The sequence below is a fragment of the Bacillus suaedaesalsae genome (genome assembly GCF_016890225.1).
Taxonomy (GTDB): domain Bacteria; phylum Bacillota; class Bacilli; order Bacillales; family SA4; genus Bacillus_BS; species Bacillus_BS suaedaesalsae.
In genome coordinates this window covers 1-115,343 of sequence record NZ_JAFELM010000043.1, presented here as the reverse complement: position 1 = coordinate 115,343, position 115,343 = coordinate 1, and the positions used below count along the sequence as shown (strand labels likewise).

General features: G+C 35.6%; 121 protein-coding genes, 1 other RNA gene, 1 pseudogene and 1 other annotated feature (1 of these 124 running past the window's edge). Of the genes and pseudogenes, 23 read left to right on the top strand and 100 right to left on the bottom strand.

What is annotated here, in order from left to right; translation table 11 throughout:
• The 6 genes from JR050_RS17200 to JR050_RS17175 form a co-directional block, all read right to left on the bottom strand.
• Positions 1-595, bottom strand: partial view of a CAP domain-containing protein gene (locus tag JR050_RS17200; protein WP_204204854.1) — the 5' portion only. The gene continues 230 nt to the left of window position 1, outside the view; only the first 595 of its 825 coding nucleotides appear in the window; the start codon lies at positions 593-595; the stop codon falls past the left edge of the window.
• Positions 596-958: 363 nt separating this feature from the next.
• Entirely contained in the window at positions 959-1,984 is a 1,026-nt protein-coding gene (gene ytvI / locus JR050_RS17195) for a sporulation integral membrane protein YtvI (RefSeq protein ID WP_204204853.1), read from the bottom strand.
• Between the two features lie 262 nt (positions 1,985-2,246).
• Positions 2,247-3,872: a glycerol-3-phosphate dehydrogenase/oxidase gene (locus JR050_RS17190; protein WP_430392895.1), complete on the bottom strand. Its 1,626-nt coding sequence runs from the start codon at positions 3,870-3,872 to the stop codon at positions 2,247-2,249.
• Between the two features lie 279 nt (positions 3,873-4,151).
• Positions 4,152-4,415, bottom strand: coding sequence for a hypothetical protein (locus tag JR050_RS17185; protein ID WP_204204852.1), 264 nt, complete (start codon positions 4,413-4,415; stop codon positions 4,152-4,154).
• Between the two features lie 15 nt (positions 4,416-4,430).
• Positions 4,431-5,096 (bottom strand): bacillithiol biosynthesis deacetylase BshB2, encoded by a 666-nt coding sequence (gene bshB2 / locus JR050_RS17180; protein ID WP_204204851.1) that lies wholly within the window; start codon positions 5,094-5,096, stop codon positions 4,431-4,433.
• A 13-nt stretch (positions 5,097-5,109) separates the two neighbouring features.
• Positions 5,110-5,454, bottom strand: coding sequence for a YojF family protein (locus JR050_RS17175; protein ID WP_204204850.1), 345 nt, complete (start codon positions 5,452-5,454; stop codon positions 5,110-5,112).
• A gap of 84 nt (positions 5,455-5,538) precedes the next feature.
• Between JR050_RS17175 and JR050_RS17170 the strand changes: the two genes are divergently transcribed.
• Complete coding sequence (locus JR050_RS17170; protein WP_204204849.1) at positions 5,539-5,793, top strand: hypothetical protein; 255 nt, start codon at positions 5,539-5,541, stop codon at positions 5,791-5,793.
• An 879-nt stretch (positions 5,794-6,672) separates the two neighbouring features.
• Here JR050_RS17170 and JR050_RS17165 read toward each other — a convergent pair.
• The 6 genes from JR050_RS17165 to argS form a co-directional block, all read right to left on the bottom strand.
• Complete coding sequence (locus JR050_RS17165) at positions 6,673-7,449, bottom strand: 3-hydroxybutyrate dehydrogenase (RefSeq protein WP_204204848.1); 777 nt, start codon at positions 7,447-7,449, stop codon at positions 6,673-6,675.
• Between the two features lie 20 nt (positions 7,450-7,469).
• The gene (locus JR050_RS17160) at positions 7,470-8,789 is read right to left on the bottom strand and encodes a GntP family permease (protein WP_204204847.1); all 1,320 of its coding nucleotides are present in this window, start codon (positions 8,787-8,789) and stop codon (positions 7,470-7,472) included.
• A 260-nt stretch (positions 8,790-9,049) separates the two neighbouring features.
• Complete coding sequence (locus JR050_RS17155) at positions 9,050-10,417, bottom strand: sigma-54 interaction domain-containing protein (RefSeq protein ID WP_204204846.1); 1,368 nt, start codon at positions 10,415-10,417, stop codon at positions 9,050-9,052.
• Between the two features lie 21 nt (positions 10,418-10,438).
• Positions 10,439-11,134: a DNA alkylation repair protein gene (locus JR050_RS17150; RefSeq protein WP_204204845.1), complete on the bottom strand. Its 696-nt coding sequence runs from the start codon at positions 11,132-11,134 to the stop codon at positions 10,439-10,441.
• Positions 11,135-11,253: 119 nt separating this feature from the next.
• Positions 11,254-12,063, bottom strand: a complete 810-nt coding sequence (gene mutM / locus JR050_RS17145) for a bifunctional DNA-formamidopyrimidine glycosylase/DNA-(apurinic or apyrimidinic site) lyase (protein WP_204204844.1) — start codon at positions 12,061-12,063, stop codon at positions 11,254-11,256.
• Between the two features lie 68 nt (positions 12,064-12,131).
• Positions 12,132-13,808, bottom strand: coding sequence for an arginine--tRNA ligase (argS, locus tag JR050_RS17140; RefSeq protein WP_204204843.1), 1,677 nt, complete (start codon positions 13,806-13,808; stop codon positions 12,132-12,134).
• Positions 13,809-14,047: 239 nt separating this feature from the next.
• Positions 14,048-14,259, bottom strand: a binding site (T-box leader).
• Between the two features lie 157 nt (positions 14,260-14,416).
• On the opposite strand from argS, the gene JR050_RS20610 reads away from it, so the two are divergent.
• Positions 14,417-14,551, top strand: coding sequence for a hypothetical protein (locus JR050_RS20610; RefSeq protein WP_283244093.1), 135 nt, complete (start codon positions 14,417-14,419; stop codon positions 14,549-14,551).
• A 59-nt stretch (positions 14,552-14,610) separates the two neighbouring features.
• Here the strand turns inward: JR050_RS20610 and JR050_RS17135 are convergent, their stop codons facing one another.
• Positions 14,611-14,928, bottom strand: a complete 318-nt coding sequence (locus tag JR050_RS17135) for a hypothetical protein (RefSeq protein WP_204204842.1) — start codon at positions 14,926-14,928, stop codon at positions 14,611-14,613.
• Between the two features lie 156 nt (positions 14,929-15,084).
• On the opposite strand from JR050_RS17135, the gene JR050_RS17130 reads away from it, so the two are divergent.
• Positions 15,085-16,194, top strand: a complete 1,110-nt coding sequence (locus JR050_RS17130; RefSeq protein ID WP_204204841.1) for a DUF2515 family protein — start codon at positions 15,085-15,087, stop codon at positions 16,192-16,194.
• Here the strand turns inward: JR050_RS17130 and JR050_RS17125 are convergent.
• The 3 genes from JR050_RS17125 to JR050_RS17115 form a co-directional block, all read right to left on the bottom strand.
• Positions 16,183-18,162, bottom strand: coding sequence for a penicillin-binding transpeptidase domain-containing protein (locus JR050_RS17125; RefSeq protein ID WP_488153830.1), 1,980 nt, complete (start codon positions 18,160-18,162; stop codon positions 16,183-16,185). The two genes, JR050_RS17130 and JR050_RS17125, sit on opposite strands and share 12 nt — an antisense overlap.
• Before the next feature lie 25 nt (positions 18,163-18,187).
• Entirely contained in the window at positions 18,188-18,856 is a 669-nt protein-coding gene (locus tag JR050_RS17120; RefSeq protein ID WP_204204840.1) for an HAD family hydrolase, read from the bottom strand.
• A 212-nt stretch (positions 18,857-19,068) separates the two neighbouring features.
• Positions 19,069-19,251, bottom strand: coding sequence for a YozD family protein (locus tag JR050_RS17115; RefSeq protein ID WP_204204839.1), 183 nt, complete (start codon positions 19,249-19,251; stop codon positions 19,069-19,071).
• Between the two features lie 146 nt (positions 19,252-19,397).
• Here JR050_RS17115 and JR050_RS17110 point away from each other — a divergent pair, with 146 nt between their 5' ends.
• Entirely contained in the window at positions 19,398-19,580 is a 183-nt protein-coding gene (locus tag JR050_RS17110) for a hypothetical protein (protein WP_204204838.1), read from the top strand.
• Position 19,581: 1 nt separating this feature from the next.
• On the opposite strand, the gene JR050_RS17105 is transcribed toward JR050_RS17110, so the two are convergent.
• From JR050_RS17105 to JR050_RS17000, 22 genes are all read right to left on the bottom strand, one after another.
• Positions 19,582-20,271 (bottom strand): hypothetical protein, encoded by a 690-nt coding sequence (locus tag JR050_RS17105; protein ID WP_204204837.1) that lies wholly within the window; start codon positions 20,269-20,271, stop codon positions 19,582-19,584.
• Positions 20,272-20,419: 148 nt separating this feature from the next.
• Positions 20,420-21,211, bottom strand: a complete 792-nt coding sequence (locus JR050_RS17100) for an ABC transporter permease (protein ID WP_204204836.1) — start codon at positions 21,209-21,211, stop codon at positions 20,420-20,422.
• Between the two features lie 10 nt (positions 21,212-21,221).
• A complete protein-coding gene (locus tag JR050_RS17095; protein WP_204204835.1) occupies positions 21,222-22,010 on the bottom strand; it encodes an ABC transporter permease in 789 nt (262 codons plus the stop codon).
• Entirely contained in the window at positions 21,985-23,010 is a 1,026-nt protein-coding gene (locus tag JR050_RS17090; protein ID WP_204204834.1) for an ABC transporter ATP-binding protein, read from the bottom strand. The genes JR050_RS17095 and JR050_RS17090 overlap by 26 nt, the downstream gene beginning before the upstream one ends.
• Before the next feature lie 342 nt (positions 23,011-23,352).
• On the bottom strand, positions 23,353-23,571 hold the full coding sequence (locus tag JR050_RS17085; RefSeq protein ID WP_204204833.1) for a YozE family protein: 219 nt from the start codon (positions 23,569-23,571) through the stop codon (positions 23,353-23,355).
• Between the two features lie 79 nt (positions 23,572-23,650).
• Positions 23,651-23,923, bottom strand: a complete 273-nt coding sequence (locus tag JR050_RS17080; RefSeq protein ID WP_204204832.1) for a YokU family protein — start codon at positions 23,921-23,923, stop codon at positions 23,651-23,653.
• 11 nt (positions 23,924-23,934) lie between these two features.
• Positions 23,935-25,335 carry a lysine 2,3-aminomutase gene (kamA, locus tag JR050_RS17075; RefSeq protein WP_204204831.1) on the bottom strand — a complete coding sequence of 467 codons (1,401 nt, stop codon included), beginning with the start codon at positions 25,333-25,335 and terminating at the stop codon, positions 23,935-23,937.
• Between the two features lie 114 nt (positions 25,336-25,449).
• Complete coding sequence (gene ablB, locus JR050_RS17070; RefSeq protein WP_346726771.1) at positions 25,450-26,304, bottom strand: putative beta-lysine N-acetyltransferase; 855 nt, start codon at positions 26,302-26,304, stop codon at positions 25,450-25,452.
• An 86-nt stretch (positions 26,305-26,390) separates the two neighbouring features.
• Positions 26,391-27,587 carry a Ger(x)C family spore germination protein gene (locus tag JR050_RS17065; RefSeq protein WP_204204830.1) on the bottom strand — a complete coding sequence of 399 codons (1,197 nt, stop codon included), beginning with the start codon at positions 27,585-27,587 and terminating at the stop codon, positions 26,391-26,393.
• On the bottom strand, positions 27,584-29,188 hold the full coding sequence (locus JR050_RS17060) for a spore germination protein (protein ID WP_204204829.1): 1,605 nt from the start codon (positions 29,186-29,188) through the stop codon (positions 27,584-27,586). The genes JR050_RS17065 and JR050_RS17060 overlap by 4 nt, the downstream gene beginning before the upstream one ends.
• Positions 29,163-30,293 carry a GerAB/ArcD/ProY family transporter gene (locus JR050_RS17055; protein ID WP_346726770.1) on the bottom strand — a complete coding sequence of 377 codons (1,131 nt, stop codon included), beginning with the start codon at positions 30,291-30,293 and terminating at the stop codon, positions 29,163-29,165. The genes JR050_RS17060 and JR050_RS17055 overlap by 26 nt, the downstream gene beginning before the upstream one ends.
• A gap of 2 nt (positions 30,294-30,295) precedes the next feature.
• Positions 30,296-30,535, bottom strand: a complete 240-nt coding sequence (locus JR050_RS17050) for a hypothetical protein (protein ID WP_204204828.1) — start codon at positions 30,533-30,535, stop codon at positions 30,296-30,298.
• A gap of 126 nt (positions 30,536-30,661) precedes the next feature.
• Positions 30,662-31,921: a peptidase gene (locus JR050_RS17045; RefSeq protein ID WP_204204827.1), complete on the bottom strand. Its 1,260-nt coding sequence runs from the start codon at positions 31,919-31,921 to the stop codon at positions 30,662-30,664.
• A gap of 11 nt (positions 31,922-31,932) precedes the next feature.
• Entirely contained in the window at positions 31,933-32,595 is a 663-nt protein-coding gene (locus JR050_RS17040; protein ID WP_204204826.1) for a 3-oxoacid CoA-transferase subunit B, read from the bottom strand.
• Positions 32,580-33,260 carry a CoA transferase subunit A gene (locus JR050_RS17035; protein WP_283244092.1) on the bottom strand — a complete coding sequence of 227 codons (681 nt, stop codon included), beginning with the start codon at positions 33,258-33,260 and terminating at the stop codon, positions 32,580-32,582. The genes JR050_RS17040 and JR050_RS17035 overlap by 16 nt, the downstream gene beginning before the upstream one ends.
• Positions 33,257-34,606: an aspartate aminotransferase family protein gene (locus JR050_RS17030; protein ID WP_204204825.1), complete on the bottom strand. Its 1,350-nt coding sequence runs from the start codon at positions 34,604-34,606 to the stop codon at positions 33,257-33,259. Before JR050_RS17030 ends, JR050_RS17035 begins: the two co-directional genes overlap by 4 nt.
• A gap of 135 nt (positions 34,607-34,741) precedes the next feature.
• Positions 34,742-35,650 (bottom strand): NAD(P)/FAD-dependent oxidoreductase, encoded by a 909-nt coding sequence (locus JR050_RS17025; protein ID WP_204204824.1) that lies wholly within the window; start codon positions 35,648-35,650, stop codon positions 34,742-34,744.
• Positions 35,651-35,902: 252 nt separating this feature from the next.
• Entirely contained in the window at positions 35,903-36,892 is a 990-nt protein-coding gene (locus JR050_RS17020; protein WP_204204823.1) for an SDR family oxidoreductase, read from the bottom strand.
• Positions 36,893-37,234: 342 nt separating this feature from the next.
• Complete coding sequence (locus JR050_RS17015) at positions 37,235-38,674, bottom strand: NAD(P)/FAD-dependent oxidoreductase (RefSeq protein WP_204204822.1); 1,440 nt, start codon at positions 38,672-38,674, stop codon at positions 37,235-37,237.
• A gap of 426 nt (positions 38,675-39,100) precedes the next feature.
• Complete coding sequence (locus JR050_RS17010) at positions 39,101-39,232, bottom strand: YjcZ family sporulation protein (RefSeq protein WP_204204821.1); 132 nt, start codon at positions 39,230-39,232, stop codon at positions 39,101-39,103.
• A 105-nt stretch (positions 39,233-39,337) separates the two neighbouring features.
• Positions 39,338-39,838, bottom strand: coding sequence for a DinB family protein (locus tag JR050_RS17005; RefSeq protein WP_204204820.1), 501 nt, complete (start codon positions 39,836-39,838; stop codon positions 39,338-39,340).
• 30 nt (positions 39,839-39,868) lie between these two features.
• The gene (locus JR050_RS17000) at positions 39,869-40,648 is read right to left on the bottom strand and encodes an undecaprenyl-diphosphate phosphatase (RefSeq protein WP_204204819.1); all 780 of its coding nucleotides are present in this window, start codon (positions 40,646-40,648) and stop codon (positions 39,869-39,871) included.
• 123 nt (positions 40,649-40,771) lie between these two features.
• Here JR050_RS17000 and JR050_RS16995 point away from each other — a divergent pair, with 123 nt between their 5' ends.
• Together JR050_RS16995 and dat are read left to right on the top strand one after the other, a co-directional pair.
• A complete protein-coding gene (locus tag JR050_RS16995) occupies positions 40,772-41,821 on the top strand; it encodes a DmpA family aminopeptidase (RefSeq protein WP_204204818.1) in 1,050 nt (349 codons plus the stop codon).
• A 25-nt stretch (positions 41,822-41,846) separates the two neighbouring features.
• Positions 41,847-42,677 carry a D-amino-acid transaminase gene (dat, locus tag JR050_RS16990; protein ID WP_204204817.1) on the top strand — a complete coding sequence of 277 codons (831 nt, stop codon included), beginning with the start codon at positions 41,847-41,849 and terminating at the stop codon, positions 42,675-42,677.
• A gap of 485 nt (positions 42,678-43,162) precedes the next feature.
• On the opposite strand, the gene JR050_RS16985 is transcribed toward dat, so the two are convergent.
• From JR050_RS16985 to JR050_RS16975, 3 genes are all read right to left on the bottom strand, one after another.
• A complete protein-coding gene (locus tag JR050_RS16985; RefSeq protein WP_204204816.1) occupies positions 43,163-43,990 on the bottom strand; it encodes a GDSL-type esterase/lipase family protein in 828 nt (275 codons plus the stop codon).
• Between the two features lie 138 nt (positions 43,991-44,128).
• Entirely contained in the window at positions 44,129-44,710 is a 582-nt protein-coding gene (locus tag JR050_RS16980) for an SCO family protein (RefSeq protein WP_239454454.1), read from the bottom strand.
• A 129-nt stretch (positions 44,711-44,839) separates the two neighbouring features.
• Positions 44,840-45,091 carry a DUF2535 family protein gene (locus JR050_RS16975; RefSeq protein WP_204204815.1) on the bottom strand — a complete coding sequence of 84 codons (252 nt, stop codon included), beginning with the start codon at positions 45,089-45,091 and terminating at the stop codon, positions 44,840-44,842.
• Between the two features lie 191 nt (positions 45,092-45,282).
• On the opposite strand from JR050_RS16975, the gene trhA reads away from it, so the two are divergent.
• Positions 45,283-45,924 carry a PAQR family membrane homeostasis protein TrhA gene (gene trhA / locus JR050_RS16970; protein ID WP_204204814.1) on the top strand — a complete coding sequence of 214 codons (642 nt, stop codon included), beginning with the start codon at positions 45,283-45,285 and terminating at the stop codon, positions 45,922-45,924.
• 41 nt (positions 45,925-45,965) lie between these two features.
• Here trhA and JR050_RS16965 read toward each other — a convergent pair whose 3' ends face one another.
• From JR050_RS16965 to JR050_RS16920, 10 genes are all read right to left on the bottom strand, one after another.
• A complete protein-coding gene (locus JR050_RS16965) occupies positions 45,966-46,421 on the bottom strand; it encodes a GNAT family N-acetyltransferase (RefSeq protein ID WP_204204813.1) in 456 nt (151 codons plus the stop codon).
• A gap of 82 nt (positions 46,422-46,503) precedes the next feature.
• Positions 46,504-47,265 (bottom strand): lysophospholipid acyltransferase family protein, encoded by a 762-nt coding sequence (locus tag JR050_RS16960; protein WP_204204812.1) that lies wholly within the window; start codon positions 47,263-47,265, stop codon positions 46,504-46,506.
• A gap of 37 nt (positions 47,266-47,302) precedes the next feature.
• The gene (locus JR050_RS16955; protein ID WP_204204811.1) at positions 47,303-47,788 is read right to left on the bottom strand and encodes a dihydrofolate reductase; all 486 of its coding nucleotides are present in this window, start codon (positions 47,786-47,788) and stop codon (positions 47,303-47,305) included.
• Positions 47,785-48,579 carry a thymidylate synthase gene (locus tag JR050_RS16950; protein ID WP_204205134.1) on the bottom strand — a complete coding sequence of 265 codons (795 nt, stop codon included), beginning with the start codon at positions 48,577-48,579 and terminating at the stop codon, positions 47,785-47,787. Before JR050_RS16950 ends, JR050_RS16955 begins: the two co-directional genes overlap by 4 nt.
• Before the next feature lie 365 nt (positions 48,580-48,944).
• Positions 48,945-49,688 carry an anthrax toxin lethal factor-related metalloendopeptidase gene (locus JR050_RS16945; protein ID WP_204204810.1) on the bottom strand — a complete coding sequence of 248 codons (744 nt, stop codon included), beginning with the start codon at positions 49,686-49,688 and terminating at the stop codon, positions 48,945-48,947.
• Between the two features lie 310 nt (positions 49,689-49,998).
• Entirely contained in the window at positions 49,999-50,601 is a 603-nt protein-coding gene (locus tag JR050_RS16940; protein ID WP_204204809.1) for a YpjP family protein, read from the bottom strand.
• Between the two features lie 312 nt (positions 50,602-50,913).
• Entirely contained in the window at positions 50,914-51,045 is a 132-nt protein-coding gene (locus JR050_RS16935) for a YuzL family protein (RefSeq protein WP_149217699.1), read from the bottom strand.
• 44 nt (positions 51,046-51,089) lie between these two features.
• Positions 51,090-51,863 (bottom strand): class I SAM-dependent methyltransferase, encoded by a 774-nt coding sequence (locus JR050_RS16930; RefSeq protein WP_204204808.1) that lies wholly within the window; start codon positions 51,861-51,863, stop codon positions 51,090-51,092.
• A 47-nt stretch (positions 51,864-51,910) separates the two neighbouring features.
• A complete protein-coding gene (locus tag JR050_RS16925) occupies positions 51,911-52,348 on the bottom strand; it encodes a BrxA/BrxB family bacilliredoxin (RefSeq protein ID WP_204204807.1) in 438 nt (145 codons plus the stop codon).
• A 68-nt stretch (positions 52,349-52,416) separates the two neighbouring features.
• On the bottom strand, positions 52,417-53,538 hold the full coding sequence (locus JR050_RS16920) for a conserved virulence factor C family protein (RefSeq protein ID WP_204204806.1): 1,122 nt from the start codon (positions 53,536-53,538) through the stop codon (positions 52,417-52,419).
• 327 nt (positions 53,539-53,865) lie between these two features.
• On the opposite strand from JR050_RS16920, the gene JR050_RS16915 reads away from it, so the two are divergent.
• Positions 53,866-54,873: a C40 family peptidase gene (locus JR050_RS16915; protein WP_204204805.1), complete on the top strand. Its 1,008-nt coding sequence runs from the start codon at positions 53,866-53,868 to the stop codon at positions 54,871-54,873.
• Positions 54,874-55,085: 212 nt separating this feature from the next.
• Here the strand turns inward: JR050_RS16915 and JR050_RS16910 are convergent, their stop codons facing one another.
• The 3 genes from JR050_RS16910 to JR050_RS16900 form a co-directional block, all read right to left on the bottom strand.
• Entirely contained in the window at positions 55,086-55,679 is a 594-nt protein-coding gene (locus tag JR050_RS16910; RefSeq protein WP_204204804.1) for a molybdenum cofactor guanylyltransferase, read from the bottom strand.
• 244 nt (positions 55,680-55,923) lie between these two features.
• Entirely contained in the window at positions 55,924-57,825 is a 1,902-nt protein-coding gene (locus JR050_RS16905) for an ABC-F family ATP-binding cassette domain-containing protein (protein ID WP_204204803.1), read from the bottom strand.
• A complete protein-coding gene (locus JR050_RS16900) occupies positions 57,822-58,481 on the bottom strand; it encodes an HD domain-containing protein (protein ID WP_204204802.1) in 660 nt (219 codons plus the stop codon). Before JR050_RS16900 ends, JR050_RS16905 begins: the two co-directional genes overlap by 4 nt.
• Before the next feature lie 121 nt (positions 58,482-58,602).
• On the opposite strand from JR050_RS16900, the gene JR050_RS16895 reads away from it, so the two are divergent.
• Positions 58,603-58,845 carry a hypothetical protein gene (locus JR050_RS16895; RefSeq protein WP_204204801.1) on the top strand — a complete coding sequence of 81 codons (243 nt, stop codon included), beginning with the start codon at positions 58,603-58,605 and terminating at the stop codon, positions 58,843-58,845.
• On the opposite strand, the gene JR050_RS16890 is transcribed toward JR050_RS16895, so the two are convergent.
• The 12 genes from JR050_RS16890 to JR050_RS16835 all read right to left on the bottom strand — a co-directional run bounded on the left by JR050_RS16890 (position 58,846) and on the right by JR050_RS16835 (position 72,925).
• Positions 58,846-59,694, bottom strand: a complete 849-nt coding sequence (locus tag JR050_RS16890) for a DegV family protein (protein WP_204204800.1) — start codon at positions 59,692-59,694, stop codon at positions 58,846-58,848. It abuts the gene before it with no gap.
• 108 nt (positions 59,695-59,802) lie between these two features.
• Positions 59,803-60,159, bottom strand: a complete 357-nt coding sequence (locus JR050_RS16885) for a hypothetical protein (RefSeq protein WP_204204799.1) — start codon at positions 60,157-60,159, stop codon at positions 59,803-59,805.
• Positions 60,160-60,178: 19 nt separating this feature from the next.
• Complete coding sequence (locus JR050_RS16880; protein WP_204204798.1) at positions 60,179-61,438, bottom strand: helix-turn-helix domain-containing protein; 1,260 nt, start codon at positions 61,436-61,438, stop codon at positions 60,179-60,181.
• Between the two features lie 456 nt (positions 61,439-61,894).
• Positions 61,895-63,373 (bottom strand): UDP-N-acetylmuramoyl-L-alanyl-D-glutamate--2,6-diaminopimelate ligase, encoded by a 1,479-nt coding sequence (locus JR050_RS16875; RefSeq protein WP_204204797.1) that lies wholly within the window; start codon positions 63,371-63,373, stop codon positions 61,895-61,897.
• Between the two features lie 111 nt (positions 63,374-63,484).
• A complete protein-coding gene (locus JR050_RS16870) occupies positions 63,485-64,339 on the bottom strand; it encodes an amidohydrolase family protein (RefSeq protein ID WP_204204796.1) in 855 nt (284 codons plus the stop codon).
• On the bottom strand, positions 64,326-67,424 hold the full coding sequence (locus JR050_RS16865; RefSeq protein WP_204204795.1) for a GNAT family N-acetyltransferase: 3,099 nt from the start codon (positions 67,422-67,424) through the stop codon (positions 64,326-64,328). The genes JR050_RS16870 and JR050_RS16865 overlap by 14 nt, the downstream gene beginning before the upstream one ends.
• A 286-nt stretch (positions 67,425-67,710) precedes the next feature.
• Entirely contained in the window at positions 67,711-68,193 is a 483-nt protein-coding gene (locus tag JR050_RS16860) for a glutathione peroxidase (RefSeq protein WP_204204794.1), read from the bottom strand.
• Between the two features lie 23 nt (positions 68,194-68,216).
• Entirely contained in the window at positions 68,217-69,431 is a 1,215-nt protein-coding gene (locus tag JR050_RS16855; protein ID WP_204204793.1) for a DEAD/DEAH box helicase, read from the bottom strand.
• Between the two features lie 10 nt (positions 69,432-69,441).
• The gene (locus tag JR050_RS16850) at positions 69,442-69,951 is read right to left on the bottom strand and encodes a hypothetical protein (RefSeq protein WP_204204792.1); all 510 of its coding nucleotides are present in this window, start codon (positions 69,949-69,951) and stop codon (positions 69,442-69,444) included.
• 49 nt (positions 69,952-70,000) lie between these two features.
• A complete protein-coding gene (locus tag JR050_RS16845; protein WP_204204791.1) occupies positions 70,001-71,683 on the bottom strand; it encodes a formate--tetrahydrofolate ligase in 1,683 nt (560 codons plus the stop codon).
• Positions 71,684-71,727: 44 nt separating this feature from the next.
• Positions 71,728-72,402, bottom strand: coding sequence for a class I SAM-dependent methyltransferase (locus JR050_RS16840; RefSeq protein WP_204204790.1), 675 nt, complete (start codon positions 72,400-72,402; stop codon positions 71,728-71,730).
• A gap of 1 nt (position 72,403) precedes the next feature.
• Positions 72,404-72,925, bottom strand: a complete 522-nt coding sequence (locus JR050_RS16835; RefSeq protein WP_204204789.1) for a GNAT family N-acetyltransferase — start codon at positions 72,923-72,925, stop codon at positions 72,404-72,406.
• Positions 72,926-73,005: 80 nt separating this feature from the next.
• Here JR050_RS16835 and JR050_RS16830 point away from each other — a divergent pair, with 80 nt between their 5' ends.
• The 3 genes from JR050_RS16830 to JR050_RS20605 all read left to right on the top strand — a co-directional run bounded on the left by JR050_RS16830 (position 73,006) and on the right by JR050_RS20605 (position 74,121).
• Positions 73,006-73,236: a DUF3892 domain-containing protein gene (locus JR050_RS16830; RefSeq protein WP_204204788.1), complete on the top strand. Its 231-nt coding sequence runs from the start codon at positions 73,006-73,008 to the stop codon at positions 73,234-73,236.
• 10 nt (positions 73,237-73,246) lie between these two features.
• Positions 73,247-73,405 (top strand): hypothetical protein, encoded by a 159-nt coding sequence (locus tag JR050_RS16825; protein ID WP_204204787.1) that lies wholly within the window; start codon positions 73,247-73,249, stop codon positions 73,403-73,405.
• Positions 73,406-73,632: 227 nt separating this feature from the next.
• Complete coding sequence (locus JR050_RS20605; protein ID WP_283244091.1) at positions 73,633-74,121, top strand: CBO0543 family protein; 489 nt, start codon at positions 73,633-73,635, stop codon at positions 74,119-74,121.
• A gap of 33 nt (positions 74,122-74,154) precedes the next feature.
• On the opposite strand, the gene JR050_RS16820 is transcribed toward JR050_RS20605, so the two are convergent.
• Positions 74,155-75,015, bottom strand: coding sequence for a metallophosphoesterase (locus tag JR050_RS16820; protein ID WP_430392896.1), 861 nt, complete (start codon positions 75,013-75,015; stop codon positions 74,155-74,157).
• A gap of 68 nt (positions 75,016-75,083) precedes the next feature.
• Complete coding sequence (locus JR050_RS16815) at positions 75,084-75,635, bottom strand: YkoP family protein (RefSeq protein WP_204205133.1); 552 nt, start codon at positions 75,633-75,635, stop codon at positions 75,084-75,086.
• 160 nt (positions 75,636-75,795) lie between these two features.
• On the opposite strand from JR050_RS16815, the gene JR050_RS16810 reads away from it, so the two are divergent.
• Positions 75,796-76,920: an MGDG synthase family glycosyltransferase gene (locus JR050_RS16810; protein WP_204204784.1), complete on the top strand. Its 1,125-nt coding sequence runs from the start codon at positions 75,796-75,798 to the stop codon at positions 76,918-76,920.
• Positions 76,921-77,015: 95 nt separating this feature from the next.
• On the opposite strand, the gene JR050_RS16805 is transcribed toward JR050_RS16810, so the two are convergent.
• A complete protein-coding gene (locus JR050_RS16805; protein ID WP_204204777.1) occupies positions 77,016-77,273 on the bottom strand; it encodes a hypothetical protein in 258 nt (85 codons plus the stop codon).
• A 143-nt stretch (positions 77,274-77,416) separates the two neighbouring features.
• On the opposite strand from JR050_RS16805, the gene JR050_RS16800 reads away from it, so the two are divergent.
• A complete protein-coding gene (locus JR050_RS16800) occupies positions 77,417-77,665 on the top strand; it encodes a DUF2564 family protein (protein WP_204204775.1) in 249 nt (82 codons plus the stop codon).
• Positions 77,666-78,064: 399 nt separating this feature from the next.
• Here JR050_RS16800 and JR050_RS16795 read toward each other — a convergent pair whose 3' ends face one another.
• On the bottom strand, positions 78,065-78,250 hold the full coding sequence (locus JR050_RS16795; protein WP_204204773.1) for a zinc-finger domain-containing protein: 186 nt from the start codon (positions 78,248-78,250) through the stop codon (positions 78,065-78,067).
• A 12-nt stretch (positions 78,251-78,262) separates the two neighbouring features.
• Entirely contained in the window at positions 78,263-78,922 is a 660-nt protein-coding gene (locus JR050_RS16790) for a ribonuclease H family protein (RefSeq protein WP_204204772.1), read from the bottom strand.
• 160 nt (positions 78,923-79,082) lie between these two features.
• Between JR050_RS16790 and JR050_RS16785 the strand changes: the two genes are divergently transcribed.
• Together JR050_RS16785 and JR050_RS16780 are read left to right on the top strand one after the other, a co-directional pair.
• Positions 79,083-79,469, top strand: a complete 387-nt coding sequence (locus JR050_RS16785; protein WP_204204771.1) for a reverse transcriptase-like protein — start codon at positions 79,083-79,085, stop codon at positions 79,467-79,469.
• Between the two features lie 19 nt (positions 79,470-79,488).
• Positions 79,489-80,409 (top strand): DMT family transporter, encoded by a 921-nt coding sequence (locus tag JR050_RS16780; RefSeq protein WP_204204770.1) that lies wholly within the window; start codon positions 79,489-79,491, stop codon positions 80,407-80,409.
• A 38-nt stretch (positions 80,410-80,447) separates the two neighbouring features.
• Here the strand turns inward: JR050_RS16780 and JR050_RS16775 are convergent, their stop codons facing one another.
• On the bottom strand, positions 80,448-80,720 hold the full coding sequence (locus JR050_RS16775) for a DUF6123 family protein (RefSeq protein WP_346726769.1): 273 nt from the start codon (positions 80,718-80,720) through the stop codon (positions 80,448-80,450).
• A 76-nt stretch (positions 80,721-80,796) separates the two neighbouring features.
• Positions 80,797-81,255 (bottom strand): divergent PAP2 family protein, encoded by a 459-nt coding sequence (locus JR050_RS16770; protein ID WP_204204768.1) that lies wholly within the window; start codon positions 81,253-81,255, stop codon positions 80,797-80,799.
• A gap of 103 nt (positions 81,256-81,358) precedes the next feature.
• Here JR050_RS16770 and sspL point away from each other — a divergent pair, with 103 nt between their 5' ends.
• Entirely contained in the window at positions 81,359-81,487 is a 129-nt protein-coding gene (sspL, locus tag JR050_RS16765) for a small, acid-soluble spore protein L (protein ID WP_204204765.1), read from the top strand.
• Between the two features lie 26 nt (positions 81,488-81,513).
• On the opposite strand, the gene JR050_RS16760 is transcribed toward sspL, so the two are convergent.
• The 11 genes from JR050_RS16760 to JR050_RS16715 all read right to left on the bottom strand — a co-directional run bounded on the left by JR050_RS16760 (position 81,514) and on the right by JR050_RS16715 (position 92,676).
• The gene (locus JR050_RS16760) at positions 81,514-82,365 is read right to left on the bottom strand and encodes a 5'-3' exonuclease (protein WP_204205131.1); all 852 of its coding nucleotides are present in this window, start codon (positions 82,363-82,365) and stop codon (positions 81,514-81,516) included.
• A 255-nt stretch (positions 82,366-82,620) separates the two neighbouring features.
• On the bottom strand, positions 82,621-83,250 hold the full coding sequence (locus tag JR050_RS16755; protein ID WP_204204763.1) for a hypothetical protein: 630 nt from the start codon (positions 83,248-83,250) through the stop codon (positions 82,621-82,623).
• A gap of 326 nt (positions 83,251-83,576) precedes the next feature.
• Positions 83,577-83,705 carry a hypothetical protein gene (locus JR050_RS20600; RefSeq protein WP_283244090.1) on the bottom strand — a complete coding sequence of 43 codons (129 nt, stop codon included), beginning with the start codon at positions 83,703-83,705 and terminating at the stop codon, positions 83,577-83,579.
• Between the two features lie 111 nt (positions 83,706-83,816).
• Positions 83,817-84,644 (bottom strand): sulfurtransferase, encoded by an 828-nt coding sequence (locus tag JR050_RS16750; protein WP_204204761.1) that lies wholly within the window; start codon positions 84,642-84,644, stop codon positions 83,817-83,819.
• Positions 84,644-84,910, bottom strand: a complete 267-nt coding sequence (locus JR050_RS16745; protein ID WP_204204760.1) for a YpbS family protein — start codon at positions 84,908-84,910, stop codon at positions 84,644-84,646. The genes JR050_RS16750 and JR050_RS16745 overlap by 1 nt, the downstream gene beginning before the upstream one ends.
• On the bottom strand, positions 84,897-85,106 hold the full coding sequence (locus JR050_RS16740; protein ID WP_204204759.1) for a hypothetical protein: 210 nt from the start codon (positions 85,104-85,106) through the stop codon (positions 84,897-84,899). Before JR050_RS16740 ends, JR050_RS16745 begins: the two co-directional genes overlap by 14 nt.
• A gap of 10 nt (positions 85,107-85,116) precedes the next feature.
• Positions 85,117-88,803 (bottom strand): dynamin family protein, encoded by a 3,687-nt coding sequence (locus JR050_RS16735; protein WP_204204758.1) that lies wholly within the window; start codon positions 88,801-88,803, stop codon positions 85,117-85,119.
• 127 nt (positions 88,804-88,930) lie between these two features.
• The gene (locus JR050_RS16730) at positions 88,931-89,491 is read right to left on the bottom strand and encodes an isoprenylcysteine carboxyl methyltransferase family protein (RefSeq protein WP_204204756.1); all 561 of its coding nucleotides are present in this window, start codon (positions 89,489-89,491) and stop codon (positions 88,931-88,933) included.
• A 1-nt stretch (position 89,492) separates the two neighbouring features.
• Complete coding sequence (locus JR050_RS16725; protein WP_204204753.1) at positions 89,493-90,584, bottom strand: type III polyketide synthase; 1,092 nt, start codon at positions 90,582-90,584, stop codon at positions 89,493-89,495.
• Positions 90,585-90,782: 198 nt separating this feature from the next.
• Positions 90,783-91,307 (bottom strand): GNAT family N-acetyltransferase, encoded by a 525-nt coding sequence (locus JR050_RS16720; protein ID WP_204204751.1) that lies wholly within the window; start codon positions 91,305-91,307, stop codon positions 90,783-90,785.
• Positions 91,308-91,563: 256 nt separating this feature from the next.
• Positions 91,564-92,676: a PRK06851 family protein gene (locus JR050_RS16715; protein WP_204204750.1), complete on the bottom strand. Its 1,113-nt coding sequence runs from the start codon at positions 92,674-92,676 to the stop codon at positions 91,564-91,566.
• A gap of 239 nt (positions 92,677-92,915) precedes the next feature.
• Between JR050_RS16715 and JR050_RS16710 the strand changes: the two genes are divergently transcribed.
• Entirely contained in the window at positions 92,916-94,481 is a 1,566-nt protein-coding gene (locus JR050_RS16710; protein ID WP_204204749.1) for an alkaline phosphatase family protein, read from the top strand.
• Positions 94,482-94,553: 72 nt separating this feature from the next.
• Here JR050_RS16710 and JR050_RS16705 read toward each other — a convergent pair whose 3' ends face one another.
• The 13 genes from JR050_RS16705 to JR050_RS16645 form a co-directional block, all read right to left on the bottom strand.
• The gene (locus JR050_RS16705; protein ID WP_204204746.1) at positions 94,554-95,327 is read right to left on the bottom strand and encodes an SDR family NAD(P)-dependent oxidoreductase; all 774 of its coding nucleotides are present in this window, start codon (positions 95,325-95,327) and stop codon (positions 94,554-94,556) included.
• A gap of 3 nt (positions 95,328-95,330) precedes the next feature.
• Complete coding sequence (locus JR050_RS16700; RefSeq protein ID WP_204204745.1) at positions 95,331-95,897, bottom strand: beta-class carbonic anhydrase; 567 nt, start codon at positions 95,895-95,897, stop codon at positions 95,331-95,333.
• Between the two features lie 199 nt (positions 95,898-96,096).
• Positions 96,097-96,600: a LysM peptidoglycan-binding domain-containing protein gene (locus JR050_RS16695; protein ID WP_204204742.1), complete on the bottom strand. Its 504-nt coding sequence runs from the start codon at positions 96,598-96,600 to the stop codon at positions 96,097-96,099.
• A gap of 259 nt (positions 96,601-96,859) precedes the next feature.
• Positions 96,860-97,270, bottom strand: coding sequence for a hypothetical protein (locus tag JR050_RS16690; protein ID WP_204204741.1), 411 nt, complete (start codon positions 97,268-97,270; stop codon positions 96,860-96,862).
• A 373-nt stretch (positions 97,271-97,643) separates the two neighbouring features.
• Entirely contained in the window at positions 97,644-99,161 is a 1,518-nt protein-coding gene (locus JR050_RS16685; RefSeq protein WP_204204739.1) for a carboxypeptidase M32, read from the bottom strand.
• A gap of 52 nt (positions 99,162-99,213) precedes the next feature.
• Entirely contained in the window at positions 99,214-101,142 is a 1,929-nt protein-coding gene (locus JR050_RS16680) for an ATP-dependent DNA helicase (RefSeq protein WP_204205130.1), read from the bottom strand.
• A gap of 384 nt (positions 101,143-101,526) precedes the next feature.
• Positions 101,527-102,666, bottom strand: coding sequence for a THUMP domain-containing class I SAM-dependent RNA methyltransferase (locus JR050_RS16675; protein ID WP_204204737.1), 1,140 nt, complete (start codon positions 102,664-102,666; stop codon positions 101,527-101,529).
• A 127-nt stretch (positions 102,667-102,793) separates the two neighbouring features.
• Positions 102,794-103,181: RNase P RNA component class B (rnpB, locus tag JR050_RS16670), an RNA gene on the bottom strand.
• Positions 103,182-103,261: 80 nt separating this feature from the next.
• Entirely contained in the window at positions 103,262-103,552 is a 291-nt protein-coding gene (gene gpsB, locus JR050_RS16665) for a cell division regulator GpsB (RefSeq protein ID WP_204204736.1), read from the bottom strand.
• 357 nt (positions 103,553-103,909) lie between these two features.
• A complete protein-coding gene (locus JR050_RS16660; RefSeq protein ID WP_204205129.1) occupies positions 103,910-104,470 on the bottom strand; it encodes an SLOG family protein in 561 nt (186 codons plus the stop codon).
• An 86-nt stretch (positions 104,471-104,556) separates the two neighbouring features.
• A complete protein-coding gene (locus JR050_RS16655; protein WP_204204731.1) occupies positions 104,557-104,862 on the bottom strand; it encodes a spore coat protein in 306 nt (101 codons plus the stop codon).
• A 409-nt stretch (positions 104,863-105,271) separates the two neighbouring features.
• On the bottom strand, positions 105,272-106,537 hold the full coding sequence (locus tag JR050_RS16650) for a ribonuclease H-like domain-containing protein (RefSeq protein ID WP_204204729.1): 1,266 nt from the start codon (positions 106,535-106,537) through the stop codon (positions 105,272-105,274).
• A gap of 31 nt (positions 106,538-106,568) precedes the next feature.
• A complete protein-coding gene (locus JR050_RS16645) occupies positions 106,569-108,824 on the bottom strand; it encodes a DEAD/DEAH box helicase (RefSeq protein WP_204205128.1) in 2,256 nt (751 codons plus the stop codon).
• A gap of 612 nt (positions 108,825-109,436) precedes the next feature.
• Between JR050_RS16645 and JR050_RS16640 the strand changes: the two genes are divergently transcribed.
• A complete protein-coding gene (locus JR050_RS16640) occupies positions 109,437-109,643 on the top strand; it encodes a hypothetical protein (RefSeq protein WP_204204728.1) in 207 nt (68 codons plus the stop codon).
• A 77-nt stretch (positions 109,644-109,720) separates the two neighbouring features.
• On the opposite strand, the gene JR050_RS16635 is transcribed toward JR050_RS16640, so the two are convergent.
• Positions 109,721-110,287 (bottom strand): 5' nucleotidase, NT5C type, encoded by a 567-nt coding sequence (locus JR050_RS16635; RefSeq protein ID WP_204204726.1) that lies wholly within the window; start codon positions 110,285-110,287, stop codon positions 109,721-109,723.
• A gap of 17 nt (positions 110,288-110,304) precedes the next feature.
• Positions 110,305-111,060 (bottom strand): GTP cyclohydrolase II, encoded by a 756-nt coding sequence (locus JR050_RS16630; protein ID WP_204204725.1) that lies wholly within the window; start codon positions 111,058-111,060, stop codon positions 110,305-110,307.
• A gap of 290 nt (positions 111,061-111,350) precedes the next feature.
• Between JR050_RS16630 and JR050_RS16625 the strand changes: the two genes are divergently transcribed.
• Entirely contained in the window at positions 111,351-111,815 is a 465-nt protein-coding gene (locus JR050_RS16625; protein ID WP_239454451.1) for a CBO0543 family protein, read from the top strand.
• A 253-nt stretch (positions 111,816-112,068) separates the two neighbouring features.
• On the top strand, positions 112,069-112,317 hold the full coding sequence (locus JR050_RS16620) for a hypothetical protein (protein WP_204204724.1): 249 nt from the start codon (positions 112,069-112,071) through the stop codon (positions 112,315-112,317).
• A gap of 29 nt (positions 112,318-112,346) precedes the next feature.
• Here JR050_RS16620 and JR050_RS16615 read toward each other — a convergent pair whose 3' ends face one another.
• On the bottom strand, positions 112,347-112,988 hold the full coding sequence (locus tag JR050_RS16615; RefSeq protein WP_204204723.1) for an MOSC domain-containing protein: 642 nt from the start codon (positions 112,986-112,988) through the stop codon (positions 112,347-112,349).
• 116 nt (positions 112,989-113,104) lie between these two features.
• Between JR050_RS16615 and JR050_RS16610 the strand changes: the two genes are divergently transcribed.
• Both JR050_RS16610 and JR050_RS16605 read left to right on the top strand, forming a co-directional pair.
• Positions 113,105-113,728 carry a LysE family transporter gene (locus JR050_RS16610; RefSeq protein ID WP_204204722.1) on the top strand — a complete coding sequence of 208 codons (624 nt, stop codon included), beginning with the start codon at positions 113,105-113,107 and terminating at the stop codon, positions 113,726-113,728.
• An 87-nt stretch (positions 113,729-113,815) separates the two neighbouring features.
• Positions 113,816-115,343 (top strand): annotated as a pseudogene (locus JR050_RS16605) (IS3 family transposase); the annotation flags it as partial.

Genomic DNA, 115,343 nt, shown 5'->3' with positions numbered 1-115,343 from the left:
TATGAGAGAAATACTTATTACTCTGCATATCACTAGATTTCTTTCTCGCAACTTCACTTAGTTTATTATCAACTGAAAGTGTTTTTAATCCATACTTGGCACGTTCTTGGTTCGTTAACGTTATAACTTCTTTTTCAAATTGACTTAATGAATACATTACTTCATGCTTAGGTGCTTTTTCTGTTGGTTGTTGTTGAACAGGCTGTTTTTGTACGGGTTGATTAACTGGCACTGGCTCTTTTATTAGCTCTGGTACTGGCTCTGGTGCTGGCTCTTGTACTGGCTCTTGTACTGGCTCTTGTACTGGCTCTTGTACTGGCTCTTGTACTGGCTCTTGTACTGGCTCTTGTACTGGCTCTTGTACTGGCTTTTGCATTTCCTCTATAGGTTTAGGTTGATACCGTTTATAGTAGTTATTAATTAGCTGTTGTAACCAACTGTTCCAGTTGTTCACTTGTCCATTTGAAACGGATACAACATATTTCTTTTGATAATCGTAAATAGTTTGTATTTCTGTTCCATTTGCTGAACTAGCTAGGGGAGCTCCTCCAACGATCATTCCTGCAATCACTAATGATGTAACAATTTTCTTCATGTGAAAACCTCCTCTAGTGTTGTTTGGTACAACCTAATTGTAGCACGACTTTTTTGTCATATTTGAGGGATATTTTTCCACACAAAAATACACAAGGACCAAACTGTGGAGTAAAACTATTGAATATCTAGTCTTTATAATAATTTTAGCTAATTTCAGGAATGGTACATTTCCCCTTCTATTTTCCACATACGGAAAAGATTACTAAAAATATGATATTGACAATCTAGTAAAACCTTGATGAATATTTCAAATGTTAACTCCATATGACAAAGCTTTCGTTAATTTTACAGATGAAATTCGAATGAAAAAAGACCAAATCAACAAAATGATTTGGTCTACTAGTAGTCTTCGTTTATCGTACTATAATTTAAATTGATACTTAATAATCCCAGCTTTTTTAAACGTATCGAAAATGATGATCACCGTTGGTCCTACTATTAATCCAAGAAAGCCGATGATTTGAAAACCAAGGTACATACTAATTAAAGACGCAAGTGGACTGATCCCCATACTTGATGAGTATACTTTCGGTTCAATCACTCTTCTTACTACGGTAATGATTAAGAACATAATAATTAGTCCAATTCCTGTATCTTGCTGTCCTGTAACGAAACAATACACAGCAAATGGCACTAAAACAGATCCAGTTCCAAGTACAGGTAAAATATCGACAATCACAATAACAATTGATAGGAGAATTGGATAGTCAACCTTTAAAATTAATAACCCTACATAAGCAAGAACAAAGGTTAATGCGCTAAATAGTACTTGAGCTTTTAGAAAGCCCACTCCTGCTCGATTTAATTGTTTTGAGATCACAAGTATCTTCTCTTTTGTTTTTTCAGAAAACATTTCAAGTATTTTTAGTTTAAGTCTCGGTAATTCTAAGCTAAATAAAAAAACCGCAATGAAATACACAAGAATCTCAATTAAAATTTGAGGTATCGTTGTAATGAAGAGTAATACCGATTGTGTTAAATTGGATGTCCAGCTTAATATCGATTTCTCTAATGATTCAAAACTAGCTTCTATTGAATCAATAACATCCTTCGGAACATTAGCAGAAAAAAGTTCCCATTTATCAATGGATTGACCAACCAGGATGTTGATTTTCGCCAAAACAAAAGGCAAATTGTTAGAGAAGTAAATGAGCTGTTCGATAAGCTTTGCTAAAACTATATAACTAATAAATCCTGTTATTGATAAAAAAAGAACAAACACAATTAATACGGAAAATCCTCTTTTTAGTTTCCACCTTTTAATGATGGAAGTTACAAAAGGCTCAAATAAAACTGCAGTGAGTAAAGCTAATAAAATCGGTACACTTTTGGGTAGTAGAAAATATAACAATATTGCTATGATGATTAGCAACAAATATTTTTTCATAAAAAGACCAGCTCATTTCAATATAATTTCCTACTATAAAAGTAACCTGTCCTTATAGCTTTTATCAAGTAGAAATACTCGCAATATCATAAATATTTTTACTATTGAAAGGCTCTTTTTGTAAATTTTGTTGTAATTAAATAAAATTCTTATTATCTTTATGTGTCTATATGTGAAATACACATTACAAAGACGAAAAGATGCCCCAATCTCTACTAGTTTCTCTACTTCAATAAACAACAAACTATTCAAAAACAGCCTATTAGAAAGATACATCTAATATGAGATTTTCACTCTCATTTACATACCTTTCCTTATCATACTCAGTCCACCCTAAATAGTATCCCATTACTTCTGCAATTGCATGATGATACTTCCGACATTTTTCTATATTAAAGTAAAGCGTGCCAAGTCTCCTAACAAAAATATCACTAGGTTTTACAGCCATTTCATATTTAATGGAGTACAGGACTTGAATGAATAGATCAAAGGGAATGTTAAAATTTTTATGATCCTTTTTATACAAGTCTGTTAATTGAAAGATTGTATTCACATTAGAACCATATAGCCTCGCTAACCTTTCACCTTCTTCTAAAGAAAACCCATACCTTCTAGCTTTCAACTTATTCTTCGAAATAAATTGTGTAAAGTCCCCTTCTAAATCTCCACCAGAAATGGGAGTATTCCGAGTCATACAAGCATTAGTTACTTTTTCTTTTCTTATAATTCTATCCACTATTTGTTCTGCCATTTTCCGATAACCAGTAAGTTTACCGCCTGCAATTGAGATGAGTCCACTTGATGACTCCCAAATTTCATCTTTTCTTGATATTTGCGATGGAGCTTTCCCTTCTTCCTGTATTAGAGGTCTCAAACCAGACCATGAAGATTCGATGTCTTTCCTTTGTAATAAAACAGATGGAAACATCTCGTTGATGGCTATTAACAAATAATTAATATCATCATCTATAATACGAGGATTTTCTTTCCCATCATCATAAAACGTATCCGTTGTCCCTACATACGTTTTGTTGTCACGAGGAATCGCAAAAATCATACGTTTATCATGTGTATCAAAATAAATAGCATTGTTCAGCGGAAACCTCTTACGATCGATTACAATGTGAACTCCTTTCGTTAGCAATAATGACTTAGAACGATTATTAGAATCTAATACACGAACATCATCTACCCATGGACCAGAGGCATTCACTACATGTTTGGCTAAATATTCATAAGTCGTTCCCTTCAATTGATCTTTCACTTTTACTCCCATGACTTTATTTCCTTCATAAATTAATTCAGTAACTTTCGTATAATTGGATAGAAATGCACCATGTTTAGCTGCGGCCTTTAAGACTTCAATTGTCAGTCTTGCATCATCAGTTCGATATTCCACATAATAGCCACTACCTAAAAGATTATCATTCTTTAACAGTGGTTCAATACTAAGTGTCTTTTCTTTCGTTAACATCCTTCTTCTTTCCTTCTTTTGAACAGAAGCTAAATAATCATATATATATAAACCGAGTGATGTTGAAAATTTTCCAAACGTTCCTTTTTTATAAATAGGAAGCATCATCCATTCTGGAGTTGTCACATGTGGCCCGTTTTTATAAACAATTGCCCGTTCCTTTCCTACTTCACTAACCATCTTCACTTCAAATTGCTTTAAATAACGCAAACCTCCATGAACAAGCTTCGTCGAACGACTTGATGTGCCCGCTGCAAAATCTTGCATTTCAAATAAGGCAGTCTTGAATCCCCTAGTAACTGCATCAAGTGCAATTCCCGCGCCAGTAATCCCACCACCAATCACAATTACATCAAACTTTCGCTTATGATAGTTACGTAAATTCTCCATTCTTTTTTGTGCTGAAAATTGCAAGACATTCACCTCTATTAGTAAGGCTTATTACCTAAAATTTGTTTCTTTACAACCATATCTAATGAATGAGGAACACAGTAAAGAAGATGCTCTGAAGTTATTAATTTAGTTTGATTTTAATCGTTTAAGAACTATCAGTAATCTACTTGAAAACAGTCTTTATAAAAGCATCATCGACACATATTTATGTAATTTGAAAACTTATATACCTTGCTTTAACGTATTTACCTGAAGAAACACAACTGAAAAAAACCTGTCCGAATTCGGACAGATTTTTTATTAAAGCTTACTCAATTCTTTTTCATATAATTTGATAATCGCTAGTTTATCATTGTCTGGAATGGATGATTCCAAAATTCGTTTTACAGCTAAATAAAACTTTTTATGAGGAGTTGAACGGGCACGTGGATGGGTAAGTTCATCCATTATATCAGTAAGTATCGCTTGCCTGATTGTTTCTTGTGCATTTCCATTTACCAGAAGGGGCCGATTGTGCCATAACTCACGGAAGGACTGCAGCAGCTGATCATCTATTTGCTCCATTCTTAGGCTTCCCATCTAGTCATTAAAGCGGTATGTCCAGAATGATTCTTTTGATAACCAATGCATAATATCTGGATCTCCTGCTTTAAACTTTTCTTCCATCCCATCAGTCATATAACCTGTCTGACTTTTATGAGCTTTTAGCGCATCAATTTTATTTTTGTACACTTTTTCAATATTAATATGAATGTCCGGTTCACCAAGTACTTCTCTACAGTTTTTCGAAAATGCCATTGCATACGTCACCGGTCTTTCGTCTTTTGGAAGACGAGATAGTGCTATTATTGTGGCTGCCCCAAAGGCGTCATGATCCGGATGAACTGCAAATCCTGGATAATGAGTAATGACTAGTGATGGTTTCACTTCTAGTAAAATGTCAAAGATTGAGTCTGCTACAATTTCTGGATCTTCAAATTCAATGGTTTTGTCTCTAAAACCCATCAAACGTAAATCTTGAATACCCATTGCAGCACAAGCTTCTTCTAACTCCTTCTTGCGAATTAACGGTAACGTTTCACGATTCGCAAAAGGAGGAATCCCCATGTTCCTTCCCATTTCACCTAGCGTGCCACAAGCATATGTAACGGTGACTCCTCTTTTTGTATGCAACGAGATAATTCCAGCAGCACCAAAAGCTTCGTCATCTGGATGTGGTAAAACAACAAGTACATGCTCTTTCATTTCTCTTCACTCCTTATTCGAAAGGTGTTTCACTAATTTGGAATGCAACTGCTAATTTACCCTCTGGGTCATGTCCTGCTATAAGGAGACGACCTTTTTCGTCTATTTTCCAATCTGTTAATCCTTCCGCGTAAATCCAACCTATTTCCATTTTTAATCCGATTCGATATGGACCTTCTCCTTGGATTTTCCCTTCCGAGTATTGAATTTCCCCATTGCGGATATATGCACCAACTACCATCTTCTCCCGCAAATGACTAGCATAAGCACCGTTTGTTGTTTCTAAATGTAAATAAATTGTTTTATTTTTAAACGAATCTAAGGATTGTTGGACTTCTTCTTTTACGATCGGTTTCAAATGTCCTACCTCCATTTTTTTATGTATGTACCACTAACTATTAGGAAACGATATATTAGTAAATTCTAACAAAGGGTGAGATAATTGGAACTTAAGGAAAATATGTTTTTTACTATCACAGAAAAGTTTATCCCTAATTTCAGCAAAGCACAAACATTACGTATTCTTCAGTTTAACGAAAAAACAGTTGAGATTGAAATGGAAAATGCGCGTTCTCGTGGTGCTTTTCCCATTGATCAGTTTTTAGGGTTAATAAAAAACGGATCATTAATCTTAACTAAAGAAACTTCACTTCGAACTGAATTAGCAGAAATTGAAAGTGAAAATCCTGCTTCCTAACAATATGATAGCAGAAAATTACTATCTTTAAAAAGATTTGGTACTTATTATGTAGTAATTATTAGAATCCCCAAATACACTATTTTTAAAGAAAAGCCCAAGGGGATTGATTGTTGTGAAGGAATATATAGGTACATGTGTGAAGTGTGAGAAGCCTGTTTATTGTTTTGATGGGTTTTTAAACGGGACGGTTGTAGAAGGAAAGGTCATATGTTTTGATTGTGATCAGAAATATTGAACTTCATAATTTAAGGACATCAGAAAAAGAAGCATTTTGAATGGCGAATCATTCGGAATGCTTCTTTTAGTCTTTACATTTATTTTGGATTTAAGATGGATAATTATCTAATTTTAATTGTTAGACTTAGCTTAAAGTTTAAGACCTATCTATTTTATAATCTGTTTGTTTTGACAAACAGATTGGAGTTGAATACACAATGTAAACCACATAGAAACATAAAGAAGAGGATAGGACATAACTAAAAACATCATCCTCAAGGGCAAGTAATATCTAAATTATTTATGAATCAGTTACGCTAGAAGAACACGTTTGTTCCATTACGCTGCAGACACTCGCTTTCCGCGGGGAGGAAGCTGATGGTTATTTTCACTATCGTGAAAAAACCTACCTCCTCGCCTGCGCCTGCGGGTCTCAGCCTTTCCTCTACTTCCCGCAGGAGTCGAGTGTCTTCCGCTCCATTCCACTAGATTTTTATAAATTGGATGCAAATCAAACAATTCTATTGAAAGCAACAAATAAACACCCGAACTATTAGGTGAGAGATTCATTAAAACATCGCCAAATAGTTCGGGTTTATCATTGACTGAAATACTTATGTCTCAGCCTCTTATGATATCTACCTAAAGTTATTCACTCTTTTATTGTGCTGTATATCCTCCATCAATGACTGTTGCTTGCCCTGTAATTCCTTTTGCTGCATCACTCGCTAAAAATAAAGCGTAACTAGCAATCTCTTCAACTGCTAGAAGTCTTTTTTGTGGTACAAGCGGATATATTACTTCCTCTAACACTTTTTCTAGTGCGACTTTTCTTGTTTTCGCTAGGTCTTCTAATTGGTTTCGTACTAAAGGTGTATCAACATATCCAGGGCAAATTGCATTAACCGTAATACCATGCTCTGCACCTTCTAGCGCTGCAACCTTTGTTAAACCTATTACACCATGTTTAGCTGAGTTGTAAGCTGCCTTTCCGGCAAACCCTACTAAGCCATTTATGGAAGCCATATTTAGAATTCTCCCAAAACCTTGCTTTTTCATAATCGGAAAAACATGTTTTATTGCAATAAACGGTGCTGTTAACATGACTTTTGTTAATAGTTCAAATTTTTCTACTGGAAATTCCTCAATGGTCGAAACATACTGTAATCCAGCATTATTAATGCAAACATCCAATCTACCATAATGGTTAACACTTTCATTAATCGCATGAATTACCTCTGTTTCATTAGTTACATCACATCTTAATCCAATCGTTTCATATCCTAGATCATTTAATTCTCTAGATGCCTCTACTACCTTTTCGCCATTTAAATCCGTGAGTACGACGTTTGCTCCAGCAGTCGCAAATGCCTTTGCCAGTTCAAAACCGATTCCACTAGCTGCACCTGTGACAAATACAACCTGTGATTGGACCATTACCTTTCACCCTCTCTAATTTAAATTCCAAGTCCTAGTGAAAATAAAACAATTGCTAGTATTACGCCAATTGCTGGAACTATGACCGTAACTGCTCCAACTGCACCATAGGCATCACCATGTGTCTCGCCACATATACCACGAATGGTTGTTACAACATACCCGTTGTGTGGCAATGAATCTAGCGCTCCAGACGAAATGGATACGACTCGGTGCAACGCTTCCGGATTGACACCTATATCCATGTAATGTGGTGCAATTAACGGTAAGGCTATTGCTTGACCACCAGAAGCTGAACCTGTCATCCCCGCAATGACACTGACTGCAATCGCACCTCCAATTAACGGACTTCCAGGAATACTTGTCATTGCATCAACTGCAACCTGAAACGCTGGAACAGCTTTTGCGACACCACCAAAGCCTACTACGGCAGCCGTATTACCAATTGCGACTAATGCTCCCATTGTACCTTCAGACATTGCTTCCCAGAAATTCTTGAAATATGGACGATTTAAAACATAAGTAGCAATAATTCCACCTAACAATGCAACGATTAACGCAGATTGTTTTAGTGAGTCATGGAAAATATATGAAATAATTAATACAACTAATAATGGAATAACTGCCATGATAGGATTCGGTAACTTACGATCAGTCATTACTGGGTCATTTTTTCTCGATTCAAATTTCTCACCTTTTTGAACCGCTTTTGTTATCATTTTCTTTAACCACCAGTAACCGAACACACCCATAAATACTGCAACGATTAAACTTACTTCCCATCCTGCCATATGAGTAGTTCCTAAAAATTCAATTGGAATCCAGTTTTGAATTTCAGGTGAACCTGCTGAAGTCATCGTAAATGTAACGGAACCTAATGCAAGTGCTGCAGGAATAAATCGTCTAGGTAAGTTCGCTTGCTTAAACAAACTTAATGCCATTGGATAAACAGAGAATGCAACGACGAACAAGCTAACTCCACCATAAGTTAATACTGCACAAGCTAACACAATTGCTAATACAGCGAATTTCATACCAAGTTTGTTCACAATCCATTGTGATACACTATCTGCTGCCCCGCTATCCTCCATCACTTTACCGAAAATAGCACCTAATAAGAACATTAAATACCAAGATGTTACGAAGCTAGCAAAGCCCCCCATATAATTTCCGACGAAGTTTGCTGCCCCTTCCTCCGCCAATTGTGGAAACAACGGCAAACCACTAAAAACAGCTACAAATAATGCACATAGTGGACCTGCAACTAGTAAGTTCATACCTCTCATTGTTAAAAAAATTAATAATGCCAAACCGCCTACTAAGCCAATCATACTTAACATTGATATTCCCCCTTTACTTAATTTTGATAACGCTTTCAAAAATTTGCAAAAAATTAAATCCTCCTTTTTTAGTCTCACTAATTATATAAGCAAGTTCCGTGCCAATTTTTGAATCTTATGAATACGCACTTAAATTCATGCAGTTAACTGATTGAGTCCGAATATTCGGACTCAATCTACTACTTTTCATTCTTGCATGTTTTTATTGCTAAAAAAAGATTCCAGAAACTCGGAATCTTTTTTCCGAATTTCTGGAATAATTATAAACTATGTTTTTTTACTTTCTCATAAAAACTTGATTTGCTCATATTTAATAATTTTGCAGCTTCCATTTTATCGAATTCACTTGCTTGAAGTGCTTTTTGTATAAGTTTTTTTTCTGCTGCATCCATTTCTTCTTTAAATGAAATCATATAGGTTTGATTTTGCTTTTGTTTTAACAAATATGGTGGCAGTGCGTCCATTGTTACGGATTCATTTCTTGTTAGATGAATGGCTGCTTCAATTACATTCTCTAATTCTCGGATGTTCCCTGGCCAAGTGTAAGAAGAAAACAATTGTAACACATCTTCACTAACATGATTGACTCTCTTCCCTATTTTTTTTGACATTTTCTTTATGAAATATGGTATTAACGAAGATAAATCTTCAATTCTATCTCGTAATGGTATTAGCTGAATCGGCATCACGTGAATACGATAAAATAAATCTTCTCGAAACTTATTTTCTTCCATCATTTTCTCTAAGGGCCGATTTGTTGCTGCTATGACTCGAACATTAATTGGAATTGGTTTTACACTTCCAATCGGCTCAATTTCTCGCTCTTGTAACGCTCGTAGTAATTTTACTTGCATATGAAGTGGTAAATCTCCAATCTCATCTAGAAAAATTGTTCCGCCATCTGCCAGCAGAAACTTTCCTTTTTTTCCCCCTCTTTTTGCTCCTGTAAAGGAACCTTCTTCATAACCAAACAGCTCAGATTCTAGCAACTCATGAGGAATGGCACCACAATTCACTTTGACAAACGGCTTATTACTTCGAGAACTTAATAAATGGATACTATGTGCAACCAGTTCCTTACCTGTTCCACTTTCTCCCCTTATTAAAACAGTAATATCACCGTCAGATACTTTCTTAATTTGTTCTTTTATTTCCATCGTCTGCGGGGTCGAACCAATAATATCATGAAGTGAATATTTCACTCCACTTAATTCCTTTTCTACAAACAATGATTCTGGAAGTTCGGAAAATAAGACATTACGAATATGGCTATTCATCGTTTTCCATTCCTTCGTATCTCTGAAAATAACGGTACCAATAGCACCTATAACTTTATCTCCAGAAAAAAATGGAATCCGGTTTGCAATCATGTAATTACCCTTTATGTATTGCAAATCTGCTATTTCCTCTTTGCCTGTTGTCACTACTATGTGCATTCTCGTATTTTCAATCACTTCCGTTACATGTTGCCCTATTACACGATCTCGGTCTACACCTAAAAAGGAGCAATAATTACGATTGATATATACAATTGTCCCTTTGTTGTCAACAACAACAATCCATTCGTAAGCATAATCTATGATTGCTTCGAGTAGTTTGCTGTCATAAACAGAATCTTTTGTAAGCATATGCGAAAACTCCTATCTACCTTACACTAAATTCTTTGACTTCAACCATTTCAATCCTTCTCTTATACTCAAATTTGAAAGTCTTTCATTATACTCATTAATAAATGAAATCACGGCTTCACCGTCAATTTTCGAGTATTCTCTGAGCGCCCACCCAATTGCTTTATTAATAAAGAATTCTTTCGTACCTGCAGAGCGTAGGATAATTTCTTTTAAATATTGGAAATTTGTCTCTTGTTTATATTTAAGTTGATAAAGTATCGAGGTTCTAATAAGCCATATGTTATCGGATTCTAACCATTTTTCCACATACTCTTCTACATGCTCAGGGAACTTTCTGAAATATGTACCAACCTGATTAGCTGCAATATGATCAACGGTATCCCACCAAGATTTTGTTGTGATTATATATTCTAGAATTTCTATATCACTAATATCAGGGTCTTTTTTTAATTTATGATCCATAATGGCTAAAGCAATGATCTGTAATTCTCTTTGGTCTAAAGAGTACATCTGTTTCATTACAATAGGAATATCCTCTGAGCTAGGAAAACCAAACTCCTTTATGTAGTTTTTCGTGACATCTTTCATTTGAGGTGCTCTCAATCCAAAATAGGAAAATTGACCTCTCATATATTGACTCATTTTCTCTGCCTCATCTTTATTTTCATACTTCTTTAAAACAACTGATAAATTCTCTACATATCTATTTGTCATACTAAATCTCCTTTAACTCACTTTTAAAGGTATTCGAAAAACATACGCTGATTTCCTTCTTATATCTAAAATAAGTTTCAAACACATAAAGAAACCCGGTTTCCCGGGTATCTAAGGTTCTATGACTGACATCCTGTACAGTAAAAACATTTTCTCGAGGATACTTCTTCTTGAGTTATTGAATTGCCACATCTATTACATGTTTCTCCACCTCGGTCATACACGTAACAATGATCGTTGTATCCTCCAGTTAAGGTATCTTGTTTATGAAGTGGCATTTCCATGTAACCTCCAAGTTCGAAGGCTCTATTTAAGACAAATTTGATACTTTCGTACAATGCCTTTACTTCTGCTTCTGATAACTCATTACATTTCCTCGTAGGAAGGATTCCTGCATGAAAGCATATTTCGTCTGAATAACAATTGCCAATACCTGCAATGAAGGATTGATCAACAAGCGTTGTCTTTAGCTTTCCTTTCTTTTTTTCCATTAGTGATTGGAATAACTCCAATGTAAATGAAGTATCAATTGGCTCTGGGCCCAAGTCAGAAAGTTCTTTTTGTACTTCTACGTTTGTTAGCAAATGCAAGTAACCTAATCGAAGTCCGATAAAAAATAACTCTTTTTCATGAAAATAAAAGATCACTTGTTTTGTTCGTTTAGGTTGATCTTCTTCTGTACCGACATACATTGTTCCCCCGAGCATGAGGTGTAATAACAATACATAGCCATTAGGTAAGTGAAAAAGTAAATGCTTTCCTCTTCTTGTAATCGATTGAATTGTTTGACCGATTACATGTTGGTCGAATGTTGAAACAGAAACATTTATTGATTTTTCTCTATTTACTACAATTTGGGTAATTGTTTTATGACTTAATTGCTTTGTTAACAGCTCACGATAATTTTCCATTTCTGGTAGTTCAGGCATATTCATCCACCTTTTTTTCATAGCATATACTCATTTAGCCTGAACAATGTTAGTAAAAAATGGATTGCTTACATTCTTTTAGGAGCACCAATCCCTAATAAACGTAAGCCTTCTTTTAAAACCACACCTACTGCATATGTGAATTGTAATCTTGCAGTTTGAAAGCTCGATTGATCAATAATCTTTACGGCATGGTAATAGGAGTTGAATTCCTTCGCTAAATCAAGTAAAAAACGTGCAAGTAGGGATGGATCATGGTCTTCACATGCTTTCTCAACAATTAAAGGAAAACGAGCTATAAGCTTTGTTACTTCTAGTTGATCACTTTCATCACTTGGGATGACCTCTTTCGAAAATGTAAATTTCCCTTTTTCTAATAAAGATTGAATCCGAGCAAACGTATATTGAAGATAAGGTCCAGTCTCTCCTTCAAACGCTAACATGTCCTCTAATGAAAATTCAAAATCATGAATTCGGTGGTGTTTCAAATCATGAAAAAGAACGGCACCAACTCCAACCTGCTCTGCTGTAACCTCTTTATTCATTAAAGTTGGATTTTTTACCTCAATATTTTTTCTTGCAATTGAGATTGCTTCTTTTAACACCTCGTTAAGAAGAACAACTTTTCCTTTCCGAGTTGACATCTTTTTCCCATCTTTTAATATTAACCCAAAAGGTATATGCAAAAATTGCTCGCACCAGTCATAACCCATCTTTTTAATAACAGATTTTACTTGTTTAAAATGTAGTGTTTGTTCTTGACCAACTACATAAATAGCTGAATCAAATTTATACTCTTTCTTTCTGTAGAGTACTGAAGCTAAATCACGTGTGGCATATAAAGTAGCTCCATCAGATTTCAAAATTAAACAAGGTGGCATCTCATCACCTAGGGAAACGACATGTGCTCCTTCAGATTCTTCTAAAAGTTTCTGCTCCTTTAATTCATCAACGACCTTCCCCATTTTATCGTTATAAAACGATTCCCCTTGTATATAATCAAATGAAACACCTAATAGATCATATATCCGATTAAATTCCACTAATGATAGATCTCTAAACCACTTCCAAAGCTTCGATGCTTTTTCGTCACCATCCTCAAGTCGTTTAAACCATTCTCTTCCTTTATCATTGAGTGTAGGATCTTCTTTAGCTTCTTCATGAAAATCCACATATAGACGGAGCAATTCTCGAATCGGGTCTTCCTTAATAGCCTCATCATTTCCCCACCACTCATAAGCAGCCATTAATTTTCCAAACTGTGTACCCCAATCGCCGATGTAGTTAATTTTCGTTGTAGAGTACCCGTTCTTTTCATAAAGCAATCCAAGTGAATTTCCGATTACTGTCGAACGTAAATGTCCCATTGAAAAAGGCTTCGCGATATTCGGTGAAGAAAAATCAATGACCACAGTTTTTCCTTCACCAACTGTACTTGAGCCATATTTTTCCTGCTTTGACATAACATCCAGAATCGTCTCGTTATAAATCAATCCAGGCTGCAAATAAATATTTACATATCCTCCTTCATTTCTTACTTCACGAAAATATGGATGTTGTATACGTTCAGATAGTTCCTTTGCAATGATGAGTGGTGACTTTCTTAATTCCTTTGCGAGTGTAAAACACGGAAAAGATACATCCCCGTAGTTTGTATATTTTGGCCGTTCTAACAGTTGAAGAATTTGCTCTTTTTCGAGTGAAAGATACTGTGTTAATATTTCTGCTGTGTTCTCTAGATACATTTTCTTACCTCCTTTTTTTCTTATCCAAGCTCTGTTAAACAATAATGTTGATTTCCGTGGAAGGCACTCGCTTTCCGCGGGGTGGGCGGTGAGCCTCCTCGTCGCTATGCTTCCTGCATGAGTCTCACCTGTCCCACTTCTCCGCAGGAGTCTCGCACCCTCCACTACAATCAACACACAGCTAAAAATCAACACTGTACTTAAACTGAGCCTATCCAATAAAAAAACTCCCGTCTCAATAAAGAGACGAGAGTTTGCTCCCGTGGTACCACTCTGTTTGTTCAATTCCTTGAACCACTTTTCCTTTGATAACGGCAGGTACCGGCGCACCCTACTTTTTTCAGGTTCGCATCTCCGAAGTGCGCTTCATAACAATGATTGACCAGGCTCTCACCGTCCCTGGCTCGCTTCACAAGAGCATCGTTACTACTCTCCTCATCCTCGATCATTTATATTTTGTTTAATTATATACAAATTGTAAAACTTTTCAAGTTATTTTTTATGCGTTGCTTATAAAACATTATTTACCATCGATGATTAATTCTTTAATGTTAAACACTACTTGTAGGCTTGTAATAAGCTAACGTTACAAGAAGGAGGTCTTGAGAATGGGTAAAAAACATCGAAACCGAATTAATCAACCTAAAAAGAACAATCATATTCCACCTGAGGCAATTGTTGCTGAGCACGAGGCTCATGCTAAAGAAAACACAGCGGACGGCGGCAGAAAAAATAAGCAGTAAGCTCTCTACGAAGCTAACAGGAAACGTGGCATCGCAAATTTATACGCTAGCCACGTTTTCTATCTTACATGAATTCTCCTGATTTTCTTCCAACCCTCAGGTTGTAATTGATAATATGTCACTCCATTTAACCCTTCGTCAAAATATAATATATCCCACGTGCGAATAAATCTAGCTGGTGTATCCTTCGGCATAAGATCTTTAACATTAAACGTACGAAACACTTCATAAATCGCCTCATCGTGATTAGAGGCAACAACATCATAACGAAACACTTGTCGATAGCCTTTTTTTTGTCCAATTTTCGGTGTTTGCATAATAGTAATGTCATAACAAATTTTCTCTTCTATCGCTTTTGTTGTGACTGGAGGATGCATAGTTATCACCTCAAGGGATTCTTTTTCATTATCATAACAAAAATAATTTAGAATTTTTTGTCAAATTAGCAAATAAATTCATGACAAGTTTTGTCATATTTTATCTCCTTCACAAAAAAGAAATAAATCCATACGCTATTGTATGGAGGAGATAGCATGTGGTCATTAAATGCATTGCTTAATAAGCTGCCTTTTAAAACAAACAAGGTTATAACACAAAGGACGATAAATGATGATGATTACGCTCAGCTAAAGGAGATTCTCTCAAAGACTTCTGCTGCAACACCCGTATCATTTGGACAAGAAGATCGTGACTTAGTATCCTTCATCAAAAAAGAAACAACTAAATATAACGTCAATAATATTACTAGAACGACTGCCTATTTAGAGTTTTATAAAAGAAATAAAGAAGTACATTGGTCCTTTCTTGCTCATATGGTTTCAAGGAACGGTGGTTGGAATATGACTGATCTAAAAGGAAGTTTAATCGAAGAATTGCTTCCTTCTAATAAAGTCCAAATCTTCTTTGAATTTCTAGAGAAGGCAAACGCATTCATCTTTCATGATGCCTTCCCGCAACTAATGTTATATGAACATAGTAAAAAAACAGGTCGAAACCTGTTTCATTTACTACCATATTTCGTTGTCTCGTCATTCATGAAACCGATTTGGGAACTTTTCTTGCACGAAAGAAATTCAGAGCTTTTAACAATTGCACTCATTTTAAACGAACAATATATGATCCAAACTCGCCTCATTGATCACTCAAGATATGAATCAGAGGTGTTACATTCTTCTCTTTATAAAGCCCAAGAAACATTCGGCTTTACCGATGTATTATTTCCGTTTAAGAAAAGACGAAAAATCGAATTGGCTGGTGAAACCGTTCGTGGCTTCAACAATGTAAAAAATAGAATTAACATCGGCAAAAGTTTGTATGGCATACTATTTCATCGTGTATATCAACAAGCTTTTGATTACGCCATTTCAACGCCACATACCGGCTCAAGAGTGGATTATTGGCCACATCTTTTTTTAAATCAAGAAACAACAGGATCTAATAAGATATACAGTCCTTCCTTAACAGATGTTTGGCCAGATGTCATTCACACCTATAAAACGGAAGATTGGTTTACTAAGATCGAAGTAATCGAACAAATTAAATCATACCAAATACCGTCTTATTATATGAAGAGTGAAAATTATAAATCAGATTTAAAGAAGCTACTATCCATCCAATCTGTAAAGGATAAATTATCTAAATAGTTCCTTCACCTTTGGGACTGCATAATGACTTCCACCTCTATCTTTTACATTTTCAACCATCATCGTAATAAGAAGTGATGCTTCGTTATTCACTGCAACAAACCAACCATTTTCTTCTCCTGCTACATCCTTCGATACTTTTAGCTCTGCTGTTCCAGTTTTACCAGCAATGTTAACTCCTTCTACTACTGGTTTATATCCAGTTCCTTGTGGATGATTTACAACTTGATACAAACTATTGTAGATCAACTCCGCATGTGCTGGAGATACGATATTTTCCTTCCAGAATACTGGAGCAGCATCTTTTTTCTCAAGGTATGGTTTTATCATACTTCCATTGTTTACAAAAACAGAATAAGTGCTTGATAAATGAATCGGACTCATTTGCACTTCACCTTGACCATAGCCAGAATCAGCAAGTAGTCCTTCTGAAGAAAAACCATTGTTCGAGATTGTAGATTTAGTTGTTGGAAATTCATATACAAGTTCATCTCCAAATCCAAAAGATTGTAAACCTTGTTCAAACTTTTCGTTTCCAATCGCTAGTGCCGTTCTAGCGAAATAAATATTATCAGACGTTACAAGTGCGTCATTTAGATTTACAGATGTTAAATTAGTGGAAACTCTCGTGATTGATTTCCCACCCCAGTTGTCCTTTGCCCATGTTTTTCCTTCGATGGTCATCTTTTCTTCTGGATTCGTGATTCCAGTAGCTAATCCAATTGCAGCAGTTAATGGTTTTAACGTAGATCCTGGTGCATATGTTTTATTAAATCTTGCCATTAACGGTTTTAGAGGATTATCATTTAGTGATTTCCATGTTGAGTTAGACATCCCAAAAATAAAGTCATTCGGATTATACGAAGGAGAACTTACAAGTGCTAATGTTTCACCTGTTTTAGGATGAATGGCTACTACACTACCTGCATCACCTTTCAATTGTGAATATGCATTAGCTTGTAATATAGCATCGATGGTTAATGTAATATTTTCTCCACTTTCAGCTGGCTTCTCTGCAATCACTTCACCGTTTGGAATATATATCTTCCAACCTGTTTCTCCTCGTAAACGATCTTCAAAAACCTGCTCTAACCCAACCTTCCCTATTTTCGAGCTTCTTGTATAGCCTTGACCCTTCAGCTTTTCTAGTTGCTCAGCACTTATTGTTTGAACGTATCCAATCAAATGTGCAGCACTTTCACCTAGAGGGTAATATCTAGAAGAAACCTCCTTTTGAAGAAAAACACCTTGGAGCGAACTTACTTTAACAGCTAATTCTTGATTATTAGGGTCAATCTTTTTTATAGGTACGAATAAATCTGGTTTCACCCAGCTTTCATTAAGTTTTGCTTCGATTTCCTCAATAGAAAGCTGTAACAAACTGGATAACTCCGTCAAAGTTGCTGCTTTCTCATCGCCTAGCTTTCCAGGCTCAATACCAACCTCATATACCTTCCCATTCTGTGCTAGCGGGTTACCATTTCGATCGTAAATTTCACCTCTCACAGGCTGACTGGAGGATACCTTCACTTCTTGTCCTTCTTGAAGCTGTGGAAAAATATGAGTTGAATCCCACTGTACAAACCAGTTATATCCCTTTTCAAGTTCTTCCTTAACTAATGTTGCCTCATGGGTAAACTCAACCTTCCCTGCAATTGTTTCCATTGAAACGTTATACGGGAAAGTGATGTCTTCTTTGTCCTTTGTTTCCACTTCTTCCTTAGGCTTGTTAAACGTTATTTTTACATTTTCAGCTTCAATTCCACTGTAAATGTTTTCATATCGTTTCGTAAAATCCTCAATTGCTATTTTTTCTTTCGTGTTTGATGAGATTCTTTCATACATGGAGTTGAAATCTTGTTCATTCCACATACTTACATACTCTGCAAAACGATCCTCAGGCTTTGGCTTTTCTGAACATGCTGCTAATACTACTACCATAAACATAACAAGAAAAAACTTATTCAACCTATCTTCACTCCTAACAAAGTTACTAATTATATAAGTACTCTATTAACGCAGGTAAATCTCTCATAGAATCAAATGAGTACCCTGTTTCTGCCCTTCCCCAGTAATCATTTCTTTTCCAAATCGTCTGAAGTCCAACATCACTCGCTGCCTTAATATCATCAACAGGATGGTCTCCAATATAAACTGCATGTTCCTTGTTCACACTAAGATTATGTAGAGAGGCTTCGAAGATTCTACTGTCTGGTTTCTTTAATCCAATTTCATCAGAAATGATAATATCATCGAAGAAGTCTTCTATCCCTAAAGCATGAATCGTCGCTTTCTGAAAATCAGTTTTTCCATTTGTAATCATGCCGAGCCTATAATTTTTTTCTTTCAACTCTCTTAACATAAACTCAGTACCGTCAAAGGCTACACAATGTTCGCTAAAACGATACCAATAATCCTCCAATAGCTCACTGCTCGTTAACCTGATTTCTTTATATTTTGCTAGTAGTTCACCATAAACAACATCTTTCCATTTACGACCAAATTGCTCAAGTTTAACAAACTCATTATAAAACTCAGGAAAAGAAATTGAAATTTCGCTAGATAGTAATCGATCATACTGAGATTTCAGAAATAAGAAGAGACTCGTTTCACGGTCATGCAACGTACAATCCAAATCAAATATTATAGCTTTTTCAGCCAAATTCTCACCTCCAAAATTTTCAATCTAGTACTCTATTTATTATAACGCACTTTACAAATTACCTTTAACAATATGAATATATTTCCAAAAACAAATAAAAACGACGAGGAATTCGCCGTTTGTTTAAGCTAGAAAGTGTCCTACTTTCTTAACATAAAAAAGAATAACGATGGCTTTTTCTTCGTCACTAGACAACGCTATAGCCATTTTTTCTAATCTTCCTCTTCCTCTTCCCAAACTTCCTCAACGACCTGCTTTGTTAATAAGTAATCGAATACAATATCGGCAACTTCATCAACTTCTTCATCACTAGGGACATAACCTCTTATTAATAACTGCTCATAAATGAATTCTGCAAGTTCCTCTGTGTCTATAACCACTTCGATTTCTCTCACGTTATCACCCCTTATTTCGATTTATGTGAATGTTTTTTCTTTTATGATAAAAAGATTTCTCCATTAAGTAAGAAAAAGAGTTCTAACTTCTCATGTAATTCATATTTATCTAGTAGAGTGGACAAGCCGCAAAGGAGGATCATATTATGGAGAAAACTTATCATTATTCATATGAGGCGAATAATCAAATTAATAATAGTACAATTGAGGACATTTCAATTTTTGATGATGTGATGGAAACTGTTACGAACAACATGTTTAAAGTTATTTTATTTGGTGGTATTCCGTTTTTCTTATGGATAGTAGTACAAGCCTTCATAAAGTTTTAACTTACAGTTCATCATTCTTACTAGATGTGAATTTTGATAGGTTTTCCATCACTAATTCCATTACATTTTTATATTCCTCGTCTTCAAAGAGCTCATAGAGATATTTATAATCATTGTAAACATCTAGTAATCCGTCGATAATCGCTTTTCTTTCCCGTTTCAATCGAAGGAGTTCCTTTTCAGTTTTTCGCTGCTTATTCATAGACTGTAACATCTCCATCACTTTAGTTTCTTTTGTCTTTACATAAATCATATCTAACTTCTGTAAAAATATCGGAGCATGTTCATGGTCAGCAATAAGGGTAATTTCATCTTCGCTTGCTTCTAGCCATTCACCGTCTGATAATCTTGATAATTCATAGATTATGTCTTCCCATGCATCTTTTTTATATCTCCAAATTTCTGTTCGTAATCCGACAATCTTAAACAAATCTTTTCCATAGCCTTTGACTTGTACAAGATCACCGAAGTAATACTTGAATTCAACTTGAAGTGACTCTTGGTTCGTGTTCTTATCGTCATACTCCAGAATACTTTCAAGAGTATCCTCTAAATAAAGCCCCTCTTTATTATTTAACTCATAAGCAAAATTCCCATTTAAACTTTTAATTTTAGAAATTTTACTGACCGTTCCATACAGAGAAATGACAACAATGTCTCCAACCTTGAACTTTGGGTTTTTTTCCTCCATTTTTATCACTCTCCTATAGGCAACGTATCAATTAATTAATGTAGTATATGCTTTTCACCCAAAAATCGCGCTACATGAATGTGCATTTTGGGAAAATAAAAAAAGTATAGAACATCCCCTGACCTAAAGGGTTGTTCTATACTTTTTGTTAGCTTCCTGTACTTGCAAAAGCTTTTAGACCTCTATTCCAAAACATATATGAAATGATGCAAGAAGTGATGGCTACAAGTGGTGTCCATAGTGCAAACCATTTATATCCTTCTCCTCCTATAAAATAGGCAGCCGGATAAAACGCAGTAAAGCCATAGGGGATTAACCATGTTAAAAATAAACCGATTCCCTTATGATAAATGGTAAGTGGATATCTTGCAAAGTCACTTAAATTAAAGACAGCCCACACAATTGGTAAGCTATCAATCATCCAAAATGAGAATGTTGCAAAGAATAGATTGATCGCAACAAAAATCATGCCAGAAGATATAATCATGATAATTAATAATAAGATCTCCATCACACCCCATGTCACATCTAAATGAGGAGTTGCAATCGTCATGATGATGATTCCAATGATAATTTGACCTAATCCATCTTGTTGGAGGCGATCTGCACATAAATGAAATAGTGGATTAATCGGACGAATTAACAAACGATCTAATTGCCCAGGTCTTATATATTGCCAACCTAAGGTCCATAAATTATCAAAGAATATATGATGAATGGATCTACCTGTTGCCGCCACTCCATAAATAAATAAGATTTCGTAAAACGACCATCCGTTTAACTGTTCAATATGATCAAACACTACTTTCACAAAGAAAATGGAGGCAAATTGCTGAAGCATGACTGAAAAAATTCCAATTAAAAAATCAACTCGATACTCTATCATGACCTTCATATGGTTTTTCGCAAATACCCAATATAATTTCGCATATCTTACCATACCACCCCTCCTAACCTCCGAATATCGTAATCTTCTTTAATGCTTGTGCCCATATGATTCTCACACATGCATACAAAGCAACAAGCCATACAAGCTGAATTACGATTGCCCAATAGGCATCTGTTCCTGAAACTATTCCTGTATAAATGGATACAGGTACATATACCATTGACTGGAACGGTAAATATTCACTCACCGTTTTTAACCAGTCAGGAAATAACACGATAGGTACTAATGCTCCTGAGAAAAAGGTAATAACACCTTCCTTTAATACACGCATCCCCCAAATATTAATCGTCCAAAATGCGATTACCCCAACAAGAAAATCGAAAAACGTCCCAATCCAGATTCCAACAAAACTACTAACGAGGAATAACAGCATTGCTTCAAACGATGAAGGTGTATTTAACTTCATGAACAGAAAAACAATCACGATAATTGGTAGTGTTTCCCGGAAGAAAACAGTTAGTTTTGATCCGACGTCTACTGAAATTAATTTAAAGATTAAGTCATATGGTCGTAACAATTCGATGGCAATATCACCACTTCGAATTCTTTCTGCTAGTTCGTTTCCAATACCGCTAACATATCCTTGCAGTAACATCGCCACCACAATATACGTGAGCATCGTTGAGATATCAATATTTTCAATCGAAGAACGATTTGAATAAACGGCATGCCAGAAATAATACATAATCAGTAATCGCATTATTGTTGACGCGGATCCTGCCCAATACCACGCTGAATATGCTGTGTTCATTTGCATTTGTGATTTAGTCAGCTGCCAATACTTTTTCATGTACATCCCCTATTTCCCGCTTGTTATAAATGTCTTCTACAATGGACTCAATCCTTGGATCACTAACACTTAAATCTTGAACATTATAGTGATTCATTATAGTAGAGATGACAAATGAGCTTGACGTTTCCTCATGGTCAAACGAAAGTGAAAGCTTACTTTCATCCTCTGAAGATTGAATATCTACTTTTCCAATTAGTTCTACTGGTAACACAAATGATTCCTTTTGAACTAGATCAAAATGTATTACACGTTTTTGACCAAATTGACGTTTAATATTCGCAAGGTCACCATCATATAGGATATTTCCGTCGTCAATAATGATAATGCGGTCACAAATCTCTTCGATATCTTGCATATCATGTGTCGTTAATAAAACCGTGGTCCCCCACCTTACATTCATTTCTTTAATAAACTGTCTTATTCTCACCTTTACTGCTATATCCAGACCAATTGTTGGTTCATCTAAATACACAACAGAAGGACGATGTAAGAAGGCAGCTGCTAACTCACACCGCATCTTTTGCCCTAAGCTTAGTTGACGAACTGGTATGCCTAATAACGGTTCTAAATGAAGCACCTCTGTGAACATGCTTACTGTCTCCTGATACTCTTTTTCTGGTATTTCGTAAATGTGTTTTAATAGATCAAACGATTCACGTACGGGAATGTCCCAAAACAATTGAGTACGTTGACCAAAGACTGCGCCAATATTTTTTGCATTCTTCTGCCTTTGCTTGTACGGGACAATCCCATTAACCGTTACCTCACCACTTGTAGGTGTTAAGATCCCAGTTAACATTTTTATCGTTGTTGACTTTCCAGCCCCATTAGCCCCAATATAAGCAACCGTTTCTCCTTGTTGAATGGAAAACTCAAGTCCTTTCACAGCATGTTTCGTTACATATACTCGTTTAAATAATGACTTTATCGCACCTGATAAACCAGGGTCTCGTTTTGCAATTTTATATTCCTTTTTCAAATCTTTTACAATAATCATAAAATCCCCCTCGAACGTATATTCGATTTTTGCACACAAAAAAACCACAGACAACTATTCTGTGGTTTAACATCGTTATAATAACGTTTTGTTAGACAAACAGTAGTCGGCTTAAAGAAACAGTATGATGATGTTGACTGTAATTTCGTGTAATCCACATGTTTCTCACGCCCCTTTTTTCGCATATTCTATCAAATTATAACTCTACTGCATAAAACTGTAAATTACTTTTTTTTGCACTTTAACTCATTAACGCACTGGGGGCCTGTCCCCCAATGCGTTAATGAGTTAAAGTGTTTGATTAAAGACAACAATAAAATAGCATCCAATTATTATTGGATGCTATTCATTCAACATATATAAGTCCCAAGCCTGGTCAAAGATAGACATGCTTGGTAAGTAAGATCCGTTCAGTTCAAGGTAATTTGTTAGCTCGTAGTAGTCAGTTGAATGCTTTGGGAAGCTATGGTCATCATAAGCTGCATTTGCAAATGCTGCAACTTCATTGGTAGGTTTATTCATTCGATATTTCAATAGAAAGTGATAAAATGATCGTGACAACTTCAGTTCCTCCTAGTTCAACCAATATTGGTTATACTGATTTTCCATTATAGAAGGAAATATGAATATTGTCCAATGCTTACTTTCCGAAATAGTTCATTTTCAGCCATCGTGGTGTTTCCATTAGTTGTTTGAAAGTCAATTGTTGATTCAAACTCTTCGTATCAATTAACATTAGTTGATCTTCAATTTCATCAATGGTTCTCTCTGTTTGGTACGTCATTCCACAATCATCGCAGCGAATACAAGGAGTTTCAGTAATTGTAATGGCACGCGAGCCATCCGGAAGCTCCCAATATACGGTATTCTCTCCTTGTTTCGATTGCAATGAGCCACACCAATCACAAGTCATGTACCTTCACCTCATCCATTACCTTGCGTATTTTTCTTTTGTTCCGCAAGAAATTTCTTTTCCTTCAATTGATCACGTTTTTCACGTTTATCCTTTAATGAACTATGTTCTGGATTTTCCGTGTACGTATGGCGTCTCTCTAAACGATTTAATCCATCTGGTACAAGATTAAAGTGATGGTCATTCATTAAACCTGCGATACCGATATTTGAATCCTTCTGCATATAGTTCGGGTACACTTCACCAAAATAATCATCTGCTTTACCAGGCACATAATTTTCTGGCTCTGGGTAGGTTGTAATAACACCCTCGAAGTTACGAAGTACAACTTTATTCGGACTTTGAGAAAGTAGGTAATTAGGCTGCAGTGATATTTTCCCTCCACCACCTGGAGCGTCCACTACAAAAGTTGGAACGGCATAACCAGATGTGTGTCCACGTAATCCTTCTATTATTTCAATACCTTTTGAAACTGGTGCTCGGAAATGTCCAATTCCTTCTGAAAGATCACATTGATAAATATAATAAGGTCTTACACGAATTTTAACTAAGTCATGCATCAACTTCTTCATTATAGCAACACTATCATTGATTCCTGCTAGAATAACAGATTGATTACCTACTGGAACTCCGCTATTTGCCAGCATTTCACAAGCTCGTTTAGAGTCTTCTGTGATCTCAATAGAAGTATTAAAATGTGTATTCAACCATACTGGATGGTACTTCTTTAGAATATTACATAAATTTTCTGTGATTCGTTGAGGAAATACAACTGGTGCGCGCGTGCCAATTCGAATTATTTCTACATGTGGAATGTCACGTAAATTTTTTAAAATATATTCTACTATTTGATCATTAATTAATAATCCGTCTCCACCTGAAATTAATACATCTCTAATCTCCGGGTTGCTTCTTATATAGCTAATTGCTTGGTCCATTTGTTTCTTTGGGACACCCATTCCAATCTGACCAGAAAAACGTCTTCTCGTACAATATCTACAGTACATAGAGCATTGGTTGGTAACTAAAAACAAAACACGGTCTGGATAACGATGTGTTAATCCCGGAGTCGGTGAATCTTCATCCTCTTGCAACGGATCTTCTTGATCGTATTTTGTTTTATTTAACTCTTTCGAAATAGGTACAGATTGCATACGAATAGGACATCTTGGGTCATCTGGATTCATAAGTGATGCATAATAAGGTGTTATGTTTAACGGAATAGTTTTCGTTGCAATTTTTACCCCCTCTTCTTCATTAGGAGTTAAGTTGATGACTTTACGTAAATCATCGAGTGTTCGTATGGTATTCGTAAGTTGCCAAACCCAATCGTTCCATTGCTCTTCTGTAATATCTTTCCACAGTTCAATATCCTTCCAATGACGCGTTGGTTTAAATACATCGTTAATCATAGTAAACCCTCCTTCATTATGCCTATAAAAGAAACTTAACCTAGTATATGTGAGGGAAAGTTAAAAAGTTATCTCAATCGAAATCGCTTTCATTTAAATAATGTTAGATATTAACTATGACAAGTCCTTTACCCAAACATTCATATCTTCAAGCTTGTCGTAAATATAGCAATTGTTCATCATTCTTCCTTTATACTTATAGCCTAATTGTTTTAGTGAGGCATTCATTCCAAATGATAGTGCTCGTGCAATCGAATATGCACAGAAAATTTTTTGACTGATTAGCTCTTTTTCAAGTCTGACAATCAAGTGTTTCATTAATCCATGCGAACGATGCTCCGGTAAAGTAGCACAGTCTGATATTTCTGCGTTGGCATAGTTATAATCAATGCATGCTGATGCACTACTTACTAGCACACCCTCCTTTTCAATTACATAAAAAACGGTGTTGCTTTTCATGATTTTTTTTATATAACCAGGATCGTTTAAAGGAGTCGGATACACCTGAAAGACTTCCTTATATAAACCCGCGAGCATTTCTGCATCTATCGGTGTTCCTTTCCTCAATTTATATCCACTTGGCAAATTCCCCTGATTTTTTGTGACAGGTAAACTTAGTACATCCTGCAGAATTTTATCTTCTTTTAACCAGCTATCACTTTTCTTTCTTGCAGACTCAAAATACATCGTCAAAGCATATGCATGACTTCCATGAAAAAAGCCTTCAAATATTGCTTCAAGTAAAAATCCCTTTTCTACAAAGCAATGTACGTGCTCTCTTCTCGAGTATAGAATTGCCTTTGAATAAGAGTGCTTGCTTGCCAATTCAATTACCTTATCTGCTATCAACGATAGATTCCCACGATAATCATCCAAGCGTATTCGTTGATTAAAATGATCAAAACAAACGGAAAGATAGAAGTATTCTCCTTCAATAATCTTTTGTTCATAGTAGTCTTGTTTTTTCACATCACTCCTCCTTCCTCATATTACATCCTACGAGAAACGATGATTCGATATGATTAATAAAAAAAATCGACAAAAAATTGCCGATTTTAATATTTATCTGAATCACTTATTATATTTTGATTACGTATCCCTGATCTTCTTATAAACACATTTGCTTTAATCTCAACCTTTGCATCAGCAAAATACTTGTTCCATTCGTTCTTCATATTTTGGAAATCATGATAATGTTGCCTTTGGATGATTTCACCGAATCCGAAAATGTCTGATTCCAGCTCTTGTACCTTTTGAACGGTTTCATTTACTTGATCCTCTAATGTATTTTCTACTTGCTTTTCATATTCTTCGTACGTATCAATTCGCTCTAAATTTCCTTCACATTGTGACCCTTCAATTCTAGATTCCACATTAATTGCTACCGAAAATTGCGGAACACCCCTTACTACTTTTGAATCAATGTCTGTATGGGAACGTGTAACACGTAAATCTAAATAATTTCCCTCTTCACCTTCACAAGGTACGGTTAAGCTCGTACTTTGGATATTATCAAGCCATAAATAATTTCGAGTATCATTTATCGTAAGCTTATCTACTAATTTATCTCCTTTAAACACAGCAAGTCCTGCAACTTCGACTAATGCTTCAGGCTCAACTTTCTGCATATTCTCAACTGAGTTTCCTTTCTTAGGGTCTCCTTTTACTTTAACCATTGCAATCGTAGGTTCCCTGCCATCAGAGGTTAATGCCGAAATAAAGTCCGTTAACCGAACATTCGGATCTCCTCCCCATTCTTTATAAAAGGATTCAATTTGCTTATTTAATTTTAATGAAGAAACCTTTTGGAGAGTGTAGGTTGTTTTTAAGGCATCGTCTGCATTTCCACCCTCAAACAGGAAAATGTTAAAGTCATTTCGAAATTCTCCACTTCGTTCTAAAAAATCTATAAAATCAGTGACTCCTTGTTTTGCCACTTGTTCATCGATTAAAAATACGCGAGTATGTGAATAGATAAGTTGCCTTGCAACTCCAACATTCATACGGTGAGCAAGCTCAGATAAAGAGTTCCCTTCTTGAGAATATATGGTTGCAGGTGCATTGCCTTGTGCTTCCATTTTAGAGTTCTCTGTTGCATTTAAAACTTCTACTGTTAATTTATACTTATGATCCTTTCCTTTTTCAACGGCAAGACCAGTAACTATTCCAATATCATTTAATTCAACTCGATCCCAGCAACCAGTTAATAAACATAAACTTATAGCAAGAAGAAGTAAAATTCTTATTTTCATCTAGATTGTTCACCTTCCATTTTTGGTGGACTAGGCTTTGACATGTTCTCTTGTCGTTCTGGTGCTTCAGTTTTTAAAAATTTTGGTCTATTTTTGTTTGCCCAAAACGGCAATCTAACAAATACATCGGTTTGATCCTCAAGTATTAGAGGAGCAACTGGAGTTAAGTAAGAAACTCCAAAAGAGCGAAGACTTGTTAAATGCATAACCATTAAAACTAAAAATGCCAGTACACCAAATAAACCGAAAACTGATGCGGCTAAAATAATGACAAATCTTAATAGCCTTGTTGAAATAGAAAAATTATAAATGGGAGAAACGAAACTTGCAATCGCTGTAAAAGATACAACAATAACTAGAACGTTTGAAACAAGTCCTGCTTCTACAGCAGCCTGTCCAATAACTAACGCTCCGACAATAGAAACGGTTTGCCCGACTGCTCTTGGCATTCTAACTCCTGCTTCTCTTAAAACTTCAAAGGTTAACTCCATTGCTAATATTTCAATCACAGCCGGAAAAGGAACACCTTCTCTTTGTGCTTGTACACTAATCAGAAGCGTTGTTGGCATTAATTCCTGATGAAATGTTGTGATAGCTACATACAAAGAAGGTAAAACCAGTGCGATCATAAACGAGAAATAACGAATAAACCGTATAAAGGATCCCATAATAAACGGCTGATAATAATCTTCAGATGCTTGAAAGAAATCCGTAAAGACAACAGGTGCAATTAATACAAATGGGCTTCCATCAACAATAATTATGACCTTACCCTCAAGCAAGTTTGCACTTGCAGTGTCTGGGCGTTCTGTATTGTTGATCAAAGGGAATACAGTATAACTTTTATCTGTAATATATTCATCAATAATTCCCGAGTCTAATATATAGCTCGTGTCAATTTTCTTAATTCGATTCCTTACCTCATTTACAATCCCTTTATTAGCAATACCATCAATATAACTAATCACAACTGATGTTTGCGTATCTCTGCCCACAATGTGAGATTCAAATCTAAGATGAGGGTTCTTAACTCTTCTTCTAATTAAGCTAACGTTTGTTTCCATGGACTCTGTAAATCCATCTTTCGGCCCTCGAATAATGGTTTGCGTACTAGGTTCATTAATGCTTCGATACTGGATATCAAAAATCTTCAGACATAGAACCTCTTTAATATTCTCAACAAATATAACAACATATCCTGATAAGATATACCAAATGACTTCGTGTTCTTTTGTAACAAATTTATGCGGTAACCCCGAAAGGTACTTTTTACGAAATGCTTCAAAAGACTCTTCATTCTCTATTATTGATAAATCTTCTACAGACAAAGATAGCGGCTCGACAATTTTTTCGGTTAATTGCTTCGAATCAATCATACTGTCTAAATAACAAAGAAACCCCTTTTGCTTTCCTATCATTATGTAATTCTGAGTAAAGTCAATGGACTCTTGAAAGGTATTTTTGCAGAATTGATAGTTCTTAGTCAGTTCTGTTGTAATTTCTTTAGGTTGTTCACCTACTTCAAGCAACTCTTCACTTGTACTAGGTTTCGATTTTTGAATACTTTTTTGTGAGCTAAACAGTTTTGTTAGATTGATCATCCTGTTGTCCACCCTTCATCCCTTTTGTTTTCCATAAAACGATTGGGAATAAAAGAAAAGGGATTACGATTTGAAAAGGTATATGCATATACGTCGGTACAAATTTTAGCCCCTCTTGAATATGCTCTGCAAAATTATCACTAATAAAAATAGAGCTGGACGAAATAACCATTGCCATAGGAAATGCAAAATATCTATAAGATATGTTTCCTATATACTCTAATCCCTTTAATCCACCATAAGTAAATACCGCAACCTTAATAATGACACCAAACATCATGATGAATACAATAAGTAAATCAACTCTTTCAAGAAAGTCTAATAGGGATATCTCCCTCGCTACAGATAAAAGTGGAAAGGTTGATCGGTTTTTCATCTCGAATCCTAACGTTGCAATCTGAACGATTGAGGCATAAACGAGGAGACCACCAGCAGCTACTACAGAAATGATACTAACCCTCCGAATATATTTTGGATTTGATACATACGGAAATATAACTGTGAACACAATCAACTCTCCAAATGGAAACGTCAACAAGGAAGGAAAGACTGCACTTACTACTGGACCAATTCCCTCTGGCATAATTGGCAATAAATTTTCCATGTGTAGTTCACTAGAAAGTAATATCCCGATACCTATACCAATAATAAAGATAATGACATAAGGTAAGAATATTTCACTCGTTCTTCCGAGGACCTCGATTCCTAAATATAATACGTAAGTAATCATACACATCATGATAATGGAAGTAACTTCAATAGGAGTCTTTGGCAAAATAGATGAAGTTAATAATTCACAAAAGTCTCGTAACACTCTTGATGCAATATAAAAGAAATACACAACATACAAAAATGCAAGAACCTTTGCCAACCATTTACCAAGAGCTACCTCCATAATTTGAAAAAGATTTTTGTCTTTCACTCTTGAGACCAGTGTATAGTAAAAAACAACTAACCCAACGCCAATAGAAGTAGCAACCGCTATCGCAATCCACGCGTCTTGTTTTGCTTCATTTCCAATACCTACTATAATGGCACTACCCATTTCAAAAATAAAAATAAGAATAAATAATTGCCATAGTGATAGTTTCTCTGTTAATTTCACGACTATTTACCCTCAAATTGCTTCTGAGATTTTTTACCTTTCCAAACTCTATAGTCTATAACCACTGAGACTAAACCTGCAATAAAAACAGCAATAAGTCCCACAGACTTCCTGGTACCAGGTTCTGGATGGATTACATAAATAAATGAATCAATAAATGAACGATCATAATAAAATGTATCTACCAAGGAAGAGATAAAAACTTGAGATGATAGAACTACTACGAATAATACAGTAACCATTTAAACCTCCAGGATTGTTACTTCTATCCTTACCATTCTCTCCAACTGTTGTATATTTATGTAATCTCTACCAAATAAAAAGGCTTGGTATATACCAAGCCTTTTCCCGATAGTTTAGTTTTATTCTCAATTATTACACCATTCCACAATCATATGGGCAAATACCTCAGCTGCTTCCAATACTTTTTCAATCTCAATAAATTCATTTGGATGATGTGCAACTTCCGTTGTACCTGGCCCAAACACAATGGTTGGAATGTTGGCTACTTGGGTAAATAGACCTCCATCAGTTCCCCACGGTGAAGCTTCAATGACAGGTTCCCTTTTCAAAACTTCTTTAAAACTATTCTTAAGTGTTTTTAGAGCATCATGCTCTAAATCAATGGTACCCGGTACCCATCTAGCTCCAAACCAAGTAAGCTCAACGGGATGCTCTGCAAACCATTCATCCTTTTTTGTTAGTAACTTGATTTGCCTTTCAACTTCAAGTTTTACATCTTCCATTGATTCCTCTGGAGCAACTCCAATTCTACCTTCTAGCCTAACTTCGTCTGCTACAGTTGATGGCCAGCTTCCTCCATTAATTTTCCCAATATTTATTGGGACAGGAATCGGAATGTTTTGATACAATGGGTCTTTTATTTTCTCATTTCTCGTTCTTTCCAACTCTTGCATCGCTTCGATGACGAGGATACTTTTATCAATTGCACTAACTCCTTCATATCTTGTACCACCGTGAGCAGATTTTCCTCTTACTGTTAATCGAAACCACATGGATCCTTGTTGTTTCGGGAATATCTTCATGTTTGTTGGCTCTGGAATGATTGCAGCATCGGCTGTATAACCTCTCGTAATAGTGGCTAGCGTTCCTGCTCCACCACTTTCCTCTTCAATTACACTTTGAAAAATGATATCCCCCTTTAGAGGTATATTCAATGCGTGAATGACCTCAATTGCAAGCAAGAGAGCGACTGTCCCCCCCTTCATGTCAGAGGTTCCTCGTCCAAACATTTTGCCGTCCTTAATCTCTGCACTGTAAGGGTCATTTTCCCATTGGCTGATATCTCCTTCAGGTACAACATCGATATGCCCATTTAATAGAATGGATTTCCCTCCACCTAGTCCTTTTTTTATGCCTACCACATTCGAACTACCTATGAACGTTGAACGTGGCGAAACAAAAAAAGGATGCTGCTGTAATTTTGCATAATTCGGTTCCCATATATCAATATGCAAGCCAATTTCTCTAAGTTTTTCAATAATGATTGCTTGCGCTGCACTTTCATTCCCTGACACGCTTCTTTCTTGTACAAGACGTTGAAGCAATCTGACCGTAGAGTTTCTATGAACCTTAATTCGTTCATGAATTCGATCTGTTAGTTCCAAACTTCTCCCCCCTATTCCATAAACGCAATCTCTTTATCTATCAGTATTTCAGCATCTGTCAATTTCAGCACATCTTCTAACGTATACGGTTTCATAATTTCAAGTAACCTTAGGCCTTCTTCTGCAACCTCCATGACAGCCAACTCTGTAATAATTAAGTGTACACACCCTTTGGCTGTTAATGGAAGAGAGCAAGATTTCACAATCTTTGAGGAGCCATCCTTATTTGTATGATTCATCACAACGATGACTCTTTTAGCCTTTTGAGCAAGGTCAATAGCCCCTCCCATCCCTGGAACTCGTTTCCCTGGCACGATCCAGTTTGCTAAATCTCCATTTTGACTTACTTGAAGAGCTCCTAAAATAGTTAAATCGACTAACCCACGCCTAATAATTGCAAAAGCTATGGCACTATCAAAATACGAAGCTCCTGCTATAATCGAAACAGGATAGCCTCCTGCATTACACAAATTTCCATCTTCCTTACCTACTTCAGGTGATGGTCCCATCCCTAACACTCCATTTTCTGCATGAAACATTACATTCATGTTGGAAGGAAGGTGATTAGGTACAAGAGATGGAATACCGATACCTAGGTTCACTACCATACCATCTTTCACTTCTTGTGCAGCACGTTTAGCCATAAGGTTTCGTGTATCTATTCCCATACCCATTTCCAATACACTCCTTCACCTTGAATGACACCATCAACAAAGCAGCCAGGTGTAACAACTTCCTCAGGATTTATTGATCCTTTTTCTACTATTTCTTCTACCTCAACAAATGTTACATCACCTGCCATCGCAACTAATGGATTCGTGTTTCTTGCACTTTTGTCGTAAACTAAGTTTCCATACGTATCACTTTTTTGTGCATAAACGATTGAAACATCTGCAGTTAATGCCGTTTCTATCATGCACCGATTTCCGTTAACCTCTATGATGGCTTTCCCTTTTTCAACTACTGTATTAAGACCTACATCTAGTAAAACCCCCGATAAACCTACACCACCTGCTCGGATTCGCTCCGCCAACGTTCCTTGAGGACAAAATTCAACTTCAAGCTTTCCTTCTGTCATAAGTTTCCCGGCTATTGGATTAGATCCAATATGGGATGTTATGATCCTTCGAACACGTCCTTCTGCTACGAGTGGACCGATGCCGATCGTTGGAAATCCGGTATCATTCCCTATTAACGTAAAATCCTTTTTGCCACTCTCTAAAATAGCCTTGATGATGGTAGGAGGAGTTCCAATCCCACCAAATCCTCCAAACATAATCGTGCAGCCATCGTTTATATGACTCATAATATGATCAATAGTTGTTACTTTACTTGTCAAACGTACTCCACCTCCCCGTCTAGTTCAGCCATTACATTGACTAACGCTTCACTTAGCCTTTTAACCAACTCGCGAATTTCAACCTTTGTAATTGTTAAGGGAGGTGCAATAATAATGGCATCACCTTTTACTCCATCATCTCCTGCTGAAGCTGGATACACGAGCAATCCTGCTTCCTTTGATTTAGAAATGACCAAGTTTGTAACTTGTCTTTCACGCGGAAAGGATGTCTTATCTAATCCTGAAACAAACTCTAAACCTAGTAATAAGCCTTTGCCTCTAATATCACCTATAATAGGAAATTGGCGTTGTAATTTTTTCAATAGATTGTATAAAAAAACACCGTTCTCTTCGGTTTGTTTCAATACGTTATGTTTTTCAATATAATCTAGTACTGCAACCCCCGCCGCAGCTGATTGTGGATTTCCACTAAATGTATGTCCACTCATGATCACTTTTGAGCCACTTTGTATTGGTTCCATAATTTTTGACTCTACTAAAACAGCTGCAATTGGTGTATACCCAGCACTGAGTCCTTTTCCAAGTGTCACAATATCAGCTACTGTATCCCAGTAATCGAGAGCTAGCATTTTACCTGCCCTGCCAATGCCAGTCATAACTTCGTCTGAAATGAACAAAATATTATACTGGTCACATAATTTTCTGATTTCTTCGTAATACCCTGGAGGTGGAGTAAGAGCCGCACCAGCCGCACCTACAATTGGCTCCATAATGACGGCAGCAATGTGCTCTTCTCCAATTCTATTAATGGCTTTTTCTAATTCAGTAGCACATTTTAATTGGCAGTTGGGATATGTCTCATTGTAGGGACAACGATAACAATAAGGTGGAGAGATCGTTGGATAATCCTCAAGAAGTGGTTCAAACCTGTTTCTACGAAGGGTGTGTCCCGACATTGATAAAGCACCAATTGTGATTCCGTGATAACTCATCCATCGGGATAGTATCTTTTGTTTCGTATTCATCCCTTTTTCCTGCCAATATTGTATTGCAATTTTCATCGCTGTCTCCGTTGCCTCAGAACCGCTATTTACTAAAAAACTATAATAATCAGCTGTCTCTGTTAATGTTGATAATTTTGTAGCAAGCTTTTCAGCAGGAATACTTGTAAATTGCGAGCGGTATACGAACGATATTTTGGATGCTTGTTCTTTCATTGCTTCCTGTATTTCTCCAACACCATGACCAATACTTGCTGTCACAGCACCTGATGAACCATCTAAATACTGCTTCCCTTCCATGTCGTATAGGTAGATACCTTTCCCATGGCTAATAATTGGCAATTCTTCCTCTAATACAGGTTTAATAAGGCGAGATTCTGACATCTCTTGATCCCTCCACCACTTGAATGGTATGACAAATCTGTTTCTATAAAGTTTATTCGATTTACTGTTTGTTCATGAGATATTTAACGTATGGATCAACAAAAAAGAGATTGATTTGCTATTTGAACTAGCAATTCAATCTCCATCTTCAAGTATTCTTTTATGAATCCATATGGCAGCTTGTGCACCTTCTCCCATTGCAATCGTCAAAAGCTCTGAATGAACTCCTATGTCACCAGCCACCCATACATTACGAATATTTGTTTCTTTTGTACGTGCATTTGTATTAACATGATGATTCTCCAGTCTTTCTACTCCTAAATCTTGCAGCAAATCCGTATTCACCTTATTTCCACCGAAAGCTAAAAATCCTCGTTCACCTTTTATACACATCCCGCTTTTTGTAACAAACCCTTTAAACTGACCTGGACCAGCTATTTCAACTTCTACTACTTGTTCATTTATTATTTCGATACCTTTATTAGTAAGAAAATCTATGTTTTTACTACTAATCGGTGATGCGCCTGAATTAATATAAATGATATCATTCGTCCAATGCAGCAAAGTAAGAGCCATATTCGCACCTGAATCACCAGATCCTGTAACGATTACTTTTTTATTTGTTACTTCATACCCATCACAATCAGGGCATATATAAATGGTCAATCCGAGACATTCCTTTAAGTTTGGGAGTTTTAATGGTATGTTATCTGATACTCCGGTAGCAATTAATAAGTACTTCGCTTCATACTCATCATTACCTTTTAACCTGAACCCATAACCTTCTTTTCTATTTATTTCAGTAATGTTGTCCTCTAAAAACTTTACATGATATTTCTCTGCATGCTGTTTACCTAATGTACGTAATTTTTCCCCTTCTACGCCGTCTGGCCAACCTAACACATTATGGTAACATCTACAAAGACTCGATCTCCCCTCACCTTTATCAACGACTAGTACGTCATGGTTATAGCGACCAAGCTGGATAGCCGCTTGTAAGCCAGCAATACCTCCACCAACAATAATGCATTGATATGACTGCATAGAATCGAACACCTTTCATAGAGGTTGAATGAAAAAAGCAACTGACCTTTAAGCCAGTTACTTATCTCTTTTTCTTTTGTTGTTTTTTAGAAACAGTAGGACAATTTTTTTGCTTCGTTTCCAATTCATATAATCTTGATTCATGTACAAGTTTAGCTTCATATGTATTGAAATGATACATGAAAAAACTCCTCCTTAACGTACCTATCATGAATAGAGTTTTCCCAAACAAAATTGTCCTATACATCTTTTTTATTTGTTATGCCATTTTAGTAGTAAATCCATTTCTTTTTCTTTTGAAAGTCCTGCCAGTAATTCTTTGTGTTCTCTTGCAATACTCCATTGGTATGTGGCTTGGATTGTTTCCTGTATTGACGTAAAGCTTAAACCATCAGCTAACGCTCTATCAATGGATACTTTATGAAAACCATCCATTCCCTTCCCTATTGGAATATACAAAGGCAGTTCTGTCCAAAATTGAATGTCGTTTTCAACAATAAACTGTTCATCAACTTTCGTTACCTTCACCTCTTTGTTTAACGTTTCCTTACAAACATCAATCAATTGATCAAACGTTAAATCTTCATTTGGTCCTGTAACATTATATACTCCGATACTTTTATTTTCTAATTGTTGGATAATAAATGAGGCTAAGTCTCTTACATCAATAAATTGTACTGAAGCATGTTCATCGTTTGGTGCTATTATTTCCTCTTCCGTGCCAATTTTATGTGGCCAGTACGTAAACCTGTCTGTTGGATCATACGGTCCTACAATTAAACCAGGACGTATAATTAAATGTTTATCTGGAAAAATAGCCATTACTTCTTGTTCACATAAGGCTTTTAATGGACCATACGTTTCACCTGTGATTTCTTCTATCCCTTCATCCTCTAGCTGCGCTATATCATCGCCTTCTGAAATTCCTACCTTAGTAAAATCTTGATAAACCGAGATCGTGGATATAAACGTATAAAGATTACAGTTTGCTGCCAAAATTGCAGCAGAATCTCTTACATTTCTAGGTACATAACCGCTCGTATCAATGACTGCATCCCATTTTCTGCCCTTAATACTTTCAAGATTACCATCGCGATCTCCAACTAATTTTTCTACTTCAGGAAAAAGATCTGAATTTGTGATTCCTCTTGTAAAAATTGATACTTCATGACCTCTTTTTAATGATTCTTCGACTAAGTGACGTCCTAAAAATTTTGTACCACCTAAAATAAGTATATTCATCCTGTCTCCTCCTACGGATACATCTCTTATCACTATATTCGATGCACGTCCTAAACATGATATACCCCGCACACTTCATCACTTTAAAGCGACGGGGGACAGGCCCCCGATACGTTAAAGCGTTAAAATTAAATAAATTAATAGAATCATATAACAAAATAAGGAAAAATACTAACTATTTCTCAATTAGTCTTGTAAACATTGAGATTATAATGAAATAACGCTGAACTCCCCAGCGTAGAGTAGTGAGATTGACCGAACCTTCATAACCTATACTAATTCAAATACTTCAATCTTTGCAGAAAAGCCCCCATTAAAAAAAGCAGGTGAAAAATCCACCTGCTATCGTTGTAAGTTTTGAATAATGTCTCTAGCTATCCATACGCCACAAGCGCTTGCTTGCGCTAACCCTCTCGTTACACCTGCTCCATCGCCACCAACATATAAACCTGACATTTCGGTTTCGAACTTGTCATTTAGTTTTGGACGAGCAGAGTAGAATTTTGCTTCTACACCATAAAACAACGTATGCTCTGAGGCTAATCCTGGTGTAACATGGTTTAATGCTTCTGTCATTTCAATTAAACTTTTCATCGTATTATATGGAAGTGCCAGCCCTAAATCTCCTGGCACTGCTTCCTTTAATGTCGGCTCAATAAATCCTTCCCGTATACGGTTTTCGGTAGATCGTCGACCTTTCAAAATGTCACCGTACTTCTGAACGATTAATCCACCATTTGATAAGCTATTGGCTAATTTCGAGACTTCATGGGCATATTCGTTTGGCTTATCAAAAGGATCAGAAAACTTATGTGATACAAGTAGTGCAAAGTTCGTGTTTTTACTTCCAAGTTTCGGATCCTTATATGCATGACCATTCGCTAACATAATTCCGGAATGATTCTCCACTACAACATGTCCAGAAGGGTTACTACAAAACGTTCTCACCTGGGTACCTACAGACGTATTGAAGATAAATTTACCTTCATATAGGTTTTTATTAATCTCTTCCATTACAATATCTGAAGTCTCAACACGAACACCAATATCCACTTGATTGTTCGTCATTTTCAGACGACGCTTCTTTAAGATATTTGTTAACCACACTGAACCATCTCGTCCAGGTACGATCACAACCTTCTCTGCGTGAATCTCCTCACCAGACTTAAGCTTTATTCCTTTTACTTTATGTGTACCTTCAATTTTCTCACTCAGTACATCTTCTACTTCAGCTTTAAACACCATTTCCACTTTGTTTTTTAAGTATTCAAAGATACTTTTTAATATTTCAAGGTTTTGTTCTGTCCCTAAGTGTCTAACTTGAGCACGAAGTAGCTTCAATCCTACTGCGTATCCTCTCTTTTCAATATTTCTAACTTCGTCTGTTAACGGGTCTGTTATTGATTCTGTAGCACCATGACTTAAGTTAATTTGGTCAACGTATTGAATGAGTTCTACAACCTGTGATGGTGACAAGTAATCCGTCATCCAGCCGCCAAATTCACTTGTAATATTAAACTTTCCATCGGAATATGCTCCTGCTCCACCAAAACCGTTTGTAATTGAACACGCTGGTAAGCAACCTGCGAATTCTTTTCTACCTGCCGCTGGAGGACACTTCTCAATTTTCTTTTCTAATATCGGGCAATTACGTCTATATATATCATGACCTTTATCTACTAGTACTATTTTAGCGTTTGGCATTTTTAATGAAAGCTCGTAGCACGTAAAAATCCCTGCAGGACCTGCGCCTACTACAATAACATCATAGGTGTTATTCATTGTTTGTTCCCCCGCTTCCTGCAATCTATTTATCTATTTCCATTACTAAGAATAGCAGAGGAACTTTCATACAGTCAATAAAAATCCGAACATTTTTATTTGTTTTTAAAAAATAATTCGTTTTTATTTTAATTTATATACAGTTTTTGAGAATACTCGAGTATTCATCACTCGTTTTCATTAAAAATAGATCGAAACAAAAAAGGCTAGCCTTTTGAAGGCAGCCACTTTTTTAATTAATGCCTCTGTTAAACAATAATGTTGATTTCCGTGGAAGGCACTCGCTTTCCTTGGTGCTACAGGAGCCTCCGTCGCTATGCTCCTGCATGAGTCTCACCTGCCTGAGCTGCTCCCGCAGGAGTCTCGCACCTTCCACTACAATCAACATATAGTTAAAATTCAACACTGTACTTTAACTGAGCCTAATTAATTTACGTATGATGTTCCGATGATGATGAGTAGGATAAATAATACAACGATTAACGCGAATCCATTTCCATACCCATAAGTCGGTCCATACCCATACCCCATATGACAGTGATCGTATCCGTAATGCATTATGCCTTCCTCCTTTTTACTATTAGGATTACACTGTTAACATATGTAGATGGGTGGTTGTACCGTATGTGCGTATGCCTATTTTCTAGGTTGATTCATTAGTTTTTATTTTCCCACGTCATTTAATATGTCTTTCAACTGTTCCAAATGTCTTATGTCATGATAAGCTAATACTTCTATCCACTGAAGTAAAGTGAGCGGACCAAAGGTTTCATGCGGAAAAGATCGTTGCGTTAAAAGGTGTTCATCGATTTCCTCTAATGTTTGAAATAGAAACTCTCGTGAAAGGTTTAAGTTTTCGAAATGCTTTTGCATCGAAATGCTTCCACCTTTTGGACGAACAGTACTCGGTGCCTCAATCTTGCGTGTTCGGTCTAATACTAAATGAATTGGCTTTTCCTCAGCAGGCTCGTTCTTCGGTTGATTCGCATAATATCGAATCCCCTTTGTTACATTTTTCTCAACCAAAAAAATATGCTCGATCACTTCCGAAACTGTCCAACCACTCTTTTTCGAACATTTTAGGTCCTCTTCATCCAACTTTTCTATAAATCTTAAAAGCACAGTTCTATTTTCAAGCAACTTTTCTTTTAACGCAATTAGCATATAGATGCTCCCTCGCTCTCTTGTATTTACTTAAAATATTCCAATCCACTGTAGGCTAATAATCAAAATCCCTAATCCCCATACATATATAGCAAATAGCTTAAGAGAATGTTTTTTCAAATAGGATATCATCCATTTTACCGCAATATATCCAAAGACTGCGGAGGATATAAGACCTACCAATAAAGCTACTAAACTAATATTCTCGACTTTTCCCCCTGACAGGTCTGCCACTTGAAGAACACATGCACCAGCTATTGCAGGAGTTGATAATAGAAATGAAAAGTATGCCGCTGTTTCACGATCAAGCTTTCGGATGAGTGCAGCAGCTATCGTTAATCCAGATCGAGAAATTGCGGGGAAAATAGCTGCTGCTTGAAAGGTTCCAATGAAAAAAGCATCAGTATACGAGATATCCTCCATTCGTTTATATCCATTTTTAATTTGATCAGCAAACCATAAAAACAATCCTGTCACTAAAAACTCCCAGCCAATCGTAATTCCTGTCTTCGATATTTCTTCAAAGAAGTCTTTAAATAGTAAACCAACAACTACTGCAGGTATTGTACCGACAATTAACAGAAACGTACGTTTACTTAAAGGATTCCTCAACATATATAAAAACTCATGTTTATACACAACAAATACCGCCAACAACGTACCAATATGAAGCATCGTGTCTAAAAATAATCCAGCTTCATTTAATCCGAATAAATTTCTCCCTAAAAATAAATGTCCTGTACTACTAATTGGCAAAAACTCTGTAAAACCTTGTATGATTCCTAATATAAATGCTTCTAACTTAGTCATATGTATTCCCTCCATCACAGCTAATACATTATTCTATTCTTATAAATGGACAAACAAAACTGATTTTCAAAAATTGACTTTGGAAATAAACAATCTGACAATAAGGAAGAAGGAGGAATTGCCATGAGAATTAGAGATTATCATATAAAAATTGGTACCCTATCACCCGGAAGGAATAATACTATTTCTGACGTTGAAGGTGTAAAGGTTGGACATTGTACAATTAGTCAAGGTGACATTCAGACCGGGGTTACAGCTGTCATACCTCATTCGGGGAATTTATTTAAAGAGAAAGTTGTTGGGGCTATACATACTATTAACGGATTTGGTAAAACAACCGGTTCCATTCAGCTTGAGGAATTAGGAACCATAGAGACACCTATAATTCTTACTAATACATTTGCTGTCGGAGTTGGTATTCAAGGTGTGATTGACTACACGCTAAATCACAACCTTGATATCGGGAGAACAACCGGGACCGTTAATTCAATAGTGTGCGAATGTAACGATATGTTAATCAATGATATTCGTAAAGATTCGCTTTCTAAAAATCATGTTTTAGAAGCAATTGAGAGCGCTACTAAAGATTTCAACCAGGGTAGTCTTGGAGCTGGAACTGGGATGGTGTCCTTTGGGTTAAAAGGAGGAATTGGTTCTTCATCCCGAACTATTACTATACATAATGAGATATACACATTAGGAGTCCTTGTTCTCTCTAACTTTGGTAGACTTGAACATCTCACAATTGGTGGTAAAGTAGTTGGTCCATTAATTAAAGAACTATTAAAGGAAAAACAATTGGGAGGGGAACGAGAGCAAGGTTCAATTATCATTCTAGTCGCAACCGATGCTCCCCTTAGTGAACGTCAAGTTAAAAGAGTGTTGAAACGAACAACAGTTGGACTAAGTAGAACAGGTTCTCATATCGGAAACGGAAGTGGTGATATTGCCATTGGTTTTACAACAGCAAATAAAGTAAAACATGAAGATTCGAATACTGTGATTTATACTAATCAAATCATTCAAGATTACTTGCTCGATCCAATTTTTCAAGCAGCAGCAGAAGCGACTGAAGAAGCGATCTTGGATTCAATGTTAGCAGCAAATACAACAACAGCTCGTAATGGTCAGAAAATTTATTCTTTACGTGAGTTTATGAATACATTAATGTAAGAAGAAAAACTATGGAGGGATAATAATGGAGATTGCATTTTATAATGGGGAGTTTCTACAAGAAGTGGATGAAAAGATCATACCAATACAAGAGCGTGGACACCAATTCGGTGACGGCGTTTACGAAGTAGTTCGTGTGTATAATAATAAACCCTTTATGTTAGAAGAACATTTAGATCGTTTTCAAAAAAGTGCAGAGGCCATCCTTTTACAATTACCTTATACAAGACAGGAATTAACAGAAATCATTGATCAAGGGGTAAAACGGTCTCAAGAGAAGAATGTAGATGTTTACTTTCAGGTCACTAGAGGAATTGCACCAAGATTGCACCTATTCCCAAATACAAAAGCTGTTTTTTCAATGACAATAAAACCTTCACGTCCCATAGACCCTGCTAAAAAAGAAAGTGGTGTAGCAGTTTTACTATTAGAAGACGAACGGTGGAAGAATTGCTATATCAAGTCATTAAACTTACTTCCGAATGTAATAGCAAAACAACACGCAGCGAGCCGCGGCTGTGATGAAGCAATACTTGTAAAAGACGGATCCATCACAGAAGGCTCAAGTAGTAATCTATTTGTTATTAAAGATGGAACCATCTATACTACACCTGCAACAAAAGGTATACTTCATGGCATTACAAGACTTGCTGTTTTTCAATTAGCAGAAAAAATGGAACTACCAATAAAAGAACAACATTTTACTGAAGAATTTTTATTACAAGCTGATGAAGCATTTATTACAAGCACAACTCAAGAAATATTACCGATAAATAAAGTAGATGAATTTGAAATTCCTACACACTATACGATCACAAAGAAATTACAAAACGAATTCCTGAAATTAACCAAATAGCACTAGCTAGCACTTAGCTATAATAATAGCTTTAAGAAAGTGCTCAATTAATATTCATTGTGAAATTTAGAGCTAGTATGATTGTAGAAGCCGCCTGCTCTATAGAAAGGATACAAAAGTCGAGGAATCTCAGTATCTGATTTCAGGAGAAAGAGGCTTGACATAAGTATTTCTACCAATGATAAACCCGAACTATTAGGATTTTAATGAATCTTTCACCAAATAGTTCGGGCTTTATTATTTGCTTTAGATTTATTTGATTTTACATACTATTAAAAAAACTAGCGGAATGGAGCGGAAGACACTCGACTCCTGCGGGAAGTAGAGGAAAGCGAGTGTCTGCAGCGCAATGGAACGAACGTGTTCCAGCTTAACTGATTAATAAATAACAAAGGATACGAAAAAAGTAATGTTTAATAGGTAGAATAATATAGATATTATTCGCCTTTGAGGATGATTTATTTAGTTATTTCCCTCCTTCTTACTTATTCCTCATATTCTCCAACAACATAAGTAGTGCTTTCATCGTAATGATCTAGATAGGTTAACACTCGAAAGGCGATATTTTTATAGCCGCGTTCATTCGGATGTATAAAATCATCATATAGAAACTCTTTCTCTTTACCACGAAAAATATCAAATAATGGAATAAAATACGTATTACCATATTTAGAGAGTTCCTGTTCCGTGCCTTCATTCCAAGTTGCGATGATTTGATCTATCTCAGGAACATACGAAGAAAATAAAGAAGCAAACGGGTTATAAATTCCTACAAAAAATATCTTTGCATTTGGATTGTAAAACTTTATTTTATGAATCATTATATTTACTTTTCTCGTAAACTCTTTATTTTCTTCTTCAAAGGCTTCTGTTGTTAACTGTAGGAAATGCTCTTGCGCTGCCTTAATGACATCATTTCCACCTATCGTTATAATCACATAGTCTGCATTTTTTATTGATTCCTGAACATACGATTTATTTAGAACATCAATGAGTTGTGTGGAGTAAATTCCACCAATCCCATAATTTTTAACATCCACATTTTCTATGCTTCGTTGATCGGAAAGCATCGATTTTAATACCGGTACATATCCCCCGTTCCCCGATTGATCACCATATCCTGAAGTTAAGGAATCACCGAGAGTCACAATTCTGATGTCTTTTGGGAAAAAGGAAGATTGTATTGTTTTTAATTGGGAGTACCTTTCTTTTTCAATGAGCGGATGATCATTCATAACGTGATTTGTATGAGTGGAATCATACACGATAAGTGTCGTAACTGCCACTAACAATAATAGTACAAGTCTAAACAAAGCTGCGCCTCCTCAAATACCTTGTACTATATTGTATATACGGTTATCTTAATCAATGACATATGAGACTTAATTTGTTACAAAAAATGGTGCAAAAAAAAAAGCCCCGTATTGGAGCTAAAGTAATGCGAAAATATTTTATTGAAGGCTTTTTATGTCCTTAATCATTTCTTCATAGGGCGTATTTTCTAACCCTCGATAGCTTTTCACAACTTTCCCTTCTTGGTTAACCAAAAAAAAGGACGTCGTATGAGCAACTTGGTCCGATGCGTCTGTTTTTTGAACAAGAGCTTGAAAGTTGTCGAGTGTAAACTTTTCAATCTCCTTTTGAGAATAACCGGTGAGGTAGTTCCAATTACTAAAATCTGCTTGAAAATTTTCACCATAGGCTTTCATACTTGCAGGAGTATCTACTTCTGGATCAACGCTAAAAGATACAAATTCAACACCTAAGTTGTTTTCTTTTGCCAATTCTTGAAGCTTTGAAAGATTGGCCGTTAACGGAGGACAAACTGTTTCACAATTTGTAAAAATAAAATCAGCCATCCAAACTTTCCCATTTAAATCCTTTAATCCGAATGGTTTTCCATCTTGATTCGTAAATGTGAAATCTTGAATAGGCTTCGTACCAGCTGGTGGTTGTAACTCATTCGTTCCACTACATGCTGAGACAATAAGTAAAGTTACGAATGCCAATATGCTATATAATCTTCGTTTCAATATATTCACCTTTTCTTATGTAATACGTTTATCATATCAAAAATATAGTGAAGAAAGGAAGTTCACCAACAAATGTCACAAAATTGTACAAAAAAGAAGACCTCTAATAGAGATCCTCTAGACATGAAGTTATGCATTATTTTGTAGGATATCAATCGAATAGATTTTGGAGTACTCTTGCCATTTCATCGTTCTTTTTAAATAGTCTTTAAAGGAATACACATTTTTCGGATTTGAGTCTGTACTGATCTTTTTTATGAACGTCTGCAGTCTTAACTTAATCTTTAATGTAAAAAGATTATCTTCCTCCCATACTGGAATTTCAATGACTTTGACCTTCTTACCACTTTGATGAGTAAATTCTAGACTCTTCAGTAGCAAAGTACCAACCTTCTTTTTAACCGTTTCCTATATTATACAGTAAAATCGTCTCGAAGTCTGTCTCTTCTTGTAAGTTGGTAATATTTTTATTTATTGATTAGTTATTAGTGAATAGAAAGTATTACAAAATCTTTTATTATGGTAATATAGTAAAGAGTTAATAAATTTTTCATTGAAAGGATTTGATGTGAATGGCATCTACACATACGTTCACAAAAGGAGAAGAAATTGCGAACTCCATTACACATGGTATTGGCGGTCTCCTAAGTATAGCAGGACTTGTACTACTCATTGTTTTTTCTTCACTTTACGGTACTGCGTGGCATATTGTTAGCTTTACGTTATTTGGCTCAACAATGGTACTTTTATATACAGCATCAACACTTGTTCATGGCTTGCCAAAAGGTAAAGCTAAGGATGTATTTGAGATCATCGATCATTCGTCAATCTACTTTTTTATTGCGGGAACGTACACCCCTTTCCTATTTATCATCGTTAAGGGAGCACTTGGTTGGACATTATTTGGAATCGTATGGGGAATCGCCATTGGTGGAACCATCTTTAAATCCTTTTTTGTAAAAAAATATTTACACACATCTACTGTCCTGTATGTGTTAATGGGTTGGATGATTGTATTCGCTTGGAAACCACTTTCTGAAAACTTACATCCTACCGGATTAGCTCTTCTTGTTATCGGTGGAGTATTGTATACAATCGGAGCAATATTTTATGTTTGGCGTGGTTTTAAATATCATCATATGATTTGGCACATCTTTGTAGTTGCAGGCACGGTTGCTCACTTTTTCGCTGTGTTGCTATATCTGTTACCATAGGAAAAACGGGGCATTCGACCACTGCGATCCATGCCCCATCTTTATAACACTTTCTCCATCTTAATGTTTGTTTCAATATATCCTAGTTTTTCATATAAACCTCTCGCCGGCTTATTATGACCGAATACGTGTAAACCAATTTTCTTCAAACCAAGCTCTCTTCCGAATACCTCTAATTGCTGCATCGCTTTTTTGCCATAGCCCATACCTCGAAATTCATCACTAATTAAAATTTCGTATATAAAGCCTTCATCTTCTGATTTTCTTGCAAGCCAAATAATACCGACAGCTTGTTCATTATCATAAATCGTAAAAAGATAATTATTTTCACTTTTTTCACCTTGTGGCAACAAAGTTTCGTAATCACTTTTTGCTCGATCTAATGATTCCTCTTCCGTCCAATTACCTGCTTTTACTTTCTCATTCGCAAAAATAACTATCGCGTTTTCTACATATCGCTGATACTCCTCTGATGTCATAGCAACCAATGTAACCATACATTTCACTCCTTGCACAATTTTACTACTATTCTTGCTTAACATAAATTACCATAAAAAAAGAAGCCAAAACGACTTCTAATTATTGATCTAATGATAAACTACTATGATTATGGAGCTCAACGTTTACAACAATATGTGAAGCTATCTTCTGTTGAACGAGTATTGCCAACTCATTGATTTCTATATTTTCATACTCATTATATTCAATTGGAGAATGAATCGTAATTGTGACATCTCCTGGTTGAAATTGAAATCCTTTGTCTTCAAATAATCGGTATGAACCATCAATTGTAATTGGTACAATCGGAACACCCGACTTGGTAGCAAGTCTAAAGCTTCCTGACTTAAATGAAGCAACAGGTCCACCTTTACTTCTAGTACCTTCTGGAAAAATAACCATTGAGTGACCTTTTTCTAACAACCTAGCTCCTTCTTGTATCGCTCTAACAGATTGTCTTCGATCATTTCGATCCATAAAGATACAAGGCAGAACTTCCATCCAGTGTGAAATAATCGGCAGTTTTTTCACTTCAATCTTTGATATAAAGCCTAGTGGTTTATTTACATATCCCATCAGAAGTGGAATATCAAAGTTACCTTGATGATTTGAAACAAAAAGCACCGGACCTTTTGGTAATAAATCCTCACCCTTGACGGTTACATGTGCGCCAGTAGTTTTGACTACCCCCTTTGCCCACCTTTTTGGTAAGCAATGGACAAGGTTGTCTCTTTCTTGAGTTGAAACGTGTTCAAACGTGCTACTTTTCCACTTTATTAACGTTGGAATTGAATAAAGTAAATAAAGCCACATATACGTAAAGCCATAAATTGTTCGAAGCATACTATTTTCTCCATTTCCTATATAGAGGGATGATATATTAAGCCCTCTCGTAAACTACATATTCATAATCATAAGAATTTTCTTCGTTTTTTACACCTTGTTCACGGCTAAGCACTTTCCACTCAACCATGTTTAAAGAAGGAAAGAACGTATCACCTTCAAACTCATGATTGATGTGAGTAATGTATAAGCGATCCGCAATTGGAAGCAATTCACGAAACAGCTCAGCCCCACCAATCACACATAATTCCTGGTCACTTTCTGTATCTAACCGTTTTATATCATCAATCTGATGTATCACTACACACCCTGGTGCATGATACTCTTTGTTTCTTGTTACAATGATATTTTCTCTCCCTGGTAGGACTCGTCCAATAGATTCATGAGTTTTTCTTCCCATAATAATAGGTTTCCCCATTGTTACTTTCTTGAAATAAGCTAAGTCAGCAGGAAGGTGCCACGGAAGCTCATTGTTTTTGCCGATTACACGATTTTTATCCATCGCAACAACAAATGAAATCATACACTAACAACTCCTTTAATATGCGGATGTGACTCATAATTCAGAAGTTCAAAATCTTCAAATTTGAAACCAAAAATGTCCTTCACATCTGGATTGATTTTCATTGTTGGCAATGGCTTATGATCACGAGATAACTGCAAGTTCACTTGTTCAATATGATTCGTATAGATATGAACATCACCAAATGTATGAACAAATTCATAAGCTTCTAAATCGCAAACATGAGCAATCATCATGGTCAACAAAGCATACGATGCAATGTTAAATGGAACACCTAAGAAGTAATCTGCACTTCGTTGGTATAGTTGACAAGATAATTTACCATCAGCAACGTAAAACTGGAATAAACAATGACATGGAGGAAGCGCCATCTTCTCAACGTCTCCTACATTCCATGCATTAACTAGTAATCTTCTAGAATCTGGATTGTGTTTAATTTGATGAATCAAATTTGAGATTTGGTCAATAGTTGTCCCATCACTTGTTGTCCATGATCTCCATTGATGACCATATACAGGTCCTAGATTTCCGTTCTCATCAGCCCATTCGTTCCAAATTCGAACATTATTTTCTTGTAAATAGCGAATATTTGTATCACCAGTTAAGAACCATAATAGCTCATGAATAATTGATTTTAAATGAAGCTTTTTTGTGGTTATTAGAGGAAATCCTTCTTGAAGATTGAATCTCATTTGATATCCGAATGTGCTAATTGTACCCGTTCCTGTTCTGTCTTCCTTTGTTGTACCATTTTCTAGAATATATTTACCTAACTCAAGATATTGTTTCATTTTCTTCACCGTCCTCAACCTATTGTACTAGAAAGAGTAGCAGACTAAAAGGGAGTGAACAAAAAAAATTTTACTTTATATGTAGAAACAAAAGGCTGTTTTCGCATACTTTGTTGCTATTTTTACAAAAAAAGAATTTATTTTAGGTCCGTTGATTTCCGCTTCAGGCACACGCTTTCCGCGGGGAGGAACGTGAGCCTCCTCGGCTTCGCCTGCGGGGTCTCACGATTCCCTCTATCTCCCGCAGGAGTCGAGTGCCTTCCGCTTCAATCAACTCAATGTCTTAACAGAGCTATCCAAATAGCAACAATCTTTACGAAAAGAGCCAAACAAAAAAAGCTCCTTAGTTAGAAGCTTTAAAAGAATTATCTAAATGAAACAGCTAGCTCAATGCCTTGATTTGGTTGTGATTCTAAGTTCTTTATATATTCATAGGTTTTTGGTGCACGAATGAATAGGTCTGATGAAGTAAAAAAGCTTAAATTGTACATTGCAAAGCTTTCAGCAAAATATTCTTCACTGTGATTAATAAAATATGGTTGAGCTGGAAATAGAAGTGGTGCCTCTTCCTTCCAAATTTTAATAAAAGTAGCGTCATCACGAATTGAGTTGAAAACTAATTTGTCTATTGAGTGAGCTAATTCGTGTAATTCAAGGTTAACGGAACCATGCCCTTTTCCTTTGTGACTATGTCCAATCTTTGCTAGAACTAAACTTGAACCACCAGCACCAGGTACATCATCCCACGTATTACGAACATACCCTCTTGGCTTAACACCTTTTAAATGGGTAAAACCAGGTTGATCTGTAAGTGTACCTGTAAATAGTTTCAATCTTACATTATGGGATACAACTTTTTCTAAAATGGAGGGATGGATTTTTGAAATTCGATTAATCATATGCAATACTTCTTCTTCCTCAAATGAATCATCTGGAACAACGACAATATCCTTAAGGTAATCGATAGTAGACGTAGAAGATAACTGCATCATCATTTTTTTGTTTTCACGAAGTAAAGCACCGCCTTGGCTTGCCTCAGTACCTTTAAATACCATAACTGGAATAAATAGAATCATCGTGAGGAGTAGGATGGAAAATGTTTTTCTCATAGATGTCGTTCCCTTCTAAATTTAAATGGGAATTTTCAGATAATAAAATTATATCATATGAGAGTTTCATAGGTTACTAGTAATAGATGGAAAAGAACAAAAGGCTAAGAAGCGCACCGTTTAGCCTCAGGCACAGCAAATAACCCGAAGAAAATAAAAGGGTGCTACTATCCCTTTTCTTCTCTTCGGGTTATTTGACCCCAGGCGGGCTGTGCGCTGGATCTGGATTCTAACGACCAACACACAGTTATACACAAGTGATTTACTTAATAATCTCCTAAACAATAATAAAGGCAGACATATCGTCTGCCTATGATGCGTGCCAGTTAGGTGGTGTATCTTTTGACCAATAAATACTACCAAGTTCATAATGGCTCTGAAATTGATCTTGATACGTGTGGTAATGAAAATTAAAATAATATCCTTCTAAAGGCGGATGATCTCTTCTTACATGAAAGCGAATGATGTCTTTGCCGCTTCTGCTATCATAAATATGAAAGATTTTTTCACTAACTCCACCAGTTGGTTTATTAGAAATCACTAGATGTTGAAGTTGATTTTTCTCTAATTCATCAGACAGAGTCATGATGACCTCTTCCATTTTAGGAAGAATCACTTCACGGAATTCATCTCCAATGGTTTCTTCAATGATAGGACCAAATTTTTTAACTGATTGCTCTTCCGCTTTTTGTATAGCATATAAAGTAAAGTGTTCTTTATCGTAAGTTTCAGTCGATATGTAATCATCTGTAAAGGTTTCAAGTTCATGATTTGCTTGATTTTCTTCTATACCATTTACTTTAGCAGGATTGTTTGACTTTGCTTCAGTAATAATAATCTGTGGTGGTGTTACAAGACCAAATGTAAGAATTGTAAACATAACCACAAGGGTTTTTCTAATCCACGTTGGCACTCTTCTCACCCCTGTTTTACGGTAATTATGTTCATTATACAACATCTTGGTCCCAAAGCCTACTAATCTACTGAATTATTCGAAAAAATAACACATTTCATTAAAAATAAAAAACGTGGTAAAATAATATGACTATATAATAATTTTGGAGGTACATATGAATATTCAGCTTATTTTAACTGTTACTAGCCTTCTTACATTGGCTTTCTTTATTTTCAGTGCATTAACCGATCACGATTGATCATCATGGACCCATTTAAACGGGTCTATTTTTTTGTACTAAAAAACCCGTAGGATATACCCACGGGACTATTAGTTTTGCTTCGTCTTCTTTCTTGATGAATCTCGTTCAACCGAGCCGGTTTCCGTTGTCGTTGTACCTTGCCCCTCTACATTTGGTGAATTTAATGCACCTTTTGACTTATCTGCTCTATGCTTTGGCAAAGAAATCACCTCCATAGAGTTAACGTCCCCAATTCCCAATTGGATTATCCTAAATCTAAAACCCCATAATGGAAATTTGATGATTTCCGAACAATCGGAGTAAAACCTAAATGTTGAAAACGAGAGCTTTTCCAATGATCCTTTAAAACGATCCTCTTTTTTGCGACACGCTTCGCTTCTTGAATCATTTCTAACGTTACATCATCATATAGCGCAAGGTGTTTAATTCCTTTGATTCCACTTGATTCAATCGTTTCCTCGAACATTGGGTCAAAATAAATTACATCTACTGAATGATCTCCAGACGTTTTCAAATATTCATTTGAGTTTTCCCATATTACGTCAATCTTTCTCATTGCTGTGTTCATCTTAGTAATTCCTGAATCCCATGTTTTCAAACCAGCTCGAACTAAATAAGCTGTCGTTTTATTTCCTTCAATACCTTTTATTACTCCACTCGAACCGATTGCATAGCTTGCCACAATTGCATCAGAAGCTAGTCCAAGAGAGCAATCAAGAAACGTCATTCCCTCTGTTAATCCACATGCGTTTACTAAAGGATCATGTCCCCCCGAAATCAACCTTTTAATACGAAACATCGCAGAATTCGGATGAAAGAAAATAGGTTCTTCATTTCCAGGAAGAAATAATTCAGTACGTGTCTTTCCAACAACTAAAACTTCACTATTAAATTCAGTTTGTATATCTTTAATTGAATCTCTTCCTCTTATTTGAAATTGCCCACCCACTTCACTTGCAATTTCCCTAGCTTTTTGCAAAATGACAGCATTTGCTCTTGATGAGGTTGTTACAATCATATTTATCACCCATTAAAAAGAGTGCCTAAGCGGCACCCTTGAATTTCTTATTCACAGTGTTGTTCAAAAGCATGTAAAAGATTGTTCATAATATCTTCCATTGCATGACTTTCGATTTCATGTCTTGGAATGAAGTGTACAACTTCCTTTCCCTTTAATAATGCCATAGAAGGTGAAGATGGTTCATACCCATCAAAATAACCTCTCATTTGTGCAGTCGCTTCTTTATCTTGACCAGCAAAAACAGTGACTAAGTGATTGGGCTTCTTTTCTGAACGCAAAACTGCCTGAGTTGCCGCTGGTCTAGCTAAGCCTGCCGCACATCCACATACAGAGTTTACCACAACAAGAGTTGTACCTGTTACATGGCTAAGGAAGTTATCAACGTCTTCAGGTGTTGTTAACTCTTGAAAACCTGCGTGGACTAATTCATCTCTCATCGGTTTTACAACTTGTTTCATATATTCTTCATATGCCATTGACATAAGATATTCACTCCATTCTCTACCTCTAGGTAAAATGATACTATATAGGTTGAACTAGTGGCAACTACTTACTCTGATTTTCTACTTTCTGTCATTTGCTTCCAAACAGAGCCTTTAGCCTCTTCTCCACCTGCAATTCGTTCAATCGCTAGCTTAATTTGCATACTTACTTCAAATTCCGGATCATTTTCCGCTTCCCTTAATGCTAACAACGCTGATTCATCACCAACCTCGTATAGGAACATGGCCGCACGCCATCGAACTAATTTGTTTTTATCCTTTAATGCTTTAATCATAGGCGCAATTGCTTTTTCATTCCCTATATCAGATAAGCAATCTCCTGCTGTACGCCTAACTGTCACAGAAGGATCTTGTAGCGCCTTAAATAAATGTGACAACACATCTTCACTTTCGATCATCCCTAAATATACGGTTGCTAATCTTCGAATAGAAGGCTTTTCATCGTGTAGTGCCTTTTCAAGAACAGGTATATCATCCTCAGTTGGATTCATTTGCTCTAAATGTGCATAACGCTTTGTCCAATCTGCATCATCTAACATGTCTACTGTGACTTTATAACTTTGACGCGAAGTTGCTTGTTCTATTTTAGAAAGAGCTTGGGATACTAGTCTGTCTAGACGATCGTCTGGATAAGCAGCTGATATTTCATCAGCAACTTCCTGTCCAATTTCCTCTAGAGTACCATATCGGACACCTTGTTCTTTCCACTGTCTCTCCATTACGAGATTTGAAGAAGCCGTCTCAGTGGACATTGCAGCTTTCATAAATCTTTCATGTAAGCCAACACGCTTTTCAGCTTGTCCGTCCGTAATTTTCAATTGCATTGGAATGCCTTTGAAGAATTGGACGAACACCTTTACTTCACCAAACGTATCAGTTAATGTACTATTATCTGAACTTGTTGATGAGTTTTCCTCACCAAATACTTCACGAACCTTTAATAAAATATCCTTCCAATCATACCTTGCGTTTCGCTCTAATGCTAAAAAGTCAGCAACATGATAAACACCCTTCACACCAGGAATTTCTAATATGTGTTTAATAAGCTTTGGCGCTTGGTCAATAGTATCCTTTGTATAATTATTACGCTCGTTACTTTTTAATTCTTGATCTAATAATACTTTCATCGTATTTGGACTAGGTGTTGGTTCAATCGTTTTTATATTCATTCTTTGTATCCCCCTCACAGCTTACTATAAAAATAGTACCACAAAAAAATGAGTGAAATCTAATTCTAGGTATTTTTGCGTTATTTCTTCATTCAAATGAAAAAGAGGAAAAATTCTGTCATATTATTTTTTTGACGAAAATATCGTAAAGATAGCTAGACTTTACTAAAGCTTTTTCGTAATTTCACTTTTGGTTGTTATATAAACCGAATAAACTCATAACTTTTTGCTATACATAAAAAGAGCTTTAACAGAGTGGGCATATGAAATCTCTCATACGAAAAAAGCAAAGAGACACCATAGAAACTACACCTAGGAGGTATCTACATGAAGAAAAGGAATGGAGTTGGAGAAGCAATTGTATTATCAACAATGGCAGCAGGATTCATGCTACTATCTCCCGATAATGCGAAGGCTGCAGAAGCAGGAGCAACAACCGATCCATTAATTACGAAAGATGAGAAATTTGACACTGAACAAACATTACGCTACGGGCATAAGGGCCTTTCAGTCAAAGCTATTCAAATTGAATTAATGGCTCTTGATTTTTATTCCTCAAAGCTAGATGGTGTGTATGGAAGGAATACTCAACAAGCAATCAAAGAGTTTCAGTTTGTTCATCACTTAAAAGTAGATGGGATTGCTGGACCATCCACATTGAATAAACTGTTTTCATCAATTGACACAAAAACGTATCAACAATTTACGTCTACGAAATTGTTAAATGGTGATAAGGGCGAACAGGTACGCCAGCTGCAAGAAAAGCTAAGTCGATTAGGTTACTTTTCAACTACTATTGATGGAAAATTTGGTCCACTTACAAAAGGAGCAGTTCTGGATTATCAAAATAGATATGGCTTAAAGGCAGATGGAGTTGCTGATTCAACCACACTAAAACATCTATTTACGAACCAAAATGTAAGAGGAAAAACCATTACCGTTCGTAGTGTGAAGAAGCAAACTAACTTTTCTGTTGATACATCCATTATAAAACATGCAACAAGCTTAATCGGAATTCCATATAAGTGGGGTGGCACTTCTCCAAGTGGATTTGATTGCAGCGGTTTCCTACAATATGTTTATTCCCAGAAAGGATATACGATCCCTAGAACTGTAAGTGATATTTGGAACTTTGGAGTTAATGTATCAAAGCCGAGTATTGGTGATCTCGTATTTTTCCAAACATATAAACGTGGTCCATCTCACGCTGGAATCTACTTGGGTGACGGAAAATTTATTCATTCTGGTTCAAAAGGGGTTACTGTCAGTTCCATGAACACATCTTATTGGCAAGAACGTTACCTTGGTTCAAAACGAATTGTTCAATATAATTAAATCATTAATAAAAACTCTTTTCGTATACATTATGCTAATTCCTTAATCTAATTACATTTAAATCTTCAATTGTATGTGATATTCAGTGCTTTGACAAATAGATGCCCCTGAGTAATCTTACTAATTATGTGTTTAAAGACTAATTCGACAAACTACATAAATGGGGAAAAAGTCTTATAAAAAGAAGTAGCTATTTTAATTGCTACTTCTTTTCACTTTTTATAAAGATTATTCAAGTCATTCCCATCATTAATGTTTTGAAATGACTCCATTTCGCTATTTAATTCCGCCGATACATATCGGACATTTATTTTCTCTAATAAAGACATCATTTTCAAGTTATGTTCAAGGAGTTGATTTTCTAACTTCGTGAATACTGACTTATGGTATAAAGCAATCAGTGGTTGAACTCGATCATTTATAACCGGAATGATCGCTTCGTCCCCTTGTTTTCGTAAAGATAATAAATGGGAGATAGTTGTTTCATTTATTTTAGGGATGTCACACGATAGTAACACATACCATTCAGCTTTAACGTGTTTCATCGCAGAATATAGACCCGCCATTGGTCCCTTTCCCCTAACCCATTCTTCATCTACTACCAGTTGTGTTGAATCATCTATCGATTCTTCAAATTTTCTAATTAGGTTTACATGACTTACTACAATTTGCTGATGCGTTACATTTTTTAGAGCCTGCAAGGAATATTCCCAAAACGGTATTCCTTTATATAACTCAAAAGCCTTTGGTTTGCCGAATCTCCTCGATTCTCCCCCAGAAAGGATTACACCACAAATAAAGTCCATATTCTTTACCTCCCTTCTTGATAGTTATTTTACATATATTGTTCATCCTACATTAGTTATGAGGATCCTGAAGTCTGTCATGTGAAACAACTGCATTTTTAGCTACGGAGTCAATTTACATGTTTGAGATCCAAACTGCTTGCTAGAAGAAATTGTATATAACAAACAGCTATAGTAAAAACAACCTTACGAAGAGACCATCTATAAAAGAGACCTCTAGTTGTACTAGAAGTCCCTAAGCCTATTATTGTTGACTAATTTCTTCTACTAATTCAGATAAGTACGTCCAACGGTCAAGTGCTTCATCCAATTGTTGTTTTACTGCTGTTTGCTCCTTCATTAAGTCTGCTATCTTCGCATAATCTGATCCAGCATGCTCAATATTCTTCGTAATGAGAGCTATCTTTTCTTCTAGTTCCATAATTATATCCTCGATTGTATCCCAATCTTTTTGTTCCTGATATGAAAGTTTCTTCTTTTTTACTTTTTCTACCTGGGGTTGAACCTTTGGAACATCTTGTCTTAACTGTTCTTCCTTAGCTTTATCCTCGAATTTCTTATGGTCGAGATAATCAGTATAGATTCCAAAATAAGTTGAAACTCTACCTTCACCTTCAACAATTAATAATTGTTCAACAATTTTATCTAGGAAATAACGATCATGGGAAACGGTAATGACAACACCGGGGAAACCACCTAGATAATCTTCCAACACTGTTAATGTTTCTGTGTCAAGGTCATTGGTTGGTTCGTCTAATAATAGAACATTCGGTTCATCCATTAATATCTTTAATAAGTATAATCTTCGACGCTCACCACCGGAAAGCTTACCTAGTGGTGTGCCATGGGTCTGTGATGGAAATAGGAATCGTTCTAGCATTTGGGAAGCTGAAATCGTCATCCCATCACTAGTATGAATAACAGATGCTGATTCTTTCACGTAATCAATCATCCTTTGGTTCAAATCCATCTCTTCATTTTCTTGTGTGTAGTACCCGATTTTTACAGTAGTTCCGTAATCTATCCTTCCTTCATCAGGAGTGTAGCTACCTGCAATCATATTTAATAGGGTAGACTTACCTGTGCCATTTCTTCCTACAATACCGATACGATCCTTTGGTTTAATTAAAAAACTAAATTGATCAATTAGCTTCTTATGATCAAATGATTTTGACACATCCATTAACTCAATCACTTTTTTCCCTAACCGGTTTGTACTTAAACTAATATCTACTTTTCCTATTTGACCCGGTCCATCAATTTCTTCTAATTCTTCAAATCGTTGTATTCTTGCTCGTTGCTTCGTTGTTCTGGCTTTAGCTCCCTTTCTCATCCACTCTAACTCTTGTTTATATAGCTGGCGATGCTTATGCCATACTTTTTGTTCATCTTCCATTCTTAAGGATTTCGCTTCAATAAAATTAGTATAATTCCCGTTATAGCTATACAATTTCCCTTGATCTAATTCCACGATTCGATTTGCAACACGATCAAGAAAATAACGATCATGAGTAACAAATAATAGTGACCCTTTATATTTAGTTAACCAATCCTCTAACCACTCAATAGAATCTGAATCCAAATGGTTTGTAGGCTCATCTAATATCAAGAGATCTGGAGTTTCAATTAAGTTTTGCGCAAGTGCTACACGTTTCTTTTGTCCTCCAGATAGTTCATGAATTGTCTGATGAATGTCAGTTATTCCAAGTCGATTTAAAATTGCCTTTGCATTAGAGCTGGCATCCCACGCATCAAGTGTATCCATTTTATGTTGGACATCGTATAATTTTGTTAATAATGCTTCATCTGTTGGATCCTTTTCCATAGAAGCAAGGATGGTTTCATATTCTCTTAGTACTTGATTAACAGGTGTATCTTTATAAAATAATTGCTGAATAACCGTGAGATTTTCCTGTAGTTCAGGATGTTGAGATAAGAAGCTAATTTTATAGTCTTTTGATGTAACAATTTCTCCCTCATCTTGTACTTCAAGTCCTGCAATAATTTTTAAAAGAGTGGATTTTCCGGTACCGTTTATTCCGATAACTCCAATTCGTTCTTTCTCAGTTATGCTAAAGGAAATATCCTTAAACAACTGTTTTTCTACATAGGTCTTTGTTAAATGTTCAATCGTCATCATTTTCATACTTGTCCATTCCATTCCTTCATAAACTGTTGTAAGTACTGTACCATAAATTGATGTCTTTCTTCCGCAAGCTGTTTCCCAGTGTCTGTGTTCATGAGATCTTTTAGTTTTAAGAGCTTTTCATAAAAGTGATTAATTGGTGTTGATTTTCCTGTGCGATATTCCTCTTTTGACATCTTTTCACGTACTGCTAAATCAGGGTCATGCATAACATCTCCCTTTGCTCCACCATACGCAAACGTTCTGGCTATTCCAATCGCTCCAATTGCATCCAATCTGTCCGCATCCTGAACAATCATTCCTTCAATCGATGTTAATGGTTCCTTATTTCCACCCTTGAATGACATGTTTTTAATGATAGTAAGAATATGATGCCTATCACTCTCTAATATTTCATATTGATCTAACCAATCACGAACCCTTTGCAACCCAATTTCTTCGGTTGGATTTAACTTTTCATCCGCAATGTCATGTAACAGAGCTGCCATCTCAACGATAAATCCATTTGCTTGTTCAGTCTCTGCAATTGCTCTTGCCATATTATGTACACGAACGATATGCCACCAATCATGACCAGTTGCTTCATTTTGCAGTTCATTTTTTACAAATTGTTTTGTTTGTTCTATTACTCTGTTCATGTATATCTCCTTTTTCATCCACAACCATTTTAACACGGTTTAACAGTAAAGTTGAATATTTACGGACAAATACCAAAATGCCTAGCATGACATATGATATGTAGTACTAGGCATTTATGATTTATTAGGAGTGATAATAATGAAAAATAATTGGTATTCTAGAGAGATTGGAACTGCATGGTTTGGCAGACATGTCGTGATTGTGAGATGTAACCCACAAACGAATACGTTTATTGGGATCCATACGAGCTTACATGCTCCAACCGAGCCACCAAATCAAAATTGCACAGAGACAATTGCGCAATTACTAAGTATAGGCTATTCACTTTCACATTCATATGCAATTTCTCCATATGAAGTTCAATATATCCTGGTAAAGTAACTATTTTTTCTGTCTTAACCAGCTTATCCCAAATGTCTTCGCACCAGCATGAACACCGATAACTGGGCCAAGTGGACAAGTATGTACCTTAACATCCGGGTATTGTTCTGATAATATTTGTTTCCAATCATTCGCTACATCTGGGTATCTTCCATATAATAGATTTACTTCATCAATATCAGGATTTGCTTGCTTCGCTTCATTAAATAAGTCAATCATTCGTTGTTCAGCTTTTTTTTCTGTTCTTATTTTTTCTCTTGGTTCAAGTGCACCATCTACTAACGCAAGTATAGGCTTAATTTTGAGGGCAGACCCAATTAAAAATTGTGCGCCACTCATTCTCCCACCTTTATGTAGCTGTTCAAGACTACCGATCATAACATAAGTCTCGTGCTGGTCAGCTATAAAATTGAGAGCGCTAACAATTTCTTCAACTGAACTTCCAGAATTTTGCATATTAATCCCATGCTCAATCATTTTCCCCATTGGTAATGAAAGAAGTTTAGAATCGATAATATGAATGGGGAAATCAACCATATTGGCAGCTTGGACACTTGTAGCGTAAGTTCCACTTAATTTACTAGAGAGATGTACAGAAATAATTACATCATAACGATCAGTAAGAGATTCATATAGTTCAACAAAAGCACCTACCGCCGGTTGTGACGAAGTTGGGAGTTTGGGAGAAGACTCTAATTTCACAAAAAACTCCTCTACGGACAAATCAATCCCATCACGGTACTCTTCATTATTGAACATAATCACCATTGGAATACTATAAATATCAGGATGATTTACAATAGACTCGTCTAAATTAACCGTACTATCAGTTACCCATGCAATTTTCATAACAAAACCTCCTTTTCTTCAAATTATACTGAATTTTGGAGAAATATTCATTAAATAAAAAACTGCCAAGAAAGTTCCTGACAGTTTTACTATATTTATTAGAAGATATTAAAGGTAATGTTTTGGAGCATTTGGATCTGGATGTGACTCATGACCACCAATAACCAAAAACTTAACTTGTGGATCTGGATGCGATTCGTGCGCTACTTCTATTACTGATTGTGGATCCGGATGCGATTCGTGTGCTACTTCTATTACTGATTGCGGATCTGGATGTGATTCGTGTGCTACTTCTATTACTGATTGCGGATCTGGGTGTGATTCGTGTGCTACTTCTATTACTGATTGCGGATCTGGGTGTGATTCATGGGCTTTAAGATCAAAGACCGAACTCGATTGTGACACTACTGTAAATCCAGTCAATAACGCAATTCCTAAAAATATTGATTTAGTTTTTCTTTTCATTTTATCATTACTCTCCTTTTTAAATATTATTGATTTTCTTCAAAGTACTGTTTGCTAACCTGTAATAATTACTTGCTAATTTATATTTATGATTTCTTTCATAATACCTAGCTAATTCCTCTGAATAATCAGACACATACTTACTATTATTCTGCTTTTCAAAGAAAGGAATCACACGTTCTTTCAAGAAATGCTCAAATTCTTCATTGGTCTCTGTCATTAAATATTCATACGTTCTAAAATGAAGAGAATATTCATTAAAATCTTCTTCACTTTTTAGCCACTCTTGACCTTTCCTAACCCAACTTAACCCTTTTTCAAAATCACATATTTTGTAATATTCAAAAACTAAGCAGAGAATATTAAGCAATCTACTTGATCTTTCTGCTTGCTCATTAAATAGAAAACTTTGTTCATAATGCTTAATTGCATCTTCTGACTTTGATTGCATTGAATATAAGTATCCGAGATTATGGTGAATATGTCCTTTTAGATTAAAATCTTTTAATGTATTGGCTATTTTGTCAGCAAGGAGATAGCTTTCTTCTGCTTTATCTATCTCATCACTTCTCCTATAAGAGATTCCTAATAGAATCTGACATTCAGCACTTCGTTTATAATTGTAATGTGCTTGATAGATAGCCAATGCTTGGGTTGTGTACTTAATACAAAGTGTAACCTTCCAAAGTTGGCTACTCGTAAGCCCTAGGGAATAACATAAATCAGCTTCCTCCCATTTATCAAAGACACTTCTTAGCAAAATACTCTCTGCTTTTTTATAATTTTCATAGGCTGACTGATAACTATTACTTAGATAGTTATATAGACCAATAAACTTATAGTTAAAATAATTTAATTCATCTGTTAATATGTCAGATATTTCTGATATCTTTTTATGTAATTTCTCTGCTTCATATAGTTCTCTCTTTAGTAAAAAGTATCTATACTCAAATAACATAAAATAGACCAATGAAGTAGAATCCCTTGACTGATTAGTCTTTTCCTTTAATTCCTCATATCTAAACTCAACTTCCTCTTTCTCTTGAAGGACCATCAACTTATACCAATCCTTCAATTCCTCTAAAAGACTTGGCTCTTCCTCATCAATAAATCGTATTCCAAGTTTCTCACAGAGCATATCGACAACCTCAAGACTTGGAAGACTTAGATTGTTCTCAATTTTTGAAAGGTATGATACGGAGATGAGCCCATTTGCCAGATCTTCTTGCGTTTTGTTCTGTTGTATTCTGTAAAATCGAATTCGATCCCCTATTTTCACATCCATCACTCCGTTTTTACTAATCTAATTTACTATATGAACTAATTCTATAATCTCATTCGTTTTTCCTGCTGCAATCATATTGGGAAAATAGTATGAAAAAACATACAATAATTCACTTTTTTATGTAGCACTTTCCCAACCTTTGTTTCATCACTCCTTTAGGTTTCAGTTTCAATGAAAAGAATTCCCTGATATCACCATTTCATTACTAATGATTAATTAATTTATAAGGTATAACTATTAATGTAACAAAATTCTGAAACTTTTACTATTGTTCAAGTTAACTAATTTTCGCCAAATTATCGAGTTATTTTCACCCCCATTTTCCCAATACAAAAATAATGATTATTGTGTTATTATTAAATGTTTCCCTTACAGATTTCCACTCGTACTTTCCGCTACAATCAACAAAGATATTTAACACTAGCCAATAGTTAAAAAGAAAAAAGAGCCTTACTTTGGCTCTTGGTGATTAACAATATTTTCTTTTAGAATAGTTCTCACAACCTCACGATCATCAAAATGAATTATCTCATCCCCTATAATTTGGTAATCTTCGTTACCTTTACCTGCAATTAATATAACATCGCCTTCTTGGGCAAGTTTCAGTGCATTTTTTATTGCAGTTTTTCGGTCAATGTGGACGTGAACTTTCTTCATATCCTTAATTCCTTTAAGTATATCTTGAATAATGACCCCTGGGTCTTCATATCTAGGATTATCGGATGTAATGACACATACATCTGAGTATTCATTTGCTATTGTGCCCATGATCGGACGTTTTGTACGATCTCGGTTACCTCCACAGCCAAATACGGTAATCAGTCGATTAATGCTGAATGATTTAATTGTTTTCATGATATTCTCCAATGAATCTGGAGAATGGGCATAATCGACAATCACAGTGAAATTTTGATGTGTTTCAACTACCTCAAACCGTCCAGGTGTTGCATGTGTTTCACTTAATGCGCTAATAATATTTTCTATTTGAAATCCAAATTGAATACAAGTTCCAATGACAGCTAATGCATTATAGACAGAAAAAAGCCCAGGGATTATTGTTTTTACATTGTAATTGCTTCCTTCATAAACAAGGGTAAATGAAGAACCTGAAATATCATTTTTCCACTCTGTAGCTTTTAATATTGAACTATTGTTAATTGAGTAAGTGATTAACTCACCAGAAACTTGTTCACATACCTCGCCTGATATTTCATCGTCAATATTCACAACCGCTCGCTCGGATAGTGGGAATAACTTTAGCTTTGCCATTTTGTAGTTTTCAAGTGTACCATGATCATCTAAATGGTCTTGAGTTAAATTCGTAAAGATCCCAACATCAAACCGAAGATTACTTACTCTTTTCATCTCTAGTGCCATTGAAGATACTTCCATCACAACATACTGTACTTCTCTTCTTCTCATTTCCGAAAATACAGCCTGTAAATCTAATGATTCTGGAGTTGTCGGGGTAGTTTGCTTCATGTCTAACCTTTGATTATTAACTAAATAACCAAGTGTTCCAATTGTGCCGACCTTTTGGTTTAGTTTCATGAGGACAGAAGAAAGCATACTCGTTACAGAAGTTTTTCCATTTGTACCCGTAATACCTACTAACTTAAAAAAATCGCTCGGACGTTCATAAAAATTACTAGCCATGATTGCCATTGCTTCTCGAGTGTTTGATACTTTTACAACAGTAGTTTTACCTGTTTGAAGTTGTATATTATTCTCTACAACGACTACGGTAGCACCCCGATTAATAACCTCTTGCACAAAGTCATGACCATCGTGTTTTTTACCCTTTATACATAAGAATAATGAACCCACACTTACTTCTTGTGAATTGTATGATAGGTGTTTAACATCCGTATGTAATCTTCCAGATAACAATTCAAAGTCTAATCCTTCTAGCAGTTTACTAAGAATCATTATAGCTTCCTCCTCCTTAGAAGACATAGCAAATGCTATGTCTTGTTTCATGATATAGCCTTAGGTCTCCAATTCCAAAGAAAAAGCACGAGATTTCCTCGTACTTTTCATCTACTTTAGAAACGGCTTTATCTTTGGAAAGACTTGCAGGGCAGTTTCGTAAAATACTTGTTCATGATACTCAGTTGGAATAATATCTTGAATAAAATTTACATAAGGCTTTATTGGTGTTAGTGGCCAATCTGTACCAAATAAGAATTTTTCGTAGTTATTCGTAAATGTTAACGCATGTAGTAAATGATCAAAGAATCTTGTATCTTGAAGCTTCTTAATATCTCCGTCTGCTCCAACAACTAGCCCAGATAGGTCAGCAAACACATTACTGTTTTTGTAGACAACCTCTGCTCCATCCAACACCCACGGGTCTCCGAAGTGGGCCATCATGATCGTCATGTCTCGATGTTTGACTGCTACTTCATCTATTGATAATGGATGTGAAAAACGAAGTCTTCCTCGTTCAGAATATGTATCACCTGTATGATACACAACTGGAACATTAAATTCCTTTGCAATCTTGTAAACAGGTTCGTACACCTCATCATACGCAAAAAATGGATAATACCCTAAATATATTTTAATCCCAACACATTCTTTTTTTTCTAGGTCATTTCTTAACTGTTTGAGCGCAGCGTCATCTAGCTTGAAAGGATTAATGCCTGCACAGTATACAATGTTTGAAGGAACATCCTCAGTTAAATCTATTCCCATAGGGGTAGGAGAGGCTGAATCTGGAAAGCCTTCTCCGTTAGTTTCGGTAACCCCCATTGCAATACCTAATACAACATTATTTTCTTTAAATTCCTTTTGTATTCCCTCAAAACTATAATCTACCTTTGAGATTTGATTAGCTGTTTCTTTAAAGCTATTGATTTTTGAATAGTGAATATGTGCATCAATGATTTTCATAGTACCCCTCTTTAAACGTCAATCGTTGAAGCTGCTTTACTTCATTTTCAGACAAAATAGATTCATGACCAACAAAAAATGTCGGTGATGATAAATATTGTTCGCCCTGAGCTAAGTGAAATTCTCTCCAAATTGCAAGAGAAAGGATTTCTTTATTGACATACGACTCAACATCAATGGACTCACGGTCAGTAATGATTTGAAGAATCCTTTGGTCATCCTTCGAACCAATCAATACATGATTCTCTAATTCCGTCTTATATTCCGTATGGCCAGCTAAGTATTTCTTATCTTGTGAAGCACCTTTGATCCAAGAAGAGTCCATTGTCTTACCTGGCAGAAATGCACATTCTGAGAACCACTTTTTATAATGGTAGTACTTTCCTGTTTCTTGTATAAATTTCGTACAATAAGCTACAACAGGAACACCCGGTAACATGACATAATATTGCTCAATAGCTAGTCCCTTAACCTCTTCATTTTCTTTAAAAACAATGGACAGGTTAATACCTTTCCACTCTCTTCCATATTGATCGAATAGAGAAGCTTCTGTCACTTCTGTTTTTTCTTTTGCAAACGATTTATGAGTTACCCCTGTAATGCCAGAGCGAATACCTCCACTCCATGGATTCCACCATGATCTCGGTTTTAAGATTGGAAAGGAAGTATCTAACCATTCCTTATCTAACAATTGCAGTGAAAACAATGCTGGATAAAATGAACCTGCAGCTGCAATTGTAATGCAACCATTTGTTGCTTCTAGCACTTCATGCCCATCTTTATTTATTTTCTCTACAACTACTTTATGGTTAGTAGGATTGAACACGATTGTATTTTTTGTTTCTTCCATTCCATTAATCTCGTAATGTACGTTTACATGATCCAACGGTTTAAGGTCTACTATTGCTGTTGCATTAATTTCTTTTGTTTCATTTTCTAATGTAAAAGAGCTTTCATAAATTGTTTGATTGTTATGATTCATTTCAACAGTACCTTGGAAATAGCTACTTTTCAGATCAGAGAATTTAACATCTACTGAATCATGTTTATTTAGCTTGGTAACCATTGAGAGATCCTCATAGATAACTTCCTTATCCATTCTCCCTTTATTCGCAAAGTCTCTAAAATCTTCCCATGACTGATAGGCACCAAATGAATGATAGACAGGTTCCGTTTTACGAATGGAATTTGCAGGGATCACACCTAAATCATGCTCTACATATAAATACCAAGTCTCAAAGTTAATTTTACAATTAGTTGGCCAAGATATCCCATGTAAATATGGAGAGTATCTTGAAACAAGCCAGTTTTCGGTTAACTGCTTACTGTCCCAAAGGCCATAATCTGCATGTGCCTGTTCATTAACTTCAATTACTTTATTGTTCATCACAAACACTGGCTTATATAGTTCGTGATAGATGGATTGATTCAACCAAATAGGAGTTTCGGTTTCTACTGAATTAGTATTTTTCACATAATACATTTGCTCCAGTAATCCTTCAGGGTATAACGTTGCTACACTCTGTAATTCAAGATTCGGAAAATCTGTAGATTCATAGGTTGCAATTAATGAAATACGACCTTTTTTTTCTTCATAACGCACTGAACTTGGCTTTCTCTTTGAGAATTCACTCGAATAAGGCTTCCCGATCTTTGGGAACATTCCAATTGTCTTTTGCGTGCCTTTAGTTAATCTACCTGGTATCGTGTCATTTTCTAGTTTATCTAAGTACATATGGTAAAGGCCATTATATATGTGCCAATAGTCATCACACTCGCCTGAAAATGCTGTACCTAGTCCTTTAAAACCAATCCCTATTTTCTTTGAAAAGCGAAGTTCCTCACCATTATCTGTTCTCACGGTTATTGCTAAATTGGGTGAGTAAAAGCCGTGGTCTTTTAGAACATATAGTACCGGAACAGATATCTTCCCTTTAGGTTCTAATTCAACTGTAAAGGTAGGTTGTTGTAAAATAAGAAGTTCACTTTCAGGAATCTGAATTGTAAAGGTTGCTTTACTTGTAAGGTTATTTTCAATATCAATATAAAAGCTTGACGGAACATTTACATAGCTTTGATATCCCGGTAACGTAGCTTTCAATTTGGCTGGTAACTTCGGTAACAATCCAATTGAAAATTTTGCTTTCTTTCCATTAATCAACAAATTCGTTACAACAGAAGGATGTGTCCTCCAGTTACTTTGTTCCTCTTCGAATTCCCCTAATTTATATGTTGCTTTTAGTTCTAGTTCGTCGTTAACTTCTACAACTTTTTTATAGGAATAGTTTACAAGTTTATGATTCTCACCGCTTAGTTCAATTTGGAGGGGTTTACCAGATTTATTCTTCACAAAATAACGAATCTCATATTCGGAATTACAAACTAATGTAAAGTTCTCTAACTCTGCCGAAATCAAATAATCATCTGTTTCGATTAATCGTAAGCCTCTACCAGTGCGTTCAAATTCCATACGTAAGCTTTGATTATCGTTTTCCCACTTATACTCGTAATACGTGAAGTCATTTTCTTTACGTCCATCTGGAGTAACTTCAATTTCTCTTGTGCTTAAAGCATACCAATCTGTATTTTCAAAGAAATCATTTACTGCCTCTGTTGTTAAAACAGTTGGCATGAAATTCATTAAATGGGTCGTATCATCACGATCTTCCCAGAAAAAACCGCACTTTTTATAAAGCGGAACAGCCTTCGTATTTCCTGCCCACGTGTATAAATCTAAGCGTGGCCAGCCTAACTCTACTACTCTCTCAATTGCTTTTAATACAAGATTCTTCCCAATCTTTCTTCCATGATAATCCGTTCTTGCATTCAGTAGTGGAATATATAGTGCACCTTCATCCTCACGATATTCTGATAATCCACAATATCCAACGACTGTTTCATCGTCCATCGCTAAATATAAATTCAGATTACTAGAGTTGGCTTCTTGTGTACGGACTTTTTCCTCAGTTGTAACGTGGGAATCTCCACCCCATCCATCACGACTTAAATTCCACATCTCCGCGACACCAGCTGCAAGCTTTTCATTATACTCTACTATTTTAATCTTTTGTTTTGTGTGTTCCATATAAACCTCCTACTTTAGTAACTACGTCTCAATTTTCCTATTGTCTTGTAATTCCTTTTGTACCTTCTTTAACTTCATCATCATACATCTCCTCCTTATTATTTTTGTGTGATTTAGTAAAAATTGGAATAACCACCTTTTAACTATAAATGACATCTCAATATTATGTAAAGGAATTTTCAGAATTTAAATCAACATTAGTTTAGCCACATATTTCAATGGTCTCCTTAAAAAATACAATTAAAAAATCGAGATACAATTAAATGCATTGTTATCTCGATTTTTTTTATGCTTGTAAAAGCTCTTCTATATCTTTTTGGATAGCTAAGGGGCTAGTGGATGGTGAATATCGCTTTATTACTTCACCTTGTTGATTAATTAAAAACTTCGTAAAGTTCCATTTGATCGCTTTTAAACCAAGAAAACCTTTTTCTTGCTCTGTTAAGTAGGTAAACAGAGGATGAGCATTCAATCCATTCACATGAATTTTTCCAAACATAGGAAACGTTACTCCGTAGTTCAACTGACAAAACTCTTGAATATCTTGATTGGATCCTGGCTCTTGATTCATAAACTGATTGCTTGGAAATCCAAGAATGATAAAGCCTTGATCCTTATAGGATTCATAAAGCTCCTGAAGTTCCTTCAATTGTGGTGTGAAGCCACAATTGCTTGCAGTATTAACGACTAACAAGACCTTTCCTTCAAAATCCTTTAGAAGTTTTTCTTCGCCTTTTATTGTCAATGCTTTATAATCAAAAATTGACATATAAGCTCTCCTTTTGGAATTACCTACTTTTTATTTTTGTTTTTACTAAATGACTTCGAGTTTGGCTTACCTTTACTCACTTGCATAGGTTTCTTTTTCTCGTATACAGGCTTCTGATCTGTCCATTGTCCTCTATGTAAATCCATTTTCTTTAGGGATAGATTTAATCTTCGATCATAATTTTGCAAGACATTCTCTTCATAAGGAGTTGCAAGTGCAACAACTGTTCCTTTTGCCCCCATTCTTCCAGTTCGACCTGAACGGTGAACGAATGGCTCGATTTGATCTGGAATATCTAAATGAACAACATGAGTAATTCCTTGAATGTCCAAACCTCTAGCTGCTACATCGGTAGCTAAAAGGAGCTGATACTTTCCTAATCGGAACTTTTTAAGCGTTGCTTCTCTCTCCGCTTGTGTAGATTGACTATATAAGACGCCTGCTTCAATCTTCTTATATTTCATTTTCGATGCTAACGCTTCTAAATGAAAAGAATCATTAATAAACGCAATCGCTTTTATATTTGGTTCTGTATGCAATATACGGCGTAAGTAGTCAATTTTATCACGACGTTCACAAACGACATAGTAAAATTGCGTGTTTTCTCTCGCTTCAACAGCAGTTTGTATTTGAACTTTTTTCGGATTGTTCATTTTCATTTGCAATAGTTCCACTGTATTAGGGGGCAATGTTGCAGAAAACGCAACTAATTGACGATCACGCAGGGCAGATTGTACAATTCGATCCATCTCTTTTGTAACACCAGATCCGACTAATTGATCCGCTTCGTCGATTACGATTGTCTTCACTTCATGCATCTTTAATTTTTTCATTTCAATTAACTCTACAAGACGATGTGGACTTCCTACAATAATTTGAGGATGTTTTTTCAGCTTTTCGACTTGTCGTTTAAGATCCGCACCACCGATAAAGGTTGCGGAAGAAAACGGACTTCCCTTTAAAAATCGTGTTGCCTCATCATGAATCTGCATCACTAATTCTCTTGTTGGTGCAATAATGACAGCCTGAGGACTCTTTGTGTCTTCTTGTAACGATTGTAAGATCGGTAATAAGTATGCCAGTGTTTTACCTGTTCCTGGCGGTGACTCAACTATGATATCTTCCTTGTTCATCATTTTAGGAATTGATTGCTTTTGAACATCTGTAAAAGTTGTAAACCCGGCACCAACCCATGCATCCTTTATAAATCCTTTAAACTCATTTATTGAAAATTCCATTTGCATTCTCCTAGCTGTTTTCATGCAAAGCATGTAATGTCTCTTCCATATAATTTAACATTTCTTGTAAATCGTCTATATCTTCTTCTCGGATTACTCGATTAAATCTCACTTCTACTTTTAGAGTGGAGCTATTTGTGGCTGGATATGTTTGTAAATTTGTACAGAGAATCTCCCGGTTTTCCCACTTCCGGGAAATTATCTTGTATATCTGTTCTATATCTACTTTTTCATCTTCCAATTGAATTAAAAATTCCAACCATGTTGAACAACCATGTAAAGTTTCCTCTCGATTAGTCAGCTCACTAGCTAGCTGTTCTACTGATGATGCTAAAAACCACGTACAACTCAAATGTTCCTTTTCTAATAGCTGAAAGGAAACGGAAAATTGTCTTGACATTGTCGCTAAATCAACAATATCTTTTCGATCGATAACCAACCAATCACCATCTAAATCACGATCGTATACCGCACCTTCAATTATTATCTTTAGGTTATCAAAGATTGTTGGATCAAACAAATCTAGAGCTCCCCTCTTGCTTCATGACATTGTAATACAATCATCAATTTTAGAATAATCCTGTTATTTTCCCATCTTCTGTTACGTCCATATTTAAAGCTGCAGGTTCCTTGGGCAACCCTGGCATTGTCATAACTGCACCAGTTAGCGCAACAATAAATCCTGCTCCGATAGATGCCTTTAATTCTCTAATCGTTACAGTAAAATCTGTAGGACGTCCTAGCTTTGAGGGATCATCAGATAATGAATATTGTGTTTTAGCCATACAAATCGGAAGGTTACCCCATCCTAATTGTTCGAATTGCTCTAATTGTTTACGGGCAGTTGCACTAAATTCAGCACCTTTTGCACCGTATACCTTTTGGACAATTGTATTAATTTTTGATTCAAGCGATTCGTTTACATTGTATAGTGCACGAAATTCATTTAATTCTGAAGAAATTGCAGATAATACGTTCTCCGCTAAATCAATTCCGCCCTCTCCACCTTTTTCCCAAACTTCAGCTAACGAGACACGTACATTCTTCTCCTTGCACCAATTTAGTAGCAAGTTAACTTCATCGTCGCTATCGGTAATAAATCGATTGATAGCCACAACGAAAGGAAGTCCGAATGATTGAATCGTTTCAATATGTTTTTCTAGATTTTCAACCCCATTTTTTAGAGCGGCCACGTTTTCATTTTTTAACTCACTTTTCGCTTGTCCACCATGCATTTTCAAAGCGCGGATCGTAGCAACGATGACCACTGCACTCGGCTCGATACCAGCTGATTGACATTTTATATGTAAAAATTTCTCTGCCCCTAAATCTGCTCCGAACCCAGCTTCAGTCACTACATAATCTCCAAGCTTCGCTGCCATTTTAGTAGCAATGACACTATTACAGCCATGTGCAATATTCGCAAACGGACCACCATGAATTATAGCTGGAGTGTTTTCTAATGTTTGAACAAGATTTGGTTTAATGGCGTCTTTTAGAAGCATAGTTAATGCACCTTCAAAGCCTAATTCCTTTACAGTAACAGGTGCTTTATCCACATTGTAGGCAATTACTATTCTTCCTAGTCTGTTCTTTAAGTCCATAATACTTGTCGATAAGCAAAGAACAGCCATAACTTCTGAAGCAACCGTAATATCAAATCCATCTTCTCTGGGAACACCTTGCAACGGACCGCCTAAACCTACAATAACTTGACGTAAAGCACGGTCATTCAAGTCCACAACACGCTTCCAAACAATTCTGCGTTGATCAATTTTCAGCTTGTTTCCTTGTTGTATATGGTTGTCGATAAACGCTGCTAATGCATTATTTGCAGTTGTAATTGCGTGTATATCACCAGTGAAGTGCAGGTTTATATCCTCCATTGGCACAACCTGTGAATAGCCTCCTCCCGTTGCTCCACCTTTAATCCCCATAGTTGGTCCAAGAGATGGCTCTCTCATTGCAATAATCGATTTTTTGCCAAGTTTGTGTAATGCTTGTCCAAGTCCAACTGTAACCGTAGACTTCCCTTCACCTGCTGGAGTTGGGTTAATCGATGTCACCAAAATGACATGTGCGTCCTTTGTATCTCTTAATCGGTCCATTATATCTAAACTTAATTTACCTTTATAGTGACCATAAGGTTCAAGTTCTTGCTCTGTAATACCAAGATTTTCAGAGATTTCATAAATAGGTTTTAATGTTGCTTGTTGAGCAATTTCAATATCGGATAATAGTTCCTTTTTCATAGCTTTTCCCCTCACTTATAAATTGAAATTAACAAATATCTTATCTATTGTTTTTGAAACATAAACACCCACATAAAGGTTAACGACTGTTTTAATTCCTCTGGAAACTTCGAAACCAAACTTTCAGTAACACCTCGTTTATATATTCCCTGTCCATCTACTAGATCAAAGCCATTTTCTAAAGCAAGTCTTTTGAACTCCCATGGCATCATGGTATTACAAATTACAAAGTCTCCATATAATCGTCGATAGCTATTCTCTCTTGGCTTTGCCGTTGGACCTAAAATTGCAACGCATAGATGACCTTTTTGTTTAATTACCCTCTTCATTTCGTGCAGCACTACCAAGGGATCTTGAGTCCATTCAATTGAATTAACGGCGATAAGGGCATTGAATTCATTATCTTGAAAAGGTAACCTGGCAAGGTCACCTTGAACAAACTTTAATGATTCACCACCTATATGTTTTGAAGCATTATTAATCATTTGGTGAGAGATATCTATCCCCGTAACATCATAACCTTGTTTGCTTAATTTAAACGAACCGTACCCATCCCCACAGCCCGCGTCAAGAACTGTAGAAGGTGGCGCTATATATTGTTCAAAGAAGGGGATGATTGTACTTCGACTACCCTCATCCCACATTTCTCTACTATTATTATTCCAAAACGTTGCCTTCTCGTCCCACTTCATCTCTGCTTCCTTATGCCAATTAAACATATTATTCCTCCATTAAATAAGAATAGTAATATTCATCGACCCATTGTCCATTAACTTTTAGAGAATGCTTCTTTATTCCTTCTCGTTGGAAACCCATCTTTTCATACAAAGCTATCCCACTTTTATTATGTACCATGACCGTTAGCTCAAGGCGGTGAAAGTTTTGAGCTTTCGCCCATAGGATTCCCTGCTCAAAAAGTTTTGTTCCAAGTCCTTTTCCCGTGTAATCCTGTAAAATTCCGATTACGATGTAGGCAGAGTGTTTATTTCTTAGATTTTTATTACCGAATAATGCTATAAAACCGACGATTTTATCAATGTGTTCTGCTACCAGAATGGTTGAATTCTTGGCAGAGATTATTCGTTCAATCATGTTTTTTTGTTCAAGAGCTGTTGTTTTTCTTTCATTTGGCTCATACAACATAAATGCTGTTTCTTGATCCAATCTTTTACTTAGAGCAAGAAATAGTTCTGCATCCTCAGGTGTGATTGACCTTATTTCCAATTGTAACCACCACTTCATTTTTTCTTCATCATACCATATGTACCTAGTACAGATTACATATATTTAAGATAGATAGGTAAAGATAAGCTACAGGAGGGATGATGATGAGTGAAACAGTTGTAGCAGTCCAGCGAAACGGTGATGGAGATATTACGATGTTTAAAACATCATCTGGCCGAGTGTTAACATACCAAGAAGCTTTAGCTGAAGTTTCCAATCACAAACTTGAAGGTATGAACACATTTGCAGGAAGAGATGGAGAAATGTATATCCGTAGTAATGCAGATGGAGATCCATCAAACAATTTAGATCAGTTACCCACATTTTAGGAGGATTCCAATGACTAAAAGACCAAATAAAGGAAGCCAAAATCAAAATGCTCCAGAGCGAGGAAATCAATTAGAGGAATTTTCAAATGAAATTGTTCCTGGAGATAACAGCAAAGGGAACAAACGTAACGTTAAGAACAAAACAGATAAGACGAACCCACAAGACTAACACTGCCTTAAGTGGCAGTGTAACACTATGTATAGAAGGCAATTTTTGTATAGTTTGTAGATTCTAATCAAATTTCGTTTACCTTTAATAGGTCAATACATAGTGAACTATTCATTGCCTTCACGAAAAGATGCCTCGAAACCTTACTCTTTACGTAGTTATAAAACTATTCCAGGAACAACAATCTATGTGAAAATAGCCTTATAAAATGAGGAAGGAAATTAAGAATGAGATATAAAAAAGAGGAAAGATTTTTAAGATTTTTAACTGCCTTTGGTATCCTTAGCTTCTTCAATTTAATTAGAAAGCCACCTAGTAAGGACTGGCTTTTAATTTTCTTACTAAAGAGCTACATCTCCTCATTTGTAGATACAATAGTTGTTCGAAAAGGATATATTAAATACCCGGCAAACCTATTAAAATCTTTTGATATTAGTGTTGTTTTCAGCTATCTTCTCTTTCCTATTACATGTGTTTATTATAATCAAATTACAAAGGAATCAAATTTACAAAGCATCATACTTAAAGGGGTTCTTTTTAGTCTCCCAATGGCTCTCTTTGAGGATTGGCTTGAGAAAAATACAAAGTTAATCAGGTATAAGAAATCTTGGAACTGGTTGTACAGTTTTATCTCAATTTTTTGTACATTTATATTAGTACGAGGTTTATACAGGTTCATTCATCATTCCACAATAAATCAGAACGTAAAACAATAGAGCTGTGCATAAAATGCACAGCTCTATTAGCTTTTAGGATGATAATTTAATCTCTTGATTATTCTGAATGGTTACCTTATGGAATGTAATTTCAGGTCTACTTCCAACACGAATATTTAATCCAGTTTGCCCTAAACCTTCACTAATATAAAATGGTTTGTTATGAAAATAGTGTAATCCTTTGACCATATTAAGTTTTACTAATTTCCCCATTTTCACTAAATGATATGGCTTTGGATAGCAGATTTGCCCTCCATGGAAATGACCAGCCAACAAATAATCGAAATAATAATCTTTCATATGCATAACGATATTAGGATCGTGCGTTAAGACGAGTTTGTATCCTGCACCCACATTTTCGTACGATTCTTCTAGGTCACTTCTTCCTGTACTAAAGTCATCAATACCAATAATATTAATGGGGCCTTGTTTTGTTTGAATAATTACACTTTCATTGCGAAGGGTTTGACAACCATGTTCTTCTAACATTCGTGTTAAACGGTTAAACGGCTCTCTACTTAGTACGTAATCATGATTTCCAAATACCGCATATGTGCCGTACGTTGGACGTAGTCTTTCTAATACTTCTAAATATGGTTTTAACTTTGCTATCGTTCTCTTTCGATCTAGAAAATCTCCTGTAAGAGCGATAAGGTCTATTTTTTCATTCACTACCTTATTATACAATTCTTGTGGTGATATTGAGATATTTTCAAGATGTAGATCGGATAAATGAAGAATTGAAAGAGATTTTGGAGTAGCAGGTTGTTGATCGTTGTTCGTTATCTGTATATATTGAACGGAGATATCCGATGTATTTTGGTTTCCTTTTCTAAAACCATAGGTTGCTAGAATGAAAAGTAATAGGAAGCTAATAAGTAAATAAACCACTATTGTTCCCCTCCTTGTTTACTTTCTCAAGTATAGTAAACAGGAGACGTGTTGAATAGTGGTAGTTGTTGTTAGTTGACTTTATAACGACTAGTAAGTGATTCGGTTGACATAAATAAGTATTTTGGTTGTTGCTTTTGGATTTTTGAGAAGTTTTTAGATGAGAGTACACTAATTACTAGAAATGGGATTTGTTTTAACGTACGATAATAGCGGTTTTTTATATCATAAGTCTCAAATCCTAAACGTCTACATCCTTTATGCAATGTAGTGATTCCAATAATACCTTTTATCTCATCACGCCTAGGGTGAAGTTCAATATAACTGGCTAAACCAGGTAATGATTCTAACACCCTTTTAAAAACAAATCTTCCCCTCGTTACATCGCAAGTCACTTTATCTAAATCATTTAACAATCTCGCATTATGTAAATGGATTTTAATCAACATATCATTTTTTTTAATTGTAATTCCGTCTGAAAGTAACGCTTCTCTGCCTTTATATCTAGTTATTCTCACTCTAAAGATGTTAGATTTTTGATCTTGGATATATGATAGCCGGGTAAAGGAATAATATATCGGATCAAGTAAAACCCATAGAAGTAGCAACCAACTCCTTACCATATTCCCCACGTTCAATTCCCCTTTATTTACATATTCACAATAATATTCTTCACCTTTTGACTACAATATTATTTTGGAAAATTAAGGGTGTTTTAGTACATGAAAGTCTCAATCTCTCCTCATACTATAATAAATACAACACAACAATGAGGAGAATAAAATGTTAAAGGTATTATTTTTACCATTTTTACAAATACCATCAGGTCACCATCAAGTTGTTACAACGATGACTCATCAATTAAATGAGGAGTATAACTTCGTGAAATGGGAAAAGGTTGATATATTAAGTTATACCTATAAAAAAATGGAGCCCCTTATTTCAACGATATATATAAAATGGATCGATTACTTTCCAAATATGTATCATTGGTTGTACAAAAAATCAGTATATGAATCTTTAGACGAAACTAAAGAGTTCAAGTTATATGAGGTTCTATTTTTACGCTCCATGAAAAAGTTAATACAAGAACAAAATCCAACCCATATTGTTTGTTCACACGCTTTACCTTCATATTTAATTTGTAAACTTAAAAAACAAGGGATATGTAACGCAAAGCTTATCAATGTATACACAGATTACTTTATCCATCACATTTGGGGAACAACAGCTGTTGATGCACATTTTATATCACTACCATCTATGAAACAATATTTATTAACGAAAGGTGTTAATCCGGAATCAATTTATTCGACAGGTATTCCCGTGCATGAAGAATTTCATTTTGATTCTAGAGTAATGAAAGATAAAACGAAATTTCAAGTCCTTTTAACAGGGGGTAGTTTAGGAGTAGGAAAATTAGACCGTATATTAGGAAATGTTCAACGTGATGGGCACATACAATATCACGTATTATGCGGCAGTAACGAAAAGCTTTATAAACGTTTAGTAAAGCAAGATCATCCAAGGATTTGCCCTTATCGTTATATTTCATGTAAAAAACAGTTAAACACGTTATATGATTCAATGGATGCTGTTTTAACAAAACCTGGAGGGATTACCGTAAGTGAATGTTTAATGAAACGAAAGCCTATATTTATTTATACTCATTTACCTGGCCAAGAAAAAATCAATGTCGATGCACTACTAGAACATGGTCTTATAACAATATTGCCTTTTAATGACAATTTAGTATCATTTGAACACCAATTAGTCACTATTCTATCTTCAGAAGAGTTTAGTATGAAATTGAAAGTTAACTTAGAGAATTATCATGGTAGTTTAACAAAAATAACTCCGATGGATCTAATTGTTCAGGATGCTGTTAATTATGGTGTTCTTGCATAGATTATTTTTTTCAAAAAAATATAGAAACTCTGGTTAGGTATCGGTGCAACCCGTTCGTCAAAGAAGTTGTGTTTCACATTATTTCGAAAATAGCCTTATTTATTAAACACATTATCAAATGGGATAATATTTTGAATTTGAATATCTAGTATTTCCCCATCTTGCACGTATGAGACTACATATCCAAATGAATCTATAATTGTGGCTATGCACTGTTTTTTATATAGGAGGATTTTACTTTGTAGTTGAAGTATTGATTTAATTGCTTCGTCCACAATATGATAATCGAAGCTTTGTTGAGTTTGTGTGAAGCGAATTACAACTTTTTGTCCGTCTATATTGGTACGATACATTCGTACACTCTCCCAACTATAATTTTCTTCAATATATGAGCATAATAAGGAGAGTATTCCGGGATTTTATACAGTTTTTCTTCATGTATAGTTCTTCTTTTTTCGGTGAATCTATAGTTGATAATGTGAAAGGAGAATGACCGATGTCAGAACCGTTTAACGATTTAAAACAAGTTGAAATGAGCGTAGCAGCAGCACAAAAAATGGTAGGGTCAGCAACAATGAGTATGGACCCAGAGCTTATACAAGATGCGTCGTCAGCTATTCAAGATGCAAGAACACAATTAAACTCAGTTAGAAATGATGAGACAGGTGTTGATGGTGAATTTCTCGCACGCCAAGAATCGCTCCTTCAACAATGTGAACAACAGCTTACTGAAGCACAACAATAAGAGGCTGTCCCAAAAGTCATGAATAGATGACTTTTGGGTAGCCTCGTTTTATTTCTACTTGGTAATGGAATGTTAATTTTAAAATGATGTCCGTTCCATTTCGCTCCAGACACTTGCTTTCCGCGGGGAGAAAGTTGAGCCTCCTTGGCTTCGCCTGCGGGGTCTCAACCTTTTCTCTTCCTCCCGCAGGAGTCAAGTGTCTTACGCTTCATTACACTATGTAATAGATAATAGATTATCTACAAAAAGTATTACTAAAACAAACAATTCAAAACAAATTGTCCTTATTGATAGAATCAAGCCATCACTACAGAATACCTAATTTATTACAATAACTACGAAAACAAAAATGCTGACTCTGAAAGGCCTTTATTTAACAACCTTTTGAGTCAGCCTCTTTCAATTTCTATATGAAAGGATTTTTCCATATTCCTTCAACTTTTCTCCTACCGTACATTCCTTGATACAAAACCTTTGGGCATATCTTTTACCGAATTCTTTTTTAAAGTACGTATTTACAAAGCATTGTTCACAATAATGATCTAAGAGTTCACTTACTTCGTGAATTACTCGACTTTGCCTCAATTAATTTCCCCCTTATTCTGAGAGATTTAGGTGACTAGAAACCATTGTTCCTTGTAAAGCTTGCGACGCTAATTGATCCGCTTCTTTGTTTTCTTTTCTCGATATTGGAGTGTAAGTTGGTCTAATTCCTAATTGTTTCACTTTTTCTTCAATACGATCTAACCAGACATTAAATTCGTCCTCAAAGCATGGCCATTCACCCGATAATTGATTTAATACAACTTGGGAGTCACCTTTAAATTGTACAGGCATATTATGAACTCCTAGTTCCTCCAAACGTAAAACAGCTTGCCAAAAAGCTGCATACTCTGCTTCGTTATTAGAGCCCAGCTGATCTATAAATACGTTCTCTCTTATTCTAAAGTTTTGATTATTTCTCGTATAGTAAATGACAACACCAATTCCAGCTTGCTTAGTATCTACATCGTAACCTCCGTCAAAAAACACTTCAATATCATTTGGTTCTTCTACGATTTCCTCTAAAAGCTTTTCGAATTCCTTTTTCGTCCACATCGTATGCTGCTCATCATAAAATACAACTTCCTTTGTTCTACCTGTTTTCAAAAAGTCATTAGCCAAAAGCAATGCTTGTTTTGCAGACATGACTTCTGATGTAAGAGTAGTAACTAAGTTTTTAGCGGTTTTATATTTCCATTCAATCCAAACTTTCACTTTCGTTCAGCCTCCAATTTATCGATATCTTCATTTTCCCTTAGTTTTTATCGCTTATACATACTTATATATTAGGATAGAAATAAAGAAACATTCCACTTCTCGTTATGTTGAAACAATGATATAGTATGTTTCATAGAAATTTAAAGGAGGATTGCTCTTGATAGAAGTGTATATTGATGGCGCAAGTAGTGGCAATCCAGGTCCATCTGGAGCGGGCATCTTTATTAAAGGCAATGGAATTGTTGAACAGCATTCAATCCCTCTTGGAACTATGTCTAATCATGAAGCTGAGTATTATTCACTAATAAAGGCTTTAGAGATATGTATAGAAAAGAAACTAAGTATTGTTTCATTTCGTACTGACTCACAATTAGTAGACCAAGCAATGGAAAAAGAATATGTAAAAAACAAACAGTATCTACCACTTTTAGAAAAAGCATTAGAGTTATCCAAACAATTTGACTTATTTTTTATAAAGTGGATTCCAAGTTCACAAAATCCGGTGGCGGATAAACTTGCTAGAGAAGCTATTCGAAAAAACTGAACCCTCGAAAGGAACAACTATGAAAAAGCGTCTTCTTGCTGATATTATTTTACTATTTGTAGCGTTTATTTGGGGTGCAACGTTTGTTCTTGTACAACAAGCAATCTCTTTTTTAGAACCGTTCACATTTAATGCAGTTCGTTTTTTATTTGCAGCATTTCTCTTATTAATTTGGTTTATATTGTTTAATCGAGATCAGGTAAAAAAGATCAATAAAAAATTATTCATCTCGGGGTTATTTATCGCAGCTTGCTTATTTTCAGGCTATGCACTTCAGACGATGGGACTACTATACACAACATCCTCTAAAGCAGGCTTTATTACTGGGTTAAGTGTTGTATTAGTTCCTTTACTTGGCTTTTTTATATTAAAGCAAAAGCCTCGCGCAATTGCTGTAATTGGTTCACTTGTTGCAGTTGCTGGTTTATTTTTATTATCATTTGGTGACTCCTTTTTATTAAACAAAGGTGATGTACTCGTTTTAGGATGTGCGATTGCCTTTGCGATGCATATCATTTTAACCGGAAAGTATACAAATGATTTCCCAAGCATGCTCTTGACGATTACACAAATAACAGGTGTCGCAATCTTCTCCTCTATTGGAGCATTTATTTTTGAGGACTGGAAGGTAGTATTTAATCAAGATATCATCCTTCAAAAAGATGTTTTGATCGCATTATTTGTAACGGCTGTTTTAGCTACTGCGGTTGCTTTTTTTGCTCAAACAAAATTACAGCAATATACAACTCCTACAAGAGTAGCCCTAATATTTGCGATGGAGCCAGTTTTCGCAGCAATTACAGCCTATTATTGGGCAGATGAACGGTTAAGTGTCTTTGCAATTATTGGGTGCTTGCTTATCTTTATGGGGATGATCTTCTCCGAGTTACCTACTCACAAAAAAAAGGATAAAACCTTGCAAAACGTGAAATCTGCTTAAAAAGAAAACCCACTAAATTTTAGTGGGTTTTCTACATTTTAAACGCTAATTATACCTTTATTTTGTGCATATTGAAAAGCCTGCTTTTTCGAAGTAATTCCTTCGCTTTTTAGTTGTTCTAAGAGGGCTACAAAATAACTTCCATCAAATTGGAGCTGAGCCTTTAACGTTATCTCAATGGCATGGATGACTTGTTCATCACTAGCACCAGCATACATTTGTCCAAACGAAATGAAACCTAACGCCTCTTCCCCAAAAACAAATCCTTTTTCCATTAAAAATTCAACATAGTCATTCACTGTTTTTTTCACTGCAACTGACACTTCTCCCCTAATTTCGACAAACTTTATCTATTTCTATCATACAAAATATTTGGCACATTTACCATTATTTATTTGTAAGGAAATGTGCGATTGTTCCTGTGACCACCCCTAAAAGTGCACCAGCGATTACTTCTTCCGGTTGATGGCCAAGCATTTCTTTTAACCTTTTTTCCTTGTTATCATGATAATGATGATCTTCTTGTCCTTGAAGCCTTTCAACTTCTTCGTCTATTTCATTTACTGCAATAGTAAGTTCCCCTGCCTGACGTCTAACCCCTTGAGCATCATACATGACAATCATCCCAAAAATGGATGCAAGGGCAAAGTCAATGGTAGAAACCCCGCGATCTAGTGCGACATACGTAGCTAATGATGTAACACCAGCAGAATGGGAGCTTGGCATACCACCTGAATCATTAAAGGTACCCCAATCCCAGACACCTGTTTTAGCTTGTTTTATTGGTATTTTTAAAAACTGGGCTAACCCTATTGTTGCAATCGCTGTAATAATACCCTTGTTCATAATATCACCTCAATCTTATTCTTTAAGTTGAGGGAATAAACTATTCGTTCTTTACATAAATGTTGTTTCCTCTTCAAACACTATTAATGGAGGTGAAGCTTCAATGACACATAAACATAATCGTGGCCAAAAGGCACAAGGAATTAACCCACAAGGCTATGCGCAGGATGAACATACTCCAGATCCAAAAACTAAATTAGAAAATGCTGCAAAACGATCAAATACAAAATAGGAATGGGGATTCCCCATTCCTATTTATTAACCTAAAAGTCGATCTAGCCCTTTAAATTCAAGCTCTTTAAATGTCAAAAGGGCTCGATCTTTATTCACATTAAAAATTGCTTCCTCTAGATTACACTCAATAGGTACCTCACAATGAATACGAGCTAATCGATGTGAAAGATGTAACATCTCGATACTATCTTCAATTTTAGCACGTTGTGATTTTGTTAACTTTGGTAAATTCTCAAGTATTCCTTCAATCGTTCCGTACTCAATTAACAACTTCAACGCTGTCTTTTCGCCAATCCCTTTCACTCCTGGATAGTTATCACTCGGATCACCCATCAGTGCTTTAAGATCAATCATTTGGTCTGGTGTAATGCCTTTCTCTTCAAACAACCTTTCAGGCTTGTACACCTCATAATTCCCAAAACCATTACGTACAATTGCTACAGAAATATGTTCATCCAATAACTGAAGAATATCTCGATCTCCCGTTACTATTGTGATGTCATAATCCCCACTATATTTCTTTGCGATAGTACCAATACAGTCATCTGCTTCATAACCAACCAGCCCTATATTAGGAATATCTAATGAATCCACTACTTCCTTAACTAAATCAAACTGAGGGATTAATTCAACCGGTGCTTCACCACGATTTGCTTTGTATTCAGGGAATTCTTCGTTTCTAAACGTTTTACTTCCCATATCCCAACAACAAATTACATGACTCGGATTAAAGTGGTCAATTGCCGTAAATAAATGCTTAATAAATCCATGTACGCCATTTGTAGGCATACCCTTACTATTTATCATAAAATAATTGCTCACCGCAGTTGCATAAAACGCTCTGAACAATAATGCCATCCCATCTACAAGTAGCATTTTTTTATTTGTCTCTGCCACATTTACACCCCTTTTCACTTTTGCATGTCTATTATAACATAGTATGAAAATTGGATGATTGTTAGTTATTGGCTAATAAAATAATCATAGTTTCTCTGAAGAGTTACTACTAAACAAGACATAGAGACTTCATATAAATTCAAATACGGTATTATTTCTATGCATAAATCCATTGAAAAATAGAAAGAAATAGGGCTTAGTTGTTTGCACACACACCAATAGAACTAATGAAAGCTATTTTGTTACCTCACTTGAATCTGGTAGGGTTCGCTTTACTTCTACATTCACTTTTCTTAACTCTGTATAGATGCGTCGTTTATTTAGTTGAACATCCTTCGTTACAGGCATATGAAAGACTTCTCCATTTTGGTAAGTAAAGACAAGATCACCTTCAACCATAACACCATTTCTAACAACTTGAAGTTGCTCAGCATGAGTGACATCTTGCCATTTAAATGTCTCAGTCCCAACACCCCAAAATTCATTGTAATGTATACCTTGGTTATCTAAATAAAAATAATGATTTAATGAAAGGATAATGGCAATTGCCCCAGGAAATGCAAGTATTAAAAATAATAAATGCTTTACTTTCTTTCCCTTTAACAACATCCTATTTCTATAAATTAAATACAAAATCATGACAATAGCAAACCAAAATAAAGACCCGGCAAATATTGCATAATTTGAATTTGGTGTTGTAAAAAACCATCCATTAATGTGGTTACTTATAAAAATATCCTGATATGTATAAATCACAACAAAAGGTAAAAAAATGCATGAAAATACTAGGATAATGCTTGTCATAATGAGGAATTTGGATAAATCAAATTGCTTCTTTTTCGTTGTAATTGTATAACTTGACATAAGTTGTTCTCCTTTTTAGGTTCTTTCATACATCTTATCAGATTTTTCCAAATAAAGAGAACACTTTATTTTTTTATATTATGTTTTGTAAATCAATGATGTTGATTTCCTTTTCATGTACTTATTTTTCGTTAATTGTGCTTTAAATCTTCGCTAGGAGTCAAATACCTCCCACTACACCTCCGCTATTGCCTTAAAATTGACATAGATAGTTAAAATACAGCTTATATAAAAATACCCTGTCAACATAAGACAGGGTCGGTTTTATAACAATGACTCCCACAACTGCCGTTATGTATGCAAACTAACACCGTAGGAGGAAATTGTTACTTCTTTTTCTTCATTCCTGCTTTCTCTGCTTCTACTTCCGCATAGGATTGAAATTCTGGAGAATTTCCCTTTTTTACATTATCATTGCGTTGAGCATTGGCATTAGCGTTTTTCGTTCTTCCCATCTTCATCACTCCTTTTCTAAGAATGTTATAAACCATAGATAGTATTTGTAGCTTTTTCGTTTTTATGTTGACCAGAGAAATAGAAAAAGCCCTTCTCCATTAGGAAAAGGACTATTTAGAAGAAATTGGGTTATCCGAATATGTTATCCAATCACTCCAGCTACCTGCATAAAGCAACACATTCTCATAACCCGCTTCTTTTAGTGAGAGGATATTAGGACAAGCTGTAACACCCGATCCACAATATACAATTACTTCTTTGTCTTTTGGTATGTTTTGAAATCGCTTTTCTAAATGCGCTTGGTTCTTCCATAATCCATTCTCAAATGACTCTTGCCAAAAATAGTTCACAGCACCTGGAATATGGCCAGAAATTTTATCAATTGGCTCTTCAATCCCAAGATAGCGATTAGGTTCTCTCGAATCAATTAGAATGGTTTGGGGATTATCTAACTTCGCTTTTACATCCTCTACTGAAGCCACAATATGTTTTTGTATAGAAGGATGGAAATTCCTTCGCTTAATAGCTGAAATAGCTGTATCTAAAGGTAGTCCTTGCTCTTTCCAAGAACTAAAATTTCCGTTCAAAACAAACACATCTTCATGCCCTAAGTACTTCATTAGCCACCATAACCTGGAGGCCATCGCCCCATTTTGGTCGTCATAGGCAACGACCGTTACCAAATCATCTACACCTAACCTTGAAAGCTTTTCAGTTAGTTTTTGTATATCAGGAAGCGGATGCCTCCCACCATGCTCTTGAATTTCACTCGATAAGTCTTTTTCTAAGTCCATATAAAAAGCATTAGGGAGGTGTTCTTCTGTATACAACTTCGCTCCTGCTGCCGGGTCATGTAACTGAAATCGACAATCAAATATTCTTACGTTTGGATTATCAATATTTTCTAGTACCCATTCAAATGACTTGATATTACTCATTAACGGTTTCCTTTTAATTTCGTTGCATACTCCTGAACCATATGTTCTGTAACCAATTTTCGCACTGGGATAATACCTTGTTTTGCTAACTCATTAATTTGAAGAGTTACTTTATTTATACTTTCAGTTGAAAACTCTTTTCCTTCAAGGCATAACGATACGGCATCATCAATGAACCTCTCTCGTTGTCCCTCTAACATTAAAAATTGTTTTACTAGCTCATGTTGTTTAGATGAGTGAGCTGATATTTCCTTATGAACTGACATTGAAATCTCCTTCCTTCTCAAACCCTCTTTTTTTCATTAATTGTACTACATTCTCTTTTGGCGTCCAGCAATTGAACTGATATTTTGGGTTTGTTGCAAATCCTAATCGTGAACATCGAAAGCTTACGCCTTTATCTGTTTTATCTACCGTATAGTGAATACATGTTGCACAAGCATGAAATGGATGATTGCTCATGACAGTCTCCCTACTTTATCATTTCTGTTACATTTGCTTCTATCTTCTTTAACTGTTCCACGTCAATTTTTTCAGATAACACTTCAAGCATACCATCAAAATAATTCTCCATTTCAACTTCTGCACGTTCTTTCCAATCTTCTAGTTGTCTAATGAAATTAGATGCATAATATTCAGCCATATTTTCTTCATTGTTCATGAGGTACGATGAAACAGGCTCTTGTAATAGCTTTTCAAGTTCATCTCTCATTTGCTTTTTCCCGCCCTTTTCAAAGAAGGTTTTTGCGTTTTTAAAGGACGATATTTCCTTTTGGAACATATCCTTTGATAGTTGCTCCGCCATGTTTTCGAACGGCAAGAGATCTATTCTTGAAGGATCTTTATATGTGAGTTGTAAGGTTTGTTGAATGTTTTGAATGTCCACATTTGCTTGGTTGTGGACAGACTTTAATTGCTTTTTCACAAAGCCTTCTACTCGTACACTCGTTGCACGAAGTTCCTGAATTAAATCAAACGCTACAAACTCAAGAAGTTCATCAAGACTATTGTTTAATGCTCTTTTTATATTCTTTTCTTCATCTTTTAAAACAGACGGATGGAAGGATTCATTGAACATATCAGAAAAACGTAAGAACACACGTTGTTTAACATAATACAATAACTCTTTTACTTCTTTATGGATTGCACGCAAATGTGATTCTGTCTGGATACTTGAAATTATTTCATTAATTTTGCTTTGTGCTTCAGCAAGTTTCAGTTTACGGTGTTCTTTTTCTTCATTTCCTATTAGAGCTGTTTCCATATATTCTCTAATAACATTTTTTACTCTATGAAGATCTAATCTTGCTGATGTTACGGTTAATTCTGTTAACTCGTGGTGAATAAAGTCTTTAAATGCTATCTCAAACTTTGATATCCCTGAACTATTCATCACACTTTGTTGTTCAATGTTAAGCCCTTGCTTTTCTTGTAATGCTAGTAAGCTAGAGATTGGATATAGTCTCGGATTTCTAATACCGTATGCTAACAGCTGACTACTTACATAGTTTTGAACAATTTCAAGTTCATCTAGTGATGAAGCAAGATCTGCCGCATTAATCATAAAGAACATTTTATCTAGCTCAAACGCATCTTTGACACGTCCAAGCTGTATTAAAAACTCCCGGTCAGCTTTGGAAAAGGCATGATTGTAATACGTTACAAAGAGAATTGCATCTGCATTCTTAATATACTCAAACGCTACACCAGTATGGCGAGCATTAATGGAGTCAGCGCCTGGAGTGTCTACTAGGGTAATTCCTTGTCTTGTAAAATCACAGTCATAATACACTTCAATCCATTCAACAAAACAAGATTTCTCCTCTTTGGCTACATAGTCTTCAAATTCTTTTAGTCCTACATATAGTAACTGACCAAAGTTATCTTTCACTTCATCAAATCCGTATAGAACAGCATTTAAAAAGCTATAATGTGGTTTCTGACGCGGCTCAATCTGTTCAAGCTTCAATATTTCTTGAATTTGCAGCAATGAGTCAGAAATGGTTGTGAAATCCTTATCAAAGAACTTGAGTGAGAAGGCTAGATCTTTTTCCATTTGTTTTTCTTCCTTCACCTGCACTCGAACAGTACCGTGTCTGTATTCATTTGTTACTGGTTTAATTTTATTAATCGTAGCAGTCGTTGGATTTGGTGAAACTGGTAGTAATTTCTCCCCAATTAATGCATTCGCAAATGAAGATTTACCTGCACTAAATGCACCAAATAACGCTACTGTAAAGGATTGATTTTTTAGTCGAGTTGCCTTTTCAGATAATTCCTTAATGACAGTTTGTAACCCTCTAACCTCTTGAAGAGAATCGACAACTGATTCGATTTTAGTTATCATTTCACCTGTACTATAATCGGAATCTTTGGCTTTCACGGGTTCTTCAGTTGGAATCGCTGTTTTCTCTGTAACTACTTCTTCTACTTCTACTACAGGTTTAGCAGTAATTACATCGTTTGAAATTGATTTTTTTTCATCTTTAAAAGATTCAAGTAGTAGGTTCTTCACTTCAGTAATGTTTTTTGATGGTCCGTTTACCAAACAATCTAGTAAACTTTCTCTAGTCTCATTTAATTTAGTTTCTAACATCTTCAGTTCAGTTAGAGCTGCTCTATATTTCTGAACATGTTCTATTTCTTTCGTTAATAATGTAATCTTGGATTGGCTTTGAACTTTCAGAATAGGCAGCCAAGATTCTATTTGAATTGTCGCAGCGTTACGGTATTTACGTTTACACTCGGCTGCAACATCATTCGTGAAATTTAGCACACTATCTCCTGTTACTTGAGCACCTTTTTTCACTAAATTTCTAATATCATCTGGTGAAATGGTAACGTTTAAATCATACAATTCATTTGCTTCTGTTTCCGATAAACTATATTTCTTAGTGAACTTAGACAGTAATTCCTTAACATGCCAATCAATTTGCGACTGTACCTTTTCAAGAAGGTCAGAATGGAAGGCTTGCAACCTATCTGCTTTTTCTTTTTCCGTTTTTTGCTTAGAAAACAGTAATCCTACTTTGAAATCCGGCTGTTCTGATTCCATAAAGCCTTTTGCTAATTCACGTGTTTGAAATGGCATAATATAAGCATTATCAAGTACTTTATTCAATTCTCCTTGAAACCACTCATATGCTTTCTCAGAAAGTTGACTAGCTATTGATTTTTCTTGTTCCATTTGTTGGATCTTGTATAAGATGTTATTTCTATCCTCACGATCTATGCTTGATAATTCTTTCTCCCACTTTTCAAACGAATCATGATCTTGATCTTTCATAAACTCAATATGATCATCAATAACGTTTTTAGATGCATTTACGATCCCTTGTAGAAGAGCATCCTCTTTCTTTTCCCACACAAGTGAAAGATATGATTTTAAATCAGACAATTGATTTTGCTCATGATTTTTTTCTCTAATACTCGTGTAGAAAATATCATTTGGTTCTACACCCCAGTCATGAAACGCTTGTTGAACTCCAGCTTTGAATTGTTCAAACGGAAGCTCTGACTCTTGATGCTTATCAATCTGATTAATAATTAAATAAAGTGGTTTATCCATTTCTTGAAGCTTTTTTGTAAAATGAAAACTCACTTCAGATTGAACATGATTGTAGTCCATCATATAAAAGATAATGTCTGCTAAGTGTAGGGCAGATTCAGTTGCTACACGATGGGCGTCATCAACTGAATCGATACCTGGTGTATCAAGTATAGTTACTCCATTAGGAATGAACGAAGAATTCGTACCAATTTCAATCCATTCCACTTCCCCGCCATCCATACAAAACTTCTTTACTTCATCTATGTCGTAAGGTGCAGGAAATTCCACAACCTCACCGTTAAACATATACACACGTGCTATTTTCTCACCTGAACGAACTTTTACTAAATTCGCACTTGTTGGAATGGGGCTTGAAGGCAAAATATCACTACCTGCAAGTTCATTAATCATACTGGACTTCCCTGCAGAGAAGTGCCCGCAAAAACCGATGCTATATTCTCGATCATACAGTTTTTTTATCAGCTGTTTCATTTTCCTAGATTGCTCACTATCCCCTGATTTTTCAATTACAGAATAAACACCAGTTAAGTTTGTGAGCAAATTGTCTTCCGTAAGTCTTTGTTCTCCGGCTGCTATCTTATGACTCATGACGTGCATATCTCCTTTTTACTATCCATTAAAACGTTTTCTATTCTATATTCTACTGTATTCCTGCATAATTTCCTATAAAAAATAGGTCGTACAATAAGAAAAAAGGCTAGTTTATCTAGCCTTTTTACGATTTCTTTAAAGGTGTTGGAAATCTGGAGATCTCTTTAAACTGCTCTGTGTAATCTGTTACACTCATTAAAGCCTTCTCTTCTAGAGGGATACGGACAGAAAGCATGAGAACATTTAAAATCGTAAAGATAACTGCAGTCCAAAATGCCTCGAACAGCATCGGAATCACTAATATCTCAAGAGCAACAATTGTATAGTTAGGATGCCTGAAGTATTTGTATGGACCTTTCTTTACTATGGATGTATTTGGTAAAACGATAATTTTCGTGTTCCAATACTTCCCTAATGAAGATAATGCCCAAATACGGATTGCCTGGGTAACGAAAAATAATGAAAGTAATACCGGCCACCACGAGGATAGTTGCTTATTTAGGACAAGCACTTCTACAAGTAATGCAACAAAGAACATGATATGCATTGTAACCATGATTGGATAATGTTCTTGTCCATATTCGACTCCTCCTTGTCCTTTCATCCACTTTTCATTTTTTCGTGCAATATAAAGCTCCAAAACCCTTTGAAGCACAATAATCGAAACAAATAGTATGAATAACATGTTACCCCACCCACCTTACGAGCAACAACTCAGAACTAAAACCTGGTCCTAATGCAGCAATTAATCCAAATTCATTTTTCGGAATATTTTGCTTCATGAATTCTTCTAGCACATAATAAACCGTAGCAGATGACATGTTTCCGTGCTCCCTGAGAATCTTTTGTGAAATCTTTGTTTTCTCTTTGCCGAAACCTAGGGATTCCTCGTATGCCTCAATTACTTTTTTTCCACCAGGATGAGCAATAAAATGCTGAATATCCGCTAATTTTAATTGGTGTTTTTCGAGGAATTTTTCTACATTTGGTTTTAACCACGATTTTATGATTGATGGTATATCTTTTGAAAAAATTACAAACAATCCTTCATTTTTTATATCCCAACCCATCACCTCTTCTGAATTAGGCATTAAAGTTGATTGTGTATCAACAATTGAAGGAAATGCTTTTGTTACCTCATTTTGCTTCATTGCAGCTGAGTCACCAATTACAAGTACCGCAGCAACCCCATCAGAAAATAATGAGGTTCCCACTAAATTACTTTTTGATCGGTCATTTCGTTGAAAAGTGAGACTACATAGTTCAACGGAGACTACTAACACCTTTGCCTTTGGATAAGCTAAACAATACTCGTATGCACGAGATAAACCCGCTGCGCCACCCGCGCAGCCTAATCCCCATATTGGTATTCGTTTTGTGTGAGGAGAAAATGGTAAATGATTCATAATTTTCGCTTCGATACTTGGAGTCGATATTCCTGTTGTAGAAATGAAAAAAATAGCATCTATTTCCTTGTATGGTATGTTTTTTGGTAAAAATGCTTGATTATGTAAACAATTTATTATCGCTTTCATTCCGAATTCAACGGCATGTTTGATATACGTGTTATTTTTCTCCTCAAACGTATGGTCTTGCCTAAACCATGTTATATCTTCAGCAAGGTTTCTACTCTGAATTTCAGCGTTTTCAAACACCTTTAGTAATCGTGGAAGATCTTTGAATGATTGCTGGAAGAGCTCAGCAGCAAATTCCATCGTTGTCTCTTGAGTTAAATGGTTCGGTGGAATACAAACACCGACAGAAGCTATTTTAGGCATACCATCCCACCTTTTTTCTGTTTCACTACCATTACTTTTTTCCAAATACAATCAGACTATTCATTATTTACCATAATAACGGCATAAAAAAAGCTTCCCTAGTTGGGAAGCAAACGTTTTTTGGAGAATTTATAAGTTGTTGTGCAAATTTATTATAACTCAATTTCAATACTACAACACTACTTAAAATTTGGAAATTCAAAAGAAATACGCCATAAAAATTTCATCATCTAATCGATTATTAATTTTCACTTGCCCCTTCTGAATTCCTTCTTCTACAAAACCATATTTTTTGTAAAGGTAATGTGCACCTTCGTTAGAGGCAAACACAGTTAGCCAAATCTTATGTATTCCTGCTTTTCTCCCCCACTCTAGTGTTGATTGCATAATAGCATTTCCAATTCCTAAGCCCTGCGCTTCGTCGATAATCCATGTTCGAAATACACCAGTATGCTCTTTCATGGATAAATCACCCTTCATCACTCGTGCTATCCCTACGATTTTCCCTTTCCATATTACTGTATTGTACATATTTCCTTTGTTCATCATATCTTCAATGAATGCTTCTTCTTCCTTAATCGAACGGACTGTTTCCTTTTGTATATACATTCCTGCCTCGATAATTGATTGAACAGCGCGAACGATTTCTCTAGCATCCTCCTTGTGAACAGGTCTAATCGTATAAATTGAGCCATCTTTCGCCTCATATTGTTTTCTCGTCATAAACACCTTCTCCTTATCTTATATAAAGTAGAATTCCATTGTATGTAAAAATAAAAAACGGCAATTTCTGCCGTTTTTTATTTTGGCTCTGTTAAACAATAATGTTGATTTTCGGTGCTGCACCCGTTTTCCTTGGTGCTACGGGAGCCTCCGTCACTATGCTACTGCATGAGTCTCACCTGCAGGAGTCTCGCACCATTCACTACAATCAACATATAGCTAAAATTCAAGACTGTACTTTAACAGTGCCTTTATTTTAATTACTATGATTATTTTTTACAGTTGCGATGTAGAGGATTTCCTCAAGCACTTCTTCTCGTTTTATATCAACTTTTTCAAAATCCATTGCTTGCATATAGAATTCTTCTAATCTATCGTGTAACCTCTTTGCTTCACTTAGGAAATTTGTCGCTAATGTCATCTTGTTTTTGTATGAAGTGTTTAGTTCTCCAATTTCATTACTATGAACATCTTCTACACTGGTGTCCATACATAGCGTAAACATATCTACTACTACATCATTTAAACGATATGGGTCTACTACATGAGGTGCAGTACCATCCATTACAGCAACACTTAATGAAGGGATAATGATCATGTCGATACTTTTTGGATCAAACGCACATGGATAATATTCAACAGATAAACTATTTGCCTCAGCATAAGCACCGATTTTCTTCATGAGTGTTGATTTTCCACTACCTGGTCTACCTTTTATTATATATCTTCGTGTTACATCTTCTGTAATGTTATCAATAAAGTTCACGGCTCCCTTAGGAGTAGCAGCACCGAAAAACTTCTTTGTTACCGTTGGATTTTCTTCTTTCGTAAATGGTATATGAAAAATAGAGCGAATTAAATCCTGAGTGACATGATCGGCTTTGTCAAAGCTCATTGCTCTCAAATATATTTCTTCTCGTTTTAAATGAACTTTTTTCGCTTCTTGCATCGTGCTGTAAGCTGCATTGAAATTTGTTTCAATGTCTTTTGTTAGACTTATAATGATATTTTTATATTGCGCAAGAAAAGCATCATTACGGTAAGCACCTAAATCCACTACTTTTTCCACTACTCCTGGATATTTCGGTTCAATCACATGAGGTGCAGTACCGTCAACGATTCCAACCTTTAACTCAGGAATTATAATGCCATCTAATGATTTATTGTCACTAGAGCAGTGCAGGTACTCCAGGTCATATCCTTTGTCCATCATGACTAAGCCTATTTTTCGCATAAATGTAGACTTACCAGTACCTGGCCCTCCTTTTAAAATATACAATCGATCAAGGTCCTTTATCGCTTGGTCATATAGAGAATAAAATCCTTGACTGGAATTAGAGCCAGCATAGAAGTTTTTAATTTTTGCCACCTTCAACCATCTCCTCATATAGATACTGGATTTTTGCCTAATGATACAGTATGGTTTTCGCTTAAATATTGTGACTTGTACCTTACAGTTTGGAAGATTATCTCTAATCATATAGCCATCATTTACCTATTCCTAAACCTGAATTCAGCCTGATCAATACATCTATAAGGAAAGGTGGAATTAAACACTGAAATTGGGAGAAAGTAAAAAGAATTTCATATTTGAGGGTGAAAAAACCAATGTTCTTTAAACTCGTTATTTCTATCATCATTAGTGTAAGCCTAATTCTTACATCTGGGATTAATAATAATGATAAAAAACCCGCGAATCCTAACGTGATTACTACTTCTTTATCAGAAAAAAAAGTGGTATTAATCGTAATTGATTCATTAATGGAAAGCCCGATGAAGAACGCAATTGAATCTGGACATGCCCCAGCTCTTAAATTTTTCATAAAAAATAGCAATTACTATCCTAAATTAATAAGTTCCTACCCCACTATGTCTGTAACGATCGATAGTTCGTTAATTACAGGTACTTACGCTAATCAACATAAAGTTCCAGGATTAATTTGGTACAACAATTCAGAAAACCGTCTCATCAGTTACGGTAATAATGCTTTAGAAAATATTAAACTTGGTATACCAAATTTCATAAGTGATAGTCTATATAAATTAAATAATGCAGACTTAAGCCATGAAGAATTAACAATATATGAGCAATTAGATAAAGTGGGATTAACGTCTGCATCAATTAACGGACTCGTTTATAGAGGAAATTATGAGCATACATTAAAACTACCTAGGCTCTTATATAAATTCCCTTCAATTCCAAAAGAATTTCGTACAACTGGCCCTCCGTTATTATCTTTTGGACAACTGATTAAAGTAAACCCAACTAACTACTCCCTTTTAAATAATTACGGAATAAGCGATAGAGGTTCTAGAGAGGAGCTAAACTATTTAATCCAACAAAATTTGACACCTAATTTTTCACTAGTTTATTTTCCAGGTAACGATCGACCCATACATAATAAAGGCATTCATACTGTCGACGGTATAATTAAAGTTGATAAAGAGCTCCAAAAAATACTTAACAACTTTTCAAGTTGGGAAGATGCCTTACACGAAATTACATGGGTCATTATTGGTGATAGTAGCCAATCCTCTATATTGGAAGACAAGCAAAGAGCATTAATAGATTTAAGAAGCTTATTAAAGGATTTTATAATTGCTAACTTAGAAGGAATCAAAAAGGACGACGAAATTATTCTTGCTCCAAACGAAAGAATGGCTTATATATATGCTCTAAAACAAGTGGTTTCTATAACATCAATTAGAGAGAAATTAATGAATGATAATCGAATCGGATTTGTTGCATGGAAGGAAGATGAAACTATTCATGTCATGACACCTACTAAAACTACAGTACTAACCTTTAAGAAAAAAGGAAAATATACCGATGAATTTGAACAATCTTGGCATCTGCATGGTGATATGACTATTTTGGATCTAAGTGTTAATAACGAGGGAAGGATTCAATATGGAGACTATCCTGATGGTCTTGCAAGATTATATGGTGCCTTAAACTCACACGATGGGAGGTTCCTAATTGTGGACGCAAAGCCTGGCTTTGAATTTATTGGTGAAAGTTCACCTACTCATATCGGCGGTGGTGCTCACGGTTCTTTACACGCTGTTGATTCTCTAGCACCAATAATTATTGCAGGTACTGAACAAGTACCTGACCATTATAGAATAATTGACTTACAAAAATGGTTATTAAAATTAATTAGAGGTAAGTAGAAGTAGGGCATTATGATAATTTAATCCTGTCGGGCACTTCGAAGATTGTCCGACAGGATTTGTTAACACTAATTAAAACCCTTGAATTGTCATTCCCCCGTCAACAAAAAGCGTTTGACCTGTAATGTATGAGGCAGCATCTGAGCATAAAAAAACAGTTGGGCCCACAAGCTCTGGCAATTCCCCGACACGTTTTAATGGTGTAACAGACAGTATTTCACTAACATATTGTTCATCCTGTAAAAGCTTTTCTGTTAATGGTGTTTTAAAGTACCAAGGGCCGATGGAGTTTACATTTATACCGTATTGTCCCCATTCTAGAGCTAATACTTTTGTCATTTGGATAATCGCCGCTTTCGTAGCAGCATAGACGACTCCTGTACGTAAAGCTACATGTCCAGCAACCGATGAAATGGTAATGATTCTACCATTTTTTCCGTTTTCTTTCATCACTTTACCAACTTCTTGTGCCATCATAAATGCTGATTTTAAGTTAGTATCCATGATTGCATGCCACTCTTCATCTGTTACATCTAAAGCTTTGGATCGTATGTTCATGCCCGCATTATTAATCAAGATATCAATGGTATCAAATTCCATTTTAATTTTATTTACAGCGTTTTGGACATCCTGTCTGCTTGTTACATCAGTTGGAATGTAAAGTACTTTACGTCCTAGCTTTTCTATTTCAGAGGCAACCAGTTTTAGGTCCTCCTCAGTTCTTGATAAAAGCGCTACATCAGCACCCGCCTCTGCAAGTCCGATTGCAATAGCTCTTCCAATTCCACGACCTGCACCTGTTACAACCGCAATTTTATTTGTTAAATCAAATGATGGTAAATACATAGTTTATTGCTCCTTTGCTCCATCAATAACAACATCTAATTTACCTGTGTCTGGATGAATGATCAGACCATGAACGACTGTATTTTTCGGCATTAACGGATGGTTCTTAATCATATTAACTGACTCTAGTACACTTTCCTCCACGCTGCTAAATCCTTGGAGGAAGGATTCAATATTGATTCCAGCATTCTTTAATATATCAATATTTTCTGTACTCACACCAGACTCAATAGCCTTTTCTAAAAGTGGAGTGGCATGCATGCCTGTCATCCCACAATCATGATGACCAACAACAAACACTTCCTTCGCCTTCAGCATATAAACAGCAACCAAAATACTACGCATGATCCCACCAAACGGATGAGAAACTAATGCTCCAGCATTCTTAATGACCTTTGCATCCCCATTAGAAATATTCATTGCCTTAGGAAGTAACTCAACAAGCCTAGTATCCATACAAGTTAAAATCACCATGTTCTTATCAGGATACTTATCTGTATGAAACTTCTCATAGTGCTTATCCTCTACAAAATTTTGATTATATGTAAGAATCTCATCTAACCTTGACATAACCAACCTCCTATCCAATTTATAACCATCTTACAATAAAATTTGAATTTTCACCAAACATTTTACCACTTTAAAGGAGTGGGGGACAGGCCCCCACTCCTTTAAAGTGGTAAAGTTCGTTCCATTGTTAAACACCCTAACCACGAGATTAGAGCGTTTGTGTTTTACTATTGTAAGTTGGATTGTTTATGTTTTAAGGTTATTGAGATACTTTCAGGTTTTGTCCGATATAAATTGTGTTAGATTTTAGGTTGTTCATCACTTTTAGATCTTGCACTGAGGTATTGTATTTATTAGCCAAGCTATAAAGAGTATCACCTTTTCGGATTTTGATAATGACTTCAGTTTTTACTTTTACTAGTTGACCAATGTAGATTGTGTTTGATGTTAAATTGTTCATTTCTTTTAACTTCGCGACAGTTGTTTTATGCTTTTTAGCAAGTGAGTATAGCGTATCACCCTTTTTTATAACAATCTCGTTTGAATCTTTCACCTTTAATATTTTTCCAACATAGATGATGTTTGAAGTTAGTTTATTAGCTAATTTCAACTCCTCTACTGTCATACCGTATTTGTTTGAAATGGAATATAAAGTGTCACCTTTTTTCACTGAAACAATTGTTGAAGCCTCAGCCTTTTGGATTCCAACTATCCCAAATGACAATATAAATCCTAATACAATAGCCATTATTGCTTTTCTCATCTGTCTTCCCCCTGGTGTATGAAATGGTGTTCAATTGATTTGACGGTACCATTAATTGGAAAGTTTCACATAAATAAGCCTAAAAAAGCTCTTTTCGCTGACATTATGGCTAGTTACCTTATTTAATTACATTTAAATCTCCAATCGTTGTGATATTCATGCGTTGACGAAGAGATGCACGCAAAACCTAACTAATTACTTGTTTCTAGACATGTTCGAAATAAAACAACGATCTATCAGAAGACAGAAAAAAAGATCATCAAATTGAGGATCTCTTAGGTTCTGTATTGGATTCAGTATTTTTATATCTCTTCCAAGCATCATAGAAGATTTTCGCCTCAGAGTTTAACCAGTCTTGTGAAGCTTTTTTCTCGAACAAATGTGAATTGTCATTATAAATTCGTTTCGCAAAGTCCAGGTTTAGCTCTCTCACATATTGATTAAATAGATTAAGGATCTTTTTCTCTGATAAAGATAAAGAATTAAAGGAACCAGTTTCTCTTTCAGATTTGATAATCTTAATAAATTCCTTTGCACTTTTGTTTAATAAATTGTAATTATTCGAGTCAGTTAGACGATCCCATTCTCTAAAAATAATTTCACGAGCCCTTGTATAATTAGATTCACCGCACATTTTATTAACTAATATTATGACACTTTCAATCTTCAACTTTGTTCACCTCGGAATGTTGTAAGTAGCACCATTGTGAATCTATCATTTATAAAACTAAACAGTTTTTCCTATTTAAACAAATAAATTTCGAGTAAATATTTAGGTATATAAACCTATACAATTTTATAATACCATTTTTTTCGACAAAATACACAAAAATTTAACTTGAAATCTATATTTTTGTATGAACAATTTTAGTATGCAAAACCATCTGGTTAAAAGAAAATGTTAGTGTTCCCTTTTCTTCAATTCTGATTATTGATTTTTGGGGGCTAGGTACTGGAGCAACATGATCTCTTCCCCCAAAAACAAAACTATCTTAAACGAGCAAAAAGTGGCACTCTACAGAGAGCACCACTTTTTTCTTGTATTATGATAATTGGTAGATTTCACCGTATTTCTTCTCTAAGTAACGGATTAAATACTCTGCATTTAGCCCTTCACCTGTTACGTCTTGAAGAATTTCTAATGGTTTCTTCATGCTACCATGTCGATGAACCTTCTCAGTTAACCATTCTCTAATAACAACTAGATTTCCATCTTCTAAAAGTTCATCGAAGTTAGGAAGATCCTTCAACATCGCTTCTTTCATCTGTGCTGCATACATGTAACCTAGTGCATAAGATGGGAAATAACCGAATGAACCTCCTGACCAGTGAACATCCTGAAGCACACCTTCTGCATCATTCTCCGGCCTAACACCTAGGTATTCTTCCATTTTCATATTCCAGAATTCAGGCAGATCCTTTACTTCTATTTCATCATTAAATAGGCCTTTTTCAATCTCATAACGAACCATTACATGTAAAGAATACGTAAGCTCATCAGCCTCGATACGAATTAACGACGGCTTTGATTCATTGATAGCCCGATAAAAATCATTTAATGAAACATCATCAAATTGACCCTTGGCATATTTCTTAAACAGTTCGTAGTTTTTTGTCCAGAAATGTTTGTTTCGTCCTACAAAATTTTCGTAGAATAAAGATTGAGATTCATGTATCCCCATTGACGTACCGCCACACAGTGGTGTTCCAATTAAATCCTTTGAGATGTTTTGTTCATAAAGGGCATGTCCGCATTCGTGTATTGTACCGAATACAGCACTTCTAAAATCATTCTCATCATATTTTGTCGTAACACGAACATCACCTGGATTTAACCCCGTCGCGAATGGATGCACGGTTTCGTCTAGGCGACCAGAATCGAAGTCGTAGCCCAACTCCTTTAATACAGCCAAACTAAATTCTCGTTGTTGTTCCTTTGGAAATGACTGAAATAGAAAATCAGTTTTAGGCTTATGCGTTGATTCTGATATTGCACTAACTAACGGTACAATCTTCTCTCTAAGCTGCCCAAAAACTTGATCTAACACTTCAACAGTTACTCCAGGCTCATAATCATCTAATAAAGTGTTATACTTGTTTCCTTCGTATCCCCAATATTCAATAAACTTCTTATTGTACTCAACCAACTTCTCTAAGTATGGTTGAAATAGCGAGAAATCGGCTTTCTCTTTTGCAGTTTCCCAGACTGACTCTGACTTTGATTGTAAGATTACATACTCTCTATATTCTTCAGCAGGAATCTTTTTATTGCGTTCATAATCCTTTTTACATTCCTCAACTGATTTTCGAGTTATTTCTGAGATTTTTTCTTGGCATTCAGGAGTAGATAAAACTTCTAAATACTCCTCCATTTCTTTTGATGTCGATAGTGCAAATACTTCAGATGATAGAACACCTAGTACCTCTGAACGCTGTTCAACACCATTTTTAGGTGCACCTGTACGCATATCCCAATGAATTAATCCTATCGCTTCACTATATGCACTCATTTTCTTGACGTGGTTAAGGAATTGTTTTTCAACTGTTTCTATTTTATTCATCTCTTTAATTCCCCCTTTTCATCTATATTTCTACACATCACTTCAAAGTCCTCTATAAAGTAACAGCTTTTGTTGGTAAAACCGCCTCAATAGTTCTTAAAATCTCTACATCAACATCACTCGGGAGCATAACTGTAATCATACCTTTGTCTTCTGACGTTCTAATTAAACGTCCGATCCCTTGTCTTAGTCGTAGAATCATATAAGGAACCTCGACTTCCCATGTGTAATTAGAAACTTGTTTTCTCTTCGATTGGAAAACTGGATCGTTTGGTGGGAACGGTAGTGACCATAATATAACATTCGATAATGAAGGCCCAGGAATATCTAGTCCTTCCCATAAGTGCACAGCACATAGAATGGACTCCTCGACATTTTGGAACATAGAAACTAGTTCACTTATCTCTTTATCTCCTTCAAACAACAAAGGATAGTCGATTTTATGTTGTGCATGTGTCTTAAATTCTTCTAATTCTTCTTTCGTGTTGAAAAGAATTAATGTTCGACCTTTTGATTTTTCAATGCTTGAAAGGGATCTGTCGAATTTTTGTGCAAAATCATCTTGATCTACGAACTTAAAATAAAGCTCCATTTGTTCCTCATAATCAAATGGTGATTCGACTGTAAATGAGCTATAGTTTTTTATTCCTAAGCTGTTGGCTACATAATCAAAGCTGCCATTTTGCGAAAGAGTCGCAGAAGAGAAGATAAAAGGAATTTTTTGTGTAAACACTCTTTCATTTAATACTTCTTGAACCGTTCTTGGCATTATAACAAGATGATAGCTATCTGTATCTAGCTCCACCCATGAGATAACTTCTTTTGTTTTTAAAAATAATTGTAGGGAATGCTCTAGTTGATCTAAATGTTCTTCTACAATATGAAGGTCGTAATGATTAATTGTATGTAGCTCACCTTCAAATACAAGTGCTTCTCCTATGTCTACAATTCTTTTATATAGAGTTTGCGCAAGACTTAAAAGTTGCTTTGAAAACTGAATTTGCATACGACTTGAGCCTTCTACAAGTGTGCTATTTCCTCTTAATTCTTCGAAAAACCATTCATTATCTTGAAGTGCATCTTCTACTAATTCAGCAAATTCCTCACGTAAGTCATTTCCTAATAATCTAGTAAGTAACTCTTCTAACGTCCGTTCTTTCACACGGAATGTTAAAGCCTTTTGAGCAGCAATTTCCACTAAATGTCCTTCATCAAAAACAACACAGCTTGCTTCAGGTAATAACGGCAATTGTCCTTCACGCTTTCGCGATTCACTCGTCCACACATGTTCCATATAAAAGTCATGTGAGCATATGATTAAATCTACTGCTTTTCGGTAATGATCTCTCGATAAGGTTTGTCCACAGCGATGACGTTTTGAACAAGCAAAACAATCTTGAAAATGATCCCATGCTATCTGGTTCCATTCTTGATCATTGAAATCCGGATATTCCTTTCGATCTCCATAATGATAAAACTTCTGGATACCACCTTGATCATGTACAAATTCCGGTAATTCATCAAATACACGATCTTCTTTGTCAGTAGGAGCAGCAGCAATTCTCTCATCCAATTTTTTTAAACATAAATATTGATTTGGTGATTTTGCCAATCGTGCGTCAACTGTGACATCAAGAAACTTTCCAATCTTGGCAATATCTCCTTCCTTTTTTACTAGTTGTTCAATTAATGTTTCATCTGCACAAGTAATAATGGCCGGTTTACCGATGTACCTCGCATAACAAATTGCATAAAGTAAATACACGATGGTCTTTCCAGTCCCAACTCCAGCTTCTGCGAATATTACTTGCTTATCACGAAAAGACTTCTCTAGTTGAAATGCCATAAAGATTTGTTCATCACGCAACTCAAATCCAGCGTCAGGTAAAATGTCATAAAAGACATCACCAATCCACTCATTAAGTTTAGTAAAAAAGTTATCAGTTTTCCCTACTTCGAACGGTAGCTTTTGCCCAATCATTTTATCTTCCTCCAACTTTACCAATACTCAAACTCTTTGTTCGTTTTTCATTCTATTAATTATGTAGATGCCCTAAATTTGATTAGCAGCAACAATGATTACGAAAAAGGCTACATAAAAGAAAAGGGGCCCAATACGGGATCCCCCTTACTATCGTTGATGAACTGAAGCAGAATAAGCCAAAGCCTCTAGACAATTTTGTTTTGCAATAGAAAGCTCTTCAGTTTTTAGGTGTTCATAAGTCTTTTCTAAAGCCTTTAATATCTTATCAAAATCTAATGGTTCACAGTGCATATTACGGATTTCACTCCCACTTAAAAATAGAGACAGTTAACAGTATATGCTGTGAAAAAAAACGCTATTCATAGTTTGATATTTATTTTCCTATCTTCTTGGTGGTCTTGGACCCCAGAATTGATAATAGTCAGTTCGAATGAAACCGTTGAAAAGCTTACGTTTTTTCGTTGCAGGCTTACCATATAATTTCTCAAAATCAGGGTGGGACGTTAACATATATACTGACCATGTAGGAAGTTTTGCAAATGCTTTCCCCATATCTTTGTACATTTTTTCAACTGCTGACTGTTCTCCTAGCCGTTCTCCATAAGGCGGATTTCCTATAATAACGCCATACTCATCTCTTGAAGTAATATCAGTTACTTGCATTTGTTTAAATGTAATAATATCTCCTAAACCGGCTTCAAATGCATTGTCTTTTGACATATTAACCATACGGTGATCAATATCTGAGCCTATAATATTCAGTGGTTGGTCATATTTAGCTAAATCCTCTGCTTCTTCCCGTGCTTCGTCCCAAAGCTTAGAGTCAATCCAACTCCACTGTTCAGACGCAAAATCACGGTTAAAGCCTGGGGCAATATTTTGACCAATTAACGCTGCCTCAATAGGAATAGTACCAGATCCGCAAAATGGATCTATAAATGGTTTATCGGGTGTCCAGTTAGTAAGTTTCACTAGTGTTGCAGCTAATGTCTCCTTCAAAGGAGCTTCACCTTGATCAGCACGATATCCTCTTTTATGTAAACCTACACCACTGGCATCGATAGTAAGAGTTGCAACATCCTTCAAAAGAGCAACCTCAATTCGATACAGCGGCCCAGTTTCCTCAAACCATGATGTTTGTTTATATGTATTCTTTAAGCTTTCAACAACTGCTCTTTTAACAATGCTTTGACAATCTGAAACACTAAATAGCTTTGATTTCACTGATTTACCGATAACTGGAAACTCTGCATCTTTTGGAATGTAATCTGCCCAGTTAAGTTTCTTTGTTTTTTCAAAGAGCTCATCAAATGTTGTAGCTTTAAATTCTCCTATTTTAATTTTGATACGATCTGCTGTTCTAAGCCATAAATTTGCTCTGCAAATTGCTTTTTCATCTGCCTCAAAAGTTACTTTTCCGTTTTCAACAATGCAATTTTCATAGCCAAGACTTCTTACTTCGTCTGCTACTAATGCTTCAATCCCCATTGCAGCTGTTGCTATTAACGTCACTTTACCCATAAACTGCTCCTTTTTACTTCGTTTCTTATCATCATAACGCATAATAATGCTGTTTATACTTCCACAATATAAAAAGCCCTCCTACTGGAGAGCCTACACATCTTCTAGTTAGAGTCAATCAATAGCGTTCTGTAAGCCATGTTTTGTTCCGTCGTACTGCAAACGACCGACTAAGTCTCGTACTCAGGTGGTAATCATCTATCTACAGATGAATGATCTGTCGTTCCCATCGTTCATTATTCCTTAGGGAACGCTCCCCTACCATTATTTGGGTTTCTCGCTCGTGGGGTTTACCTCGTTCCACTCCTACCATTTCTAGTAGGACTTCGTCACTGTGGCACTTTCAAAGTATTCAAGCCATATCCATAGGACTTAGGCTTTTTCCCTGCCGTCAGCCAAATAATTGGCTGCCCTAGCTTATGAATTCACTAGGCACGAACACTACAAGCATCTCAGCCTGTGCGAGCATGGACTTTCCTCTACATGTAGTAAACATGCAGCGATTACCCGAACGCTAATTGATAAGCAAGACTTAGTATAATACATACAGCTGTCTATCGCAACATCAAATGTTGGTAAATTTGCCAGTTAGTCATTAATCAAATAACTTACTTCCAAATACATGTTTTTCTAAATTTGATAATCTCTTTAGAATATCAAAATTCGTATTACCTGTCGGTTGTGGAGAAGGACGTTTCGTAGTGTCTTCAGCTTGTCTCTTTAAACGAGCATTTTCCTGCTGAAGCTCCTCGATTGTTTGTGCGAAAAGTTCATAATCTTTAATAACAAGATCTAAAAACTTATCAACTTCTTCTTGATTGTACCCTCTAAGGGAGGTTTTAAATTCTTTTTCTAAAATATCTTTTGCGTTTAATTTAGATACCATATTCTTTCACCTCAATGACCTTTACCATTCATCTTTATATTTTTTCAAAAAAAGGGACAATTGTCAATTTTATCTTATTATTATGGCTATTTTTGCAAATATGTCTATTGTACACCAGTGAGTATAGTTGATCCGCGGTGCTATAAGGAGAGATCACCCTAGTTGCATTACTCCTAGAGAAGCCAGATTCCTCTCCAATATAAGATATTAATTGTCTGTGTAGATATCATTACCTATCAAAGGGACAATAAACTAAATGAAAGCAGCCATTAATATAAACCTCTTAAAGAAAATACATATTATTTATTATAATGCTATGGTCACTTATTTTGTAGCAAAAATTACAATGGTGCATGATTATTCCCATAAAATATTGTTAAATTGCTCTTCATTTACGATATCTTCTATATCATATGAGTTAATATAAATAATATCATAGTTACCCTGCTCTATTTTCTTTTGTGCTTCTTGTACCATAAATAGAGGACTTCCTTCCTTTTCCTGGTCATAAAAGACTAGTAAAGCATCACTTTTTTGAACAATATATTGGTTTTTGAGCTTTAATTGTACAGGATTTTCGTATGGCCGTTTTGTAATACTATCTACAAAATCTGCTTGCTCTAATATTAATTCATACATTTCCTTATTGTTATCATTCCATTTTGATTGTTGTTCTAGGTATGGTGTTAACACTGCTAATTGAATATGAGGGTATTGTAGTTGAAGTTCAAATACTTCCTCTGCTGCCCAAAGTTCAGTTCCCATTTGACCTGATATGATAATCCATTCTAAACCTTCTTCAATTAATGGTACTAGACGTTTTCGAATCGCCTTTTTTATGTAAGTTATGCCTAAATGGTCTTGTTGAAAGATACCTAACTCAAACGATTTATATCCTGTAATTGCAAGTACTTTCACCATTTTCAGGTCCTCACTTTATTTTTATTTTGATACTTTTAAATGCAACAAGAACTGACGAATGCCAGCTCTTGTTATGAAAATTATTATTTTCTTCCAAACATATTTCCAGGCATCGGTCCAAATCCTGGACTTGGCATTACGCCTGGACCTGGTACAGCTCCTAAACCTGGCATTGGTCCTGGACCTGGTGAGACAAAGTGTTGGTTAGAAACCTCATTTACGACAGATTCTGTATGCGGGAAATAGTGATTATGCTGATACATGTGATGATTTACATGTGTTGTATGGCTCGGATGAATGTGTGGAACAATTGTTGTTTGGTAATGATGTTGAACGCAACACTTCGTTGGGTGGACGATTGGTGCCATCATATTCGGTCTACAATTCATGCTTATTTCTCCTTTCATCTCTTTAGTTTTACAATAATAGCCTATGAGAGAAGGAGTATACATGTACTAATTAAAATACCTATTTTCCGCTATATCATCAAAATCTCCACAATTGCCTAGTTAAAAAATAAATGCAATGGTTCCTTAAACTCTGAAAATATGAAAATCGTTAAACAGATCATAAAGAAAAAAAGAAATACTAATGCTTTCCTCACAATTTACTCTCTCCTAGAATACAGATGTTTAAAAAAACGGGAAATCCCCTTTTGTTTATACTTCAACAATCGTTCATTTTACATCGAATTTTGTCATAAAACAACATGCAATTTCTAGAATTTACATCCTTTTTATTTATTCGACAGCTTGATTTGGCGATTTATAGGGATTTATGCGCTTCCCTAGGAAATAATTATAAAATTTTTCTCACTTTTCTTTGCAAACGATTATAACGTTTTTCGAGTTCAATCTCCCATTTTTCAACATATTGAACTTTGACTTTGATTTCTTTTTCCCAGACTTCTTTTGCTTTCATCGTATAGTGAATAGCACGTTGTATGTCCTTCTTCTTATGCTCAAAAAATTTTGCAAGTTCTACTGCTGCATGAAGCCTAATTTTATATGGTGCAGCTTCGCTAACTAGTTCATCCCACAATACAACTGCTTGTTTCATGTTTTGCTCTTTTTTATAGAGGGCTGCAAGATTCGATTTCGTTTCCCAAGCATTTGAATCAGTTTTTTGTAATAAGTTTTCGTAATTCTTTTTTGCTACTTCTCGATTACCTATTGAATCGAACCATCTCGCAACTTCATATTGTTCAGTATTTGTATTCTTACCACCAAAATCAAGGACTTTATTGGAAATATGGACGTAAAGCGAAATAAGTGTAAGAATATCGGTTTCGTTATGTTTCATTATCTCAAAAACACCTTCAGGATTTTCGTCCTCTAAATAATGAAAATAAATCATTGGAGCCATAAATCCTGGTGTATCACTTGTTCGATGGATATTTAGAATTTCTTTTTCAACTACACTTAGCTTTAAGGATTCATATTCTGTCTTCCACAATCGTCTACTGGCATGAAGCAAATCAAAATGACCAAATTGCGGGAGCTTAGGTACGTGATCTCGTATTAACGTATGTCGTGTTTTAACTTGAGGCCAATCAAATGCTTTACCGTTAAACGTAACGAGTGTATTATAATCAACGTCTGATAGAAAATAGTGATATAAAGCAACTTCAGATGACGGACCAGGTAAAAATAGTTGCTTAACAACAATGCGATCTTCGTACACTCTCGCATAGCCTAATAGGAAAATGGTGTTACCTGTCCCTCCACCAAGACCAGTTGTTTCTGTATCAAAGAAAAACAAATCAGAAGCTGACAAACCAGTAATTGATAAAGGATGTTCCAAACTGGTGCAATTCCACTTTTTAACCGTGTCGTTTAATGCTCCTAATTCATATAGACCATGCATTGTCGTTAATGGATATACTTTTTCTCGAATGAAAATATATTCGTTCTCAAAGAAATAAGGTTTCGCGTCAAAAGCTTTCCAATCGTCTAAAAAAGGTATACTCGGAGTACTGATATTCTTCTCGACCTTTTGTTCTGCTTTCATATCTTCAGAAACTAAATGTTTTTTCATTCGATTTAATTTAGATTTTAATGACATGCTACTCCCTCTTTACTTAACTCCAGTTGATTTAGCTTAATAATGATTTTAGCAATGATAATGCAGTTTTCTTTGTATTTGATTCAAAGAGATCTAATCCTACACATGATGGACAACCTGAATCGCAAGGACATGAAGTAATCGTAGATTCTGCCTCTTTCATGATTAATTCAATTTTTTCATAAAGCTTCTCACTTAACCCAATTCCACCTGGATAACGGTCATACATATATACCGTTGGTTCTCCTGAGTGTGTTGCTTTAACTTGGGGAACAATATGCACATCTGCTGGGTCACACATGACCAATAGAGGAACGATATGTTTCATAGCATGTGCAATACCTACTAATCCTTGTTCAAGCTTCTTTTCTGTCATTTCCTCATCACCACTGAATGATATCCATGCCGCATTCGTATGGAGCTCCTCTTCTGGAAGGTGGATAGGACCTGAACCGATATTATCATGTGTTTCGAATTTAATCTTTTTAAAGATTGTCGCCATAGCCGTAACCATTACATCTCCATAACCGACACTAATTTTGTTCAATTGTTGATGCTTATCCATTTCAAGCACTTTTAACTGTACGGCTAAATTTGCATCTGTATAATAATCTACTTCTACTTCTCTTACAAATGCTTTTTTCTCTTCCCAATCTAGCTTTTCCACCTGGAATTGTGTACCTTGGTGAAGATAAATGGCTTCATCATGTAATAATGTCATTGCACTAAAACGATCCATCTCACCAATGACCGTTGACGCACCTGTCACAGAAATATCTATAATTACAACATTTTCTTGTGAGGCAGAGCGAAGGCTAATATTATGGGCGGGAAAACTGTCATTCATCCAAAACCATTTATTCGCTTTATGATGTAGCACTCTCTCCTCTGTTAGAAAATCTAAAATATCTTCTAACTCAACATCACCGAACATATCTCCTTGTTTAAATGGTAACTCATAGGCTGCACACTTTATATGATCAAGTAAAATAACTAAGTTATTTGGGTTAATTCGTGCTGTTTCAGGATTTTGTTCGAAGAAGTATTCAGGATGTTGAATGATATATTGATCTAATGGATTTGAGCTACCGACCATGATAATTAGGGCTTCTCCTTGTCTTCTCCCTGCTCGTCCTGCTTGTTGCCACGCACTTGCAATTGTGCCAGGGTATCCTGTCATAATACAAACTTGTAATTGACCAATGTCAACCCCAAGCTCAAGTGCATTTGTGCTAACTACTCCATAAATCTCTCCATTTCGTAGCCCGCGTTCAATTTCTCTACGTTGTTTTGGTAAATAGCCACCGCGGTATCCTTGAATAGATTTAGGACCTAATTCTCGGCTCACAAGCTCTTGTAAGTAGGTTAGAATAATTTCCACACGAACTCGGCTACGTGCAAACACTATCGTTTGAATTTTATTTTTCAAAAATTCTCCCGCTATGTCTCGCACTTCTAATGTTGCACTTTTTCGAATGTTAAGTGGTTTATTTACAACAGGCGGATTGTAGAAAGCAAAATGTTTTCGTCCAGATGGTGCTCCATTATTTGAAATTAATGACATTCCACATCCTGTTAAGTTTTCTGCAAGTTCTCTAGGGTTGGCAATGGTTGCCGACGTACAAATAAATTGTGGATTACTTCCATAGAACTCACATATTCTTTTTAGTCTACGGATTACATTCGCCACATGACTTCCAAAAACTCCACGGTATATGTGCAGTTCATCAATGACGATATACTTCAAGTTCTCAAATAACGATACCCACTTCGTATGGTGTGGTAGTATTGCTGAATGAAGCATATCAGGATTGGTAATCACAATATGCCCTGCTTTTCTCACCTTTTGTCTTATTGATGGTGCAGTATCTCCGTCATATGTATAGCTATTAATCGACACACCAATTTCGTCTATTAATTCATTAAGCTCACTTTTTTGATCTTGAGCAAGCGCCTTTGTCGGGAAAAGATAAAGTGCACGACTGTCATGATCTTTAATGATGGATTGAAGGACAGGAAGGTTATAACAAAGTGTTTTTCCGGATGCTGTTGGTGTAACAGCCACAAAGTTTAATCCTGCTTGAATAGTTTCGTACGCTTCAACTTGATGCGTATAAAGCTCCTTAATGCCTCTTTTTTTCAGTGCAGAGTGTAACCTATCATCTATAGAGTCGGGTATAGGTAAAGTTTGAGCTTGCCTTGCTTCAATCGTATGCCAGTGAACAATTTGTTTATTTGCTTTTAAATCTTGAATGATGTTTTGCAATGTTTGCTTTCCAAATGGCATCATTTCCAATCCTCTCTCATTTCCTCCTTCTATTTTAACGAATGAATGTTCGTTTAGTAAATAGAAAAACACCTGACCTTAAATAGTTTACTATTCAAGATATTTAGAATCCTTGCAGTTACAACCATATAGTATTAAATGGTAAATCTTTCTGTGAGAAATTTTTATACTAGTCCCTTCTTTGGAAGTTGCATTATTTTATTTCCTAATATCCATTTGCTAAAGGTAAAATTTACTATTGCTATATCATTTCTCAAATTAGAAACTACATGAATTATTACTAAAGGCTGTTTTCGCATACTTTGTTGTTATTTTTACAAAAAAAGAATTTTTTTAGGTCCGTTGATTTAACAGCGCTATTCAAATAGCAACAATCTTTACGAAAAGAGCCTTACTAAATTAGTTATCAAAACTTGAAACGAAAACATTGCCAGCATTATGTTTCAAAATCAAGTAAATATTAAGGTTGCGGGAGAAGTTCTTTTCCTCCCAAAACTCTAATAGAGGAAGTGCTATCGGATGAATAATTGGATGCTAACTCTTTTTAACAGACGTACAGTTAACACTATATTAAGCTTGTTCGGAAAAAAGAGAAGTAACAGGAGTATGGTAATGTGGGCTTCTTTGTTAGGGTTGGTTATTTCAATTGCCGCTTGGGGTTCTAAGAAAAACGGAAATCAAGTGACGCAACAGAATCCACTCCAAAATGTTATGGAGAATCTGCAAAACATACCAACAGCTAATTTACTAAAATCTATATCAACAACCGAATTTTCTGGGGAATTACACCCTTTAAAAGATCCATTATCAGACGAGTAGAAGATAAGGCAAGCTCAATTCTGGGCATGTATTCCTTAAGGAAAATAGAGAACAGGGTAAAAAAATTCACCCTGTTCCTATTTGTTCTTCAAAAATGTTTTGAGTTCATACCAATGAAAAATACGTGGACCTGGATAGTTTCGATTATAAGATTGATCCTTTAGCAATGGCTGAACAGATTCTTGACTCAATGTTTCCAAAATAGCAGGCTTATCATCAACATAGTAATCTAATTGCAATTCTTTTATAAAATTCACCTTTTCATGATCCTGCATACCATAGAAAAACCGGGTATCCTCTATCGGAAAGCCTTTCTTTTTCATCCATTCTTTTGTCCGCTCACCATGTTCTTTAGGTCTAGCCGTTATATAATATATTTCATGCCCTTCTGCCATTAATTCCTTTAATGTTTCAATCGCCCCATCATAGGGAGGACATTCCGTATAATAAATTTCCTCTAAGGAACGATTCCACATATTATTTCCTTGTTCATCTGTTAACCCAAAGAGTTCATGAATTTCTACTCTATTCAATTCATAAAACTGTTCACTTGGAACATCTATGTTTAATTTTCTTTTATATATTTCAAAGGCATGTTCTCTTAAGTTAATTAACGTGTCGTCTATATCAAATCCAATTTTCATGAGTTAATATCCTTTTTTTAGTCTTTAGGACAAGTAGTATGGTCATCTAAGTGACCAGATCGTTGTACTTTTGTTTGAAGATATCTTTCATTAAATTCAGATTTATCTCCCCATATTGCTTGTCTTCCCGATACAGGTAATCCTGATTCTTTAAGTGCTTGCAGCTTTCTAGGATTATTCGTCATTAGTGTAACAGGCTTAGAACGAAGAGCTTTTAGTACGTAAATTGCATCTTCATAATTTCTTGAATCGTCTACAAACCCTAAGCTTTCATTTGCATCTACTGTGTCATACCCATTTTCTTGGAGAACATATGCCATAGCTTTACTAAACAATCCAATCCCACGACCTTCATGGTTTGCTAAGTAAAATAACGCCCCTGTTCCATGATCCACGATCATTTTCATCGATTCCTTTAACTGATAACCACAGTCACAACGTTTACTTCCAAAAATATCACCAGTATGGCAGATAGAATGCATACGAATAATTGCATCTTCCTCATATTCGAAATCGCCATACACTAAAACACTTGATTGCTGTAGTTCAGCTAAGTTTACTGAAGAAAGTTTTTCTATAATATTTTCAAAGTTCTCTGTAACCTCATTACAATTTAACCAGCAATACCAGCTAAACACGATTGTTTCACCGTATAAGTTTACTGGTAATCGAATTGGTCCTACTAAATAAACCGCTCCTTTTTCTGTCCGGATGAGTTGGATTTTATCTTCTAGTATTTCTATGACCTTGGGGTCCAATTTTGTTTGATTCATTTTTTTATCACCTTTTTATTTTTAGTGTGTTATTATATGATTTTTTTCATGTATTCGCTTCAGTATTTTCTAATCCTTATAAGTTTGTATGATTATTTCATTTTTCTACGCATGTTACCTTACATTTATTAACAAACTAACTCTAATTGATAATAATGAATGATAAGGAGTAAGTTTATGAATGAATCACAAGCAGATCATTTAAATAAAATAAAGAGAATGTCAGTAGAGCTTTCAAATGAGCAGATTGTCTATTGGTTTAACTATTCATCTTTTGATACTTGGCAATTTTGGGTGAATGTTGGAATCTTGGTGATCCCGTTAATATCCTCTTATTCAAGATAGACAGAAGTAGAGCACTTCACCTTGGTTTTTTTGGTTATAATGTACACGTTCTTTCAACTTACATTGATGGCTATGCAACAAATCATGGAAATTGGGAATACCCCTTTAAAGCGATACCTTTTTTACCAATTAGTTTTGGTTTAGATACTTCTTTAATTCCAGTAGTATATATGCTTGTCTATCAATGGACATTAAATCACAAAAAAAATTATTACATAATGCTATTGCTAGTATCAGCGGTCTTTTCCTTTGTTCTAAAACCTATCCTCGTTTCTTTGGACCTATTCCGATTTGGAGACGGGCAAACATACTTCCATTTGTTTTTTTGGTACTTTATCGGAGGTGTAATAGCAAAATGGATTACGAACGTATTTTTATACTTTGAGAAAAGTGCAAAAGGAACAAATTAATTCTAACCAAACAATTGTTTTGTGTCTAATTTTAGCTGCCATAAATAAGTTTACAGATTCATTTTATAAAAATTGGCTCTGTTCAACAATAATGTTGATTTCCGCGTCCGGCAATCCCTTTCCTTGGTGCTACGGGAGCCCTTGTCGCTATGCTCCCACAGGAGTCTCACACCTTCCTTACAATCAACATATAGCTAAAAATCAACAATGTACTTTAACAGAGCTTAAAAATTAATTAAAGGAGTCTATAAGTATGGAAAATATTAACATAACAGAAGAGGCACTAAAAGCCTTACACCATGCAGAAGAAGCTGTATACAGTGCACAGTCAAATTCCCATATAGAATTTCGACAGAAAGCACTACAACAGCTCTTAATTGCAAAAGATAAAATTGACCTTGCCTATTTGCAAAGCCCTACCTCAGATCAACAGCATCGTTTACATCAGGCTCAGGAGCAATTACGTCACTTAACAGAGGCTCATCAAGCTCTAGAAAATTAGTATTCGATTGAAACTAATATTGAAATTCGTTAACCTAAGTTATGTATTCTACTCTTTAATTTCTCTTTCCAAATATCGGCTAACTCCTCAATTGCGAGGAGTTTCTTTATATCCTTCACATTATTTTTATCATGGAAATAAAGCTCATTTGACTTAAGTACAGACATTGAGTGAGGTAGTCTTTCTTTTAGGACAATAGGTGAGTTTTGCATAATCCATCCTTCTTTTAAAACTCTTCCTAGGAACCCTGTATATCCCGTCTCCACTAATCTACCTAACAATTTATCTAAGCCATTGTATTTCGATAATGTATTGCACGGAATACGTGCTTGCGTTATTTGAATCATCGCATCCCCAACTTGATAAACATCTCCAATATGAGCAGTTGCTTCAGAAAGTCCAGAGACTGTAAGATTCTCACCAAAACCTGGGACAACAAGCTCCTTTCCAAATTCTTGCTTCCATTGCTTATAATGTTCATAACAGTATAGGAGAACTGCTCGGTCTGGTCCACCATGGAATTGAATCTGTTCTACCCCATCGTCTTTAAAACCATTTTTCGTTAAGAAGGCTTTCTCTACATATTGTTTTCCTACACCTGATGTAAAGAAATGTTCCTTATATTGAATTTTATTTGGTTTGCCAATATTTAACGATACCAATTTCATCATGTTACCTCCTTTAAGATAAAACTAAAAATAATTAGTCGTACAACCTATCCTACTTGAATACAAATGTACAAGATGTATTTAAATTTTACAACGTGTTTGTAGGAGTGGTGTATAACGTGAGCATATTTTTCAGTTATATTTTTCTAGGATTATCATTAGCCGCACCCATTGGCCCCATTAATGCTGCGCAGTTAGACAGAGGAATTAAACAGGGTTTCTTTCATGCATGGTTAATTGGACTTGGTTCTGTCGTTGCAGATATTGTATATATGTGTACAGTTTACATGGGCATGGTGCATTTTATTGAAATTCCTATTGTAAAAGCATTTTTATGGTTGTTTGGTTTCTTTGTTTTAGTTTATACAGGTATTGAGAGCATTGTAAGTGCTGTAAATTTGAACACAACAAATCGAAATAACGGAGACTCTCATATTAAAACGTTCTTTACTGGTTTTTTCATGGCGTTATCTAATCCGTTAACAATTTTATTTTGGCTCGGTATCTATGGATCCATTCTTGCCAAGTCCGCATCGAGTCTACAACATGATCAACTTATTTTATACAGCTTTGCAATTATACTAGGCTTACTACTTTGGGATGTAACAATGGCAGCTGTTGCAAGTACATTTAGAAAAGTTCTAACAGATTCTGTCCTAAAAGTTATATCTGTAGTTTCAGGCCTCTCTTTACTAGGCTTTGGTATTTATTTTGGACTTCAAGCATTTCATTTATTGTTTTAATGAAAAACGACAAGCTCATCTGATATGCTCCCCTTTAGGTAGACAGATTAAAAATAAAAATCTGACTACTAAAGGGGAGTATTTTTTATGTCTAAAAGAGCCTTTACTCCGAAGTTTAAAATTAAAGTATTAGAAGCATGGGAAGATGGGTCATTTACCTTAGCGGAGATCGTTAAACAGTATAAGGTTAGTGAATTCACAATCAGGAAATGAAAATATAGTTTTGATACATTTGGTTCTGAAGGTCTTAAAGAATCCTCAACTTGGAAAAGGTACTCGAAGGAAATAAAGCTTTTAGCTGTTAGTGATTATCTGTCTGGTAAATACTCTTTACTTGAGGTTGTCAAAAAGTATGAAATATCAAGTCATTCCGTCCTCCACGAGTGGATTAAGAAGTATAATACTCATAGAGATTTAAAGGATACGTCAAAAGGAAGGACGAGCTCTATGACTAAGGGAAGAAAAACAACTTGGGAAGAACGAATACAAATTGTACTTGATTGCTTGGGGAGCGGAAAAGATTATCAAGAAGCAGCTAATACTTATAATGTTTCTTATCAACAAGTCTATCAATGGGTTAAGAAGTATGAAGTGGCGGAGATGAAGCACTAAAAGATAAACGTGGTATTAAGAAAGAAGAAGCTAAGCTTACTCCAGAAGAGAAAATCGAACTTCAAATGAAAAAGTTAGAAAGAGAAAATGAACGGTTACGTGCGGAGAATTTATTCTTAAAAAAGTTAGAGGAGATCGAAAGGAGGCGAAAATAAGCCTAATCCGATTTGAGGATAAGTATATCGCTATTCAGGAGCTTCACAAAAATGAGAATTTAAGCATTAGTTTACTTTGTGAGATCGCTGAAATTGCACGTTCTGCATACTATAAGTGGCTTAACCGTACCCCTTCTACCCGAGAAATACTGAATGAAGAAATCATTAAAGAGATGAAAATTCTCCATAAAAAGGTTGATAACACCTTCGGCTACCGACAAATGACGCTTCATATGAACAGAATGTTTGAGGAGAACCTTAATCATAAAAGAATTTACCGATTAATGAAAGTGGCTGGTTTACGCTCTGTCATTAGGATTAAGAGGAAACAATATAAACGTTCTACACCTCAACATGTGGCAGACAATATATTAAATCGAGAATTTACCGCGGAAAAACCAAATGAAAAATGGGTTACGGATGTGACAGAATTTAAGTATGGTCAATCAAAAAAGGCCTATTTAAGTGCGATTCGTGACCTATATGATGGTTCAATCATAAGTTATGTTCTAGGACATTCTAATAATAACCAACTTGTATTTAAGACACTTGACCAAGCTACAGTACTATTAGCTGCGGAAAAACCACTTATCCATAGTGACCGTGGATTTCAGTACACCTCTAAAGGATTTAAACGTAAAATAGATGCGGCGAATATGACACAAAGTATGTCACGAGTTGGTCGGTGTATTGATAATGGACCAATGGAATCCTTTTTTGGAACACTAAAATGTGAGAAATATTATTTGCATAAATATAAGACTTTTGAGGATCTTTCTCTTGCGATAAATGAGTACATTCATTTTTATAATCATGAGAGATACCAAAAACGATTAAACGGCCTTAGC

Coding starts and splice junctions, on each gene's coding strand:
- ytvI (WP_204204853.1), bottom strand. CDS start 1,984: ATGAAAAAATATTTGTTGCTAATCATCATAGCAATATTGTTATATTTT.
- JR050_RS17185 (WP_204204852.1), bottom strand. CDS start 4,415: ATGGAGCAAATAGATGATCAGCTGCTGCAGTCCTTCCGTGAGTTATGG.
- bshB2 (WP_204204851.1), bottom strand. CDS start 5,096: ATGAAAGAGCATGTACTTGTTGTTTTACCACATCCAGATGACGAAGCT.
- JR050_RS17165 (WP_204204848.1), bottom strand. CDS start 7,449: ATGGTCCAATCACAGGTTGTATTTGTCACAGGTGCAGCTAGTGGAATC.
- JR050_RS17160 (WP_204204847.1), bottom strand. CDS start 8,789: ATGTTAAGTATGATTGGCTTAGTAGGCGGTTTGGCATTATTAATTTTT.
- JR050_RS17155 (WP_204204846.1), bottom strand. CDS start 10,417: ATGCTTACAAAAGATTCTGTTTATGACAGCAAACTACTCGAAGCAATC.
- JR050_RS17150 (WP_204204845.1), bottom strand. CDS start 11,134: ATGACAAATAGATATGTAGAGAATTTATCAGTTGTTTTAAAGAAGTAT.
- mutM (WP_204204844.1), bottom strand. CDS start 12,063: ATGCCTGAACTACCAGAAATGGAAAATTATCGTGAGCTGTTAACAAAG.
- argS (WP_204204843.1), bottom strand. CDS start 13,808: ATGTATCTAGAGAACACAGCAGAAATATTAACACAGTATCTTTCACTC.
- JR050_RS20610 (WP_283244093.1), top strand. CDS start 14,417: ATGGGTAAAAAACATCGAAACCGAATTAATCAACCTAAAAAGAACAAT.
- JR050_RS17135 (WP_204204842.1), bottom strand. CDS start 14,928: ATGCATCCTCCAGTCACAACAAAAGCGATAGAAGAGAAAATTTGTTAT.
- JR050_RS17130 (WP_204204841.1), top strand. CDS start 15,085: ATGTGGTCATTAAATGCATTGCTTAATAAGCTGCCTTTTAAAACAAAC.
- JR050_RS17110 (WP_204204838.1), top strand. CDS start 19,398: ATGGAGAAAACTTATCATTATTCATATGAGGCGAATAATCAAATTAAT.
- JR050_RS17105 (WP_204204837.1), bottom strand. CDS start 20,271: ATGGAGGAAAAAAACCCAAAGTTCAAGGTTGGAGACATTGTTGTCATT.
- JR050_RS17100 (WP_204204836.1), bottom strand. CDS start 21,211: ATGGTAAGATATGCGAAATTATATTGGGTATTTGCGAAAAACCATATG.
- JR050_RS17095 (WP_204204835.1), bottom strand. CDS start 22,010: ATGAAAAAGTATTGGCAGCTGACTAAATCACAAATGCAAATGAACACA.
- JR050_RS17090 (WP_204204834.1), bottom strand. CDS start 23,010: ATGATTATTGTAAAAGATTTGAAAAAGGAATATAAAATTGCAAAACGA.
- JR050_RS17080 (WP_204204832.1), bottom strand. CDS start 23,923: ATGACTTGTGATTGGTGTGGCTCATTGCAATCGAAACAAGGAGAGAAT.
- kamA (WP_204204831.1), bottom strand. CDS start 25,335: ATGATTAACGATGTATTTAAACCAACGCGTCATTGGAAGGATATTGAA.
- JR050_RS17065 (WP_204204830.1), bottom strand. CDS start 27,587: ATGAAAATAAGAATTTTACTTCTTCTTGCTATAAGTTTATGTTTATTA.
- JR050_RS17060 (WP_204204829.1), bottom strand. CDS start 29,188: ATGATCAATCTAACAAAACTGTTTAGCTCACAAAAAAGTATTCAAAAA.
- JR050_RS17050 (WP_204204828.1), bottom strand. CDS start 30,535: ATGGTTACTGTATTATTCGTAGTAGTTCTATCATCTCAAGTTTTTATC.
- JR050_RS17040 (WP_204204826.1), bottom strand. CDS start 32,595: ATGGGTATGGGAATAGATACACGAAACCTTATGGCTAAACGTGCTGCA.
- JR050_RS17030 (WP_204204825.1), bottom strand. CDS start 34,606: ATGTCAGAATCTCGCCTTATTAAACCTGTATTAGAGGAAGAATTGCCA.
- JR050_RS17025 (WP_204204824.1), bottom strand. CDS start 35,650: ATGCAGTCATATCAATGCATTATTGTTGGTGGAGGTATTGCTGGCTTA.
- JR050_RS17020 (WP_204204823.1), bottom strand. CDS start 36,892: ATGAATATACTTATTTTAGGTGGTACAAAATTTTTAGGACGTCACTTA.
- JR050_RS17015 (WP_204204822.1), bottom strand. CDS start 38,674: ATGAATAACACCTATGATGTTATTGTAGTAGGCGCAGGTCCTGCAGGG.
- JR050_RS17010 (WP_204204821.1), bottom strand. CDS start 39,232: ATGCATTACGGATACGATCACTGTCATATGGGGTATGGGTATGGACCG.
- JR050_RS17005 (WP_204204820.1), bottom strand. CDS start 39,838: ATGCTAATTGCGTTAAAAGAAAAGTTGCTTGAAAATAGAACTGTGCTT.
- JR050_RS17000 (WP_204204819.1), bottom strand. CDS start 40,648: ATGACTAAGTTAGAAGCATTTATATTAGGAATCATACAAGGTTTTACA.
- JR050_RS16995 (WP_204204818.1), top strand. CDS start 40,772: ATGAGAATTAGAGATTATCATATAAAAATTGGTACCCTATCACCCGGA.
- dat (WP_204204817.1), top strand. CDS start 41,847: ATGGAGATTGCATTTTATAATGGGGAGTTTCTACAAGAAGTGGATGAA.
- trhA (WP_204204814.1), top strand. CDS start 45,283: ATGGCATCTACACATACGTTCACAAAAGGAGAAGAAATTGCGAACTCC.
- JR050_RS16965 (WP_204204813.1), bottom strand. CDS start 46,421: ATGGTTACATTGGTTGCTATGACATCAGAGGAGTATCAGCGATATGTA.
- JR050_RS16960 (WP_204204812.1), bottom strand. CDS start 47,265: ATGCTTCGAACAATTTATGGCTTTACGTATATGTGGCTTTATTTACTT.
- JR050_RS16955 (WP_204204811.1), bottom strand. CDS start 47,788: ATGATTTCATTTGTTGTTGCGATGGATAAAAATCGTGTAATCGGCAAA.
- JR050_RS16950 (WP_204205134.1), bottom strand. CDS start 48,579: ATGAAACAATATCTTGAGTTAGGTAAATATATTCTAGAAAATGGTACA.
- JR050_RS16945 (WP_204204810.1), bottom strand. CDS start 49,688: ATGAGAAAAACATTTTCCATCCTACTCCTCACGATGATTCTATTTATT.
- JR050_RS16930 (WP_204204808.1), bottom strand. CDS start 51,863: ATGATTGTAACAACCTCATCAAGAGCAAATGCTGTCATTTTGCAAAAA.
- JR050_RS16925 (WP_204204807.1), bottom strand. CDS start 52,348: ATGTCAATGGCATATGAAGAATATATGAAACAAGTTGTAAAACCGATG.
- JR050_RS16920 (WP_204204806.1), bottom strand. CDS start 53,538: ATGAATATAAAAACGATTGAACCAACACCTAGTCCAAATACGATGAAA.
- JR050_RS16915 (WP_204204805.1), top strand. CDS start 53,866: ATGAAGAAAAGGAATGGAGTTGGAGAAGCAATTGTATTATCAACAATG.
- JR050_RS16910 (WP_204204804.1), bottom strand. CDS start 55,679: ATGGACTTTATTTGTGGTGTAATCCTTTCTGGGGGAGAATCGAGGAGA.
- JR050_RS16905 (WP_204204803.1), bottom strand. CDS start 57,825: ATGAAAATGATGACGATTGAACATTTAACAAAGACCTATGTAGAAAAA.
- JR050_RS16900 (WP_204204802.1), bottom strand. CDS start 58,481: ATGAAAAAGGAGATATACATGAACAGAGTAATAGAACAAACAAAACAA.
- JR050_RS16895 (WP_204204801.1), top strand. CDS start 58,603: ATGAAAAATAATTGGTATTCTAGAGAGATTGGAACTGCATGGTTTGGC.
- JR050_RS16890 (WP_204204800.1), bottom strand. CDS start 59,694: ATGAAAATTGCATGGGTAACTGATAGTACGGTTAATTTAGACGAGTCT.
- JR050_RS16885 (WP_204204799.1), bottom strand. CDS start 60,159: ATGAAAAGAAAAACTAAATCAATATTTTTAGGAATTGCGTTATTGACT.
- JR050_RS16875 (WP_204204797.1), bottom strand. CDS start 63,373: ATGATTCTTAGTAAACTGCTAGAAGGATTAGACTTTGAATTGTTATCT.
- JR050_RS16870 (WP_204204796.1), bottom strand. CDS start 64,339: ATGAAAATCATTGATGCACATATTCACTATTCAAAAATCAATAGCTTT.
- JR050_RS16865 (WP_204204795.1), bottom strand. CDS start 67,424: ATGGAACACACAAAACAAAAGATTAAAATAGTAGAGTATAATGAAAAG.
- JR050_RS16860 (WP_204204794.1), bottom strand. CDS start 68,193: ATGTCAATTTTTGATTATAAAGCATTGACAATAAAAGGCGAAGAAAAA.
- JR050_RS16855 (WP_204204793.1), bottom strand. CDS start 69,431: ATGGAATTTTCAATAAATGAGTTTAAAGGATTTATAAAGGATGCATGG.
- JR050_RS16845 (WP_204204791.1), bottom strand. CDS start 71,683: ATGAAAAAGGAACTATTATCCGATATTGAAATTGCTCAACAAGCAACA.
- JR050_RS16840 (WP_204204790.1), bottom strand. CDS start 72,402: ATGTTTAATTGGCATAAGGAAGCAGAGATGAAGTGGGACGAGAAGGCA.
- JR050_RS16835 (WP_204204789.1), bottom strand. CDS start 72,925: ATGAAGTGGTGGTTACAATTGGAAATAAGGTCAATCACACCTGAGGAT.
- JR050_RS16830 (WP_204204788.1), top strand. CDS start 73,006: ATGATGATGAGTGAAACAGTTGTAGCAGTCCAGCGAAACGGTGATGGA.
- JR050_RS16825 (WP_204204787.1), top strand. CDS start 73,247: ATGACTAAAAGACCAAATAAAGGAAGCCAAAATCAAAATGCTCCAGAG.
- JR050_RS20605 (WP_283244091.1), top strand. CDS start 73,633: ATGAGATATAAAAAAGAGGAAAGATTTTTAAGATTTTTAACTGCCTTT.
- JR050_RS16815 (WP_204205133.1), bottom strand. CDS start 75,635: ATGGTAAGGAGTTGGTTGCTACTTCTATGGGTTTTACTTGATCCGATA.
- JR050_RS16810 (WP_204204784.1), top strand. CDS start 75,796: ATGTTAAAGGTATTATTTTTACCATTTTTACAAATACCATCAGGTCAC.
- JR050_RS16805 (WP_204204777.1), bottom strand. CDS start 77,273: ATGTATCGTACCAATATAGACGGACAAAAAGTTGTAATTCGCTTCACA.
- JR050_RS16800 (WP_204204775.1), top strand. CDS start 77,417: ATGTCAGAACCGTTTAACGATTTAAAACAAGTTGAAATGAGCGTAGCA.
- JR050_RS16780 (WP_204204770.1), top strand. CDS start 79,489: ATGAAAAAGCGTCTTCTTGCTGATATTATTTTACTATTTGTAGCGTTT.
- JR050_RS16770 (WP_204204768.1), bottom strand. CDS start 81,255: ATGAACAAGGGTATTATTACAGCGATTGCAACAATAGGGTTAGCCCAG.
- sspL (WP_204204765.1), top strand. CDS start 81,359: ATGACACATAAACATAATCGTGGCCAAAAGGCACAAGGAATTAACCCA.
- JR050_RS16760 (WP_204205131.1), bottom strand. CDS start 82,365: ATGCTACTTGTAGATGGGATGGCATTATTGTTCAGAGCGTTTTATGCA.
- JR050_RS16755 (WP_204204763.1), bottom strand. CDS start 83,250: ATGTCAAGTTATACAATTACAACGAAAAAGAAGCAATTTGATTTATCC.
- JR050_RS20600 (WP_283244090.1), bottom strand. CDS start 83,705: ATGGGAAGAACGAAAAACGCTAATGCCAATGCTCAACGCAATGATAAT.
- JR050_RS16750 (WP_204204761.1), bottom strand. CDS start 84,644: ATGAGTAATATCAAGTCATTTGAATGGGTACTAGAAAATATTGATAAT.
- JR050_RS16745 (WP_204204760.1), bottom strand. CDS start 84,910: ATGTCAGTTCATAAGGAAATATCAGCTCACTCATCTAAACAACATGAG.
- JR050_RS16740 (WP_204204759.1), bottom strand. CDS start 85,106: ATGAGCAATCATCCATTTCATGCTTGTGCAACATGTATTCACTATACG.
- JR050_RS16735 (WP_204204758.1), bottom strand. CDS start 88,803: ATGAGTCATAAGATAGCAGCCGGAGAACAAAGACTTACGGAAGACAAT.
- JR050_RS16730 (WP_204204756.1), bottom strand. CDS start 89,491: ATGTTATTCATACTATTTGTTTCGATTATTGTGCTTCAAAGGGTTTTG.
- JR050_RS16725 (WP_204204753.1), bottom strand. CDS start 90,584: ATGCCTAAAATAGCTTCTGTCGGTGTTTGTATTCCACCGAACCATTTA.
- JR050_RS16720 (WP_204204751.1), bottom strand. CDS start 91,307: ATGACGAGAAAACAATATGAGGCGAAAGATGGCTCAATTTATACGATT.
- JR050_RS16710 (WP_204204749.1), top strand. CDS start 92,916: ATGTTCTTTAAACTCGTTATTTCTATCATCATTAGTGTAAGCCTAATT.
- JR050_RS16705 (WP_204204746.1), bottom strand. CDS start 95,327: ATGTATTTACCATCATTTGATTTAACAAATAAAATTGCGGTTGTAACA.
- JR050_RS16700 (WP_204204745.1), bottom strand. CDS start 95,897: ATGTCAAGGTTAGATGAGATTCTTACATATAATCAAAATTTTGTAGAG.
- JR050_RS16695 (WP_204204742.1), bottom strand. CDS start 96,600: ATGAGAAAAGCAATAATGGCTATTGTATTAGGATTTATATTGTCATTT.
- JR050_RS16685 (WP_204204739.1), bottom strand. CDS start 99,161: ATGAATAAAATAGAAACAGTTGAAAAACAATTCCTTAACCACGTCAAG.
- JR050_RS16680 (WP_204205130.1), bottom strand. CDS start 101,142: ATGATTGGGCAAAAGCTACCGTTCGAAGTAGGGAAAACTGATAACTTT.
- JR050_RS16675 (WP_204204737.1), bottom strand. CDS start 102,666: ATGGGTAAAGTGACGTTAATAGCAACAGCTGCAATGGGGATTGAAGCA.
- gpsB (WP_204204736.1), bottom strand. CDS start 103,552: ATGGTATCTAAATTAAACGCAAAAGATATTTTAGAAAAAGAATTTAAA.
- JR050_RS16655 (WP_204204731.1), bottom strand. CDS start 104,862: ATGAATTGTAGACCGAATATGATGGCACCAATCGTCCACCCAACGAAG.
- JR050_RS16650 (WP_204204729.1), bottom strand. CDS start 106,537: ATGTCATTAAAATCTAAATTAAATCGAATGAAAAAACATTTAGTTTCT.
- JR050_RS16645 (WP_204205128.1), bottom strand. CDS start 108,824: ATGCCATTTGGAAAGCAAACATTGCAAAACATCATTCAAGATTTAAAA.
- JR050_RS16640 (WP_204204728.1), top strand. CDS start 109,437: ATGTGGGCTTCTTTGTTAGGGTTGGTTATTTCAATTGCCGCTTGGGGT.
- JR050_RS16635 (WP_204204726.1), bottom strand. CDS start 110,287: ATGAAAATTGGATTTGATATAGACGACACGTTAATTAACTTAAGAGAA.
- JR050_RS16630 (WP_204204725.1), bottom strand. CDS start 111,060: ATGAATCAAACAAAATTGGACCCCAAGGTCATAGAAATACTAGAAGAT.
- JR050_RS16620 (WP_204204724.1), top strand. CDS start 112,069: ATGGAAAATATTAACATAACAGAAGAGGCACTAAAAGCCTTACACCAT.
- JR050_RS16615 (WP_204204723.1), bottom strand. CDS start 112,988: ATGATGAAATTGGTATCGTTAAATATTGGCAAACCAAATAAAATTCAA.